The sequence below is a fragment of the Brevundimonas sp. AVps31 genome (assembly GCF_058681355.1).
In genome coordinates this window covers 2,554,144-2,667,903 of sequence record NZ_CM178736.1, presented here as the reverse complement: position 1 = coordinate 2,667,903, position 113,760 = coordinate 2,554,144, and the positions used below count along the sequence as shown (strand labels likewise).

Annotated in this window: 99 protein-coding genes, 1 tRNA gene and 1 pseudogene (1 of these 101 only partly in view); 42 read left to right on the top strand and 59 right to left on the bottom strand. The window is 66.5% G+C overall.

From position 1 onward, the window contains the following. The 7 genes from nuoE to ACW174_RS12970 form a co-directional block, all read right to left on the bottom strand. Window positions 1–508: the 5' portion of an NADH-quinone oxidoreductase subunit NuoE gene (nuoE, locus tag ACW174_RS13000; RefSeq protein WP_492014864.1), read on the bottom strand. It extends 155 nt beyond the left edge of the window; the window shows 508 of its 663 coding nt (coding positions 1–508); the start codon lies at window positions 506–508; its stop codon lies beyond the left edge, outside the window. Next, entirely contained in the window at window positions 508–696 is a 189-nt protein-coding gene (locus ACW174_RS12995) for a hypothetical protein (protein ID WP_492014863.1), read from the bottom strand. The genes nuoE and ACW174_RS12995 overlap by 1 nt, the downstream gene beginning before the upstream one ends. Continuing rightward, entirely contained in the window at window positions 693–1,091 is a 399-nt protein-coding gene (locus ACW174_RS12990) for a hypothetical protein (protein ID WP_492014862.1), read from the bottom strand. The genes ACW174_RS12995 and ACW174_RS12990 overlap by 4 nt, the downstream gene beginning before the upstream one ends. Further along, window positions 1,091–2,269 carry an NADH-quinone oxidoreductase subunit D gene (locus ACW174_RS12985; protein ID WP_492017278.1) on the bottom strand — a complete coding sequence of 393 codons (1,179 nt, stop codon included), beginning with the start codon at window positions 2,267–2,269 and terminating at the stop codon, window positions 1,091–1,093. Before ACW174_RS12985 ends, ACW174_RS12990 begins: the two co-directional genes overlap by 1 nt. A gap of 89 nt (window positions 2,270–2,358) precedes the next feature. Next, window positions 2,359–2,955: an NADH-quinone oxidoreductase subunit C gene (locus ACW174_RS12980; RefSeq protein WP_492017277.1), complete on the bottom strand. Its 597-nt coding sequence runs from the start codon at window positions 2,953–2,955 to the stop codon at window positions 2,359–2,361. 23 nt (window positions 2,956–2,978) lie between these two features. Further along, a complete protein-coding gene (locus ACW174_RS12975; RefSeq protein ID WP_492014861.1) occupies window positions 2,979–3,632 on the bottom strand; it encodes a NuoB/complex I 20 kDa subunit family protein in 654 nt (217 codons plus the stop codon). Beyond that, window positions 3,602–3,979: an NADH-quinone oxidoreductase subunit A gene (locus ACW174_RS12970; protein WP_298100386.1), complete on the bottom strand. Its 378-nt coding sequence runs from the start codon at window positions 3,977–3,979 to the stop codon at window positions 3,602–3,604. The genes ACW174_RS12975 and ACW174_RS12970 overlap by 31 nt, the downstream gene beginning before the upstream one ends. 210 nt (window positions 3,980–4,189) lie before the next feature. Between ACW174_RS12970 and ACW174_RS12965 the strand changes: the two genes are divergently transcribed. Together ACW174_RS12965 and ACW174_RS12960 are read left to right on the top strand one after the other, a co-directional pair. Beyond that, a complete protein-coding gene (locus ACW174_RS12965; protein WP_492014859.1) occupies window positions 4,190–5,821 on the top strand; it encodes an AbgT family transporter in 1,632 nt (543 codons plus the stop codon). 96 nt (window positions 5,822–5,917) lie between these two features. Beyond that, window positions 5,918–5,994 (top strand) — tRNA-Asp (locus ACW174_RS12960). Between the two features lie 126 nt (window positions 5,995–6,120). On the opposite strand, the gene ACW174_RS12955 is transcribed toward ACW174_RS12960, so the two are convergent. Together ACW174_RS12955 and ACW174_RS12950 are read right to left on the bottom strand one after the other, a co-directional pair. Next, window positions 6,121–6,549, bottom strand: a complete 429-nt coding sequence (locus tag ACW174_RS12955) for a hypothetical protein (RefSeq protein ID WP_492014858.1) — start codon at window positions 6,547–6,549, stop codon at window positions 6,121–6,123. A 567-nt stretch (window positions 6,550–7,116) separates the two neighbouring features. Further along, on the bottom strand, window positions 7,117–7,407 hold the full coding sequence (locus ACW174_RS12950; protein WP_492014857.1) for a hypothetical protein: 291 nt from the start codon (window positions 7,405–7,407) through the stop codon (window positions 7,117–7,119). A gap of 309 nt (window positions 7,408–7,716) precedes the next feature. Between ACW174_RS12950 and ACW174_RS12945 the strand changes: the two genes are divergently transcribed. The 3 genes from ACW174_RS12945 (at window position 7,717) to ACW174_RS12935 (ending at window position 11,288) form a co-directional block, all read left to right on the top strand. Then, a complete protein-coding gene (locus tag ACW174_RS12945; protein WP_492014856.1) occupies window positions 7,717–9,327 on the top strand; it encodes a DEAD/DEAH box helicase in 1,611 nt (536 codons plus the stop codon). A gap of 114 nt (window positions 9,328–9,441) precedes the next feature. Then, entirely contained in the window at window positions 9,442–10,497 is a 1,056-nt protein-coding gene (locus ACW174_RS12940; protein WP_492014855.1) for a GGDEF domain-containing protein, read from the top strand. Window positions 10,498–10,535: 38 nt separating this feature from the next. Then, window positions 10,536–11,288, top strand: coding sequence for a lysophospholipid acyltransferase family protein (locus ACW174_RS12935; protein ID WP_492014854.1), 753 nt, complete (start codon window positions 10,536–10,538; stop codon window positions 11,286–11,288). Window positions 11,289–11,370: 82 nt separating this feature from the next. Here ACW174_RS12935 and ACW174_RS12930 read toward each other — a convergent pair whose 3' ends face one another. From ACW174_RS12930 to ACW174_RS12875, 12 genes are read right to left on the bottom strand one after another with little or no spacing between them, the layout of a single operon-like run. Beyond that, on the bottom strand, window positions 11,371–12,177 hold the full coding sequence (locus tag ACW174_RS12930; protein WP_492014853.1) for a MetQ/NlpA family ABC transporter substrate-binding protein: 807 nt from the start codon (window positions 12,175–12,177) through the stop codon (window positions 11,371–11,373). 23 nt (window positions 12,178–12,200) lie between these two features. Beyond that, entirely contained in the window at window positions 12,201–12,857 is a 657-nt protein-coding gene (locus ACW174_RS12925) for a methionine ABC transporter permease (RefSeq protein WP_492014851.1), read from the bottom strand. Beyond that, on the bottom strand, window positions 12,857–13,846 hold the full coding sequence (locus ACW174_RS12920; RefSeq protein ID WP_492014849.1) for a methionine ABC transporter ATP-binding protein: 990 nt from the start codon (window positions 13,844–13,846) through the stop codon (window positions 12,857–12,859). Before ACW174_RS12920 ends, ACW174_RS12925 begins: the two co-directional genes overlap by 1 nt. Window position 13,847: 1 nt before the next feature. After that, the gene (locus ACW174_RS12915; protein ID WP_492014848.1) at window positions 13,848–14,237 is read right to left on the bottom strand and encodes a HesB/IscA family protein; all 390 of its coding nucleotides are present in this window, start codon (window positions 14,235–14,237) and stop codon (window positions 13,848–13,850) included. Between the two features lie 8 nt (window positions 14,238–14,245). Next, window positions 14,246–14,647 (bottom strand): SUF system Fe-S cluster assembly protein, encoded by a 402-nt coding sequence (locus ACW174_RS12910; RefSeq protein ID WP_492014847.1) that lies wholly within the window; start codon window positions 14,645–14,647, stop codon window positions 14,246–14,248. Beyond that, complete coding sequence (locus ACW174_RS12905; protein ID WP_492014845.1) at window positions 14,644–15,882, bottom strand: aminotransferase class V-fold PLP-dependent enzyme; 1,239 nt, start codon at window positions 15,880–15,882, stop codon at window positions 14,644–14,646. The genes ACW174_RS12910 and ACW174_RS12905 overlap by 4 nt, the downstream gene beginning before the upstream one ends. Then, a complete protein-coding gene (gene sufD, locus ACW174_RS12900) occupies window positions 15,861–16,889 on the bottom strand; it encodes a Fe-S cluster assembly protein SufD (protein WP_492014844.1) in 1,029 nt (342 codons plus the stop codon). The genes ACW174_RS12905 and sufD overlap by 22 nt, the downstream gene beginning before the upstream one ends. Further along, the gene (gene sufC, locus ACW174_RS12895) at window positions 16,886–17,638 is read right to left on the bottom strand and encodes a Fe-S cluster assembly ATPase SufC (RefSeq protein ID WP_492014843.1); all 753 of its coding nucleotides are present in this window, start codon (window positions 17,636–17,638) and stop codon (window positions 16,886–16,888) included. The genes sufD and sufC overlap by 4 nt, the downstream gene beginning before the upstream one ends. Continuing rightward, window positions 17,635–17,952: a hypothetical protein gene (locus tag ACW174_RS12890; RefSeq protein ID WP_492014841.1), complete on the bottom strand. Its 318-nt coding sequence runs from the start codon at window positions 17,950–17,952 to the stop codon at window positions 17,635–17,637. Before ACW174_RS12890 ends, sufC begins: the two co-directional genes overlap by 4 nt. Next, complete coding sequence (gene sufB / locus ACW174_RS12885; protein ID WP_492014840.1) at window positions 17,949–19,415, bottom strand: Fe-S cluster assembly protein SufB; 1,467 nt, start codon at window positions 19,413–19,415, stop codon at window positions 17,949–17,951. The genes ACW174_RS12890 and sufB overlap by 4 nt, the downstream gene beginning before the upstream one ends. A 3-nt stretch (window positions 19,416–19,418) precedes the next feature. After that, window positions 19,419–20,570: a cysteine desulfurase family protein gene (locus tag ACW174_RS12880; protein ID WP_492014839.1), complete on the bottom strand. Its 1,152-nt coding sequence runs from the start codon at window positions 20,568–20,570 to the stop codon at window positions 19,419–19,421. Next, entirely contained in the window at window positions 20,567–21,043 is a 477-nt protein-coding gene (locus ACW174_RS12875) for an Rrf2 family transcriptional regulator (protein ID WP_492014838.1), read from the bottom strand. The genes ACW174_RS12880 and ACW174_RS12875 overlap by 4 nt, the downstream gene beginning before the upstream one ends. 161 nt (window positions 21,044–21,204) lie before the next feature. Here ACW174_RS12875 and ACW174_RS12870 point away from each other — a divergent pair, with 161 nt between their 5' ends. Further along, window positions 21,205–21,855 (top strand): alpha/beta hydrolase, encoded by a 651-nt coding sequence (locus ACW174_RS12870; protein ID WP_492014836.1) that lies wholly within the window; start codon window positions 21,205–21,207, stop codon window positions 21,853–21,855. Between the two features lie 163 nt (window positions 21,856–22,018). Then, window positions 22,019–23,446 (top strand): tyrosine-type recombinase/integrase, encoded by a 1,428-nt coding sequence (locus ACW174_RS12865; protein ID WP_492014835.1) that lies wholly within the window; start codon window positions 22,019–22,021, stop codon window positions 23,444–23,446. Between the two features lie 370 nt (window positions 23,447–23,816). Here the strand turns inward: ACW174_RS12865 and ACW174_RS12860 are convergent, their stop codons facing one another. From ACW174_RS12860 to ACW174_RS12835, 6 genes are all read right to left on the bottom strand, one after another. Continuing rightward, window positions 23,817–28,352 (bottom strand): hypothetical protein, encoded by a 4,536-nt coding sequence (locus tag ACW174_RS12860; RefSeq protein ID WP_492014834.1) that lies wholly within the window; start codon window positions 28,350–28,352, stop codon window positions 23,817–23,819. A 63-nt stretch (window positions 28,353–28,415) separates the two neighbouring features. Next, window positions 28,416–29,744 (bottom strand): recombinase family protein, encoded by a 1,329-nt coding sequence (locus tag ACW174_RS12855; protein ID WP_492014833.1) that lies wholly within the window; start codon window positions 29,742–29,744, stop codon window positions 28,416–28,418. Window positions 29,745–29,861: 117 nt separating this feature from the next. Continuing rightward, on the bottom strand, window positions 29,862–31,247 hold the full coding sequence (locus tag ACW174_RS12850) for a HEPN domain-containing protein (RefSeq protein WP_492014832.1): 1,386 nt from the start codon (window positions 31,245–31,247) through the stop codon (window positions 29,862–29,864). Next, on the bottom strand, window positions 31,240–32,808 hold the full coding sequence (locus ACW174_RS12845) for a type IV secretory system conjugative DNA transfer family protein (RefSeq protein ID WP_492014831.1): 1,569 nt from the start codon (window positions 32,806–32,808) through the stop codon (window positions 31,240–31,242). Before ACW174_RS12845 ends, ACW174_RS12850 begins: the two co-directional genes overlap by 8 nt. After that, window positions 32,805–33,035 (bottom strand): conjugal transfer protein TraD, encoded by a 231-nt coding sequence (locus ACW174_RS12840; RefSeq protein WP_492014830.1) that lies wholly within the window; start codon window positions 33,033–33,035, stop codon window positions 32,805–32,807. The genes ACW174_RS12845 and ACW174_RS12840 overlap by 4 nt, the downstream gene beginning before the upstream one ends. 94 nt (window positions 33,036–33,129) lie before the next feature. Then, on the bottom strand, window positions 33,130–33,384 hold the full coding sequence (locus tag ACW174_RS12835; RefSeq protein ID WP_492014829.1) for a conjugal transfer protein TraD: 255 nt from the start codon (window positions 33,382–33,384) through the stop codon (window positions 33,130–33,132). A 169-nt stretch (window positions 33,385–33,553) separates the two neighbouring features. On the opposite strand from ACW174_RS12835, the gene traA reads away from it, so the two are divergent. Further along, window positions 33,554–35,914, top strand: a complete 2,361-nt coding sequence (gene traA, locus ACW174_RS12830) for a Ti-type conjugative transfer relaxase TraA (protein ID WP_492014828.1) — start codon at window positions 33,554–33,556, stop codon at window positions 35,912–35,914. A 93-nt stretch (window positions 35,915–36,007) separates the two neighbouring features. On the opposite strand, the gene qatD is transcribed toward traA, so the two are convergent. From qatD to ACW174_RS12810, 4 genes are all read right to left on the bottom strand, one after another. Beyond that, window positions 36,008–36,769, bottom strand: coding sequence for a Qat anti-phage system TatD family nuclease QatD (gene qatD, locus ACW174_RS12825; protein WP_492014827.1), 762 nt, complete (start codon window positions 36,767–36,769; stop codon window positions 36,008–36,010). Then, entirely contained in the window at window positions 36,760–38,022 is a 1,263-nt protein-coding gene (gene qatC, locus ACW174_RS12820; protein ID WP_492014826.1) for a Qat anti-phage system QueC-like protein QatC, read from the bottom strand. Before qatC ends, qatD begins: the two co-directional genes overlap by 10 nt. Then, complete coding sequence (locus ACW174_RS12815) at window positions 38,016–38,522, bottom strand: Qat anti-phage system associated protein QatB (RefSeq protein WP_492014825.1); 507 nt, start codon at window positions 38,520–38,522, stop codon at window positions 38,016–38,018. Before ACW174_RS12815 ends, qatC begins: the two co-directional genes overlap by 7 nt. Window positions 38,523–38,818: 296 nt before the next feature. Further along, a complete protein-coding gene (locus ACW174_RS12810) occupies window positions 38,819–40,579 on the bottom strand; it encodes a KAP family P-loop NTPase fold protein (protein WP_492014824.1) in 1,761 nt (586 codons plus the stop codon). Window positions 40,580–40,905: 326 nt separating this feature from the next. Between ACW174_RS12810 and ACW174_RS12805 the strand changes: the two genes are divergently transcribed. After that, on the top strand, window positions 40,906–41,214 hold the full coding sequence (locus ACW174_RS12805) for a hypothetical protein (RefSeq protein ID WP_492014823.1): 309 nt from the start codon (window positions 40,906–40,908) through the stop codon (window positions 41,212–41,214). A gap of 788 nt (window positions 41,215–42,002) precedes the next feature. Here ACW174_RS12805 and ACW174_RS12800 read toward each other — a convergent pair. The 3 genes from ACW174_RS12800 to ACW174_RS12790 are packed head-to-tail and all read right to left on the bottom strand — an operon-like array spanning window position 42,003 to window position 44,661. Next, a complete protein-coding gene (locus ACW174_RS12800; RefSeq protein WP_492014822.1) occupies window positions 42,003–42,956 on the bottom strand; it encodes a DMT family transporter in 954 nt (317 codons plus the stop codon). Continuing rightward, window positions 42,956–44,158: an exo-beta-N-acetylmuramidase NamZ family protein gene (locus tag ACW174_RS12795; protein ID WP_492014820.1), complete on the bottom strand. Its 1,203-nt coding sequence runs from the start codon at window positions 44,156–44,158 to the stop codon at window positions 42,956–42,958. Before ACW174_RS12795 ends, ACW174_RS12800 begins: the two co-directional genes overlap by 1 nt. Further along, window positions 44,155–44,661, bottom strand: a complete 507-nt coding sequence (locus ACW174_RS12790; RefSeq protein WP_492014818.1) for a DOMON-like domain-containing protein — start codon at window positions 44,659–44,661, stop codon at window positions 44,155–44,157. Before ACW174_RS12790 ends, ACW174_RS12795 begins: the two co-directional genes overlap by 4 nt. A 195-nt stretch (window positions 44,662–44,856) precedes the next feature. Between ACW174_RS12790 and tyrS the strand changes: the two genes are divergently transcribed. The 4 genes from tyrS (at window position 44,857) to ACW174_RS12770 (ending at window position 48,463) form a co-directional block, all read left to right on the top strand. Beyond that, window positions 44,857–46,113 (top strand): tyrosine--tRNA ligase, encoded by a 1,257-nt coding sequence (tyrS, locus tag ACW174_RS12785; protein ID WP_492014817.1) that lies wholly within the window; start codon window positions 44,857–44,859, stop codon window positions 46,111–46,113. Then, window positions 46,113–46,580, top strand: a complete 468-nt coding sequence (bcp, locus tag ACW174_RS12780) for a thioredoxin-dependent thiol peroxidase (protein ID WP_492014816.1) — start codon at window positions 46,113–46,115, stop codon at window positions 46,578–46,580. Before tyrS ends, bcp begins: the two co-directional genes overlap by 1 nt. Before the next feature lie 196 nt (window positions 46,581–46,776). Then, entirely contained in the window at window positions 46,777–47,928 is a 1,152-nt protein-coding gene (locus tag ACW174_RS12775) for a M23 family metallopeptidase (RefSeq protein WP_492014814.1), read from the top strand. Beyond that, window positions 47,912–48,463 carry a bactofilin family protein gene (locus ACW174_RS12770; RefSeq protein WP_492014813.1) on the top strand — a complete coding sequence of 184 codons (552 nt, stop codon included), beginning with the start codon at window positions 47,912–47,914 and terminating at the stop codon, window positions 48,461–48,463. Before ACW174_RS12775 ends, ACW174_RS12770 begins: the two co-directional genes overlap by 17 nt. Before the next feature lie 239 nt (window positions 48,464–48,702). Here the strand turns inward: ACW174_RS12770 and prfB are convergent. The 4 genes from prfB to ACW174_RS12750 all read right to left on the bottom strand — a co-directional run bounded on the left by prfB (window position 48,703) and on the right by ACW174_RS12750 (window position 54,361). After that, window positions 48,703–49,825, bottom strand: a protein-coding gene (prfB, locus tag ACW174_RS12765) for a peptide chain release factor 2 (protein ID WP_492014812.1) whose coding sequence is annotated in 2 segments (ribosomal slippage) — window positions 48,703–49,755 and window positions 49,757–49,825 — 1,122 coding nt in all. Because the reading frame shifts where the segments join, the coding sequence is not laid out codon by codon here. 130 nt (window positions 49,826–49,955) lie between these two features. Continuing rightward, on the bottom strand, window positions 49,956–52,409 hold the full coding sequence (locus ACW174_RS12760; protein ID WP_492014811.1) for a penicillin-binding protein 1A: 2,454 nt from the start codon (window positions 52,407–52,409) through the stop codon (window positions 49,956–49,958). 9 nt (window positions 52,410–52,418) lie between these two features. Continuing rightward, window positions 52,419–53,153 carry an exonuclease domain-containing protein gene (locus tag ACW174_RS12755; protein ID WP_492014810.1) on the bottom strand — a complete coding sequence of 245 codons (735 nt, stop codon included), beginning with the start codon at window positions 53,151–53,153 and terminating at the stop codon, window positions 52,419–52,421. A gap of 44 nt (window positions 53,154–53,197) precedes the next feature. Next, the gene (locus ACW174_RS12750) at window positions 53,198–54,361 is read right to left on the bottom strand and encodes an N-acetylmuramoyl-L-alanine amidase family protein (RefSeq protein ID WP_492017276.1); all 1,164 of its coding nucleotides are present in this window, start codon (window positions 54,359–54,361) and stop codon (window positions 53,198–53,200) included. Between the two features lie 517 nt (window positions 54,362–54,878). Between ACW174_RS12750 and ACW174_RS12745 the strand changes: the two genes are divergently transcribed. From ACW174_RS12745 to ACW174_RS12735, 3 genes are all read left to right on the top strand, one after another. Further along, on the top strand, window positions 54,879–57,566 hold the full coding sequence (locus ACW174_RS12745) for an Rne/Rng family ribonuclease (RefSeq protein WP_492014809.1): 2,688 nt from the start codon (window positions 54,879–54,881) through the stop codon (window positions 57,564–57,566). A gap of 65 nt (window positions 57,567–57,631) precedes the next feature. Further along, on the top strand, window positions 57,632–59,041 hold the full coding sequence (locus ACW174_RS12740; RefSeq protein WP_492014808.1) for a M48 family metalloprotease: 1,410 nt from the start codon (window positions 57,632–57,634) through the stop codon (window positions 59,039–59,041). A gap of 16 nt (window positions 59,042–59,057) precedes the next feature. After that, on the top strand, window positions 59,058–59,858 hold the full coding sequence (locus tag ACW174_RS12735; protein WP_492014807.1) for a thioredoxin domain-containing protein: 801 nt from the start codon (window positions 59,058–59,060) through the stop codon (window positions 59,856–59,858). Between the two features lie 2 nt (window positions 59,859–59,860). Here ACW174_RS12735 and ACW174_RS12730 read toward each other — a convergent pair whose 3' ends face one another. From ACW174_RS12730 to ACW174_RS12700, 7 genes and pseudogenes are all read right to left on the bottom strand, one after another. Beyond that, window positions 59,861–61,555 carry a tetratricopeptide repeat protein gene (locus tag ACW174_RS12730; RefSeq protein WP_492014805.1) on the bottom strand — a complete coding sequence of 565 codons (1,695 nt, stop codon included), beginning with the start codon at window positions 61,553–61,555 and terminating at the stop codon, window positions 59,861–59,863. Window positions 61,556–61,610: 55 nt separating this feature from the next. After that, entirely contained in the window at window positions 61,611–61,886 is a 276-nt protein-coding gene (locus ACW174_RS12725; RefSeq protein WP_492014804.1) for a hemolysin, read from the bottom strand. Continuing rightward, window positions 61,877–62,167: an I78 family peptidase inhibitor gene (locus ACW174_RS12720; RefSeq protein ID WP_492014802.1), complete on the bottom strand. Its 291-nt coding sequence runs from the start codon at window positions 62,165–62,167 to the stop codon at window positions 61,877–61,879. Before ACW174_RS12720 ends, ACW174_RS12725 begins: the two co-directional genes overlap by 10 nt. Before the next feature lie 16 nt (window positions 62,168–62,183). Beyond that, on the bottom strand, window positions 62,184–62,498 hold the full coding sequence (locus ACW174_RS12715) for a hypothetical protein (protein ID WP_492014800.1): 315 nt from the start codon (window positions 62,496–62,498) through the stop codon (window positions 62,184–62,186). Between the two features lie 5 nt (window positions 62,499–62,503). Next, window positions 62,504–62,965, bottom strand: a complete 462-nt coding sequence (locus ACW174_RS12710; protein ID WP_492017275.1) for a DNA polymerase III subunit chi — start codon at window positions 62,963–62,965, stop codon at window positions 62,504–62,506. Window positions 62,966–63,106: 141 nt separating this feature from the next. Then, window positions 63,107–63,292 (bottom strand): annotated as a pseudogene (locus tag ACW174_RS12705) (DUF559 domain-containing protein); the annotation flags it as partial. A 212-nt stretch (window positions 63,293–63,504) separates the two neighbouring features. Further along, on the bottom strand, window positions 63,505–64,980 hold the full coding sequence (locus tag ACW174_RS12700) for a leucyl aminopeptidase (protein ID WP_492014799.1): 1,476 nt from the start codon (window positions 64,978–64,980) through the stop codon (window positions 63,505–63,507). A 193-nt stretch (window positions 64,981–65,173) separates the two neighbouring features. On the opposite strand from ACW174_RS12700, the gene ACW174_RS12695 reads away from it, so the two are divergent. From ACW174_RS12695 to ACW174_RS12650, 10 genes are all read left to right on the top strand, one after another. Continuing rightward, window positions 65,174–66,247 (top strand): LptF/LptG family permease, encoded by a 1,074-nt coding sequence (locus ACW174_RS12695; RefSeq protein WP_492014798.1) that lies wholly within the window; start codon window positions 65,174–65,176, stop codon window positions 66,245–66,247. Then, window positions 66,244–67,374 (top strand): LPS export ABC transporter permease LptG, encoded by a 1,131-nt coding sequence (gene lptG / locus ACW174_RS12690; protein ID WP_492014797.1) that lies wholly within the window; start codon window positions 66,244–66,246, stop codon window positions 67,372–67,374. The genes ACW174_RS12695 and lptG overlap by 4 nt, the downstream gene beginning before the upstream one ends. Window positions 67,375–67,419: 45 nt before the next feature. Beyond that, window positions 67,420–69,843, top strand: coding sequence for an LPS-assembly protein LptD (locus ACW174_RS12685; RefSeq protein WP_492014796.1), 2,424 nt, complete (start codon window positions 67,420–67,422; stop codon window positions 69,841–69,843). Window positions 69,844–69,944: 101 nt separating this feature from the next. After that, the gene (locus ACW174_RS12680) at window positions 69,945–71,288 is read left to right on the top strand and encodes a peptidylprolyl isomerase (protein WP_492014795.1); all 1,344 of its coding nucleotides are present in this window, start codon (window positions 69,945–69,947) and stop codon (window positions 71,286–71,288) included. Continuing rightward, window positions 71,288–72,292: a 4-hydroxythreonine-4-phosphate dehydrogenase PdxA gene (pdxA, locus tag ACW174_RS12675; protein WP_492014794.1), complete on the top strand. Its 1,005-nt coding sequence runs from the start codon at window positions 71,288–71,290 to the stop codon at window positions 72,290–72,292. The genes ACW174_RS12680 and pdxA overlap by 1 nt, the downstream gene beginning before the upstream one ends. Window positions 72,293–72,301: 9 nt before the next feature. Next, on the top strand, window positions 72,302–73,174 hold the full coding sequence (gene rsmA / locus ACW174_RS12670; protein WP_492014793.1) for a 16S rRNA (adenine(1518)-N(6)/adenine(1519)-N(6))-dimethyltransferase RsmA: 873 nt from the start codon (window positions 72,302–72,304) through the stop codon (window positions 73,172–73,174). Between the two features lies 1 nt (window position 73,175). After that, complete coding sequence (locus ACW174_RS12665; RefSeq protein WP_492014791.1) at window positions 73,176–74,330, top strand: pyridoxal phosphate-dependent aminotransferase; 1,155 nt, start codon at window positions 73,176–73,178, stop codon at window positions 74,328–74,330. Between the two features lie 36 nt (window positions 74,331–74,366). Further along, entirely contained in the window at window positions 74,367–75,167 is an 801-nt protein-coding gene (locus ACW174_RS12660) for a crotonase/enoyl-CoA hydratase family protein (protein WP_492014789.1), read from the top strand. Between the two features lie 129 nt (window positions 75,168–75,296). Beyond that, window positions 75,297–75,695 carry a host attachment family protein gene (locus ACW174_RS12655; protein WP_492014788.1) on the top strand — a complete coding sequence of 133 codons (399 nt, stop codon included), beginning with the start codon at window positions 75,297–75,299 and terminating at the stop codon, window positions 75,693–75,695. Between the two features lie 434 nt (window positions 75,696–76,129). Continuing rightward, window positions 76,130–76,375 carry a hypothetical protein gene (locus ACW174_RS12650; RefSeq protein WP_492014787.1) on the top strand — a complete coding sequence of 82 codons (246 nt, stop codon included), beginning with the start codon at window positions 76,130–76,132 and terminating at the stop codon, window positions 76,373–76,375. A gap of 100 nt (window positions 76,376–76,475) precedes the next feature. Here ACW174_RS12650 and ACW174_RS12645 read toward each other — a convergent pair whose 3' ends face one another. After that, complete coding sequence (locus tag ACW174_RS12645; protein WP_492014786.1) at window positions 76,476–76,703, bottom strand: hypothetical protein; 228 nt, start codon at window positions 76,701–76,703, stop codon at window positions 76,476–76,478. A 213-nt stretch (window positions 76,704–76,916) separates the two neighbouring features. On the opposite strand from ACW174_RS12645, the gene ACW174_RS12640 reads away from it, so the two are divergent. Together ACW174_RS12640 and ACW174_RS12635 are read left to right on the top strand one after the other, a co-directional pair. Then, window positions 76,917–77,453 carry a hypothetical protein gene (locus ACW174_RS12640; protein WP_492014785.1) on the top strand — a complete coding sequence of 179 codons (537 nt, stop codon included), beginning with the start codon at window positions 76,917–76,919 and terminating at the stop codon, window positions 77,451–77,453. After that, window positions 77,450–78,700, top strand: a complete 1,251-nt coding sequence (locus tag ACW174_RS12635; RefSeq protein WP_492014784.1) for a DNA-packaging protein — start codon at window positions 77,450–77,452, stop codon at window positions 78,698–78,700. Before ACW174_RS12640 ends, ACW174_RS12635 begins: the two co-directional genes overlap by 4 nt. A gap of 14 nt (window positions 78,701–78,714) precedes the next feature. Here the strand turns inward: ACW174_RS12635 and gmk are convergent, their stop codons facing one another. Genes gmk through fabF form a run of 4 tightly spaced genes read right to left on the bottom strand, consistent with a single transcriptional unit; the run spans window position 78,715 to window position 82,644 of the window. Further along, the gene (gene gmk / locus ACW174_RS12630) at window positions 78,715–79,356 is read right to left on the bottom strand and encodes a guanylate kinase (RefSeq protein ID WP_492014783.1); all 642 of its coding nucleotides are present in this window, start codon (window positions 79,354–79,356) and stop codon (window positions 78,715–78,717) included. Then, complete coding sequence (locus tag ACW174_RS12625) at window positions 79,346–80,230, bottom strand: YicC/YloC family endoribonuclease (protein WP_492014782.1); 885 nt, start codon at window positions 80,228–80,230, stop codon at window positions 79,346–79,348. The genes gmk and ACW174_RS12625 overlap by 11 nt, the downstream gene beginning before the upstream one ends. Beyond that, a complete protein-coding gene (mltG, locus tag ACW174_RS12620; protein ID WP_492014781.1) occupies window positions 80,227–81,363 on the bottom strand; it encodes an endolytic transglycosylase MltG in 1,137 nt (378 codons plus the stop codon). The genes ACW174_RS12625 and mltG overlap by 4 nt, the downstream gene beginning before the upstream one ends. Continuing rightward, on the bottom strand, window positions 81,364–82,644 hold the full coding sequence (fabF, locus tag ACW174_RS12615) for a beta-ketoacyl-ACP synthase II (protein ID WP_492014780.1): 1,281 nt from the start codon (window positions 82,642–82,644) through the stop codon (window positions 81,364–81,366). It lies immediately after the preceding gene. Window positions 82,645–83,281: 637 nt separating this feature from the next. Between fabF and ACW174_RS12610 the strand changes: the two genes are divergently transcribed. Continuing rightward, the gene (locus ACW174_RS12610) at window positions 83,282–85,855 is read left to right on the top strand and encodes an HWE histidine kinase domain-containing protein (RefSeq protein ID WP_492014778.1); all 2,574 of its coding nucleotides are present in this window, start codon (window positions 83,282–83,284) and stop codon (window positions 85,853–85,855) included. Window positions 85,856–85,870: 15 nt separating this feature from the next. Here the strand turns inward: ACW174_RS12610 and ACW174_RS12605 are convergent, their stop codons facing one another. From ACW174_RS12605 to ACW174_RS12590, 4 genes are all read right to left on the bottom strand, one after another. Further along, on the bottom strand, window positions 85,871–87,046 hold the full coding sequence (locus tag ACW174_RS12605) for a carboxynorspermidine decarboxylase (RefSeq protein ID WP_492014777.1): 1,176 nt from the start codon (window positions 87,044–87,046) through the stop codon (window positions 85,871–85,873). Further along, window positions 86,998–88,263: a saccharopine dehydrogenase family protein gene (locus tag ACW174_RS12600; RefSeq protein WP_492014775.1), complete on the bottom strand. Its 1,266-nt coding sequence runs from the start codon at window positions 88,261–88,263 to the stop codon at window positions 86,998–87,000. The genes ACW174_RS12605 and ACW174_RS12600 overlap by 49 nt, the downstream gene beginning before the upstream one ends. A 325-nt stretch (window positions 88,264–88,588) precedes the next feature. Further along, complete coding sequence (locus tag ACW174_RS12595; RefSeq protein WP_092312098.1) at window positions 88,589–88,828, bottom strand: acyl carrier protein; 240 nt, start codon at window positions 88,826–88,828, stop codon at window positions 88,589–88,591. Window positions 88,829–88,995: 167 nt separating this feature from the next. Further along, complete coding sequence (locus ACW174_RS12590; protein WP_492014773.1) at window positions 88,996–90,012, bottom strand: polyprenyl synthetase family protein; 1,017 nt, start codon at window positions 90,010–90,012, stop codon at window positions 88,996–88,998. A 117-nt stretch (window positions 90,013–90,129) separates the two neighbouring features. Here ACW174_RS12590 and ACW174_RS12585 point away from each other — a divergent pair, with 117 nt between their 5' ends. After that, window positions 90,130–90,888 (top strand): tRNA1(Val) (adenine(37)-N6)-methyltransferase, encoded by a 759-nt coding sequence (locus ACW174_RS12585; protein ID WP_492014772.1) that lies wholly within the window; start codon window positions 90,130–90,132, stop codon window positions 90,886–90,888. 25 nt (window positions 90,889–90,913) lie between these two features. On the opposite strand, the gene ACW174_RS12580 is transcribed toward ACW174_RS12585, so the two are convergent. After that, a complete protein-coding gene (locus tag ACW174_RS12580; RefSeq protein WP_492014771.1) occupies window positions 90,914–91,975 on the bottom strand; it encodes an SDR family oxidoreductase in 1,062 nt (353 codons plus the stop codon). Window positions 91,976–92,093: 118 nt separating this feature from the next. On the opposite strand from ACW174_RS12580, the gene ACW174_RS12575 reads away from it, so the two are divergent. Further along, window positions 92,094–92,705, top strand: a complete 612-nt coding sequence (locus tag ACW174_RS12575; protein ID WP_492014769.1) for a TIGR02466 family protein — start codon at window positions 92,094–92,096, stop codon at window positions 92,703–92,705. Here the strand turns inward: ACW174_RS12575 and ACW174_RS12570 are convergent. Next, entirely contained in the window at window positions 92,692–93,300 is a 609-nt protein-coding gene (locus tag ACW174_RS12570; protein WP_492014767.1) for a TetR/AcrR family transcriptional regulator, read from the bottom strand. The genes ACW174_RS12575 and ACW174_RS12570 overlap by 14 nt on opposite strands. A gap of 111 nt (window positions 93,301–93,411) precedes the next feature. Between ACW174_RS12570 and ACW174_RS12565 the strand changes: the two genes are divergently transcribed. From ACW174_RS12565 to ACW174_RS12555, 3 genes are all read left to right on the top strand, one after another. After that, the gene (locus ACW174_RS12565; RefSeq protein WP_492014765.1) at window positions 93,412–94,173 is read left to right on the top strand and encodes a 3-oxoacyl-ACP reductase family protein; all 762 of its coding nucleotides are present in this window, start codon (window positions 93,412–93,414) and stop codon (window positions 94,171–94,173) included. A 95-nt stretch (window positions 94,174–94,268) separates the two neighbouring features. Beyond that, window positions 94,269–95,177: an alpha/beta hydrolase gene (locus tag ACW174_RS12560; RefSeq protein ID WP_492014763.1), complete on the top strand. Its 909-nt coding sequence runs from the start codon at window positions 94,269–94,271 to the stop codon at window positions 95,175–95,177. 65 nt (window positions 95,178–95,242) lie between these two features. Then, window positions 95,243–95,596, top strand: a complete 354-nt coding sequence (locus ACW174_RS12555; protein WP_492014762.1) for a hypothetical protein — start codon at window positions 95,243–95,245, stop codon at window positions 95,594–95,596. Between the two features lie 59 nt (window positions 95,597–95,655). Here the strand turns inward: ACW174_RS12555 and ACW174_RS12550 are convergent, their stop codons facing one another. Beyond that, a complete protein-coding gene (locus ACW174_RS12550; protein ID WP_492014761.1) occupies window positions 95,656–97,167 on the bottom strand; it encodes a serine hydrolase in 1,512 nt (503 codons plus the stop codon). 181 nt (window positions 97,168–97,348) lie between these two features. On the opposite strand from ACW174_RS12550, the gene ettA reads away from it, so the two are divergent. From ettA to ACW174_RS12535, 3 genes are all read left to right on the top strand, one after another. Beyond that, window positions 97,349–99,016 (top strand): energy-dependent translational throttle protein EttA, encoded by a 1,668-nt coding sequence (gene ettA / locus ACW174_RS12545; RefSeq protein WP_492014760.1) that lies wholly within the window; start codon window positions 97,349–97,351, stop codon window positions 99,014–99,016. Window positions 99,017–99,194: 178 nt separating this feature from the next. Continuing rightward, window positions 99,195–104,960 (top strand): hypothetical protein, encoded by a 5,766-nt coding sequence (locus ACW174_RS12540; RefSeq protein ID WP_492014759.1) that lies wholly within the window; start codon window positions 99,195–99,197, stop codon window positions 104,958–104,960. Between the two features lie 153 nt (window positions 104,961–105,113). After that, a complete protein-coding gene (locus ACW174_RS12535; RefSeq protein WP_492017274.1) occupies window positions 105,114–105,884 on the top strand; it encodes a DUF6065 family protein in 771 nt (256 codons plus the stop codon). 5 nt (window positions 105,885–105,889) lie between these two features. Here the strand turns inward: ACW174_RS12535 and ACW174_RS12530 are convergent, their stop codons facing one another. Beyond that, window positions 105,890–106,405, bottom strand: a complete 516-nt coding sequence (locus ACW174_RS12530) for an EF-hand domain-containing protein (RefSeq protein ID WP_492014758.1) — start codon at window positions 106,403–106,405, stop codon at window positions 105,890–105,892. A 170-nt stretch (window positions 106,406–106,575) separates the two neighbouring features. On the opposite strand from ACW174_RS12530, the gene ACW174_RS12525 reads away from it, so the two are divergent. The 5 genes from ACW174_RS12525 (at window position 106,576) to metH (ending at window position 113,068) form a co-directional block, all read left to right on the top strand. Next, window positions 106,576–107,550: an ArsR/SmtB family transcription factor gene (locus tag ACW174_RS12525; RefSeq protein WP_492014757.1), complete on the top strand. Its 975-nt coding sequence runs from the start codon at window positions 106,576–106,578 to the stop codon at window positions 107,548–107,550. Continuing rightward, the gene (metF, locus tag ACW174_RS12520) at window positions 107,547–108,494 is read left to right on the top strand and encodes a methylenetetrahydrofolate reductase [NAD(P)H] (protein ID WP_492014756.1); all 948 of its coding nucleotides are present in this window, start codon (window positions 107,547–107,549) and stop codon (window positions 108,492–108,494) included. Before ACW174_RS12525 ends, metF begins: the two co-directional genes overlap by 4 nt. A gap of 151 nt (window positions 108,495–108,645) precedes the next feature. Beyond that, entirely contained in the window at window positions 108,646–109,713 is a 1,068-nt protein-coding gene (locus ACW174_RS12515; protein ID WP_492014755.1) for a homocysteine S-methyltransferase family protein, read from the top strand. Beyond that, on the top strand, window positions 109,713–110,393 hold the full coding sequence (locus ACW174_RS12510; RefSeq protein ID WP_492014754.1) for a class I SAM-dependent methyltransferase: 681 nt from the start codon (window positions 109,713–109,715) through the stop codon (window positions 110,391–110,393). Before ACW174_RS12515 ends, ACW174_RS12510 begins: the two co-directional genes overlap by 1 nt. Further along, window positions 110,393–113,068 (top strand): methionine synthase, encoded by a 2,676-nt coding sequence (gene metH, locus ACW174_RS12505; RefSeq protein WP_492014753.1) that lies wholly within the window; start codon window positions 110,393–110,395, stop codon window positions 113,066–113,068. Before ACW174_RS12510 ends, metH begins: the two co-directional genes overlap by 1 nt. A gap of 83 nt (window positions 113,069–113,151) precedes the next feature. Here metH and ACW174_RS12500 read toward each other — a convergent pair whose 3' ends face one another. Beyond that, window positions 113,152–113,730, bottom strand: coding sequence for a hypothetical protein (locus ACW174_RS12500; RefSeq protein WP_492014752.1), 579 nt, complete (start codon window positions 113,728–113,730; stop codon window positions 113,152–113,154). Between the last annotated feature and the right edge of the window lie 30 nt (window positions 113,731–113,760).

Here is a 113,760-nt window from a genome sequence, read left to right as displayed (position 1 = left end):
CGAAGTCGTCGATGATCTGGGCCATGTTGTCCGGCGTCAGGTCTTCGAAATAATAGTCGTTGATGGCGGCCATCGGCGCGTTGGCGCAGGCGCCCATGCACTCGACCTCTTCCCAGGTGAAGCGGCCGTCGGCGCTCAGGGTCTGTTTCGGCCCGATCTTCTTCTTGCAGACGTCCATCAGGTCGCCGGCGCCGCGCAGCATGCAGGGCGTGGTGCCGCACACCTGGATCAGGGCCGCCGAGCCGACCGGCTCCAGCATGAACATGGTGTAGAAGGTCGCGACCTCCAGCACCCGGATATAGGGCATGCCCAGCAGGTCGGCGATCGCGCGGATCGCCGGCTCCGGTACCCAGCGCTCCTGCTTCTGGACCAGCCACAGGATCGGGATCACCGCCGACTGACGACGGTTCTCGGGATATTTGGCGATCCACCAGTCAGCCTTCGCCTTCGTCGCCTTCGAGAAGGCGAACGACGCGGGCTGTTCCTTGGCGAGACGACGAACGCTCATCAGACTTCCATTTCCGAAGCGACGACACCGTCGCCGATCATCTTCTTGCGCAGGGTCAGGATCCTGTGCTGGCCCTGACGCCGCAGCAGCACATTGTGCTGGTAGGTTTCGCCGTTCATGTCGGTCGCGGCGTAGCTCACCACTTCCCAACCCTGCCGGACCAGATCACTCAGGGGCTTGTCGCTCATCGGGCGCTCCCCATCCATCGACCCAGACGCGCGCTCCAGACGTCGCGACCGGCCTGACGCAGGTCCCGCGACAGCCACGACAGCGGCGGCAGGAACCGCACGACCATCTGACCCGCGAAAATCGCCCCGCTCATCCACACGACGGAGCGCAGATTGGCTTCCAGAAAGCCCCTGCCCTCTTCCAGATAGCCCAGCCGATACGCGCCGCGCACCAGCGTCACGCCCGCCGTCGCCGGCGCGGCGACCATGGCCGAGGCCAGGGCGAACTTCACGCCGCCCATGATCGCCCGACGGCGCGGCGAAAAGGCGAACTGCACCGCGACGCCCAGCGTCAGCAGCACAGCGAACCAGATCGCCTGCGTCGTCGTGAAGATCGGCTGGACGGCGAATCCCATCAGCGGTCGACCTCGCCGAACACGATGTCGAGCGAGCCCAGGATGGCCGACACGTCGGCCAGCATGTGGCCGCGGTTCATCCAGTCCATCGCCTGCAGCGAGCGGAAGCCCGGCGCCGAGATCTTCACGCGGTACGGCTTGTTGGTGCCGTCGGACACCAGATAGATGCCGAACTCGCCCTTGGGCGCCTCGACGGAGGCGTAGACCTCGCCCTCGGGCGTGCGGAAGCCTTCGGTGTAGAGCTTGAAGTGGTGGATCAGCGCTTCCATCGAGCGCTTCATCTCACCGCGCTTGGGCGGGACGATCTTGTTGTCCTCGATCATCACCGGCTCGCCGGGGCAGTTGCGCAGCTTGTGGATGCACTGCTCCATGATCCGCACCGACTGCTTCATCTCCTCGATGCGGCAGAGGTAGCGGTCCCAGCAGTCGCCGTTCTTGCCCACGGCGATGTCGAAATCGAGATCGGCGTAGCATTCGTACGGCTGCGACTTGCGCAGGTCCCACGGGATGTCCGACCCGCGGATCATCACGCCGGTGAAGCCCCAGTCGAGGGCCTCCTGCTTGGACACCACGCCGATGTCGACGTTGCGCTGCTTGAAGATGCGGTTCTCGGTGACGAGGGATTCGATGTCCTTCAGCGCCGCCGGGAAGGTCTGGCACCAGCGACCGATGTCGTCGACCAGATCCATCGGCAGGTCCTGATGGACGCCGCCCGGACGGAAATAGTTGGCGTGCAGACGGGCGCCGCAGGCGCGCTCGTAGAACACCATCAGCTTCTCGCGTTCCTCGAAGCCCCAGAGCGGCGGCGTCAGGGCGCCGACGTCCATGGCCTGGGTCGTCACGTTCAGCAGGTGGCTCAGGATGCGGCCGATTTCCGAGTACAGGACGCGGATCAACTGGGCGCGGTACGGCACCTCGATGCCCAGCAGCTTCTCGATCGCCAGACAGAAGGCGTGCTCCTGGTTCATCGGCGCGACGTAGTCGAGGCGATCCAGATACGGCACGTTCTGCAGATAGGTCCGCGCTTCCATCAGCTTTTCGGTGCCGCGGTGCAGCAGGCCGATGTGCGGATCGACGCGGGTCACCAGCTCGCCGTCCAGCTCCAGCACCAGACGCAGCACGCCGTGCGCGGCCGGGTGTTGCGGGCCAAAATTGATCGTGAACTTGCGGTCGTCCATCGCCTTGGCGTGGTCGGTGCGCCCGTCGTGCGGCAGGTCATCGAAGACGTCCGTGCCGAGGGGGGCCGGGATGGTGTTGGAATCAGCCATCAGCCCTTCACCTTCTCATCGCCCGGCAGGACCGGGGCGGGATACTCGGCGCCTTCCCACGGGGACAGGAAGTCGAAATTGCGGAACTCCTGAGTCAGCTTGACGGGCTCGTAGACCACCCGCTTCTGCTCCTCGTCGTACCGGACCTCGACATAGCCGGTCATCGGGAAGTCCTTGCGCAGCGGATGACCCTGGAAGCCGTAGTCTGTCAGCAGGCGCCGCAGGTCCGGGTGGCCCGAGAACAGCATGCCGTACATGTCGAACGCCTCGCGCTCGAACCAGTCGGCGCAGGGGAAGACCGACACGGCGCTGGGCACCGGCTGGACCTCGTCCGTCGTCACCTTCACGCGAATGCGCGCGTTCCGGGTCAGCGACAGCAGGTGATAGACCACCTCGAACCGCTCCTCGCGATCCGGGAAGTCCACGCCGCACAGGTCCAGCAGCTGCTGGAAGCCGAAGCGATCCTTCAGCGTGGCCAGAACATCCACGATCCGGTCGCGCTCGGCCACCAGCGTCAGCTCGCCGAACGCGACCTGCGCCTGCACGCCCAGCGCGGCCACCATCTCGGCGCCCAGCGGCGTAAGGGCGGTTTCCAGCGCCTGTTGCTTCACCAGAGAAGTCATCGTTCGATGGTCCCCGTGCGACGGATCTTCTTCTGCAGTTGCAGCAGGCCGTAAAGCAGCGCCTCCGCCGTCGGCGGGCACCCCGGAACGTAAGCATCCACAGGTACAACGCGGTCGCAACCGCGAACAACACTGTAACTATAGTGATAATACCCGCCGCCGTTGGCGCAGGAGCCCATCGAAAGCACGTAGCGCGGGTCCGGCATCTGATCGTAAACTTTACGAAGCGCCGGAGCCATCTTGTTGGTCAGGGTGCCGGCCACGATCATCAGATCCGACTGACGCGGGCTGGCGCGCGGGGCCATGCCGAACCGCTCCATGTCGAAGCGCGGCATCGACGCCTGCATCATCTCCACGGCGCAGCAGGCCAGACCGAAGGTCATCCACATCAGCGAGCCGGTGCGCGCCCAGTTGATGACGTCGTCCAGCGAGGTCGTGATGAAGCCCCGCTCGCCCAGCTCGGCGTTCACGGCCTCGAAGAATTTGTCGTGGATCGCCGGGTCATAGCCCTCGACGGTCGAGCGCGCGCCCATCCCGAAAGAGACAGGCGAAGACGCGCCCGGCCCCACCGGCGATGCGCCGGAGTTGCCCATGCCGATCAGCGGCACATTGTTGGTCGTCACTCCCATTCGAGCGCGCCCTTCTTCCATTCGTAGATGAAGCCGACGGTCAGGACGCCGAGGAAGACCATCATCGACCAGAAGGCGAACACCATGCCCGCCTGCGACAGGTCGAACATCGACACCGCCCAGGGGAACAGGAAGGCCACTTCCAGATCGAAGATGATGAAGAGGATCGACACCAGATAGAACCGAACGTCGAACTTCATGCGCGCGTCGTCGAACGCGTTGAAGCCGCACTCATAGGCGGACAGCTTTTCCGAGTCGGGATTCTTGGGGGCCAGCACCCAGGCCGCCAGCATAAAGCCGAGCCCGAGCACCGCCGCGATCCCGAGAAAGATCACGATCGGCAGATATTCGAGAAGGAATGCATTCATCCGTAGGGACCTCGTCCGCCACAGAGGGAGGGGCGGATTCGGCGCTTTCTAGACCCGGATGGCCCGAGGTTCAAACCCATGCTGTGAAAGGATTTTCTTGAGAATGGTTCGCAGCACTGCGGACAGTTGGTCGCACGCCGTTCCTCTTGCGCCGCCTGACCCTCTCGCGTCCCCTCGCGTCACGTAAACTTCACGGCCCGGGAGGGGTGAATGGCCATTGGCGCTCGGCTTCTGAACACGGTGGAGAGGGTCGGAAATCGCCTCCCCGACCCCGTCTTCCTGTTCCTCTGGCTGATTCTCGGCCTCATCGGCCTCAGCCTGGTCGGCGCGGCGCTGGAGTGGCAGGCTGTCAATCCGGTCACCGGCGACACCCTCGTGGCCCAGAGCCTGCTGTCAAAAGAGAACCTCGAGCGTCTGATCATCGGCATGCCCAAGACGCTGGCGGAGTTTCCGCCGCTCGGCATCGTCATCACCATCATCTACGGCGCGTCGGTCGCGGAACGGTCCGGCCTCTTCTCCACCGCCATCCGGGGCGCGCTTCTGAACGCGCCCAAGGCGATACTGACGCCCGTGGTGGTCATCACCGGCATGGTCTCCCACCATGCCTCCGACGCCTCCTACGTGGTGGTCATTCCTCTCGCGGCCGTGATTTTCGCGGCGGCGGGGCGACACCCGCTGGCCGGGCTGGCCGCAGGGTTCGCGGCGGTGTCGGGCGGTTACGCGGGCAATCTTTTCCCCGGCGCATCCGACGCCCTGATCCTCGGCATCACCGAGCCGGCCGCACAGCTGATCGACCCCTCCTATTCGGTCAATATCGCGGGCAACTGGTTCTTCATCGTCGGCGTGGTGGCGGTCTTCACCCCGATCGTCTGGTTCATGACGGACCGGATTATCGAGCCTCGCCTCGGCGCATGGACGCCCGGCTCGGCGGCCGGAGCCCCCGCCGCCGGCGAGAAGACGCCCCTCACCTCTCCCGAAAAGCGCGGACTGGTTTGGGCCGGTCTGGCGGTGCTGGGCATGATCGCCCTGTGGGCTGTCCTGACCCTCATGCCCGGCTCGCCCTTCGTCGATCCGGAGGCCGAGGCCGGACAGACCTTCAACCCCCTGTACCGCTCGCTGGTCGCCTTCTTCGCCGTCACCTTCTTCGTCGCGGGCGGCGCCTTCGGGGTCGGATCCGGCTCGGTGACGTCGCATCGCGACATGGTGCGGATGATGGTCGAGGGCCTGTCGCAGCTGGCCCCCTACATCGTGCTGGCCTTCTTCGCCGCCCATTTCGTGGCCATGTTCAACTGGTCGGGTCTGGGTCCCATCCTGGCGGTCAACGCCGCGGCGGGCCTTCAGCAGATCGACCTCCCGACGCCGCTGCTGCTGATCACCGTGGTTCTGGTGTCCTGCTTCTTCGATCTTTTCATCGGCTCGGCCTCGGCCAAATGGTCGGCGCTGGCCCCCATTGTGGTGCCGATGTTCATGCTGCTGGGAATCAGCCCGGAGATGACCACCGCCGCCTACCGGATGGGCGATTCCGTCACCAACATCGCCACCCCGCTGATGAGCTATTTCCCGCTGATCCTCGCCTTCGCCCAGCGTTGGGACCCGAAATTCGGTCTCGGCTCGCTGATGTCGACCATGCTGCCCTACGCCGGAGCCTTCCTGGTGGCGGGCCTGCTGATGGTCGCGACCTGGGTGGCGCTGGACCTGCCTCTGGGGCCGGGTGTGGGCGTTCACTACACGCCGCCGCCGCCCGCGATCGCGGCGCAAACACCGCTCGAGGGCGGCGTCATGGGCCCTGCGGCCCCGCCGGAAGCCGCCGCCGTCGCCGGTCCGGGTCTCGCCAACCGGTGATCGCAATTTTTTCCTGATCCACCCTGTTGACGCGCCCGGTCTGCCCGCCTAAACGACGCCCCTCGCCGCGGCGCACCAGCGCTTCGGCCGGGAAACGCGGGTGTAGCTCAGTTGGTTAGAGTGCCGGCCTGTCACGCCGGAGGTCGCGGGTTCGAGCCCCGTCACTCGCGCCATTCCTTCTGATGAAGGAATGGCGCACACCGCCTTCCCTCCTTCGACTATCGAAGACCACGAAGCGGCCGCCCCTCACCGGGCGGCCGTTTGTCTTTGCGCGCGAGGCGACGCAGAGGCCAATGCTTTCAACGCAGCCTGCAGCCGCCTCCGATGCGCGCCGCATCACCGCAGGGGATCACCGCCTGCAGGCCTTCGGTTGGCGAAAAGCGTGCGACGACATGGCTTTCGTCGGCGCAGACCACCTCGTAAAATGACCCGGACGGGTTTGAGCCCATTGGCCTGACCCGCGTGGGCGCACAGTCGGAAAGCGGCGAGTTGCGAAGCCGTTCGGCAAAGCTAGAGGCCGTTTCGCCTTCGTCACTGTAGAGACACTCGCCCCCTTGGACGCTGACCGTCATGCAGGCCTTCACACTCCAGCCACGGCTGTTGCTGCGCTCGATCCAGGCGCCCTCCGCACCCGAACAGCCGATTTCGTAAATCTCGCGGCGCTCCGGGTTCAGACCCACGAACCTGCCGTCATCAACCCGGCAGGCGATTCCCGCCTCGCGGCCCATCCGCTGATAGTGCGGACGCGCGTTCCGGTTCTCACTCAATTCGCATCGCGGCGATCGCGTTCTCCGGTTGTCAGGCGGCCGGCCAGGCGCTCCCTGCAAAGTGAGGCAGTTGATCGCGTTGAAGACGGGCTGACCTATGACGAGATAGCCGGGTGCGTCCCGGCAGGTCACCTCGAACTGCGGAGTGCCTGTCGCGTCACGCCCCCGAAGCCGGGCGTGCGTGACCTCACAGTCAGCCCCCGCCCGCGTCACGGCGCCTTGAGCCGTCTCCAGTTCAAACCGGTCCCGAAGAAGGCCTCTGGTCGTCGTTCCGTGGTCACGAACCTCCTGGGCATCCGCCGGTCCGGTGGCGAGCCAACTGACGGCGCACATAAAGGCAGCCGTGATCGCCGCCCATCGGGTCTTCCCACGGAGCGCGGCCTTCGGCGCCAGACGCCTCTCCTCTACCAACAATTTTGTAGGTCTGACCGACAACGAGGGCTGGGTGGCGCGAATGAGCCACCGGATTGTCGACGATTGAGGTCCGATGGCTGGGTTTCGGTCACGCTTGGCGCCCCCACCCGATGACTACTGCCGCCCCGCCACCAGCACGTTCTGCACGCGGCGGCCCAGCGGGTCGCGCGAGTGCCAGGTGTCGCCCACATCGGCCTGGATCAGGGTGGTGCAGAAGCGCGGGATCAGCATGTTCGGACGCATATTGGTCAGACAGACCCGTTCACCCTGCACGCTCCAGCGCGCGGCCAGGCGGCGGCCGTCCGAGAACTGCGCATTGTAGCTGCCGTCCGGATTGAACCAGTGCTTCACCCATCCCCCGTCGGGATAGCGTGACAGCACCGTATTGCCGAAAGCGGAATTCATGTCGGCCCGACCCGGACCGGCGGCGAGACAAGCGACCGCTACGGTCGCCACGGCTAACGCACGCAGCATGCAGATACCCTCAAACAGACCCTTCCCAATGCGGACTATTAACAGCCTGTTAGGTTCTGCCAACCCCCGAACACCGTCACACGAATAGTTGACTATCGCGTGGGGGCTTCTATATGCGGCCCACGTTACGGGACAGGACTGGCGAATTCGCGCCGCCCGCTCGCCCACGGCACAGGGCGGTTCCGAGACATCGCACGACGCTCCGATGCGCGGGGTGTCCTTCCACAGTCCCAAGGATTCATGACAGAATTTTCGCAACTGGGCCTCTCGCCCACGACCCTGCAAGCGGTCGCCGACACCGGTTATACGACCGCCACCCCCATTCAGGCCGCCGCCATCCCGGTCGCCCTCGCCGGCCGTGATGTCCTGGGCATCGCCCAGACCGGCACCGGCAAGACCGCCGCCTTCACCCTGCCCCTGATCGACCGGCTGCAGTCGGGCCGCGCCCGCGCCCGGATGCCTCGCGCCCTGGTGCTGGCCCCGACCCGCGAACTGGCCGACCAGGTCGCCGAAAGCTTCGCCAAATACGCCAAGGGCACCAAGCTCAACTGGGTGCTGCTGATCGGCGGCGTCTCCATGGGCGATCAGGTCGCCGCCCTGAACAAGGGCGTGGACGTGCTGATCGCCACCCCGGGCCGCCTGATCGACCTGTTCGAGCGCGGCAAGATGATGCTGAACGGCGTCGAGATCATGGTCATCGACGAAGCCGACCGCATGCTGGACATGGGCTTCATCCCGGACATCGAGAAGATCTTCAAACTGACGCCGCCCAAGCGCCAGACCCTGTTCTTCTCGGCCACCATGCCGCCGGAAATCACGCGCCTGACGACGCAGTTCCTCAAGGATCCGACCCGGATCGAGGCCTCGCGTCCGGCCATGACCGCCGACACAATCACCCAGTACGTCGTGCGCATCCCGACCTCGGACCCCAAGGCCAAGCGCACCGCCCTGCGCGCCCTGATCGGCCGCGAGGACGTGCGCAACGGCATCGTCTTCTGCAACCGCAAATCCGAAGTCGATATCGTCGCCAAGTCGCTGAAGCTGCACGGTTTTGACGCCGCGCCGATCCACGGCGATCTGGACCAGAGCCTGCGCACGAAGACCCTTGCGGACTTCCGTTCGGGCGCGCTGAAAATCCTGGTGGCCTCCGACGTCGCCGCGCGCGGCCTGGACATCCCGGATGTCAGCCACGTCTTCAACTACGACGTCTCGCACCACGCCGACGACTATGTGCACCGCATCGGCCGGACCGGTCGCGCGGGCAAGCTGGGTCAGGCCTTCATGATCGTCACCCCGTCCGACGACAAGGCGTTGGACAAGGTGCTGAAGCTGATCAAGATGGACCCGCAGGAACTGGTTCTGGACGGCATCGACTTCACCGCCATCAAGGACCAGCCGCGCCGCGAGGGCGGTCGTGACGGCGGTCGGGGCGACAAGCGCGGCGGTCGTGGCCGCAGCGAACGCCCGGCGCGCACGGCTCACGAGGACGAGGCGCCGCAGGTTCAGACCGAACAGCCCGGCCCCGCGCCGGTCGCCGCCTCCGACGACACGGAAGCCGCCCCCGCCCGCCGCACGCGCAGCCGCCGCGGCGCCAAGGCCGCCGTGGACGCGCCGGTCCAGGCCGCTCCGGTCGTGGAAGCGACGCCGGAGCCCGTCGAGGTCGAGGCCCCTGCCCCGCGTGAGCCCCGCGAACCGCGCGAGCCCCGCCGTGAACGCGGTCGCGACCGTGGCCGCAACGCCGACAAGCGCGAGGCCGCCCCGGCCGAAGACCCGCGCGCGGGCAACGGCCGGCCGTTCGGCGAGGCCGAGATTCCCGCCTTCCTGCGCCGCCCGGTGACGATCAGGGACTGACGGTTTTTGAAGGCCGGAGACGGCCACGCTTAACCCGTCGTTACCTATCCACGGTCTAGCCTCCCCGCCTGCGTCCGGTCTCGTGTGTCCGGCGCAAGGGGGGAAGAATTCCGCATGACCACATCGGTCGAGACCGCGCTCCGGGGACCGGAAGCCTATAGCTTGTCGCGTCGGGTGATCGACGAGATGGAAACCGCGGGCGTCTGGCCGACCCCACTGAATTTCGAGCTTTGGCTGCACTATCTGGGTGATCCCGAAGGCGCGCTGGGCCGCGAGATCCAGCGCCTGCTGGCCGCCGAAGACCCCTTCACCGAAGCCACGGCCGACATGCTGGCGGCGGAATATCTGCCGCGCGGTCGCCTGACCGAGGAAATCCGGGACGCCGGTCGGGTTCTGGACCGCGAACTGTCCAGCGTCGCCGACGCCATCTCCCGCGCCCACAAGTCCCAGACCGCCTATGGCCAGACCCTCGACAAGGCCGCCAGCAGCCTTGACGCCGCCGGCGACGGCGACGCCCTCAAGACCATCGTGGGCGGGCTGACCACCGCCACCCGCCGCATCCAGCGCGAAAACGAGACGCTGGAGAAGAAGCTCGACGTCTCGACCCGGGAAGTCGCCCGCCTGCGGGAACACCTTGAGCAGGTGCGCCGCGACGCGATGACGGACGCCCTGACCAACCTCGCCAACCGCAAGGCCTTCGACGAACACCTGGCCGCCGCCCGCGAGCATGTCGAGGCCACCGGAGAGAGCATGGTCCTGGCCGTGCTCGACGTGGATCACTTCAAGCGCTTCAACGACACCTGGGGCCATCAGACCGGCGATCAGGTCCTGCGCTATGTCGCCAGCGTCATCGGTCGCTTCGGCCAGACGCCCCGCATCGCCGCCCGCTATGGCGGCGAGGAGTTCGCCATCATCTTCCCGGGCGAAACCCCCGCGCGGGTCGAGACCGCGCTGGAGGCGATCCGCAAGGAGATCGCTTCCCGCTCCCTGCGTCGCCGCTCCACCAATGACGAGCTGGGCGCCGTGACCATCTCCGCCGGGTTCGCCGTGCATCGTCCCGGCGACGCCGCCTCGGCCCTGCTGGAACGCGCCGACGCCGCCCTCTACGCCTCCAAGCGGGCGGGCCGGAACCGGGTCACCTCCGCCGAGGCGCTTGACCGCGCGGCCTGAGCGCTTGGCCCGGCCCGCGAACAGGGCATAGTCCTCGCATGCGCAGTTTCATTTTCGCGATCGCCTACTGGTCGCTGTCCATCGCCTACACGCTCGCCGCCTGTTTCGCGGCGCTGGCGCCCGGCCGCAAGGCCACGGGCTGGATCATCCGCCGCTATGTCCGGCGCATGGTGCAGGCCATGCGCGTCCTGGCCGGCATCCGCATCCGCTACCGGGGCGAGGACCGCCTGCCGCAGGGCGCCTTCATCATCGCCTCGAAGCACCAGAGCTGGGGCGACGGCTTCGCCACCTATGACCGCTTCAGGGACCTCGCCTTCGTCACCGGCGACCATCTGGAGAAATTCCCGTTGCTGGGCACGGTTCTGCGCAAGCTGGGCGCCATCGTGGTCAACAGTTGCGGCGGCCGCGCCGCGCGCGACGCCCTGAAGCATCGCGCCGCCGACGCCCATGCCGAGGGCCGAAAAATCCTGATCTACCCCGAGGGCCACCTCGCCAGAGTTGGCGAGAAGTACCGCTACCGCTCGGGCGTCTGGCACATGTACCGCGACTTCAACATGCCGGTCGTGCCGCTGGCCACCAACCTGGGCCTGTTCTGGCCGCAGGAGGCGTTCCGAAAGACGCCCGGCACGGCCACGCTGGAGTTCCTCGATCCCATCCCCGTCGGCCTGCCGAAGGACGAGTTCCTCGCCCGGCTGGAAGCGGCCGTCGAAGGCCGCACCGCCGAACTGATCGCCGAGGCCACGGGGCTGCCGGTAACGCCCGCGGTGCAGGTGGAGACGCCGGTTAAGTGAGGGATCAGGGACCAGGGATGAGGTTGTTCGGGGGCGAATCCGCCGCCTGAACGAGCCTCGATCGCCTAATCCCTAATCCCCTTCAAGCCGCCGGAATCACCGCCCCGTCGTATTTCTGCGCGATGAAGTCCTTCACGGCCTGACTGCGCAGGGCCCGGGCCAGGGCCTGGACCCGCGGATCGTTCTGATTGTCGGGGCGCGCCACCAGATAGTTGATGTAGGGGCTGTTCGCCCCCTCCAGCGACAGGGCGTCGGTGCGCGGCTTCAGTCCGGCGTCCAGCGCATAGTTGGTGTTGATCACCGCCGCATCGACCTGCGGAAGGATCCGCGGGATGGTCGCCGCCTCGACTTCGCGGAACTGGAAGCCCTTGGGATTGGCGGTGATGTCGCGCACCGTCTGCAGCGGGTTCTGGCTGTCCCGCAGGGTGATCAGACCCGCCGCCTGCAGCAACAGAAGCGACCGCCCGGTGTTCGAGGCGTCATTCGGCAGCACGATCTGCGCGCCGTTCGGCAGGGCGGCCAGCGTCGTATGTTTGCGCGAATACAGGCCCAGCGGCTCCACATGCACGCCGGCCACCGTGATCAGGCTGGTCCCGCGCGCCGCGTTGAACTCGTCGAGATAGGGCTTGGTCTGGAAGTAGTTCACATCCAGTCGGCGCTCGGACAGTTGCACGTTCGGCTGGACGTAGTCGTTGAACACCTTGACCTCGATCGGCATGCCCTCGGCGGCGAGGATCGGCTTCACGACCTCCAGGATTTCGGCGTGCGGCACGGCGGTCGCGCCGACCACCAGAGCGGCGCCCTCCCCGCCGGTCTTCTCACCGCCCGCGCCACAGGCGGCAAGCGTCAGGACGGCGGCGGCGGAGAGCAGGAGGGAGCGACGGATCATGGCTTGACCTTTCGGGGGAGCGATCAGCGGTGAGAGACGGCGGTGACCACGCGGTCGCCGATCATCTGAAGGATTTGAACCAGCACCAGCAGCAGGACCACGGTCACGACCATGACGTCCGTCTGGAAGCGCTGATAGCCGAAACGCACGGCGAGGTCGCCCAGACCCCCGGCCCCGACCACCCCCGCCATGGCGGTGTAGCTGACGAGGGCGATGGCGGTGACGGTCGCCCCGGCGATGACGCCCGGCAGGGCCTCGGGGAGCAGGGCGCGGGTGACGATCTGGAAGGTCGAGCCGCCCATGGCCTGGGTCGCCTCGACCACCCCCTTGTCCACCTCGCGCAGGGCCGTCTCGACCAGCCGCGCATAGAAGGGGGCGGCGCCGACGACCAGCGGCGGGATGGCGCCGGCTACGCCCAGCGAGGTCCCGACCAGCAGCACCGTCACCGGCAGCATGACGATCAGCAGGATGATGAAGGGCACCGACCGCAGCACATTGACCACGAACGACAGCACGGCGTTCAGCACCGGATTGGCCGCCAGCCGCCCCTTGCCGGACAGGTACAGCAGCACGCCCAGCGGAATGCCCAGCACCACCGTCAGCACCAGTGACCCGCCCAGCATCAGCAGGGTGTCCACGGTCGCGCGACCGATCTCGGCCCAGTCCACATTGTCGAACATCAGGCCGCCTCCACCGCGACGCCGCGCGCGCTCAGTTGCGCCACCGCCGCCTCGGCGTCGCCGCCGGTGAAGGCCACGACCAGCTGGCCATAGGGTTCGCCCCGGATGCGGCTGATGCGGCCTGACAGGATCGAATAGTCCACCCCGACCGACCGCGCGACGCGGCTCAGTTCGGGCTCATAGGTCGAGGCGCCGCGGAAGGTCAGCTTCGCCAGACGCGCCCCGGCGGGCACGACGGAGGCGTCAAACGCCTCCTCGCCCTCGGCCAGCATGGCGCGGGTCACGGGATGTTGGGGATGCAGGAAGACGTCGGCCGTCGCGCCCTGCTCCACGATCCGGCCGTCCTTCAGCACGGCCACGCGATCACAGACCCGGCGCACCACCTCCATCTGGTGGGTGATCAGCACGATGGTCAGGCCCAGCTCGCGGTTCAGCTGATCCAGCAGGGTCAGGATGTCCTCGGTCGTCTCCGGGTCCAGCGCGCTGGTCGCCTCGTCGCACAACAGGACCGAGGGCCCGCAGGCCAGCGCCCGGGCGATGCCGACGCGCTGCTTCTGGCCGCCCGACAGCTGGGCCGGATGCTTGTCGGCATGCTCCGACAGCCCCAGCCGCTCCAGCAGCTCCGCCGTCCGCGCCTTCACCTCGGCGGCGGGCCGCCCTTCCAGCCGCAACGGGAAGGCGACATTCTCTGCAATGGTTTTGGCGTTCAGCAGGTTGAAATGCTGGAAGATCATGCCGATCCGGCGGCGCGCGGCGCGCAGTTCGGCCGGGTTCAGGGCGGTGATCTCCTGCCCGTCCACGAAGACCTTGCCCGCGTCCGGCGTCTCCAGCCGGTTGATCGTGCGGATCAGGGTCGACTTGCCCGCGCCGGAGCGCCCGACCACGCCGAAGATTTCACCCTTGGCGACCTCAAGGTCCGCGCTGTCCAGCGCCACGCGCTCGCCCGCCGCGCTGCGGTAGCGCTTCGTCACCCCTTCCAGCCGGATCATCTCAGTCGGCCTTCACCGGAACGATGGTGACGCTCTCGCCGCAGCCGCAGGCGTCGGTCTGGTTCGGATTGCGGAACACGAATTTGGACGCCAGCTTCGTCGTCTCGAAGTCCAGCTCGGACCCGATCAGGTAAAGCACGGCCTTGCCATCGATCAGCACGGTCGCGCCCTTGTCCTCGACCACCTCGTCCAGCGGCCCGACGGCGTCGGCGAAGGCGAAGGTGTATTCCTGCCCCGCGCAGCCGCCGTTCTTGATGCCGACGCGCAGGCCCACGACCGCGCCCTCGGCCGAGGCCGTCAGGTCCTTCACGCGCGCGGCGGCGGCGTCCGTCAGCGTGATGGCCTTGGGGCGCGGACGGCGGGGACGGGTTGTTGTTTGAAGCTCGCTCATCCCGGTCCTCAGAACATGTTGAGCGCGAGTTTGGCCTCGTCGCTCATCTTGGAGGGATCCCACGGCGGGTCGAAGACGATGTCGGCGCGGGCCGAACGGATGCCCTCGACCTTCATCACCGCCTGCTCCACCCAGATCGGCATCTCGCCGGCCACCGGGCAGCCCGGAGCGGTCAGGGTCATCTCGACCTGGACGTCGCGCTCGTCCGACAGGTCGACCTTGTAGATCAGGCCCAGCTCATAGATGTCGACCGGGATTTCCGGGTCAAACACCGACTTCAGCGCCTCGATGATGCCGTCGGTGAGATGATCCAGCTCCTGCTGGCTGATCTTGCCGGATTCGACCGCGGCGGTGCGACCGCCGTCATCGTCAGCGGCAGGGGCTTCGGCAGGGGGCGTCGGGTCGGTCATGCAAAGAACTCACGGGCCTTGATGAGGGCGTCGGCGAAAGTGTCGACGTCCTCGGTCGTATTATATAGGGCGAAGCTGGCCCGGGCGCTCGAGGTCAGGCCAAATCGTTTCGCCAGCGGCTCGGCGCAATGCAGGCCCGCCCGCACGGCCACGCCGTAACGATCCATGATCTGGGCCACGTCATGGGCGTGGGCGCCCTCGACGGTGAAGGTCAGGATGGCCCCCTTCCCTTCCGCCTCGCCGACCACCTTCAGCCAGTTCACCCCGTCCAGCCGCGTGCGGGCGTGGGCATACAGGGCGCGCTCGTGCGCATCGACGGCGGCGCGGTCGTACTGGCCCAGCCAGTCCATCGCCGCTCCCAGGCCGATGGCCTCCAGGATCGGCGGCGTCCCCGCCTCGAACCGGTGCGGCGGCTTGGCGTAGGTCACCCGGTCCATCTCGACCGTCTCGATCATCTCGCCTCCGCCCTGATAGGGCGGCAGGGCCTCCAGCGCGCCGGTCGTGCCGTACAGGGCGCCGATACCGGTGGGGCCGTACAGCTTGTGGCCGGTCAGGACGTAGAAGTCACAGCCGATGGCCTGAACGTCCGGCGTCGCATGGACCGCGCCCTGACAGCCGTCGATCAGGACCTTTGCCCCGACCGCATGAGCCATGCGCGTGATCTCGGCCACCGGATTAATGGTGCCCAGCACGTTCGACATGTGGGTGACGGCGACGACCCGGGTCTTGGGCCCCAGCAGGTCGGCATAGGCCGCCATGTCCAGCGAGCCGTCGTCCAGCACCGGAATCCACTTCAGCACCGCCCCGCGCCGCTCGCGCAGCAGGTGCCAGGGCACGATGTTGGAGTGGTGCTCCATCTGGCTGACGATGATCTCGTCGCCCGGCTGGATCGACAGGCCGATCCCGTTGGCCACCAGATTGATCGCCTCGGTGCCGCCCTTGGTCCAGACGATGTTGTCCGGCGTCTCCGCGTTCAGGAACCGCGCCACGCTCTCGCGCGCGGCCTCGAACGCCTCGGTCGTCTCATTGGCCAGGGTATGCAGGCCGCGGTGGACATTGGCGTAGCCGCCCTCCATCGTTTGAACCAGCGCGTCGATCACCGCCCGCGGCTTCTGCGCCGAGGCGGCCGAGTCCAGATAGACCAGCGGCTTGCCGTTCACCGTCCGCGACAGGATCGGGAACTGGGCGCGGGCGGCATAGGCGTCAAAGGCCATTACAGGCGATCCGTCAGCCATGTCCTCGCCACCTCTCTCGCGCCGTCGTGCGCGATGCGGTCCACCACCTCGATCAGGAAGGCCTCGACCAGCAGGGCGCGCGCCTCCTCGGCCGGAATGCCGCGCTGTTGCATGTAGAACAGGGCCGACTCGTCCAGATTGCCGACGGTGTTGCCGTGCGCGCACTGCACGTCGTCGGCGTAGATGATCAGCTCGGGCTTGGCGTCGACCTCGCCCCGCTCGCCCAGGATCAGGGCGTGGTGCTGCATCCTGGCGTCGGCGCCGTCGGCCCCGCGCTGGATCACGATCTTGCCCTGGAAGACCGCGCGCGCCGCGTCGCGCACCACCCCCTTGGTCATCTGGCTGGTCAGGCCGTCGGCGGCGACATGCTCGACCACCGTGGTCAGGTCCGCGTGCCGCTCGCCGCTCAGCGCATAGGCGCCGTCCAGCTGCACATCCGCGCCCTGCGCGAAATGCAGCAGCTGGGTCTCGAACCTCTGCAGCTTCGCCCCGGTCGTCAGCACGGTCTGGCGATAGACGCCGCCCGCCTCGACCCGGACCTCGGCCTGACCGATGGAGATGGCGTCGGCCGGTTCGTCGACCAGCACCACCCGGATCACCTCGGCCCCGCGCGCCACGTCCAGCTCCAGCCGGTTGTGCGCCACATAGGCCGCGCCCTTGCCCTCATGCGTCTCCAGCAGCAGCAGCCTGGCGCCCGCCCGCGCCGAGATGCGCGCCGTGGCGGCGTGCCCCGTGCCCTCGGCCTTGGAGATATAGCGCAGGCGCAGGGTCTGCTCGCCCGAGGCGACCAGGGTGTTCACACCCACGGCCCGGCCGTTGACGAACACCATGGCGTCCCCGCCCAGCGCCTCGAACGGTCCCCCGCCGACGACCGGCACCGCGGCCGAGGGCGACGGCGCGGGCGCCTCGCGCAGCAGTTTGCGCAGGTCCGAATATTTCCACGCCTCCACCCGCCGCGACGGGAAGCTGGACGCGTCCTTCAGATCGATCAGAGGGAGGGCGTTCACGCCGCCTCCATCACATATTTGTCGTAGCCCTCGGCCTCGAGCTGGTGGGCCAGCTCCGGACCGCCCGAGGCGACGATGCGGCCGGCGGCCAGCACATGCACCCGGTCGGGTTTGATATAGTCCAGCAGGCGCTGGTAGTGGGTAATCACCAGCATCGACCGCTCGGGGCTGCGCAGCGCGTTCACCCCCTCCGACACGATGCGCAGGGCGTCGATGTCCAGACCCGAATCCGTCTCGTCGAGGATCAGCAGCGACGGCTCCAGCAGGGCCATCTGCAGGATCTCCATCCGCTTCTTCTCACCGCCCGAGAAGCCGACATTGAGCGGCCGCTTGAGCATGTCGAAATCCATCTTCAGCGCCGCCGACGCCGCCCGGACCAGCTTCAGGAAGGCCGGGGCCGAGACCTCCTCCTCGCCGCGCGCCCGCTTCTGGGCGTTCAGGGCGGTGCGGATGAAGGTCATCGCCGGCACGCCGGGGATCTCCAGCGGATACTGGAACGACAGGAAGACGCCCTTGGCCGCCCGCTCGGCCGGATCGAGACCCAGCAGGTCGTCGCCCTTCCACGCCACGGCGCCGGCGGTGGCCTCATAGCCCGGACGGCCCGACAGGGCGTAGCCCAGCGTCGACTTGCCCGCCCCGTTCGGCCCCATGATGGCGTGCACCTCGCCGGCGGGAACGTCGAGCGTCAGCCCCTTGAGGATCGGCTTGTCGCCGACGGAGACGTGGAGGTTGGAGATGGAGAGGGTCAACGCGGGTATTTCTCTTCGTTCGTCATGTGCAGCTTTAGCCGCGAAAGTTCTTCGTAGCCGAAGGTGAAGGCGTCCTCGCCGACGTAGCATTCGAGCTGCGCCAAGCGGATTGAACCGGTGGAATAGAAGAGCACGGTCGCGATTGTGCCCGGAGGCACCTCATTGAGGTCCGTCCTAACGCCACCATCGACAGGGAGCGCGCGCGAAAGGACCACGTCGTCGTAACAGCGGACGGGGCGACCATCGCTACCAGCAAAAGTCCCGTCCTGTGTCCATTCCTCAGGCTTGATCTGATCGTGCGCTGAAAGCGTCATCCGACCGACCCTTCCAGCGAGATCGCCACCAGCTTCTGCGCCTCGACGGCGAACTCCATCGGCAGCTGCTGCAGCACGTCGCGCACGAAGCCGTTGACCAGCAGGGCCACCGCCTCCTCCTGCGACAGCCCGCGCTGTTGCGCATAGAACATCTGATCGTCGCTCAGGCGCGTCGTCGTCGCCTCGTGCTCCAGCTGGGCCGAGCCGTTGCGGGCCTCGATATAGGGAATGGTGTGCGAGCCGCACTCCTTCCCGATCAGCAGGCTGTCGCACTGGGTGAAGTTGCGCACCCCCGTGGCCTTGGCATGCACCGAGACCAGGCCGCGATAGGTCGAGTCCGATTTCCCCGCCGACACCGCCTTGGCGATGATCCGCGACTTCGTATTCTTGCCCAGATGGATCATCTTGGTGCCGGTGTCGGCCTGCTGATGCCCGTTGGTGATGGCGATCGAATAGAATTCGCCCGAGCTCTCCTCGCCGCGCAGGACGCAGGACGGGTATTTCCAGGTGACGGCCGAACCGGTCTCCACCTGGGTCCACGACACCTTGGACCGGTCGCCCCGGCAGTCGGCGCGCTTGGTGACGAAATTATAGATGCCGCCCTTGCCCTCGGCGTCGCCGGGGTACCAGTTCTGGACGGTCGAATACTTCACCTCGGCGTCGTCCAGCGCCACGATCTCGACCACCGCCGCATGCAGCTGGTTCTCGTCGCGCATCGGCGCGGTGCAGCCCTCCAGATAGGAGACGTAGCTGCCCTTGTCGGCGATGATCAGGGTCCGCTCGAACTGGCCGGTCTGGCTCGCATTGATGCGGAAATAGGTCGACAGCTCCATCGGGCATTTCACGCCCGGCGGGATGTAGACGAACGACCCGTCGCTGAAGACCGCGCTGTTCAGCGCCGCGAAATAGTTGTCCGAGACCGGCACGACCGAGCCCAAGTATTGACGCACCAGCTCAGGATGTTCGCGCAAGGCCTCGGAAATCGGCATGAAAATCACGCCGACCTTGGCCAGCTCGGCCTTGAAGGTGGTGACCACCGAGACGCTGTCGAACACCGCGTCCACCGCCACCCGCGGCGCGCCCTGCACCCCGGCCAGCACTTCCTGCTCCTTCAGCGGGATGCCCAGCTTGGCGTAGACGGCCAGCAGTTCGGGATCGACCTCGTCCAGCGACTTGGGCCCGATCTTCTCCTTCGGCGCGGCGTAGAAATACAGGTCCTGATAGTCGACCGGCGTGTAGTTCACCGCCGCCCAGGTCGGCTCCTCCATCGCCTGCCAGCGCTCGAAGGCGGCCAGCCGCCATTCCAGCATCCATTCCGGCTCGCCCTTCTTCTCGGAGATGAAGCGCACGATGTCGGCGTTCAGCCCCTTGGGGGCGAACTCCTGTTCGATGTCCGAGCTGAAGCCGTGCTCGTATTTCTCGAGGGCGGCGACGGCGTCGATGGTTTCCTGAACGGCGGCCATGATTTACGCGACTTCCTTCACGCGCTCTTTGAGACGCGCGACATGCTTTTCGTACGCCGACACCCAGGCGTCGGCGAACCGGATCCAGTCCTGCTCGGTGGTGCCCCAGCCGCCGGATATACGCACCGCGCCGGTGGCCAGATCATGCAGGCCCATGGCGCTGATGGTCTTGGACGGTTTGGTCTTGCCCGACGAACAGGCGCTGCCGGCCGAGATCATCACTCCGGCCAGATCCAGCGTGATCAGCTGTTGCGGGCTGTCCCAGCCCTCGACGGCCATGAACAGGGTGTTGGGCAGGCGCCCAAGCCCGGCATCTGCCGCCCCGCCGATGATCACCGCCCCCGCCGCCCTCGCCCGCGCCTCGGCGGCGTCGCGCCAGCCGACGTGGGCCATGGCCTCATCCAGATCACGCGCGGCGCAGACCGCCGCCACGCCGAAACCGGTCACGCCCGGCACATTTTCGGTGCCCGCGCGCATCCCGCGCTCCTGCCCGGCGCCGTGCAGGATGCGCACCGCCTCGCGGCCGTCCTTCAGCACCAGCGCGCCGACGCCCTGCGGTCCGCCCAGCTTGTGCGCCGACAGGGTCAGGGTGTCCGCGTCCAGCGTGCGCATATCGACCGGGATCTTGCCCGCCGACTGGATGGCGTCGACGTGCAGCCAGCCGCCCGCGGACCTCACCAGCTTCGCCGCCTCGGCGATCGGCTGGATCACGCCGCTTTCATTGTTCGCATGATGGATGGCCACCACCGCCGTGCCCGGCCGCGCCAGCGCCTCGGCCAGCCAGTCCAGATCGACCACGCCGTTCGCATCGACCGGCAGCACCTCGACCGGCGCGCCCGACGCCAGCGCGGCTTCCGCCACGCACGGATGCTCGGTCGCCCCGACGATCAGCCGCTCGCAGCCGCCCTTCAGCGCGCTGACGATGGCCTGGGCGTTGGACTCCGTCCCGCCGGACGAGAAGATGATCGCCGTCGGATCGGCGCTGACCAGATCGGCCACCTGCGCCCGCGCCGTCTCGATCCGCGCCCGCGCCCGACGTCCGGCGGCGTGCACCGCCGACGGATTGCCGTTGTCGGCCAAGGCTTTCGCCATGACGTCCTGCACTTCCGGGCGAACGAGGCCCGAGGCGTTGTAGTCCAGATAGACGCCGCTCATGCCGCCGCCTCCAGACCCGCGGCCTGCGACCGGCGACGCTGGCTGGTGCGGCGCAGCACCACGTCCTCCAGCGACACCGCCGCCAGATAGGCGTGGATTTCCGCGCCCAGGTCTTCCCACAGATCATGGGTGATGCAGCGCTCGCCGCCCAGCATGCAGCCCTTGGGCGTGCCGTGGGCCGCGCAGCGGGTGGCGCGGATCGGCTCATCCACCGCCAGAACGATATCGGCCACCATGGTCTCGCCCGCCATCCGGGCCAGACGATAGCCGCCGCCGGGCCCCCGCACGCTCGAGACCAGCCCGCTCTTGCGCAGACGGGCGAACAGTTGCTCCAGATAGCTCAGCGAAATCTCCTGCCGGGCCGCGATCTCGGCCAGCGAAACCGCCCGCGCCAGACCGCTTCCGTCCCGGCCGTTCCGGGCCAGATCGGCCATCGCCATCACGGCGTATCGTCCCTTGGTCGACAGACGCATCGCGCACCTTCAAAAATCGCGCGCTTTTCGAGGGTCCTGTGCTAGAACCCGCGCCTTCGCGAAGGCGTCGACGCGCAGGTCGGACTTAGAAAGTCCTACCCCTGTGGTCAAGTATTACGCAGCTGCGAAATGATGTTTGAACACGGGAATTCGCTCCGCCCATGCCTGAAGTCATCCTGCCCGGCGCATCTGGTCGCATCGAAGGCCGTTATTCTCCGGGCAAGCGCCCCAACGCGCCGATCGCCCTGATCCTGCATCCCCACCCCAAGGCGGGCGGGCATATGAACAACCCCGTCACGGTCACCCTGTACCAGTTGTTCCAGAAGCGGGGCTTCGCCACCCTGCGCTACAACTCGCGCGGCGTCGGCAAGTCGCAGGGTGAGTTCGACAGCGGCATCGGCGAACTGGCCGACGCGGCCACCGCCTTGGACTGGCTGCAATCCAACAATCCCGCCGCCACCCAGACCTGGGTCGCCGGCTACCAGTTCGGCGCGTACATCGGCATGCAGCTTCTGATGCGCCGCCCGGAAACGGACGGCTTCATCTCCGTCTCGCCGCCGTCGAACATGTACGACTTCAGCTTCCTGGCCCCCTGCCCGGCCTCGGGCCTGTTCCTGCACGGCACCGCCGACACCATCGTCCCGCCGGTCGAGGTCGAGCGCGTGGTCAACAAGCTGCGCACCCAGAAGGGCATCATCATCGACTACGAACTGGAAGAGGGCGCCAGCCACTTCTGGCAAGACCACATCCCGGCCGTCGACCGCCGCGTCGGCGCCTATCTGGACAAGCGTCTGGAAGAAAAGCCGGCCTGACCTCTCGCATCCCTCTCCCGTTGGGAGAGGGCTAAAACACTAAATAACTGGAAATACACAGCATTTTCTGCTACAGCATTCCTACACGATGTATGCACGTCACGGCAGATCAATGACTTAGCGCCGCGATGTGCACGAAATCTGCACGACGATGGAGGCTGTCATGGCGTTTGTCACGGACAAGGAAGAACTAAAACCCGGACTGGTCATCTTCCGGCGGGGCGATTTGCAAAGCCGGGATTGGTACTGCCGCGTTCGCCTGCCGAAGGCGACCCGCTACAAGACCATCGCTTTGAAGACGCCGGACATCACTACGGCGCGCACCCTGGCCTACGATCACGAAAGCGAAGTCCGCTTTGCGCTGAAGCGCAATCTGCCGGTGTTCAACCGCCCGTTCTCCGCCGTGGCGAAGGACTATATCGCGGAGCAGAGACTACGCGCGCAGCGTGGCGAGATCACAATGGGCCGCGTGAAGCTCATCGAATCTGTCGTGAAGAACCAGCTCAACCCCTATGTCGGCAAGACCCAGATCGATCTGATTGCTCTGGATCGTTGGCAGAACTATCCGTCCTGGCGGCGGTCGCTCAGCCCTGGCCGTATGACCCGCCACGGCAACGTGCGTCCGATGACGGACGCCGAACGCGATGCTGCCAAGGCCCTCGCCGATGACAAGGCGAAGCAGAAAGGGGGCGCGATCGGCAAGCAAACTGCGGAGACCCCGGAGTCCGAAAACACGGACTGGATCATAGTCAGTGACGCCACCATCCGGTTCGAGATGAAGATCTACCGCGCCATCATCAATGACGCCGTTTCCAAACAGGAGGCCCCACCTCATCACCGTATCGAGGGGATGCCAGCGCTAGAGAAGCAGCGCCGGGATGCGTTCTCGCTGGAGGAATACCGCCGCCTCCATACCCACGCCCGCACCAAGTGGGTCGATGCCGCAAAGACCGAAACCGCCCTCTGGTATCGGGCCATGGTTTATCAATTCGTCCTGATCATGTGCAACACGGGCATGCGGCCGTCCGAGGCCCGCAACCTGCGTTGGCGCGACGTGATAGAGGCGACAGACAAAAACGGCCAGCCGGTCACCGTGTTATCCGTGCGTGGCAAGGGCAAGTCGCGCCAGCTTGTCGCGCCGAGCAGCAATGTCGGAAAATATCTGGACCGCATCCGCGCCATCGCGGTGAGTACCGCGCCAGAGGCCCCGGTGTTCAGCAGTGCGACCGGCACGACCGAGCGCACCCTCTATAAGGCCTTCATCGCTGACCTTCTGAAAGACGCCAATCTGCGCGTCGGACCTTCCGGCATTCTGCGCTCGACCTATTCGTTCCGGCACACCTACGCCACCATCCGCCTGACCGAGGGTGTCAGCGAACTGCTGCTGGCCGAGCAGATGGGAACGTCGGTGCAGATGATCCAGGAGCATTACGGCCATGTGGACACCATCAAACACGCCGATCTGGTGTTGCAGGGCATGAGCGACTGGGAGCCGCAGGAGTTGGCGGCCCCGACAGACGCAAAGCAAACCGTCCAGATCAAACGGAACGCGCGGGCGAAGATCAACACCGAGCCGCGCAAACCTCATTGATGTCCCGCCCGTCGCCGCCGAGGATCACGCGCCGAGTTCGGTGCGCCGCTGGTGGCGAAGGGCTGGTCTGTGCCTCTGCCATACGTCCGATGCGCAGCCTGCGCCCTTGATCGGCCGTATGGCGAAGCAGGCCGGTGGAACAAGCCGCGTCGAGTTCGATGCGGCCCGCCGGCCTGCGTCTTCCGCCGCTTTCCCCCGCGCGCCGTGGCGCTCTTGGAGGGGCGATAGCAAGGCGTGATCCCTCGCAGAGGATTACCACCAAAACCAGCTCGTTGAGGTCGCACCGCGAGACGTCCTGCCTGGCCGCTAGCGCAGTAACGCCGTCCGCATGGAACTCCACTCGGCGACCTCGTATTTCGACAAAACTGGATCAGTGTCGCTCATAAGCGCTGATGGCATCCCGGATGTTATGAACATCGCGCGAGAGATATACGTCGAACAGATCGAGAATTTTCCGCTCCGCGTCACTCCCGCCTTCGACTGACCGGTAGAGTTCGACAATCACCCGGCTCAAATGGTGGAGCGTAGAATAGTGTCCGCGCTTGTCCTCTTCGGTCCAACTACCGGACAATGCCAAGACGCGATCCACGGCTTCGAAAGTCAGCTCTGGAAACTGACTGACCCTGTCCTCCAACGCCCGCATAAGATGGTCTGAATCGTCATTGAAGGCCGGCGAAGCGATATAGCCTCTAACGAACGCTGAACCGTCCGACGGGCCTCCGAGCAGGCTGCCCCAATCGATTCCAACCGTGTCGGCTCGAACTAAACGCTCATCGTCGCTGAAAAGCGGAAGCAGCCAGCCCGCGGCCCTATCTCCGTGGTGATCGGAAGCGACGTTTGCCGCCCCCCGATAAGCAGCCATCTGCCGCCGCAACGATGATTCAGCGAAGCCGGCAACAAATGCGGCGTTACGCTCATCATCCAAGAGGGCCAGCAAGGATTCCAGAAAATACCCATAAGCGCGTTGGCTGACATGCGCTGACTTCAAAAGATCGCTGACAATTTCACCGACGAGATCGGGGCTCCGGTGCGCAACCCAATTGAGCATATGCTGAGCCGCGTGACCGTGAAGAACCCGCTGATCAACTGCGACCAGACGCCTAAACATCTGAACTGCGCGATCAGGCTCATACTTCCCGACAGAGTTGATCGTATGGGCCATGCAAATCCGCACAGACCCGAGCGGCTCATCCTCAATCTGTCGCTCCAGAAGCGTTATGATGTCGAGTAGCGTTTCCTCGTGGTCCCACAGGACGGTAGCCAAGGCTTCATATGCCGCGCCACGCTCGCCGTTGATGCCGCTCGACGAAAGATCTCCGTCCCGCGACAACAGCTCGGAAGCCCGCTCTCTCTTCTTTTCCTTCGCCGGCCCGGTCGTCTGAACGGCGGTGTCCGATGCAGAGCCGTGCTTCGCGCTCCTGATCAGGAATGCCAACACTTCAGCATCCAGACCAGCTGATGGGTGCTTTTGAATCGTCCAATTTGCCATCCGCCCGAAATCGCCTTCCGGCCATCGGAGCGCGGCTTTAATCGCCCTGGCAACCAGCGCGCCATCAGCGTCACTCTCACGTAGTCCGCTAACGACGGCCTCCGCGTAGTCGGCGTTTACGTCGCCGGGCAGCTTTTCGAGAAAAGACACGAAGCGTTGAGGCGCCTCCTTGACGCGCGCCTGAAGAGTGGACGCCAACTCACGGGCACCACCGATCACGCCGTCCTCCTGGTAGATATGGCGCTCATCGCCAGCGTACTTTCGAATGGCGCGAAGCCACTCGCGATCAGACATGAACCGCGCCTTCTCAAGCCCGATCGGCGACCTCACAACCCCGCCCCGAATACCGTAAGCCTCTGGCAAAGCCTCACCAGAGAACTTCCGCTCAAGCTCGGCGAGACGCAGCCTGGCTCTCTCGCTCAGGACATCAGGTCCAATCGTTTTCAGAATGGCGCGTTCGTCCCTGCCAGCCAGTCTGAGTTGGTGAAGAACGTAATCATCAGGGCTCGTAGGCCGGGTGAACAGTTCGTCTGCTTTGAAACGGCGTATATATTCCTGCGCCCATTTATACTCTGGCCGGTAGGCCAGAATGACATCTTCAACCTTGGTGCGATCAGCGACATCCAAGTACGGCATGGCTGCGGCGGCCGCTTTTGCAAACGGCGTCCAGTCGCCATCACCGTCACCAACTTTAAAAATGCGCTCGCGGGCAAGCAGCGGCACGAGCAGATGGTGCAGGCCTTCCCCATTGGCTGCAATTGCCCGCAGGCGAACGAAAATTGCGACATCGGTCTCGTCGCCGAGGATATCCAAAAGCTGCTCAACGGCAGCGGTATCGCTGACCGCCAGCGTTTCAAAGGCTTGCAGCACAGCCCTCAGATATTCTTGGTCATGCTGGTAATGGGGCGGCTTGATCGTTGGATATGACAACGTACCCGCCGCGATCGCGTCTTTGTCTCTCTGCAGAGCTTCAGCGAATGCCGGGACCAGCGCCTCAAGAAGCGCTTGAGGCTGATGCTCGGCAAGTTCATGCACCCAGTACGAATGGCCGTTACTCCGGTACCCGCTGAAGGGATGGCCGTTTGGGTATGCGGCCATCCAAGCGCTTAGCCAGAAACCGAGAACGCGCGCACCGAGCGGTCTGCTCTTGTGAACCCATGAGCCAAGCTCGAAATTCGCTTCAAAATCTTCTTTGATGTCAGTGGCGGGTATGGAAGCAACGGCCTCTGCATATAGCGTTTCAAGCCGCCCAATCGGACCTTCGGGAAACAGGCGCTCAAACCACGCAACTAGCTCTCCGACCCTCGCTACAGCAGCGACACGCCACCAGCGCTCTAAGTAGGCCGCAACCACATCAGGTTGCCCGGCCGCCCCCTTTCGAAGCAGCCAGAAAGCCAGTTCCTTTTTATCCCCGCCCAGTTCTACGAACCGGTCGAGCGCTTTGCTCGCAATCAAAATCGGCAGCCATTGGCGACCGTTGAGCACGACCTGAGCCAGCTTCTCGACCGGATGGCCTGGTGCGAACCAGCCTTCAACAAGCGCCAGTTCCAGATTGGTGGGCGCTTCGACCTCGCTGAGCCAGTAGGCGATGGCGTCCTTCACAAGGTATCGCACGTCGTCAGCCGCCATCACCTCCCGAAGATTAAGGAGGTAGCCGCGCCCGCCATTGTCTCTCAGGCGGGAGAAAATCTGCCGAACCTGCGTCCTGCGGAACAGCCGCTGTTCATCGCCGGTGAGCAGCGAATAAACGGTCTGGCCCGACGCAATGAAATGACGCGAGAACGTCTGGTCGAAAAACGACTCGTGCGAAAATTGGAGCTTCCTGCCGATAGCCGTTACGAGCCCGGCTGAACTCAGCGCACCCACAGCGCCTTGGAATCTGTCGAGCACCGCCTCAGGGGCTGTCAGCTCCTGATTGTCGCTCATGCTTTGAGCAATCGTTCCCATTGCCTCAAGGGCCGTCCACGAGAAACCCGCCAACCGAAGCGCGTGTTCGCGAACTTCCATCAGCTTATCGAACAAGCGCGCGCTCGATAGTTCGCCATCGGCGCGCTCGCCCGCTTCTGCAATGCTCGCGAAAAGCTGGAGATTGATCGGCAGCGACAGAACTTGGCGGGACCGTTCTGTCAGTGTGGTTTCGTCAACGCCGAGACGTACCAGGAGCGGCTGGATTGCGGCCTGCCAATCCAGCGGTTTCAGCGTAACGGACGTGACCAGCATCCCCTTCGATAACTCTCCAAGGCGGGTGTCACGATCCAGATCGTAGGATCGACAGGCAGCAACAACACGCATTTGCGGGAAGTGGTGGCTCTGGTCGATCATACGGAAGAACAGATCCCGCATCCTGCCTGACCGACCCGACGCCTCGCTGACCGCATCAACCTGATCGATGACAAGGAGTGCTGGGCGAGCGGCGTAGCGACTGCCGAAGCTCGCCACTGGACTCCCCTCGTGTTCGAGCAGCGCTTTTCCCAAATCGTCCAGCGTCTGCGTTTCAAGATACCGGTCGATACGAAATGCGAGCACAGGCCAGCCGCGTTCTCGGGCTTCCGCAATGATCCGGGACAGAACGACGCTCTTCCCGCTACCCGCTCCGCCCGCCACAATCGTGATCGGCTCTTTGCCTGCGATGGCGGTCTGAACAACCCCGTCGAGATCGACGACAGGCAGATCGATCCCGGCTATTTTGGGAGATAGCGAGGCAAGGTACTCGTCGGTCGCCGAGCTGAATTTAGCGTCCAGCGTCTCATCCAAATGCGCTAGCCAGTCGATGCCAAGATCGGCGATAGCCTGCTTTAAAACATCGGTTGTGAGGCGCTGGCCGAGGTTCGTATTGAGAAAGCCGACTAGGCGATCAATGACTTGATCGGCCGGTGTCCGAAACAGGAGCCTCGCCATGTCTTCCAGACGGCGTCGAAGAGATTGGTCGGAAGTGACCTCAACCTTGCAGCGCTTGAGCCAGTCGAAAAGCGTATCGGCATCCACTACCCAAGCCTTGTTGAGTTCCTCCAACGGGACCTTGTCGCCCTTGCCAACACCGCCCTCGCCATAAAAATACGCCGCCGTTTCGGCGAGGCGGGCTTTCTCTAACAAGGTTTCAAACGCCGGGGCTGGGTCGGACGAAACGAAGACGCATTTCGTCTCCGTCTGGGCCAACTTCCGAGCAAAGGCTTGTAGGACACCGGCGTCGGACAGGTTCTTCAGTGTCCAGGAGCCGCTCGTTCTACGCCGCTTGCATTGATGCCACTCATCGACGCCGGTCGCGGTGATCCGAAATTCCAAGCCCTCAGCTTGCTCGTTGTAGGGCTCGACGCGAATCTCGTCAGCAAACCCGAGGACCACGCGCAAGACTTCGACGAGTGTCCAGCGAACCTCGTACTCATTGCCAAGCTTGTCTGCGATTCCTCCTTCGAGCATTTCCGTTCTTTAGCAATTTCAACCTGACCTTGTCGTCAGTGGTCTGCATACGCCGCCGCCTATCTAACTCGACGATAGGCGTGCCGGTGCTCGTCGGCGGCGCTCATGGGCGGCAACTAGCATTTCTTTTCGCGTCAGATTGAAGCCGGCGAGCTGATAGGCCTCCGTCAACCCACCTAGCCGCTTCTTGATCGACGCCACAGACGGCAAGTGAGGGCATTGCTCGATCAAAAAAGAGTTGAGGTAGCCCTTTTCCGCCAGCAGCGTCCGAAGGCGAACGACAATCTCCTCCGGCTCCAAACCAGCCTTATCGACGTGCTCGCGAAAACGAGCAGCGGGCTCATAACCTGCAAGCCGGTAAGCCGCAGACATCGATCCGAACCTTCGAATGTAGGCTGGAGCTCCCTGCACATGTGGAGATCCATCAATCAGCCTCCTGCTGAGATGGCCGTGCTTCCGCAACAGCCGACGAAGTTTTCCGATCATCTCGTCGTCGGTCCAAATATTCCCCTTCAGAATTTTGAACTTCGACTGCGCGGCCGCGAAGAGTGACGGCGAGACGATCGGGGGGGTTACCCGGATCCGAAGCCAGTCTGATGGCGCAGTCCTGGGCCCGGGCTTTCCAAAGTACCAAGACCCGCGATTGAAGGCATACATACCGATCGCGATTTCATTCTTGAGTATCGCTTTGACCCGGATTTCATCCCATGGACCCGCGCGGCGATAGGGGACACCTTCTGCATTCAGAACGTGAGCGATCTCAGTAACTCCCCGCATATCCCGAACGAAGAGCTGGAATATTCTCTTTAGCGTCTGTCTCTCGAGCTCCGGACCCTGCACGAGCCTGACGGTCTGCTCCACCCGTGGTCGTCTTTCGCCGGGACTCAGGACCGGTCCGGGTGAACCGTCAGGGTTAAAGGCTTGTCGGGCAAATCCGTAAGGAGGATGTCCGCCGCCCTTCCCCCCGGCCAACATATGACGCCGAATGCCCGCGCGACAGCGATCCGAAAGTTGACGGCTGTACTCGGCCGCCATCACCCGCTTGACGCCCTTCATGAGGGCTGCGGTGGGCGAATCATCATCCTCAAATGACTCCGCGCAATAGCGGACCCGCACGCCAGCCTCCCGACATAGAAACTCGTAGTGCGCGGCTTCGTCGGGGTTCTGAAACCTTCCCCACCGGCTGACATCCAAGACGAGCACAGTGGTAAACGAGGCACCGGCGAGGACATCCCGGAGCAAGGATTGAAGACCTATCCGCTTCGCGGCGGTGACGCCCGTGCAAGCGGCGTCTTCATATGTCGCCACAACCTCATACCCTTCTCGTTGGCAGTAGCCCGCGATCAGTGCAGCTTGGCTTTCCAGCGAGTACCGTTGCTGGTCCGTGGACATCCGGAGATACTGAGCCGCACGTTTGCGGGAAGGGTCAGCAGGCTCGTTTTCGGCTGGCATCGGATGCGCCCCTTGAGACGTCCCGCCACCGGAATGGCTCACGCCGGACGGACTCCATCACAAGCGATCAGTAGCACGCGAAGTTCGCCGCATAGCCCTTTCAAGCTCGGCGCCGAGAACGATGGTGTTGGCGGTGACGCGGTTGGCCAATCGCCTGTACTTGGCAAGGTGAGACACGCTGGGTTCGACGGCAGGTCGCTCGTGTGCCTTCAGCACCGCGAGCTCTTCGTCGTTCATGAGAAGCCAATCAGCCAACCCCACGAAGCCTTCGGTCAGCTTCCGAACGGCCTCAAGATCATCGGTCTCGCAAAGAGCCGTAAGGATCGCTTCTTTGATTTCGGGCTTTGAATGGGGCAGCAGACGTTGGTCCACGATCGAGCCGGGGTGCATCGCCCTCGCCGCGAAGTAGTTCGCGATGATCTGCTGGGTCGGCTCGTGCATGGAAGCTCGCTTAGCCCGACGCTCATGCGACAAGCCTTCGATCCGCTCCCAGCATATCTCGTCCACCAGATCGACAAAGTACTCGACCTGGCCGTGCAACCACCGAAGCTCATCGTCGGTGACGCGGTAATGTCGATTGTACCGGGCCTTGATATAGGCACCTCGCAGGAGCTCGAAGCATCTCCGCTGCTCTCTCAGGTCCGAGGGCCAAACGCTGGCCAGCCTCTTGTCCAAGGGCTCCGCGAGCCTCCGCAGCTGCACAAGATTATGGGTGTGCGGCGTGTAGCCCGTGAAGACCAACAACACGATATTGTAGAGACGCTCCGTGGCCTGGTGCAGGTCGAACGCCGCCTTGCGGCACCAACGGTTGGCGATTGAAAGTTTCGCCGACCCGAGAAACTCTTCAAGCAGGGCCATACCCTCCTCAAGATGCAACTCGGCATCCGCTTCCAGATCTTCCGATCGTGGGGCGCTGTATTGAGAGAACGGGTGCTCGGGTGTGTCGTGCAGAAGTACGCCGCGCTCAAGGATGTCCTTGAAGTAGGGCGTCCCCTGTTCGATCTGACCGTTGATCGCATCGATGCTTTGGATCGACAGCCTCACCTGGGTCCGAAGGTTCACACGGTCGGCCGCCGCGAACAGGAGCTTCCTCTCACAGTCGGACCAGAACTCCCCCACATCGGCCAGTCGGTCATTGCTGACTACCACTAGGAACTCAAAGTCAGCGAAATATGCCCCTGCTGGATCGTCTACCCAGGCACCGGACGTATAGGCGCCATGCAGAATGAGCTTCAGAATTTTGCCGTCTCGGATGCCCTCAGCTTTTCGCTGCGAGATCGCTCTAGCGAACTCCTCGAAGATCAGGCTCCGCACCCACGCGATCTCTTCCTGCTTGCCCTCTGGCAGATGGTGCAGGCTGGTCCGGGGTCGCTTCAGTTTCTGCGAAGACCGCTCGACCGCGCGCTCTTCGCGAAGCCCCTTGTCAGAACCGCGCCTATTCATCGAACAGTCCCGCGAATTCTGGATCGGCGAAATAACGGATTTTTCTAGCCACGAGCGGCAAAGCGCCCGGCCTGAGGAGGAGCAACTCCTCGTCACTGACACGCATCACCTCGTCCGGGGTGAGGAGATCCCGCCGGGTAAGGTTCAGATTGCTGGAGTAGCTCCGGTTTGCTCGCCATTGGCCGGGCGCATCGCTGACCGTGCTGCCGGTCGTCACATAGGATTGGGTTTCTGCACCCAGCGTCCGGGACACCCAAGTTGCCGTGTCGATGTCTGAGACATTGAAAATTTGGGTCAACCCCGCGTTCGACAAGAACGTCCCGGCGCGCTCGCCATAAAGACTCCTGAGTTGGTGCATGTCCTGAAGGATCGCCCAGAGCTGGACCCCATAACCGGCCATCAATCCGAAGGCCCGCTCAATGGGTTCAAGACGGCCCAGAGCGGCAAACTCGTCGAGCAGTAGCAGAACCGACTGTCGCGGACGGTTGTCTGGGGTCGATCTCGCAAGTTCATTGATCGCCTGTACGACGAGCAGTCTAAGCCAGCGAGCGTGCGTCCCAAGCCGATCTGGCGGAAGGACGACGAACACGGTTGTCAGTTGGCTTTGTAGGTCGCTCAGCTTGAAGTCCGAATGGCTCAGCGTCTTGGTCATTCGGGGGCTGTCGAGAAAATGAGTGTGCCGCTGGGCGGCCGACAACACCCCTGCGGCCTCACGATCGCTCTTGGACAAATGACGGTTCGCGGACCGTGCTACGAGGTCGTTGGCGGCGAGGCTCGCCTGCATTGTCTTCAGGACTTGTTCGAACCGTTGGGGCGTGGTGGTCAGCAGATCGCGCACGGTGGCCAGGTTGCGCTGCTTGGGTCCGGCTGTTGTCACGACGTGAAGGATCAGACCGGCGATCAGCGCCTTCGCCTCCTCGTTCCAGTGAGCTTCACCGACCTGTCCCGGAAGATCGTAGACAAGCGCGTCGGCCACTGCCGCCACATCCTCCGCCAGATCGACACTGTCAGGTTCCAGTTCGGCCAGCGGGTTGAAACAACCGCCAGCCACTCCGGAAATCTCGAAAGGATCGAGGACGAAGACGGACCCCAGAGCAGAGCGAGCTCGCGATGCGATGCGAGCGTTCTCCCCTTTCGGATCGATGCAGAGGATCGAACGACGGAGGGTCAGCAAGTTCGGGATTATCGCACCGACACCCTTCCCTGATCGGGTCGGCGCGACCGTCAGAAGATGTGAACTTCCGGAGTATCGCATCAAGCCGCCACGGTGTGAGCGACCGACGATCAAACCGTCGTCGATACGGACGAGGTCACGCTGTTCCTTCTCACCCCCAAACCGAGCGGACCCATGCACATCGGGGACCGCTTCGCTCCTGGGGCCCCGCCAAATCAGAAATGCCGAGGCTGCGCCTGTAAGGCCTGAGCCCAGCATCACCATGGAGCGCAGTACTCCCGTCACCATGGTTCCACTGGCACCCAATCCGGCGAGAGCGACGTTCCCCACAAGGTTACCGATCACATAGCCCAGAATGACCAGGCCGATGAGTTTGAGGGCCTTCATGGAGCCTCCGTCGCTTTCGGCACGGCCCCCATTTCGAAGGCGCGCTTGCCCCGTCGCCGCCAGAGCAACAGGAGGTCGGCGCCCCGGTCATCGTCCAAGGTTTCGACCAGGGTCAGGAGGGCGCCCAGCAATGCCGCCCGATCATCGCTGATGCGCTCAGCCAGACCTGATTTCTGGACAAGCCCGCCGAGCTCAATGAGCTCCCGAGTTCGCTTGCGACGCTCCATCACCCAGCTCCGAGTATCCAGTCGCGCCCGCAAAGCCAGAGCCCGATTCATAGAGGAGCGGACTCGATGAAGTGCGAACGTGTTTTTGGCCGCTCTACGACGGAGTTTTTCGCCGCCCGCGACCTGCTTGAAAGAAGGCGGCGCCCCGCTGACGCCACGCCTCCCTGTCCTCATCGTTCTCATTGGTTCGGACGGCTAACAGCGCGCCGGTGAGAACATCGAGCTCAAGAGCATCGGCCCCGGTCGCCACAACCAGTTCGCCGAGCTGCTCGATTTTCTGCGCTCTTAGCGTTTTCGCCTTCGCCTCAAGCGCTTGGATTTCGGCGTCGATATCTCGTGGTTTACGCATGGGATCGCCCACACCTGAAACTACAACTTGCCGTGAAACCCTAGCATGTAATTTGCTCTTTGTCGCATCCGGGAGTTTACGGTCGTAGAGCCAGTCACTTTCAAACGCTTGTTGGAAGTGCGCGCTTATACGTCGTGCCGACGTTGCTGCTGAGGATGAGGGGACGCCGGTGGCGATCTATCACTTCTCTGCGAAAGTGATCTCCCGTGCGACCGGATCCAGCGCGGTTGCTGCGGCTGCCTACCGTGCTGCGTCGCGCTTGCACGACGACAGGCTGGATCGACCTCATGACTTCACGAACAAGGCAGGGGTCATTCATTCAGAGATTCTCGCGCCGGAGCAATCGCCCAACCGCTGGAAAGATCGAGAGACCCTCTGGAATGAGGTCGAGGCTGGAGAGAAGCGAAAGGATGCGCAGCTCGCCCGCGAGGTGGAGTTTTCAATCCCGCGCGAAATGGATCGGGACGACGCTGTCGATCTGGCCCGATCATTTGTCCAACGAGAGTTCGTCGATCGGGGGATGGTCGCAGATTTGAACGTCCACTGGGACACGGCGGCCGACGGTTCACCTAAGCCGCATGCCCACGTGATGCTCACCATGCGAGAAGCCGGAGAACAGGGGTTCGGACCAAAGGTCCGTGAGTGGAACGACGTCGAACTTCTGAAGCACTGGCGCGAGGCTTGGGGCGACCACGCAAACGAGCGGCTTGCGCGGCTGGATATCGATGCCCGCATCGATCATCGCTCGTTCAAGGATCAGGGGATCGAACTCGAACCCCAAGACAAGATCGGTCCGGCTGGCGCGCGCAGAGAGTATCGAGGTGAAGCGGCGGAGCGGGCCGCCGACCATCGAGAGATTGCTCGGCAGAACGGCGAGATCATCGCTGAAAATCCTCGGGTCGCGCTGGACGCGATCACCCGTCAGCAATCGACTTTCACACACCACGACATAGCGCGTTTCGCTCACCGGCACTCCGACGGAAAGGAACAGTTCGACCATGTCGTCAGCGCCATTCAATGCTCTCCGGATTTGGTCGCGCTGGGCCAGGATGGTGACGGTCGCCAACGGTTCACCAGTCGCCAGATGCTCGCTGTCGAGCAGCACCTGGAGCGGTCAGCGGCACGACTGTCTGAGACCGACGGCCATCGCGTTCCTGAATCCTTCGTCGAGAAGGCGGTCGAGAGCGCGAAGGTGCGCGGACTGGATATCGCGGGCGAGCAGCGGGACGCGCTCGAACATGTGACAGGCAGTGGCGACCTGGCTTTGGTCGTGGGCTACGCGGGGAGCGGCAAGAGCGCCATGCTCGGCGCCGCCCGAGAGGCATGGGAAAAGAGCGGGTTCAGAGTCCAAGGCGCGGCGCTTTCCGGTATCGCCGCAGAAAGCCTTGAGGGAGGATCTGGCATTCCATCACGGACGATCGCCAGCCTCGAGCATTCTTGGGCGCGCGGCCGGGCCGGACTTTCGTCCAACGATGTGCTCGTCATCGACGAGGCTGGTCTGGTTGGGTCGCGACAAATGCAGCGCGTCGTCGAACATGCGGAAGCCGCCGGCGCGAAGATCGTGATGGTGGGCGACCCGGAGCAGCTTCAGGCCATCGAAGCGGGAGCAGCCTTCAGGGCACTGGCGGAACGCCACGGAGCGGCCGAGATCACCGAGGTGCGGCGCCAGCACACCGACTGGCAGCAGCAGGCGACGCGGGAATTGGCGACCGGCCGCACGAGCCAGGCGATCAACCGGTACGCAGCGGTCGGGATGGTCACAGACCACGCCTCACACGCGGACGCTCAAGCCGCCGTCGTCGCTGGATGGGCGAAGACCCGCGAAAAGGAGCCTGACGCCAGTCAGATCATGCTCGCCTACAAGCGAAGCGACGTGGCCGAATTGAACACGCTGGCGAGAAGCAAGCTTCAGGAAGTTGGGGCCCTCGGACCGGACCGAGAGACCGAAACGACACGGGGAGCGAAGCCGTTCGCCTCCGGTGACAGGATCATGTTCCTCCGAAACGAAAAGTCGATCGGAGTGAAAAACGGTTCGCTGGGAGAGGTCGAAGCCGTCGGCCCCAACAGCATGACAGTGCGACTTGATCGGGGAGACAGGGTTTCGTTTGATCCCAAATCTTACCCCGACATCGACCATGGCTACGCCGCCACCGTTCACAAGTCTCAAGGCGTGACCGTCGATCACGCCCATGTCCTCGCCACACCCCACATGGACCGGCAGGCAGCCAACGTCGCAATGACCCGGCATCGAGATGGGATGTCACTGCACTACGGCCGCGATGCCTTCGCGACCCCGGCTCGTCTCGCGGAGTCGTTGGGACGCGACGGATCAAAAGACGTCGCCTTGAACTACCTCACCGCCTTCGCCGAACGTCACGGAGCTAGTGACAATCGAGCGGCGGGGGATCGAGGACGAAGCCTAGTCGGAGAAGACCGCCGCGTGGACGGCCAAAACGCTGGGAAGGAACGAGAGCGGGTACGCGGCGGCTGGTATGATGATCGCCCATATGACCGAGACCGGAGTCGCTGATCCTCGTTGAATAGTCGGAAAATCTCCTGGACGCGTCCAGACTCCACCACACGCTGCGCTGGGGGAATGGGTGGTCAATATGGCGTGATGGCTTCAAACTTCGACAGCGGCCGAGAAGTTCGCCTCAAACGACAGGTGGCGAAAATTCGAGACGATTTGCTCTGATATGTCTACCTGACTTAGACGCCAGATGGGTTCGAGTAGAGATATGACGCTCATCGTTTCCCAGGGATAACAAGGCTGACCGTTGACCATGCCAAACGGCCCATCGGTTTCTGGAAGGACGCGATCAAGAGGCATCTTGGCGACCGCTCGCCGGCCTCTTTCGGATCTCAGCATTGGCACACCGATAGAAAACCAACATCCCATCTCCGCCGCTCGCTCTGTTTCCCGCTCCGTGCCGCTGAACCAATGGAGAACTGGGATACCCGCCAGAGGTTCAGCCTCAAGGACATCTAGAAGGAGAGATGTCGCACCACGGCTGTGAAGGGATAGCGTCTTGCCACCAGCCCTGGCGCACATGCTGAGGATTTCCGAGAGGATCGCGCCCTGTCGGTCGAGTGTGGAACGGTGCGGCTTGGACCCATCCAAACCGACCTCACCTACGTACTTTGTCTGCGCCAATAGCTCTTCGAACAGGCCTAACTCGCTTTCACGCTGAACTGCGATCTCGGGATGCAGACCGAGCGCAGTCCTTATCCGGCTACCGGCAGGAGCAAGCTTGCAGGTTCCTTCAAACGCACTCGGGGTCGTCGTGACCGACAGGACGTATGCGCCACGCCGTGCCGCCTCTTGGGCGACGGCTTGGGGGTCGGGGTACAGGTCCAGGTGACAATGAAAGTCGATTAGCGCCATGGCACTCCATCAAGGAAGTCTGCCATTTCGACCAGCCCCCTTGTGACCGCACCGGTGATTTCCTGCCGTCTGGCAGCCACGGCCGGAAGCGGCCCCGACTTCGTCGCCCACCTGGACATCTCGGCCGGCGAAACAGAGCGCACCCTTGCCGTCGCGATCCTTGCGGCCATCACGTCGTCATTTCGCGCCGAGCGCGACAAGTCCGAGTAATACGAAGAACCGTCCGCGATGCCTGCCTTGTGGAATGCCGCCCGACGAATGAGGCAGGGCACGCATCGACCACACTGACCGTTGCGGCGCTTCCCCTTGCCGCACGAGTATGATGCGGCGCTGAGCTGTGCGATCCGTGGTTCTGCGCATTCCGCCATCATCTCGCCCTTCGTTTTACCCTCGAAGATATTCGTGAACCGGACGTTTTCTCCGACCCCGTGAAGCACACCTTCCAACTCTGATAGGAAATGCGGATGGGTGGTGCGCGTACTCAGCGAACCCATTCTCCGGGGCGTGAACGGTGGGTTGATCGCGATGAGGCCGTTCTCCGGAACGATCACTTCATTGAGGGCATGGGCCGAAGCAGCCACGACGCCATAGGCGAAGAAGATGAGAGATCGGCCGCGCGTTGATCCCTCGTAAGGGGTTCGCCACCGCTCGTTCACCCGTCCATCAAATCGATGATTGTGAAGGCCGATCTGTGTAGCGAGTTGGATCTGAGGACCCACTTCCTTCGTCGATCCCTGGCTGACGAGGAACGGCTTTCGGGTATCTTCTATCAGTTTCAATGCGCCGAGAAGGCTGTCCAGACCACCGGAGAAAAGGCAGATCGCATCGCGATCTGTGGGACGGGTGGGAATGGCTGGCGCCCGTGACCCACCGCTCCGAAACGCGATTTGCCAGATGTCACCGGTCAGAAAACGAAGCGCTCCTTCTAACCGAGCCCGCTGACCTTCCCAGAGGTTGGCGTCTGCTACGGCAACATCCAAAGCGATGACTCTTGTCCATCCGTCCTCGGACTCGCTCCTTAGAACAAAGCGATCAGCCGCAAATGCGGCGATCGCGATAGAGAGGAAGTCCCAGGCCGTCTGCGACGGTGGGCCGGGGAGGTATTTCCTGGCGGATTCGTGGAGGTGTCCGCCTAAGCCCGGCTGGGCATATGAACCTGCGTGATAGAGCGCGACCCCGATCGTGTCATTTGAGAGATGCGCGGCTACCGCGTCAGCGACTATGGGTGTGGCGACAACGCGAGTGGCTACCATTCTGACATTTCCCCGTAGACCGCCGTCGTTATCGTCGTGACCAACTCAGCGACGCGATCTTGGCTGAGGTTCGTCCCCGCCGCTTGAATGGCCGGCGTCGCGATAGCGTCCGTCACCTCTCGAACAAGGGCTCGCAGATCGTTCTCACGAGAGATGGCAAGTTGGGGCGGTACATTTTCGGCCGACTGGCCTTGCTCTGTGACAACAGAGCCGAACACCAGTTCCGCAATAAATGAGCGCGTCGCGATCAAGACGGTGTAGTCGTCGATGGCCGCAGGATCGAACTGATCCAGTCCAGCAAGCGCCTCGGTTAATGCTTCGCCGACAGCCGCTCTTATAGTGTCTTCGTCAACGATACCCGGTGGGCAAAACGCGTCGACGATGGAGTTGATGGCGTCTCCGACGTCGCCTCCAGTAAGGGAACGAAGGTCGAACCCATTCGGCGCAACGGGTTGGCCAGCCACCGCTTGGGACAGGGCTGAGAGAACGCCACCGCCCACTCGAGCAGCTCGCCCAAGGCGGTGAGCTCCCGGGGCGCCTCCGCCGGCTGAACCACGGGAGTAATGGCCCAGAGCTCTGCGAGCGTCGGCGCGGTCTCCAGTCGTAAGAAACCGTTTCATCGATCGTCGCATGCCTGAACTGCGCCGCGGCTCCAATACCTCGTCAGCGCCGTCATTTGGTGCAGCGGGCGCTGGTCCGCCACCGTCCCCATCACCTGGGACGGGATCCTGGTTTGCCCAAGACGGCACGAGCGGCGAACCGCCGCGAGCCGACGGCTTCGATTGCGAAGTGCCCATTATTTCCCCTTCGGCAGCAACTTGGCGGTCTTGAGTAAGAAGCCTGTTGCTTTGTGCATGGTGTCGGCCTGCAAGGTGGCGACGAAGGCTGTCAGCTCTTCTGCCGCGTCGGCCGATTTTTTGGCCAGGATGATGGCCCCGTGGACGCCTTCCGGGGCTTTGGTCCAATCCTGCTCCCGGAGGTGCCCTATAATCTCGCCCATGACCGCACGCTGGTCAGACGGCGAGAGATCTCCGGCAATTTTTTCGCCAGCCGGCGAGTTCACACTGTTTGCCGCGAGAAGCGCTTCCAACGCATTCGCCGCTGCCTCCTTCAAGCCTCCGCGATTGATCGACGTGGCCATCACATCGCGGCTGAGAAAAACGGCTGGTCGCCAAGTCGCTGCATTCTCGAAATGAGGCTCCATTTCTCGCCAGTTCTCGATGAACCCCTCATAGCCCTTCCACTCGGCCGGAAACTCAGGTCGCTTCCCTTTGATCTTGCCCTCCGCGTTGAGGAGAAGCTCGGCGTCCTTCTCTTCCATGACCAGGCCGTAGAGCTTCTGAGAGGCCTTGGCATCGGTGCCGCGTTCAAAGATCGCGAGCTTGGCAAGCGTCGCCAAATCGACGTTCATCTTGCGAGAAGCAGCGAGGGTCTGTCGTAACGTGATCGCGTTCAAGAGCCGCTTCACGATGCGCGGGTTGCCGTTGATATTGGGCGCCGTTGCTAAAATCGGAGCCAGCCGATCGCACACGGCCAGCGCATCGAGGAGATCTTTTGGCTGCCCTGCGAGATCATTTATGACTTTTCGGTCGAACGTGCTCCCCGACCAACTCGTCTGAAGGGCGTGCATCAATGTGGCTTGCACGGTCTGTAGGTGGTCTGGGGCCAAAAGACCGACAAACAACGAGTACATGTAAGCCCGAACGTCTTCGACGCTTACTTGTGGAACGTGCATCGGCACCTGGATGACCTTATCGAGGTAGTCGTGAACGTGCCGGGAATTGATATCGCCGAAATGCTTCGTCACGGAGTGACGGATCATGTCTTCGTCGGCGGCGATGACGAATGCGGTCCCCTCGATAAACAGAAACAGCCGGATGGCTTCCAACGTCCCGATCGCTACGTCAGGCAGGCATCGGTCGAGGTTGTCGATGAAAAGGACCAAAGGCCTGCCCAGGCCAAGAACAATCTCGCCGAACTCCTCACGGAACGCGGCGATCTCTTTCGGAGGAGTCCGGGCTTTTTCGGGCTTGATCAGCTTCGACCAAGTCTCTGCCGCAGTTTTCCCACCATCTCGAATAGTGGCGGCATCATCGGCCTCACCTTGGCCGGCGATGAGCGAGCCAATAGCGCCGCCGGCTTTCGTTAGAAGTCCAGGCGGCACGCCGAAGGCCATCCCGATTCCGAAATCAGCCGCCATTCCGAGTGCGCGGAAATAGTTCACCCGGCCAGCAAAACTCTTGGCTTTGTCCAAGAGAGTCTGATCCGATTTTGCTTCCTCCAGGAGGCGCTCGGCCACGACCTCCATCAATGCCGCTTTCGCGTCGTCGAAGCCTTGGTAGAGCCACGCGTCAAATTTTATGATGATCGGACTCGGATCGGAGTCCTTCAGCCGCTTTTCTACCAAGCTGAGAACTGTCGATTTTCCCGTGCCCCAAGTACCGAAGACCCCAATCGATATAGGCAACAACTTGGGGTTAGTGGCGAGAGTGGCTACTTGCTCGGCCAACTCTGTGAAATTTAGGAAATCCTGATCTGTTTCACTGTCGCGCCACATAATTCCCCCGCTCGTTAAGGATACCCTACAACTAACGCGATTGGAAAAGCGAGTCATAGCCGCAGGGCGATCCGCGTCGAGGCGCGGCGGGCTTTAGGCTTCGCCCTGAGCTTCCGGCTGCGCCGGTGATCTCAGCCCATCCGGGTTGCAATCCCTATCGCGAAGAGCTCGGGGCGTTGCCCCTGGCGCACTTCGGAGAGGCTTCCGCCCAGCTTCTCTCGCGGTGCTCGTTGCAGCCGGGTCCCCGCGAAGTCTCCCGCTCCGTTTGCTCCCCCAGTCTCGCCGACGGGCAAGGGTCGGTACGAACCCAAACCCCAGAGGCGGATATGAAAAAGGACTATTCAATCACACGGACACACTGGAACGGAGTCGAGATCGAAATCAGGTGGAACGCCGACTATCTGGTCTATGACGACAGAACCCATATGGCCCATCTGGAAGTGGTGAGTGTTTCACCCGAGCGAGCGCCATTGCCGATCACCGAGACAGGCTACAGATCGCACTTCACCCCCAAAGCGGCGATGGACGGTTACGACAGTGTGGGGGCCTTCGTGGAAGCGTGGCTCGATCAAGCATCGCGTTCGCCGGAGTGGACGGCATTCGATCAGGCAAATAGACAGCTTTCGCTGTTCTAGGCGGGTGGGATGATTACGGTTCGCGCGGACGTCCGCCATTACCGTCAGTCCTTGAGCCGGCGTGGCTTTGCGCGTCTTGGGCGCAGAGGGGGCTACGGCGGCCTTCAACTGACGCCTTGTGAAGCTCTATCGCTAGTACAGACAGGCGGCCCAAATCATTGGACGCCGTCGCCGACTCCAGCCACCTTTTGTTGCCCGCGTGAAGAATTATCTACACGAACTCTACACGGTACCTTTCACCGAAAAATTCGTTTTATCTTTCAGATAATTATATCGACGAACGAGGCCTATCTTTCTCCCGATGGGAGAGGGCTTGAGCCCACGAGAGCGAAGCGATCGGCAAGGCCAAAGGGTGAGGTTCCTCCGCCCGCATTCGGCGCAAGCCGCACCCCTTGTCATCCCGGCCGACGCGTAAGCGGAGAGCCGGGACGCGAGCGCACCCCCCTTCAAATCCGTCCCGGAAAGCGCGCAGCGCTTATCCGGGGCAAGGCCTGAGCCCATGGCTCGCTGTCGCCCGGCTCAGCCCTGCAGGGCTGTCCGGGCGCGACCGGTTTTACGACACCGCCGTCCCGGCTCTCCGCTTCGCGTCGGCCGGGATGACAAGCGATCATCAAAACCCACCCGACCATTTCTGACGCACCGGCATGCCAGACTGCGCGCGGGTCTTTGACATCGCCGTCCGTCTCGCTCCCTTGCAGTTGAGCAGCGTCCCCACGCCCCGTCGCACGAGAAAATGTGCACGATGTGCACTCCATTTTTCTCGAGTGCACTTTTTCCCGTCTGACGGGTCAGTGCTCGCCTTCCACCACCGCCACGGCGGACGACCGGTGTGCGCGCAGGCACCAGACCACGCTGACGACCATCAGGATCATGGCCACAACCTCGATGACCGTCGGCCCGCGCCCTTCCCACAGATAGCCGTACAGGAAGGCGAACAGGGTCTCGAACACGATCATCTGCCCCAGCATCGACAGCGGCAGCAGCCGGCTGGCCTGATTCCAGAAGGCGTTGCCGACAATGGAGGCCAGCACGGCCACGCCGACGCTGACCGCCGCCAGCCGCGCCCATTGGTCCGCCGTCGCCTCGCCGGCACCCAGCAGGGCTGGCACGGCCAGCAACAGGGCGAACCCGCCGGTGACCACCCCCGTCAGCAACGACCAGTCATGGGCGCTGACCCGCGGCAGGCGCGCCATCCAGCGGCTGTTGCCCACCGCATAGGCCGACCAGCACAACAGCGCCGCCAGACCGCAGCCCAGCCCGATGAACACCTCGGTGGCGTCGCGCCCCATCCCGTCCCGCGACAGGCTCTCCCAGCCGATCAGGGCCACGGCGAAGGCGGCCAGCAGGATCGGCGGCCCGACCTTGCGCAAAGGCGGCGCGTCCGCGTCCCTCAGGCCCCAGACGGCCACGACCACCGGCACCATCCCCACGATCAGGGCCGAGGCCGCCACGCCCGCGAAATGCACGCTGAGCACCAGGAACAGGTAGTAGACGATGTTCCCCGCCAGGCTCAGCCAGGCCAGCGCCCGCCACGCCTTCGCATCCAGCAGCGCCGTCACCGTCCGCCAGCGCGGCGCCAGCAACAGGGCCGCGATCAGGCCATAGGCCAGATACCGTCCCGCGCTCATCAGCAGGGGCGAGGCGTCGGGCGCGACCTTGGGCGCCAGGAAGACCAGCCCCCACATGGCCCCGGCGCCCAGGCCGCAGGCCATGCCGATGAGGCGGCTGCGGGAGGCGGCCATCAGTACAGCAGGAAGGGTCGGCGCGTTTCCAGCCAGGCCTGCTCGTCCGGGGTCGCGATCGCGTCCAGATCATCCGGAGTCGAGGCCGGGTTATCGACCCACTCCCGCAGGGAGGGCCCGCCATTGATCACGTCGATCGGCAGCTTGCCGAAGGCGTACTCATAGGGGAAGTCGCGCCACAGGTCGTAGTCAGGATACAGCCGCCGGATCGCCTTGAAGCCCAGCGCCTGCACCCGCCACGGCTGAAAGGCCGCATGGCCATAGGCGGGGTCGTCGACGTGGATCTGGACGCCAGAGCACAGCGTCCCGACATGTTTGTGGAAGGTCGGCTCGAACCACATGTCGCGCAGCACGCAGCCCTTCAGCCACTGCGGGGCGAAGGCCTTCATCTCGGCGATGACGGCGCGCGCGTCGATGTCGGGCGCCCCGAACAGCTCCAGCGGCCGGGTCGTGCCTCGCCCTTCCGACAGGGTCGCCCCTTCCAGCATGACGGTCCCGGCATAGGCTCGGGTCATGGAGACGTTGGGCGCGTTCGGGCTGGGGTTGATCCAGCTGCGTTCGTTCAGCGGCCAGCCGTAGCCGGGGCCTTCATCGGGCTTCCAGCCCTCCATCTCGATGACCCGATAGGCCACATCCAGCTTGAAGTGATCGATGAACCACAGGCCCATCTCGCCCAAGGTCAGCCCGTGCCGCATCGGCATCGGTCCGGCCCCGACGAAGCTCTCCCAGCCCTCGACCAGGGTCGTCCCCTCGACCGGGCGCCCGGCGGGGTTGGGCCGATCCAGCACCCAGACCTCCTTGCCGTGCTCGGCGGCGGCTTCCAGCATGTACAGCAGGGTCGTCACGAAGGTGTAGATGCGGCAGCCCACGTCCTGCAGGTCGATCAGCACCACGTCGAAGGTGCTCATCCATTGCCCCTGAGGCCGCCGCACCTCGCCGTACAGGCTGAAGACCGGGATGCCGTGCACCGGATCGGTATAGTCCGGGCTCTCCATCATATTGTCCTGCAGGTCGCCCTTCATCCCGTGCTGCGGCCCGAAGGCGGCGCTCAGGGTGATGTCCGGGTGGGCCGCCAGCGCGTCCACGGCATGGGTCAGGTCCTGCGTCGTCGACGCCGGATGCGCCACCAGCGCCACCCTGCGCCCCTTCAGCGGCGCGCTCAGGGCGGGATCGGACAACAGGCGGTCGAGGCCGAACTTCATGGCAGGTCCAGAACGAAGGAGTCGGGATGATGGAAGTCCGGCTTATCGGACGGATGGGCCAAGGCCCAGTAGGAGATCTCTCCGTCGATGTCCTCAAGCACCGCGGAGAGGCCCAGGCGATGAGCGCCCTCGGGGAGGTCGATCAGGAATCCCACCTCTGCGTAGTCGCCACGCTCCTCAAGACTCACCCGTTCGGCTTCCTCAACGGCCTGGGCCATGCCCTGACGATAGTCCTCGAACCTGTACGACGCCCATTGGCCGGAGATCGAAAGGTTGAACTCATGGTACCCCTCGTCCGACTGAACGAAGGCCTCGAAGCAGGTATGCCGCCAGAGGCCGTCAGCCCGGCCGACCGTCGCCGGTCCCGGCCACAGAACCTTCGCCGTATCGCCATCCACGACGTAGGTCAGCCGCAGGCGCGGCCCCTCGCAGCTGATGTCCACCGTGATCCGTTCGATAACTGCGGAGGGCGTTTGGGGGTGAGGTTCAAGGAAAGCCCGCATGATCCCACCGATACCGCCCGCTTGACGCCGGTCAATGGTGGAGGCTACCCAGAGGCCCATGTTCGCCCGCGCCACCAACACCGGCCTGTATTACCGCCCCTCGATCTGACGAGCGGCCAGCGAACCCCTGCGCCGCCCTCCCCGGCGCGCAATCCTCACAAGACGCTCGCCGGCTTCCCTGCTAACGGAGCCCCCATGAGCGATCCGACCTTCAAGTCCGACTTCCTGCGCACCCTCCAGTCGCGCGGCTACATCCATCAGATCACCCATCCGGCCGAGCTGGACGAGGCGGCGGCGAACGGCGTGGTGACGGCCTACATCGGCTTCGATGCGACCGCGCCGTCGCTCCACGTCGGCAGCCTGATCCAGATCATGATGCTGCGTCGGCTTCAGCAGGCCGGACACAAGCCGGTCGTCCTGATGGGCGGCGGCACGACCAAGGTCGGCGATCCCACCGGCAAGGACGCCTCGCGCCCCCAGCTGACCGACGAAGCCATCCAGGCCAACATCGACGGCATCCAGCAGGTCTTCGCCAAATTCCTGACCTTCGGCGACGGCCCCACCGACGCCGTCATGGTCAACAATGACGAATGGCTCTCGCAGTTCGGCTACATCGAGTTCCTGCGCGACTTCGGCACCCATTTCACGATCAACCGGATGCTGGCCTTCGACTCGGTCAAGCTGCGCCTCGAGCGCGAGCAGCCGATGACCTTCCTCGAGTTCAACTACATGCTGATGCAGTCGGTGGACTTCCTGGAGCTGAACCGCGCCCGCAACGTCACGCTCCAGATGGGCGGTTCGGACCAGTGGGGGAACATCACCTCCGGCGTCGATCTGGTCCGCCGCGTCGACCAGAAGAGCGCCTTTGGACTGACCACCCCCCTGCTGACCACGGCCTCGGGCGGCAAGATGGGCAAGACGGCGCAGGGCGCCATCTGGCTGAACGCCGACCAGCTCAGCCCCTATGACTACTGGCAGTTCTGGCGCAACGCCGACGACGCCGACGTGGGCAAATTCCTGCGCCTGTTCACCGACCTGTCGCTGGACGAGATCGCGGCGCTGGAAGCCCTCGAAGGCGCGCAGATCAATGACGCCAAGAAGGCCTTGGCCGACGCCGCCACGACGATGCTGCACGGCGCGGACGCCGCCGCGACCGCCCGCGCTGCGGCGGAAGGCGCGTTCGAGAAGGGCCAACTCTCGGCCGATCTGCCGACCGTCGAACTGCCCCGTGACGAAGTGATCGGCGCCATGCTGGCCGCGGTCACGACCAAGGCCGGCCTGACGGCTTCCAACGGCGAGGCCCGGCGTCTGGCCCTGGGCGGCGGCCTGCGTCTGAACGACGAAGCCATCGCCGACGGCGCCCGCCTGATCGAGGCGTCGGACGTCAACGCCGACGGCGTGCTCAAGCTGGCGGCGGGCAAGAAGAAGATCGTTCTGGTGAGGCCCGTCTGATGACCGGGATCACCGAAGGCATGAAGGCTCCCGCCTTCGACATGGCCACCGCCGACGGCGGCCGGGTTTCGCTGGCCGACCTGAAGGGCAGGACGGTCGTTCTCTACTTCTACCCGAAAGCCGACACCCCCGGCTGCACCACCGAGAGCCAGGACTTCTCGGCCCTGACCGGTGACTTCGACGCCGCCGGCGCCGTCGTCATCGGCGTCTCCCGCGACCCGGTCAAGAAGCTGGCCCGCTTCGCCGAGAAGCGTGAGCTCAAGGTCGTCCTCGCCTCTGACGAGCCTGAGGACGTGACCTTGGGCTACGGCGTCTGGGTCGAGAAGAAGCTCTATGGCCGTGAGTATATGGGCATCGAGCGCGCCACCTTCCTGATCGACGGCGAGGGTGTCGTCCGTCAGGTCTGGCGCAAGGTCTCCGTCAAGGGCCACGCCGCCGAAGTCCTCGCCGCCGCGCAGACGCTGTGACGACCGATCAGGCTCTGATCGCTCAGGTACAACCGGCGGCCCGCACCCGCTCAATACGCCTCACAGGCGAATAACCACCGCGAATACCGACGTTCTTCGCGCGAAGACGCTCCAGCGTGGTTAACAAGTCGTGAAGAGACTTGTCGCCGATGCTTGGCCGTGGCTCATAGCGCGTCAGGCGTGGGGGCGTTTGGGTATGGCCGAGCAGGACACCGGAGGCAGGCGATCCCTGATCGGGCGCTGGTTTCCCACACGCTACCTCTATCTCCGTGACGGCGACGAGGTGAAGGCCTGGGCCCTGACGCCGGGCAGGCAGATGCTGGCCGTCGTCGGTGCTGTGATGATTGGCGGATGGTTCCTCCTCGCCTCGGGCGGCTTCGCCCTCGACATGGTCCATCAGAGTAACGCCGACCAGGTTGTAGCTCGCAGCCGCGCCGAGGCCGAGCGCCGCAACGCCGATCTTCAGGCCCGGCTGGACAGCGCCGTCATCCGTATGACCAGCAGCACCGGCTCCATCGACGAGATGGCCCAGATGGTCGAGCGACGCCACGCCGCCCTGACCCGGGTCATGACCCTGTTCCACGGCGTTGACGGCGCCCAGGCCGCCCTGACGCCCGCTCCTGCCCTCGACCCAGACCGCACCACGCCGCTCCAGCGCATCGTCGCCGTGCGGATGGACCAGGAGCGCTTGATCGCCCGCGCCGAGAACGTCGCCGGCAGCCGCGCGGAACGACTGCGGCTGGCTTTCCGGCTCGCGGGGCTGAACCCCGCCGCCTACGCCCCGCGCGACACCGCGCTCGGCGGTCCGCTCATCGACGCGCAAGACCCGCGCGCGCTCGGCGCTGTACTGGATGTGGACGAGGCCTTCGCCCGGCGCATCCGCAACGCCGCGGACAACCTGTCCGAAATGCGGGGGCTGGCCGACGCCGCCGAAGGCCTCCCCTTCCGCCGCCCCACGGCGTCGCGCACGACGTCGGGTTTCGGCGTCCGCTTCGATCCGTTCAACGGTCGTCCCGCCGTGCATCAGGGCCAGGACTTCGCGGCCCCCCTGAACACTCCGATCAACGCCACCGCTCCCGGCATCGTGTCTTTTGTCGGCATCCGTTCAGGGTATGGCAACGTCGTTGAGATAGACCATGGTCGCGGTTTCAAGACCCGTTTCGCCCATCTGAACTCCATGGCCGTGCAAACGGGCCAGCGCGTCGCGCTGGGCCAACGCGTCGGCGCCATGGGAACTACCGGACGCTCCACCGGCGTTCACCTGCACTATGAGGTGTGGATGAATGGCCGCCCGCAAAACCCCGCCCGCTTTATGAGAGCCGGAGACCAACTTGTTCAACAAGACTAAATCCCCCGCCCCGCAGCCCCAGTCGCGTTCCGACAGCGGCTCGTCGATTCCGCCGCTTCCGGATCTTCCCGCTCCGGGCGCCGCCTCGGCTCAGGCCTCCGTCGCGCCGCGCGCGGCCGCGCCCTCCGTGCCCTCACGCGGCCTGTCGACCCTGTCGTCGGACCTGCAGTTCGAAGGCAATGTCGGCGGGGCCGGCGACCTGCAGATCGACGGTCAGGTGAAGGGCGACGTCAAGGTCGGTCGCCTGATTGTCGGTGAGACCGGCGCGGTCGAAGGCAATGTCGCGGCCGACTATGTCGAAGTGCGCGGTCGCGTCGTCGGCGCCGTTTCGGGCAAGCAGGTCAAGTTGATCGCCACGGCCTACGTCGACGGCGACATCACCGCCGAGCAGTTGTCGATCGACATCGGCGCCTATTTCCAGGGTCGCGTCCTGCAAGGCCGCCGCGAGGCGCCGCAGGCCACCGCCCCGGCTCCGGCGCCGCGCCCGGTCGAACCGGCTCCGCAGATCATCGACATGAAGCCACCGGCCGCCTGAGTCCGACGACGGCCCGGAAACACGAAAGGCCCCGGAGCGATCCGGGGCCTTTTGCTTTTTGGGGCCGGTCTGGCGGTGGGCCGTCTCTGAAGACCGCGCAGCCAAGTGGTTAGTGGCTAGTGGTTAGTGGATGCTGTGGCTGAAGCTGGCGGGTCCTGTCTGAGAACAGCCCTTGGGCCCGGCGAACCACTAACCACTAGCCACTAACCACTTCCCGGCACACCGTCGGCCGTCGGCCCTCACTCGACCGTCGATCCCCGCGTCTCGCCCACGCGAGCCGCCAGCGCCGCGCCCATGAAGGCGTCCAGGTCGCCGTCCAGAACCCCTTGAGTGTCCGAGGTTTCGACGTTGGTCCGCAGGTCCTTCACCATCTGGTACGGCTGCAGGACATAGGACCGGATCTGGTGACCCCAGCCGATGTCCGTCTTGGCGTCCGCCAGCGCCTGGGCCGCCTGCTCACGACGCTGGAGTTCCAGCTCATACAGACGGGCGCGCAGCATCTTCCACGCCTGTTCGCGGTTCTGGTGCTGAGAACGCCCGGCCTGACAGGCGACGACCGTATTGGTCGGCACGTGGGTCAGACGCACGGCGGAGTCCGTCTTGTTGATGTGCTGACCGCCAGCCCCCGAGGCGCGATAGGTGTCGGTGCGCACGTCGGACGGGTTGATGTCGATCTCGATGGCGTCATCGACCACTGGCGACACCCCGATCGAGGCGAAGCTGGTATGGCGCTTGGCGGCGGCGTCATAGGGGCTGATGCGGACCAGCCGGTGCACGCCCGATTCAGACTTCAGCCAGCCATAGGCGTTCGGCCCCGTGATCAGGATGGTGGCCGACTTGATACCGGCCTGTTCGCCCGATTCCTCGGCCTCAATCTCGACCTCGTAGCCGTGAGCCTTGGCCCAGCGGCTGTACATGCGCAGCAACATGCCGGCCCAGTCGTTGGACTCGGTGCCGCCGGCGCCGGAGTTCACTTCCAGATAGGCGTCGTTGCCGTCGGCCTCTCCGGACAGCAGAGCCTCCAGCTCGGCGCGGGCGGCGCGGTCCTTGATCGCCTTCAGATCGGCGCGTGCGCCGTCCAGAGCGGCCTCATCGCCTTCCTCGTCCGCCATGTCCGCCAGCATGACCCCGTCCTCGAGACCCTGCTCCATCTCCCTGACGGTGTTGATCTGGGCTTCCAGCCGCGAGCGATCACGGCTGACGGCCTGGGCCTGTTCGGGGTTGTCCCACAGCGTCGGATCTTCGACGCGTGCGTTCAGCTCATCGAGCTTTCGAAGCGCGACATCCCAGTCAAAGACGCCTCCTGAGCAGAGCGATGCTCTGCTCGATGTCGGCCTGCATGGCCTCGACATCCGGTCTCATCGCATTCTCCTGCGATACAAAAGTGAGGCGCGGACATAGAGCGCGCCGGGGGAAAGGGGAAGAGCTGAGGCAACAGGGAGTGGTGCGCAGGCAGCAGTCGGAAGACCTCCTGCTGCCTGATCACTCTTCCCTAATACAGCCCATCCAGATCCTGCGCCGGTTCCTTGCGGGGCGGCGGCGGGGTGCTGGGTTGGGGCGTCGAGGTTTGCGGCGGCAGACCAGCCGCCTCCTCCTGCTCGCGGCGAACGACCTCATTGTAGTTTTGCGGCCCGGTGGGAATCTCCCGGGCTGGAGCCTGTTCTTCCTCGCGGCGACGCTCGGTGCCGGGACGGAAGGCTTCCTCGATGCCGTTGACGGTGCGGAAGATGGCGTTCTTCGGTCGCACGAACGGCCGTGCCGGACGCTCGCGCAGGGCGACCCGCATGAAGTCTGTGAACACCGGCACGGGGCCCGTCGCACCCGTCTCACCGGAACCCAGAGGCCGGTTGTCGTCAAAGCCGATGAAGACCCCGACCACGATGTCCGAGGAGAAGCCCACGAACCAGGCCGAGCGGTACTCATTGGTCGTGCCGGTCTTGCCGCCAATCCAGCGCCCGAGGCCGCGGGCGCTGGCCGCGGTGCCCCGCTGGACCACGCCTTCCAGCATGGAGCTCATCTGATAGGCGGTGATCGGATCGATAACCTGCTCGCCGCGCGGCACCAGTCGGGGCGACTCCTGCCCGCTGAACGCCCGGCCGCAATCGCGGCAGCGGCGGTCGTCGGCGCGGAAGATGGTCTCGCCGTCACGGTCCTGAACCAGTTCGATCAGGTAGGGATTGACCCGCCGCCCGCCGTTGACGAAGGCCGCGTAGGCGGCGGTCAGGCGATAGGGGGTGGTCTCCCCGGCCCCCAGCGACACCGACAGATTGGGCTGCAGGGTGTCAGACACGCCCATCTTCTTCGACAGGGCGACGACATTGGCCATGCCGATGTCCTGGGCCAGGCGCACGGTCATGACGTTGCGTGACAGTTCCAGACCGCGACGCAGGGTCTGCGGGCCGTAGTATTCGCGACTGTAGTTCTCGGGGCTCCAGCGCGTGCCGTTGGCGCCGCCCGCGAAGCTGATCGGGGCGTCCAGCACGATCGAGGCCGGGGTGTAATCCCCCTCCAGCGCCGTCGCATAGACGAAGGGCTTGAAGGCCGAGCCCGGCTGGCGCTCCGCCTGCGTTGCGCGGTTGAAGCTGGACAGGGCGTAGGAATAGCCGCCGACCATCGCCAGCACCCGGCCGGACTGCGGCTCGATGGCGACCAGCGCACCGTTCACGCGCGGCACCTGCTTCAGGGCGTACTGGCCGTTGCTCGGCTCCACGAAGATCAGGTCCCCGCGCTTCAGCGGACGGTTGGCGTTGGCCCAGGCCGCGTCGCCGGTCAGCAGATAGCCGGTGCGATCATCCTTGGCGCTGCGGATGCGGACACTGTTTCCCGCGACGTTCTCGACGGCGGCGGCTTCCCAGCTCCGACGCTCAGGCGGACGGGTGCCGCGCAGCGCCTCGGCCTGCCAGCCGTCGGCGAAGTCCGTCGTGCCCCAGGCCCCGCGCCACCCGTGGCGACGGTCATAGTTCTCCAGCCCCTTCATCAGGGCGTCGCGCGCCGCCGACTGCAGCGTCGGATCCAGCGTGGTGCGCAGGTAGTAGCCGCCGCGGTTGACCTCCTCGGCGCCGAACTGGCGGATGGCCTGACGGCGGGCTTCCTCCACGAAGAAGTCGGCGTCGGCGTACTGGGCGCGACGCGGCGCATCCTGTGTGGTCAGGGGTGCGGCACGGGCGGCGGCGACCTGCTCCGGCGTCAGGAAGCCGTTTTCGCCCATTTCACCCAGCACCCAGTCGCGACGGCCCTTGGCCGCGCCCGGGTGGCGTTTGGGGTGATAATTATTCGGTCCCTTGGGCAGCGCGGCCAGGAAGGCGGCCTCGGCCGGCGTCAGCTGATCCAGCGGCTTGCCGAAATAGTTGAAAGCGGCGGCCGCCACGCCATACGAACGATAACCGAGGAAGATCTCATTCAGGTACAGTTCGAGGATCTGCTGCTTGGACAGCGTAGCCTCAAGGCGGTTGGCCAGAATCGCTTCCTTCACCTTGCGGTTCAGGCTGGACTCATTGGTCAGCAGCACATTCTTGGCGACCTGCTGGGTAATGGTCGAGCCGCCTTCCAGCCGCCGACCGGTGGCGGCGTTGAAGACATTCTTGAACATCGCTCGACCGAGACCGGACACGTCGATCCCGCCGTGTTCGAAGAACCGGCTGTCCTCGGCGGACAGGAAGGCCTGGATGACGGGCAGCGGGATTTGCTCGTAGGGCACATAGATTCGGCGCTCGTCCGAAAACTCGCCGATCAGGGTGCCGTCTCCCGCGTAGACGCGGGTCGCCGTGGCCGGGCGGTAGTCCGCCAGCTCCGACGCGTCAGGCAGGTCGTGGAACAGCCACGCCGCGTAAACGGTGACGATCAGCCCCGCCAGCGTGATTGCGCCCAGCAGGCCGACGCCTGCCAGTACGAACCACCGCTCGGCGATTTTCAGGCCCTTGATATTCAGAAATCGCGGCTGCGGCATGAAACCGCTTTAGCCCGCGTCGGTCACGCCCGCCAGAGGTCCTGTCGAAGACGCGGTGCGACGTTCCAGCTCCTGTCGCGCAGCGGCCACGACATCGGCGTCCATGTCAGACTGCCCGGCCATCCAGCGAAGGTAGTCCGCGGGGGCATCCGCCCAGCGACTACCGCGATGCTTGCCGAACGGGATCTTGTCCAGACGCCGCGGTTCGCGGGTCCACTGGATCATCTGCTCGACCGTCGCCTCTTTCAGCAGGTCGATCAGCAGGTGCGCCGTGACCCAGGCGTCCGGCCCCGCCCGGTGGGCCGGATTGGCCAGCGCGGGGTCCAGCCTCAGCTTGCGCCAGTAGCGCAGCACCTGATTGGAATGCCCCGGCGCCTGCGGCCACACCGCCTTGGCCGAGCGAACGGTACAGACCCACGGCAGACCACCATGCGCGGTGTCGGCGATGAAGCCGCGCTCGAAATTGGCGGCATGGGCCACCATGACATCGGCGGGCTGGGCGAACATCTCGCGCAGGGCGTATTCGTCGCAGTGTGGATCGTCGGGACCGAAATCGTCCTGAGTGAGGTGGTGCACGGCCATGGCGTGGACCGAGATCTCGCCGCGTGGCCGGAACAGCTTCGTTACCGGTGGCATGGCCTTCCAGCCCTCCCCGTCCGGCACGACGTCGACGATGCCGACCTCGATGATTTCGGCGGTCCGGTCTCCACCGGTGGTTTCCAGATCAACGACACGCAGGCGCATGCGACCCAGATAGTCGCTTCAAACGTTGTGCGCGACCTTGACCGTCACGGCCGTCCCGCATCGCTGGCCGAAGCCATCTGCAACGCACCGTTCGGCGAGGCGAAATAGCCGTCGATACCGGCGGCCACGGCCCGCATCAGGCGACGGCGCGCGCGCGTGTCGGTCAGCAGGCGCTCATCCTCGGGATTGGTGATGTAGCCCATCTCCAGCAGAACGGCGGGCACATCGGGCGACAACAGCACGGCCAGACCGGCGTCGCGGTGGCTGCGACGCAGCAGCGGATGGTCCGCGTCCTCGATCTCGGTCAGCAATGTGCGCGCCAGCAGCGCCGAGCGGTTCTGCGTCGCGCGTTGCGTCATATCCAGCAGGATGCGGTCGACGGAGGAGTCGCGACCGGGCAGGTTCAGGCTACGGTGCCAGTTCTCATCACGGGTGATCTCCCGCACCGCCCGGCCCGCGCCCTGTTCCGACAGGGTATAGACACTGGCGCCGCGGGTGGCCGGATCGGCGATGGCGTCGGCGTGCAGCGAGATGAACAGGTCCGCTCCCGCCTGGCGGGCGATGGTCGGGCGGCGGTTCAGGCCGACATAGACGTCGCTGTCGCGCGTCAGACGGACGCGATAGCGGCCGGACCGCTCCAGCTCCTGCTTCAGCATCAGGGCGGCGGCCAGGGTGACGTCGCTTTCCCTGGCGTGCGCGCCCTGGGCGCCCGGATCGCGACCGCCGTGGCCGGCGTCGATATAGATCAGGGGGCGTTCCGTCCGGCGCGGCGCGTTCCGGGGCGTCGGGCGCGGTGCGGTCAGCGCGCGCCCCGTCGCCTTCAGGTCGATGACGTACCGATAGTGTTCGACCCCGTCGCCGGGCGGCAACAGGAAGCGGCGCTCGATCTCGGCGCTGACGGCCAGATCCAGTTCAACCCGCGAGGCTGCCCCCGAACCCGCCACGCGATAGCCGCGCACCAGTCCGACGCCCGTACCGCTCAGGCTTCGATGCGGCGCCACACCAGACAGGGCCACGACCACGCGGCCATCCGAGCCGGGCTGGATCACCTCACCGCGCGAGGTGCGATCCAGATCGACCACGACCCGGGTCCGTTGGGCGTCGCCGCCGAACCGCACGCGCATGACCTCGCCCATCGCGCCCGACGCGAGTCCCCGGCCGGCCAGCAGCAAGGCCGCACAGAAGACAATGAAGGCCAAAGCCGTCATCGCCCACTCGCGAACGCCCCACTGTGACAGCTTGATGCGCGACAGCGCGTTCATGACAACGGAGACCCACCTTTATGGTTGGCTGCATCCTGCACGAACGTCGTCGCCAACGGGTTAAGGCCGATGCGCCTTTTCATTCACGTTTCCAGTGACTATGCTTTGTCGGCTTGCGAATGATCGCGTCCGTCCGCTCTGCCGGGTCCGGGACGCGCCCTCCTCGCAGCGCTGCTTTCACTGATCCGAGGATCGACCGGCCGTTCAAGGCGCCGACGATCTGACGAACCGGGCCCGCATCGCCGCCTTATCGAGGCGCGGAAGGGTCCAGGACCGAACCGACCCATGGGCGCAAACGCCAGCCTCAACCTCCGGTCAGATTTGACCGACTTCGCCCGCGGCGCATGCCGTGGCGACGAGGCATCGACGGCGCGCGCCACCCCAACACCCATTCGGCGAGCCGCCGCGTCCCTCAGCCACGTGCTGACCGGACGGGCCCGAGCGCGCCAGAGAGAGACTATCGATGTCAAAGACCATGTTGATCGATGCGGCGCACGCGGAAGAAACCCGCGTCGCCATCGTCGAGGGCCGTCAGGTCGAGGAATTCGACTTTGAATCCCGCGCGAAGCGCCAGCTTCGCGGCAACATCTATCTCGCCAAGGTCACCCGCGTAGAGCCCAGCCTGCAGGCTGCGTTCGTGGAATACGGCGGCAATCGCCACGGCTTCCTGGCCTTCAACGAGATCCACCCCGACTATTACCAGATCCCGGTCGCCGACCGTGAAGCCATCATGGCCGAGGCCCACTCGGACGATGACGATCACGACGACTTCGGCCGCGACAGCGACGACGGAGACCACGAAGGCGGCCTGGCCGAGGAGGAACGCCTGAAGCGCCGCCTGATGCGTCGCTACAAGATCCAGGACGTCATCAAGCGCCGTCAGATCCTGCTGGTGCAGGTCGTCAAGGACGAGCGCGGCGGCAAGGGCGCGGCTCTCACCACCTGGCTGTCGCTGGCCGGCCGCTACTGCGTGCTGATGCCCAATACCGGCAAGGGCGGCGGCATTTCCCGCAAGATCACCCAGGCCTCTGACCGCAAGCGCCTGAAGGCCGCCGCGGCCGCCCTGCATGTGCCGCAAGGGATGGGCCTGATCATTCGCACCGCCGGCGCCAAGCGCACCAAGGCCGAGATCAAGCGCGATTACGAATATCTGCTGCGCCTGTGGGAGACGATCCGCGAGACGACCCTGTCTTCCAACGCTCCGGCGATGATCTACGAGGAAGAAAACCTCGTCCGCCGCGCCGTGCGCGACATGTTCGACAAGGATTTCGACGGCATCCAGGTCGAGGGCGTGCAGGGCTTCAAGGAAGCGCGCGACTTCATGCGGGTGTTGATGCCCGCCCAGGCGAAGAAGGTGCACCTCTATCAGGGCTCGCGTCCGCTGTTCGCCTCGAACGGCATTGAAGAGACCCTGACCCAGATCCACCAGCCGGTCGTGAACCTGAAGTCCGGCGGCTATCTGGTCATCAACCAGACCGAGGCGCTGGTCGCCATCGACGTCAACTCGGGCCGCGCCACCAAGGAGCGCAACGTCGAGGCCACGGCCTTCAAGACGAACATGGAGGCCGCCGCCGAGGCCGCCCGCCAGCTGCGCCTGCGCGACCTCGCGGGCCTGATCGTCATCGACTTCATCGACATGGATGAGTCGAAGAACAATCGCGCGGTCGAGAAGGTGCTGAAGGACGCGCTCGCCAAGGACCGCGCCCGCATCCAGATGGGTCGCATCTCGGGCTTCGGCCTGATGGAGATCAGCCGTCAGCGGCGGCGTCTGGGCGTGATCGAGGGCGCCACCGAGATCTGCCCGCACTGTCAGGGCGCCGGCCGCATCCGCTCGGCGGAGAGCGCCTCGCTCGTCACCCTGCGCGCGGTCGACATCGAAGCCGGCAAGAACGGCGCGGGTTCGGTCAACCTGCGCGTCTGCACCGCCGTGGCCCTCTATATCCTGAACCACAAGCGCGACTATCTGCAGAGCCTGCTGATCCAGCGCGGCCTGAACGTGGTCATCCTCATCGACGACACCCTCGGTCAGGGCGAAAGCACCATCGAGCGGACCGAGACCAACGAAGACTTCACCCCGCCGGAAGGCGCGGATCCCTTCATCGATCTGGACGACGACTTCGACGACAGCGCCTACGCTGACGAAGAAGACGAGGACGAGGAGGACATCATCGAGGACGATGACGCCGATCTCGAACGCGAGGACGAGGACGACGATCAACCGCGCGAACGCGCGGAGCGCCAGGACGGCGATCGCGGCCGCGGCCGTGGCCGCAACCGCCGCCGCGGCGGTCGCCGTGACGAGGCGGACGCCCCCGCCGACGCGGGCGCCGAGATCGCCGCCGACGACAGCGTCCCCGCCCTGGCGGATGACGAGGATGACGGTGAAGGCGGACGCCGCCGTCGCCGCGGACGTCGTGGCGGTCGCCGGATGCGTGAAGAGGGCGGCGCCGCCGAGCGCGATTCCTTCTTCTGGGTCCGTGGCCGCACGCCTTCGCTGGACGATCCCTATGTCTGGTTCGACCCGATCGCCCCGGAACGCGCCCCGCGCGCCGAGGGTCCGGCCAAGGAAACCGATGCTGGCGACGTGGATGAAGTCGTCGGCGAACGTCCCGACGGTGAAGTCGGCGGCGAGCGCAACGGGCGTTCGCGCCGTCGTCGCGGTCGCGGTCGCGGCCGGGATCGCGGTTCGGACGCCGGCCTGACCCACGAGGTCAAGACCGAGACCCGCGCCACCAACGAAGGCATGCCCGCTGACGGTTCGCCGGACACGCCGGCCGCGGTCGTCATTCCGGACGCCGAAGTCGAAAGCGCCCCGGTCCTGATCGAAGAGCCCAAGCGTCGCCGCGTGCGCCGCAAGGTCTCCGCCTCCGCCGGCGAAGCGTCTGACGAGGCCCCGGTCTCGACGGTCGAGCCCAACGAGGCTGAGCCGGTCGGCGAGCCCGTCGTGCTGGATATCGCGCCGGACGCGCCGGTCGTGACGCCGGAGCCGGAAGTCGTCGCCGAAGAGGTCTCGGAGCCCATCCCGGCCCCGGTCGTCGAAGCGGTCGAACCTCCGAAGCCGGAAGTCGATGTCGCGGCCCTGATCGCGGAAGATCCGAACCAGATCGCCGCACCGCCCGAAAAGCCGAAACGTGGATGGTGGCGCCGCTGAAAGGCCGCGATTAGGTTGTGACCATAACAACGGGCGGGGGCGTCCGGGTCTTCAGGGAGTTCGCCATGTCCTGGCTGTCTCGAAACGCCGCCCGCCTGTCAGGCGTAGCGACCGCCATCGGCCTGGGGCTGATGGCGGCCTCCCCCGCCTCGGCCCAGAGCGCCATCCGGGACACCGAGATCGAGGCCATCATCCACGACTGGTCGGATCCCGTGTTCACGGCCATGGGCCTGGAATCGTCCGAAGTCGAAATCCTGCTGATCAACGAGGATGATCTCAACGCTTTCGCCACGCGCGGACGGATCATCGGGGTCAACACCGGATTGATCCTGCGCACCCGAAACGCCAACGAGCTTCTGGGCGTCATCGCGCACGAAGCCGGGCACGTGAAGAACCGCCACACCCTGCGTGACGGCGCCCAGCAGGCGGGCATGCAGCCCATGCTGATGACCATGGCCCTGGGCGCCCTCGCCATCGCCGCCGGCGCGCCGGACGCGGGCGCGATCCTGCTCGGCAACAGCCAGTATTTCGGCACCCTCAGCGCCCTGCGCTACATGACCCATCAGGAAGGCGAGGCCGACAACACCGGCGCCCGCGCGCTGGAACGGGCGGGTGAATCCGGCAAGGGACTGCTGACCTTCTTCGAGAATTTCCGGTCGCAGGAAGTCTTCTCCGACGCCCGGCGCTATCCCTATTTCCGCAGCCACCCGCTGTCGTCGGATCGCATCGAGAACCTGCGGCGTCTGGTGGCGGAACAACCGCATTACGATCATCAGGACAGCGCTGAGCGCGTCGCCCAGCACGCCCTGATCCTCGCCAAGATCCACGCCTTCATGGATGCGCCGAACAGCACCTTGCGCGCCTACCCGGAGACGGACGAGAGCCTGCCCGCCCGCTACGCGCGCGCCATCGCCTGGTATCGCGACGGCCAGACCGACCGCGCACTGACGGCGGTCGATGTCCTGCTGGGCGAGCAGCCGGAGAACCCGTATTTCTGGGAGCTGAAGGGCCAGATCCTGTTCGAGGAAGGTCGCCCGGCTGACGCCATCGGCGCGCACCAGCGCTCGGTCGAGCTGAAGCCTGACGCCCCCCTGCTGCGCATCAATCTGGCCCACGCCATGATCGAGACCCAGGACGCGGCCCAGATCGCCCTGGCCATCGACCAGCTGAAACGCGCCACCGCCCTGGAGGCCGACAACACCATGGGCTGGCGTCTGCTGTCGCAGGCCTATGCGACCCAGGGCAAGGAGGGCGAGGCGCGTCTGGCCTCCGCCGAAATGTATTTCGCCATGGGCGCCGAAACCCAGGCCACCCAGTTCGCCCTGCGCGCCCGTGACATGCTGCCCCGGGGCAGCAGCGAATGGACCCGCGCGATGGACATCGTGTTCGCCTCGGGCGCCACCCAGGACGACGTCGATGACGTCGACCGCCGCAACAGCCGCAACCGTCCGGTCGTCGTACCGGCCTCCAGCTGAGATTCCAAAGGACCGCATGACCGACGAAACGCCTGCCCCCCGTCCCGAACAGCCCTCGGCCGTGTCCCGTTTCCTGACCGGCCCGCGCGCCGGGGTGGCGGCGCTGGCGGTCTCGGCGGCGGCGTTGGCCCTGGCCGTCGTGCCCTATTTCGGCGGTGGAACCTCGGACGCCTCCATCCGCCGCTATCTGCTGAACCATCCCGAGATGCTTCAGGAAATGAGCCGCGCCCTTCAGACGAAAGAAAGCGTCGGCGTGGCCGAGGCGATTACGCGTCGCGCCGCCGCCAGCCCTTCCCTGCTCGCCGCCGACACGCGTGACGCCGCCTTCGGACCGGTAGACGCCAAGGTCACCGTGGTCGAATATTTCGACTTCCAGTGCCCGGGCTGCAAGGCGACCGCACCCGAAGTCCTGCGGATTATGCAGGCCAACCCCGACGTCCGTTTCGTCTTCAAGGACTGGCCGATCCTGGACCGGGGCGACCCGTCAGGTCCTTCGCACTATGCCGCCCGCGCGGCGCAGGCGGCGCACGACCAGGGCAAATACCTGCCGGTCTTCCGGGGTCTCATGGCCGAAGGCGACCTGACGACGGAGGCCGTCGATCGCATCCTCGCCGAGAATGGCGTGACACTGGAGGCCGCCCGCGCCGCCATCGCCAGCCCGGAAATGACCCGCCATCTGGTCGACACCGACGCCGCCGCCCTGGCCATGGGCCTGCAGGCGACCCCGACCTTCATCATCAACGGTCAGGCCCAGGCCAGCATCCAGCCGGAAGCGCTGGAAGCCGCGATCCGCGCCGCCAAGGCGCGCGCCCACTAGGGTCAGGCCAGTTTCAGATCCATCGCCCCGCCGATCCACTCAACCCGCGAGTGGCGGCGGGCTTCGGCGGCGGCGGCGGTGTCGCCCAGCGCCGTCTCGGCCTCGGCCAGCACGAAATAGCTGTACGGATCGTTCGGCCAGTCCTCGAGCAGTTCGGTGATCTTCGCCTTCGCTCCGGCGGCGTCACCCTTCATCAGCAGGGCGGCGGCCAGACTTCGGCGGGTGGGGAACCAGACAATGGGCGGATCGCCGCCTTCACTGCCCTCGCCCTGAATACGGGCGGCCGCGGCATAGGCTTCGGCGGCCGCATCCCAGTCGCCGTCGATCATGGCGGCGCGGCCTTCCAGAACGCGCTGGAAGACTTCGGTGAACTGGCTGCCCATGGCGGCCTGCCCTTCGGTCGGCAGACCGACGCGCAGGGCGGCGATGGCGGCGGCTTCCGCCCGCACAGCAGCGGCGTCACCGGCCCGCGCCGCAGCCTCACCGCGGGCGTAGCGCCAGCCGGCGCGCTGGATCGGCCGTCCCTCGGGCGGTTCCGCCAGCGCGGCGATCTGCGCGGGCGTTCCGTAACGCCCGTACAGGGCATAGGCGTTGTTCGCCATCGCCTGCGGCCAGGGCGAATCCATCCTCGGATCATCGCCCAGCACGGTCAGAAAGCGGTCCGCGAGCATGAGCCCCTGCTCCGCCCCGCCGGACATCAACGCGCCGCCCATGCCGAAATGGATGTTATGCCCGTGCAGGGGCATTCCCTTCACCCCGCCGGGCGGACGCGCCAGTTCGTCGTAACGCAGGTCCAGAGCCACGGCGTTGACGTTGGACATCATCGCCTCGCGATAGCGCCCCACCCGATAGAAGGTGTGCGAGGGCATGTGCACCAGATGGCTCGCGCCCGGCGCCAGCAGGGCCAGACGCTCGCCATAGGGGATCGCCTTGTGCGGATCGTCGGACCATTCGGTCAGGTGAATGTACAGGTGGATCGCGCCGGGATCGTTCGGCGCCTGGATCAGCGTCCGCTCCAGTATCTCCATCGCGCGGGTGATGCCGGGGTCCGCGGCCTTGCCGTCCTTGTCCCACCACTCGTCCGCCTTCAGCATCCAGGCGTCGGCGGTCAGCGCCGCCACGGTCACGTCCTGCGGATTGCGTCGGGCGATCCGGTCCATCGCCTGGGCGAAGCGACGGGCGCGGGTGTCCCGGCTTCCCGAATAGCGCTGGATCAGGGCGTCCATCATCTGACGCTGCATCGGCGTCGCGCGCCGCGCCGTCCGCCGGGCGTCGCGCGCCGCCTTCAGCGCCGCGGCCTGGCTTTCGTCGTCGGCGCCGCCGCCGTTCAGGTTCGGCCCCAGCGCCCAGGCCTCGCCCCACGCACACATGGCGCAGGTCGGGTCCAGCAGACGGGCCTTCCGGAAAGCGCGCACGGCTTCCTTGTGCTCGAACGCCCACCGCAGGCGGACGCCGTGGTTGAACCACGCCTGTGCGTCCGGATTGGCCGTATCGATGCTGAAGCCGCCGGTTCCGAAGCCGTCGACCATGACCATATCGGCCACCGGCGCGCCCGACAGGGCGGACCCCGCCCGGCCACAGGTCTGGGGCCGCTCGATCAGATCGCGCGCGGCCCGGTCCGCCGTCGCGTCGGCGACCGCCGCCGGTCCGATCAGGATCGTCGCCAGCGTCACGCCGGCCATCAGAAAGCGCTTCATCGCCTTGTCCCCCGTCTCGCGCTCATACTGAGGCCGAGACCGGGGTTCGCCAAGCTTAACCGCAGTCGACCCGCTCGATGATCCCGGTCTGCTCGTTGAAGCGCACATTCAGCCGATCCGCGCGGTAGTCCCGCGTGGTGGCGCAGGTCGTGCAGACGATGCGCACGTTCGCGCCGGCGGCGAAGTCGACCGCGCCGACATGGCTGCCGATCAACGACCGGGCGGCGGCGGCGTCGCAGGTCTGCGGCGCGTCGGTGTTCACGACGGGCTGGACCGGAGCGCATGCCCCGACCAGCATGACGGCGGCGGCGCCCGCCGCGATCAGCCGCATTTGACTTGCCGGATTACGCCGGTCGGTTCGTCATAGACGATGTTCAGGCGTTGCGGATTGTAGTCCATCGTCACCGGGCAGGTGGTGCAGGTCACGCGCCAGGTCTCGCCCGCGGGCTGTTGCGGCAGCTGGGCGCGGTTCGTGCCCACCAGCCTTTGATAGCGGTCGGCCTTACAGGCGGCGGGGCCGTCGGACGGCGGCGTCGCGGGATCGGACCCCGCAGTCGGCGCGCAGGCGGACAACAGTCCGACAGTCGCCAGGCTCAGCATCAGGATTCTCATGGGCGTTCTCCCTGGGTTAGCCGCAGCGGACCTGTTCGATGATCTGGGTCTGCTCGTTGAAAAGAATGTTCAGACGGTACGGCGAGAAGTCCTGCGTCACCGGACAGGTGGTGCAGGTCACGCGTCGGTTCACGACGTCCACGGGGACCGGAATGTCGGTCTTCGGCTTGCCGACCAGATACTGCATCTCGCCGGCCCGGCAGACATCGACGGTGGAGGTCTGCGGGTTGCGGGTGCCGACGGGCTGGTTCTGCTCCGCGGCCTCGATGGCGCGGGGCGCCGGGGCGTCTGACGCCGGCGGGGTCGAGGTGCAGGCCGCCAGGGCGGCCAAGGCGATCAGGCCGCCTTTTCCCAGCGTCCTTCGGGCGACTGTTTCCAGTAGGCCAGATTGGCTCCGGCCTCCTTCAGCGCCTTCCACCGCGCCCGCGCGCCGGTCAGCGAGGTCTCGTCGCGTCCGTCGAACAGAATGAAGCATCGTTCCAGTGTCTCCGTATCGCCAAGCTCTGAGCCATCCAGGATGAACAGCGCCTGAGCGGCGTTCGGGTTCTCGACAGTCTGCGTCAACACGATCGGCTGGCGATCCGCATGCGGCTCGCCGGCGCGCCCGTGGGCCAGGAAGCTCTCGTCGCGCCACGTCCACAGATGATCGTCCATGTCGTCCAGCAGACGCGCGTTGGAGGCCCGCACCACCGCCCGCCAGCCGCGCTCGCGCGTCTTCTCCAGCAAGCCGGGCAGGACGTCGCCGAGGCTGGACCGTTCCAGATGGTAGAACCAGATTTCGGGAGAAGCAGGACTCACGCCCTTCCCCCCTTGCGGGGGAAGGTGGCTCGCGGAGCGAGACGGATGGGGGGTGTGTTCCCCGGTCTTGCCAGCATGTGCGCGTATCGCATCCAGAACCGTGTTGGGCTTTGCGAGGATCGTCTCGTTGCCGAAGCGCAGGATGACGAATCCCTGCGCCCTTAGCCAGTCGTCCCGCGCGTCATCTTCGAGTTTGCGGAGAATGTGTACCCCGCCGTCCGCTTCGAGGATCAGCTTGGCCGCGAGACAGCAGAAGTCGACGACATAGGGACCGATGGGCATCTGTCGGCGGAAGCGAAGTCGGGCGACTTGCCGGTCTCTAAGCATCTGCCATAGCGCGCGCTCGGCACGGGTCGGCGTCTTCCTCAGACGCCGAGCAGACGCGTATGCCCTGTCAAAGTGGACAGCCATAGATTGCACATTAGCCGCAACCTGAAGCGTTGACACCCCCCATCCGTCCGGCTCCGCCGGACACCTTCCCCCGCAAGGGGGGAAGGATCAGTGAGGCGCCGTCATCCCCTGAGGTGGACGGACCGAGATCAGGACTCGTAGGAGTCCTTCACCATCCGGTCGAGCGTGCGCACGCCCCAGCCCACGGGGCCGTCCGGCACGGTCGGGTTGCGGCTGTCCTTGACCCAGGCGGTCGGGGCGATGTCGATGTGCGCCCACGGCGTGCCGTTGGTGAAGCGCTGCAGGAACAGGGCGGCGGTGATCGAACCGCCGGCGCGGCCGTTGCCGGTGTTCTTCACATCGGCGATCGGGGTGTCGATGTGGCGCTCGTAGAAGGCCGGAATCGGCATCCGCCAGGCGTTCTCGCCGACCTTGGGACCGGCGGCCAGGAAGTTGTTGGCCAGTTCGTCCGAGTTCGAGAAGACGCCGGCGTATTCCAGGCCCAGCGCCACGATCATCGCGCCCGTCAGGGTCGCCAGATCCAGCATGAATTTCGGCTTGAAGCGCTCCTGCGTGTACCAGAGGCAGTCCGCCAGAACGAGGCGGCCCTCGGCGTCGGTGTTCAGCACCTCGACCGTCTGGCCCGACAGGGAGACGACGACGTCGCCCGGGCGCTGGGCGTTGCCGTCCGGCATGTTCTCGACCAGACCGATGACGCCGACGACATTGGCCTTGGCCTTGCGGCCTGCGAGAGCGTGCATGAGGCCGACCACGGCGGCCGAACCGCCCATGTCCCACTTCATGTCTTCCATGCCGTCCGCCGGCTTCAGCGAGATGCCGCCGGTGTCGAAGCAGACGCCCTTGCCGACGAAGGCGATCGGCTGTTCGCCCTTGGCGCCGCCGTTCCACTTCATGATCACGACCTGGCTGTCGCGCACACTGCCCTGGCCGACGGCCAGCAGGGTGCGGAAGCCGAGTTTCTCCAGCTCCTTCTCGCCGAGGATCTCGACCTCGAGGCCCAGCTTTTCCAGCGCCTTGACGCGCCTGGCGTACTCTTCCGGGTAGAGGATGTTCGCCGGCTCGGCGACCAGATCGCGCGAGAACTCGACCGCGTCGGCGACCGCCGAATAGCTCGCCCAGGCGGCTTCGGCGGCCGTCACGTCGGCGGCGACGACCTTAATCGTCTCGATCGACGGCGTCTTCTCGGCCTTCAGCGTCGTGCGGTATTTGAGGAACCGGTAGCTGGCCAGACGGGCGGCGAAGGCCGCGCGGGCGGCCTGATCGGCCGACAGATAGCTGGCGTCGATGGTCAGCGAGGTCGCGCCCGACAGCTTCACGGCGTGATAGGCGGCGCCGGCGGCGGCCTCCAGCGCCAGATCATCGAACTTGGCCGGATCGCCCGCGCCGGTCAGCACGACGGTCGCAGCATCCACGCCCGCGGGGGCCGCGACGATCAGGGTGCTGTTGGAGCCGCCGGTGAACCGGCTGTTCGTCATCGCCTTGGTCAGGGCGCCCGACGTGGCGTTATCCACAGCCGATCCATTGCCCGCGAAGGCGCGGCCGTCATGAACCAGGACGGCCAGAACCTCGGCGGCGCTGGCCGAGGCGACGAATTCGATCTTCATTTACTGCTCCCGCCGGGATGAAAGCCCCGGTCTTGTGCGAGTGGGATTGTCCGCGCGGTTTCACCGGCGCAAACGGGTGTGTATTAGATGCTCTCCCTCGCCGCCGCCTGCAACGGGCGATTTCTATTCCCTCATGACGTTGATTCAAGGCTACCTTTTCCGCCAGATAGGCCGCCCGGTGTTGGCGGCGTGCTTGGCGCTGGCCGGAATCGGCATTCTCAGCCAGAGCCTCGACCAGCTCGAATTCATCGTTGAGCGCGGCCAGAGCGTCTGGGTCATGGTGAAATTGACCCTGCTGGCCCTGCCCCAGCTGCTGGCCGTCATTATTCCCATCGGCCTGTTCGTGGGCGCACTGACCGCCCTGACCCGCCTGCAGCGGGAGCAGGAGCTGACCGCTGTCTTCGCCTCGGGCGTCACGCGCTGGCAGGCGATCCGGCCGATGATGAAGCTGGCGATCATCGCCGCCCTGCTGACCCTGTTCATCACCACCGTGGCCCAGCCCTGGGCGCAGCGGGAGGCGCGCAACGAGACCTTCGCCGTCCGCACCGACCTCGCCGCCCTGCTGGTGGAAGAAGGCAATTTTGTTCAGGGGCCCAAGGGCCTGACCGTCTATGTCCAGCAGATCGAACAGAACGGCCTGCTGAAGAACCTGTTCGTCTACGTGCAGGACGGCGACAAGACGACGACGTGGGACGCCGCCGAGGCCCGTTTCAGCCGCATCGACGGCCAGCCTTATCTGACCCTGCTGAACGGGTCGTGGCAGCGGTATTCCTCGCGGGGCGTGCTGGAGTATCTGTCCTTCGGCCGTCAGGACCTGCCGCTGGCCCAGTACGTCGATGTCAACGACGCCGTCCGCTACAAGCCCGCGGATCTCTATCTGCCCCAGCTGTTCAACCCCTCGCCGCGCGATCTCGAAAAGGTCGGCTCCGCAGGTCAGCTGGCGGCCGAGGGTCACTCGCGCCTGACCGCCCCGCTGTACGCCCTCATGGCCATGGCGATGGCCCTGGCGGCCCTGCTGGGCGGTTCGTTCAGCCGGACGGGATATAGCCTGCGCATCGCCCAGGCGGCCGGCGCCTTCCTCGTCGTCCGCATCCTCGGCTACGGCGTCGTCGCCGCCAGCGCCTGGAATGGCTGGCTCAATATCTTCCAGTACATCCTGCCCATCGCCGCCACGGCCGTCGCCCTGCGCCTGCTGTTCCGCGCGCTCAAGCCTCGCCGCCGCCGTCGCTGGCCGGCGCTGGAACGGCTGAAGGCGAGGTTCGCATGACCGGTCGCACCTCGCTCAAGGCGCCCTGGCTGCGCATCGGCCGGATCGAGCGCTATGTGCTGGTCCAGCAGGCGCGCTCGCTGGCGGTCGCCCTTGGCGTCATCTCCGCCCTGATCATGCTGATCGACTTCGTGGAGATTTCCCGCGGGGTGGGTTCGGATGTCGACCTCTCGGCCCTGCGCATTCTGGGCCTGATGGCGCTGAAGTCGCCCCAGGTGATTTTGCAGCTCCTGCCCTTCGTCTTCCTGTTCGGCACCCTCGGCGCCTTCGTCGGCCTGAACCGGCGCAGCGAACTGATCGCCATGCGCGCCGCCGGGGTTTCAGCCTGGCGATTCGTGCTTCCGGCCGCCGGAGCGGCCTTCCTGTTCGGTATTCTGACCGTGGCCGCGCTCGGTCCCGCGGCCTCGGCCGCCGACGGCCTGTTCCAGCGTGAGCGTTCGCGCCTCTCCGGCTCCGTCGCCGGGTCGGACACGCCCCAGGCCATCTGGATTCGCGAGGGCGACGACACCCGTCAGATGGTCGTCCGCGCCGACCGGCAGGACCGCGCGGGCGGACGGCTGCTGGACGTGACCTTCTTCATCTACGTCAACGACGGCGAGGGCCAGCGCGCCTTCTCGGAACGGATCGACGCCGCCTCGGCCTCGCTCAGCGCGGGGCGCTGGCGTCTGGTTGACGCCGTCGGCGCCCAGATCGGCCAGCGCGCGGTGCGATACGCGACCCTCGACCTGCCCTCCAGCCTGGCGGACGAGGAAGCCTTCGAACGCTTCGCCCGCCCCCAGTCGACGCCCTTCTGGTCCCTCCCGGCGCAGATCGCCCGGGTCGAGAACGCCGGCTTTTCGTCCACGGCCTACGCCCTGCGCCTGCAACAGTTGTTGGCGACGCCGCTGATGTTCGCGGCCATGTCGATTCTCGCCGCCGCCTTCTCCCTGCGCCTGATGCGCCTGGGTGATCTGGCGCGGATGAGCGCCGCCGCCGTGGTGCTGGGCTTCGCCTTCTTCTTCATCAATCAGGCCGCCTCGGCTTTCGGTTCCGCCGAGGTTATCCCCCCGTGGCTGGCCGCATGGCTGCCGCCATTGCTGACAGCGCTCGCCGCGTTCACCTTGCTGTTCTATACCGAGGACGGCTAAGCGATCCGTCGCCTTCCTGCCCTGCCTTTTCTGAAGTGAGCTTGCATGCAGCGTGACCGCCGCTGGCCCCGTACCGCAGCCCTGCGCCGCCGGCTCCTCGCCGGGGTGGGCGCGGTGGCGCTGGTCGCCTCAGGCGGCACGGCCTTCGCCCAGCAGACGCCCGCGCCGCAACCGGCCAACGCGCCCGGCGCGGACGGCCTGCCGCCGAACGCCGTCTACCTCGAGGCCGATTCGACCACCCGCACCGGCGACGTCATCACCGCGACCGGCGCAGAGGAGCGGGTGCTGGCCCGGTTCCAGAACACCACCCTGCGCGCGGGCGAGGTCAGCTATGACCTGAACCTGGGCATCGCCAGCGCCCGTGACCGCGTGGAGTTCACGGATCCCGACGGCAACCAGGTCTTCGCCAGCCAGCTTCAGCTCGACTCGGACCTGCGTGCGGGCATCGCCGTCGATTTCGCGAGCCGCTTCCGCAACGGCGCCAGTCTGATGGCGGCCACGGCGGTCCGACGGAGCGAGCGGGTCAACGAGCTCAACTACGCCATCTTCACGCCCTGCCCGATCTGCGACGCGGACGGAAACCCGAAACAGCCCAGCATCTCGATCCAGGCGGAGAAGGTGGTTCAGGACGAGGCCCTGCGCGCCATCCTGTATCGCAACGCGGTGTTCCGGATCGGGGGTGTGCCGGTCTTCTACCTGCCCTTCTTCTCGCACCCCGACCCGACGGTGGAGCGGGCGTCGGGCTTCCTGGTGCCGATCCCCAGCTATGATCAAGGCCGCGGCATCAGCGTCGAGGCGCCCTATCTACAGGTCATCTCGCCATCGGAAGACTGGCTCATCAGCCCGCAGTTCAATGCGGATGTCGCGCCCTTCCTGAACCTGCAATGGCGCCGCCGCTTCTCGAACGGCATGATCGTCGCGCGCGGCGGCTACACCTACGAGAAGAATTTCGGCGATTTCGACATCGACGGCGACGGCGACATCGAGAACGACGTCCGCTTCGGCGACCGGACCAGCCGCAGCTATTTGCTGGCTTACGGCTCATTCGATCCCGACGGCCCGTGGCGCTGGGGCTTCACCGCTGAACGGACGTCCGACAAGACCCTGTTCGACCGCTACGACATCCGCGATCCCTATCAGGATAACGGCCTGTACTACGGCGACGAACGCCGCCTGATCTCGCAGCTGTATGCCGAGCGTCAGACCGCCCGTTCCTACGTCTCCATCGCCGCCTTCTCGATCCAGAGCCTTCGGGTGAAGGAGTTCAACGTCGATACGCCGGCGTTGAACATCTTCGAAAGCGACGGCGAACTGCCCTATGTCGCGCCGCTCATCGAGGCGCGGTGGGAGCCGGACGGTCCGGTTCTCGGCGGCCGCCTCCGTCTGCGCGGATCCGCCGTCTCACTGTATCGCGATGACTATATCGGCAGCCCCGTCCTTCGTCCGGACCTGATTCCGGCCGGACCGACCCTCGGCTACCCGGGCATCGACAGCCGTCGCGTTTCGGGTCAGGCGGAATGGCGTCGCGCGATGACCTCGCCCATGGGCCTGCGCTGGGAGCCGTTTGTCGACGTCCGCGCCGACATCTACTCCGTCAGCGACCTGCCGCCGGTTCTGGGCGTCGATGGCGACACCATCACCCGCAGCCGCGCCACCGCCGGTCTGGACGTGTCGTGGCCGCTGATCCGCCGTATCGCGCCGGGCGCCGACCTGATCATCGAGCCGATGGCCCAGCTGTCGATCTCCACCGACCCGGACCTCGACCCCCGTATTCCGAACGAGGACAGCGCCACGCTGGAACTGGACGAGAGCTCCCTGTTCCGCATCGACCGCTTCCCCGGTTACGACATGCTGGAGGGCGGCCTGCGATTCACGACCGGGGCCCGGACGACCCTGCGCTGGGGCGAAGGCCGTCAGGCCAGCCTCTTCGTCGGGCGCAGTTTCCGCGACAGCGAACAGTCCGCCTTCCTGATTCCCGTGCCTGATGCGCCCGGCCTGCTTTACGATCCGACCGGCCTGTCGGCTGACACCTCGGACTGGGTGGTGCAGGGCAGTTTCTCTCCCTCCGACCGGATTCGCGGCTGGGGCCACGCCACCATCGATTCGTCCGGCGACATCCGTCGCGCAGAAGTGGCGGCAGACGGACGTTGGGGCCTGCGCAATCTGGCGACGGTCAGCTACATCGTTGACCGCTCCAATCCCCTGCCGGGCCCGGCAAACCGAAACTACGAGTTTGTTCAACTGGCCGGTCAACAGTTCGTCTATGGCAACTGGGGCGTGGCCGGATCCGCCATCGCCGACCTCGAGCGGGACATCATCACCCGCTCGGAAGTCGGCCTGCTGTTTGACGACGACTGCTTCCGCTTTGAGCTGGGGTGGCGCCGGGACAACACAAGCGTTCGACCAAGTGGACCGTCCGAAGGCATCTATATCCGCCTAAACCTCGCCACTTTCGGCGGTACAGGGTAAGGACAGGGCGACGGGCGCTGACCGACGCGCGACTCGGGCTGCGCGACACGCCGTATCCCCTGATCGAACCGGGCGGCGCCGATTGAGGAATCAGGACTGACATGCGTTTGCAGCGTTATTTGACGGGCGTGGCCGTAGCCGCCCTGCTGGCCGGTTCGGCCGTAGCCCAGACCGTTCCGGGACGACTTCCCGCGGCTGCGGGGACGCTGAACCCCGCCGCGGAACAGGCTCCGACCTCCGCCCCGGCCGCCGCGCCGCAGTTCCAGTTGGCCGACGGCATTCTGGCCACGGTCAATGACAGCGTCATTACGGGCTTCGACCTGCGTCAGCGCATGCTGCTGCTGATCGCCATGACCCAGGTCCAGCCGACCCCCGAGAACCTGCCGGCGATCCAGCAGCAGGCCATCAACGCCCTCATCGACGAACGCCTCCAGGCGCAGGAACTCACCAAGTACGAGGACCTGAAAGTCACCGACGAGGAACTGGATCGCGAAGTCGCGGCCATGGCCGAAGAAGTCGGCACCACGCCGGAAAACTACGTTCAGTACCTGGCCCAAGGCGGCATCCGCCCGCAGACCTTCCGCGAACAACTTCGCACCCAGCTCGGCTGGTCCCAGCTGGTCGGCGGTCGCTTCCAGAGCCGCGCCCGCGTCAGCCCGGCCGCCGTCGCCGCGGCCCTTCGCTCGGCCAACGAGGCCGCATCCAAGAAGCAGTATCTGATCGGCGAAATCTACATCGAGGCCAGCCGCGTCGGCGGTCAGCAGGCGGCGCTGAACGGCGCCAACCAGCTCGTGGCCCAGATGGTTCAGGGCGCGCCGTTCCAGAGCGTCGCCCAGCAGTTCTCGGCCGCCCCGTCGGCCACCCGCGGCGGCGACGCCGGCTGGGTTGTCGAAGGCAGCGTCCAGCCCGCCCTTCAGGAAGCGCTTGAACAGCTCGCCCCCGGTCAGCTGTCGCGCCCGATCCCGGTCGATGGCGGCGTGTATGTTATTTACATGCGGGACAAGCGGGACGGGGCTTCGGCCAGTCTGGTGTCGATGAAGCAGGTGATGGTCGAGCTGCCGGAAACGGCGAGCGAGGCGGATGTGGCGGCGGCGTCGCAGCGGCTGGAAAGCCTGCGCGGCCAGCTGACCTGTGACAATATCCTGACGCGCGCGCGGTCCGAACAGGGGCTGCTGGGCGCGGATCTGGGCGAATCCGACATCCAGAACCTGGCGCCGCAGTTCCAGCAGGTCGCCCGGTCGGCCGAGATCGGCGCCGTCAGCTCGCCGGTCCGCACCCCGCTGGGCGTCCACCTGCTGGCCGTCTGCGGTCGCCGCGTCGGCGGCACGGAAGCCCCCGACGCCCGCGCGGTCGAGAACCAGATCTTCCGCCAGAACCTGGCCACCTTGGGCCGCCGCTACATGCGCGACCTGCGTGAAGACGCCCTGATCGAGTACAAGAACTGATGACGCCTCCGCCTGCCCCGCTGGCTCTCTCCATGGGGGAACCGGCGGGCGTGGGACCGGAGATCATCGCCCGCGCCTGGGCCGCCCTCAGGGGCGAGGGCCCGGTCTTCGCCGTCATCGGCGACGCGGCCCTGCTGCGCGCACAGGGCCAGCCTGTCCAGTCCATCCCGCACATCAGCGAGGCGGCCGCCGTCTTCGCCAGCGGCATCCCGGTGCTGGACCAGCCCCTGCCCGCCCCCGTCACGCCCGGCCAGCCGGCCCTCGCCAACGCCGGCCCGGTCGCCGACTGGATCGAGCAGGCGGTCAATCTGGCGATGTCCGGCGAAGCCTCCGGCGTGGTCACCGCCCCCATCGCCAAGGCGCCGCTGTACGCCGCCGGTTTCCGCTTTCCCGGCCACACCGAATTCATCGCCGAACTGACCGCCGACGCCCCGTTCAGCGGCACGCGCGGTCCGGTGATGATGCTGACCGCCCGCGACCTCCGCGCCTGTCTGGTCACGATCCACTCGCCGCTGGCCGAGGTGCCCGAACTGGTCACCGCCGAGCGGCTGCAACGCACCGTGCGCGTGGTCCACGAATCGATGAAGCGCGACTTCGGCATCGCCCGTCCGCGTCTGGCCGTCGCCGCCCTGAACCCCCATGCGGGCGAAGGCGGGGCGCTGGGACTGGAAGAGATCGAGGTCATCGGCCCCGCGCTGGACGTCCTGCGTGACGAGGGCCTGTCGATTACCGGCCCTCTGCCGGCCGACACGATGTTCCACGACGAGGCGCGGGCCGCCTATGACGCCGCCATCTGCCTGTATCACGACCAGGCCCTGATCCCGGTCAAGACGCTGGACTTCTGGGGCGGCGTGAACGCCACCCTGGGCCTGCCGGTCGTCCGGACCTCGCCCGATCACGGCACGGGCTTCGAGATCGCCGGCAAGGGCGTGGCGCGGGCCGACAGTCTGATCGCGGCGATCCGGCTGGCCGGAGTGATGGCGGCGGCGCGCGCGGTGCGCTAGTCAGCGTTTGTGACCACAGACCTTTCCCTCCGCGAACATCTCGACGCTCACGGCCTCGCGGCCAAGAAGAGCTTCGGGCAGCATTTCCTGCTGGACCTCAACGTGACGCGCAAGATCGTGCGGCTGGCGGGCCCGTTCGAGGGCCGGCCGGTGATCGAGGTCGGGCCCGGGCCCGGCGGTCTGACGCGGGCGCTTCTGGAGAGCGACGCGGGCAAGGTCGTTCTGGTCGAGAAGGACCCGCGGTTCATCCCGCTGCTGACCGAGCTGGAGACCGGCGACGGGCGGCTGGTCGTGGTCGAGGCGGACGCGCTGAACGTGCGCGAGGACCAGCTGGTCGAGGGGCCGGCGCATCTGGTGTCCAACCTGCCGTACAATGTCGGCACGCCGCTGCTGATCAAATGGCTGACCGGGCCGTGGACACCGCAGACCCTGACCCTGATGTTCCAGAAGGAGGTCGCCGAGCGGATCGTGGCGCGGCCGGGCGAGGACGCCTATGGCCGACTGGCGGTGATTTCGCAGGCTGTGGCCGAGGCCAAGCTGGTCATGCACCTGCCCGCCGCCGCCTTCACCCCGCCGCCCAAGGTCGCCAGCGCCGTGGTGCATCTGGTCCCGCGCGAGGACCGGCCGGATCGCGCCCTGCTGAAGGCGCTGGAGCGGGTCACCGCCGCCGCCTTCGGCCAGCGCCGCAAGATGCTGCGCTCCAGCCTGAAGCAGCTGGGGGGCGCCGAATTGTGCGAGGCCGCCGGGATTTCCCCGGAAGACCGGGCCGAGGTGATCGATCTGGACGGCTTCCTGCGGCTGGCCCGAGCCTCGGCCGGACAGGCCCAGCCGACGGCGCCGACAGACGAGGGCGCGGTCCTGATGCGGCGCAAGCGGACCTGACGTGACCGCCGACATCGACCCGTTCCGCGCCATCGGCATCAGCCGCCTGGCCCACGCCCTGAAGGCCCAGGGGCGGTCGATCATCCATATGGAGTTCGGCCAGCCGTCGACCGGCGCCCCGCCCGCCGCCATCGCGCAGGCGCATCGGGTGCTCGACACGGAGGCCATGGGCTATTGGGAGAGCGCGCCGCTGCGCGAGCGGATCGCGCGGCTCTATGCCGAACGGTACGGCGCGGCGGTCAATCCCGACGCCATCCTGATCACCTGCGGGGCGTCGCCGGCGCTTGTGCTGACCCTGTCGGCGGCCTTCGCGCCCGGAGACAAGATCGCCCTGGCCCGGCCCGGCTATGTCGCCTATCGCAACACGATCAAGGCGCTGCACATGGTCCCGGTCGAGATCGACTGCGGACCGGAGGTGCGGTTCCAGCTGACCGCCGCCGCCGTCGCCGCCCTCGATCCCGCGCCGCAGGGGCTGATCGTGGCCAGCCCGGCCAACCCGACCGGCACCATCATCGCCGCCGACGAGCTGGCCGCCATCGCCGCCGTCTGCGCCGAGCGCGGCATCCGCATCGTGTCGGACGAAATCTACCACGGGCTCAGCTATGTCGGGCCGACGCCGTCAATGCTGTCGTTCGCGCCCGACGCCTTCATCATCAACAGCTTCTCCAAATACTGGAGCATGGCCGGGTGGCGGCTGGGCTGGCTCGTGGCGCCGGAAGGCCTGATCGATCAGTGCCGCGCCCTGATCGGCAACCTGTTCCTGACCGCGCCGTCGCTGGCCCAGCACGCCGGACTGGCGGCGATGGACGAACAGGAGGTGCTGGAAGGCCACGTCGCCGGCTATGCCCGCAACCGCGACCGGATGCTGGCCGCCCTGCCCGCCCTGGGCCTGAAGTCCATCGCCCCGCCGGACGGCGCCTTCTACATCTGGGCCGACATCGGCCACCTGACCGACGACAGCCTGGCCTTCTGCGAGCAGTTGCTGCGCGACACCGGCGTGGCCACAGCCCCCGGCGTCGATTTCGACCCCGTCCACGGCCACCGCTTCATGCGCTTCAGCTTCGCGGTGTCGACAGCGGAGGTGGAAGAGGCGTTGAGGCGGATGGAGCCGTGGTTCGCGGCGCGGGCTACCTCGCGCTTCCCTTCCGCGCGGTAAGCCGCCTAACACTGCGGACAGTCCGAGGGAAACGCCATGACCGAACGCCTGAGCATCCAGTTCGAGGACGGCGTCGCCGATGTCCGCCTGAACCGCCCTGACAAGCTTAACGCCCTCGATATGCCCATGCTGGAAGCCTTGGCCGAGGCGCCCGCGCGACTGGCGGCTGAGCCCGGTCTGCGGGCCGTGGTCCTGTCCGGCGAAGGGCGCGGCTTCTGCGCGGGGCTGGATATGGAAACCATGGCCGGGCTGGCCGGCGCGGGGCTGGATATCATCACCCGCACCCATGGCCTGGCCAATCTGTTTCAGCAGACCGCCTGGGGCTGGCGCAACCTGCCGGTTCCGGTGATCGCGGCGGGTCATGGGATCGTCTTCGGCGGCGGGCTGCAGGTCTTTTCCGGCGCCGATATCCGCATCGCCCATCCCGACACCCGCCTGTCGGTCATGGAGATGAAATGGGGTCTGGTCCCGGACATGGCCGGAAACGCCCTCTGGCGTGGCCTTGTGCGCGACGACGTGCTGCGCGAACTGATCTACACGGCGCGCGAGTTCACCGGCGAACAGGCCGTGGGTCTGGGCTTCGTCACCCGACTGGCCGACGCCCCCCATGCGGAAGCCCTCGCCCTTGCCCGGGAGATCGCCGCCCGCAACCCGGATGCCGTGCGCGGCGCCAAACGTCTGGCCAATCTGGCGCGGGATGAGGGTGCGGGCGCGATCCTGCTGGCCGAGGCCCGCGAACAGGCCGCCTTGGTCGCCACCCCGAACCAGTTGGAGGCGGTGATGGCCAACCTTCAGAAACGCTTGCCGAAGTTCGAGGATCAGCCGCCCTGCCGATAAACCCCCGCCCGCCTCGGGGGGCGAAAGGCTTGAACGCAAGACGGGCCTCCCCTTTTCGCCGCAGCCTCGCGTGGCAACTCCGGCGGCGGGGGGACGTTAAGCGGGTCCCCCAACAATCGGAGACTCCAGATGAAACTTCCCAAGGGCGCCCTCGTGGCCGTCGTCGATGGCGAAAAGCTGGCGCTGTTCGAGAACACGGGGCAGCAGGACGTCGCCCTGACCGCGAAGCCCGTCCCCGAGATCGCCGAGCGCGCCTCCGGCGCCGCCGGCCGGATCTCCAGCGAGGCCAACCCCGACAATGACACCCAGGCCGAGGACGGCTTCGCCATGGGCGTGGCCGAGGTGCTGAACAAATGGGTGCTGAACAACAAGGTCGAGCACCTGCTGGTCATCGCCGCCCCCAAGACCCTGGGTCAACTGCGCAAGGGCTGGCACAAGGAAACGACCGCGCGACTGGTCGGCGAGATCGCCAAGGACCTGACCGGCCATTCCACTGATGAGATCGCGGCGGCGATCGAGAAGGCGTAGCGAAGGCGCGAGTGGCGAGTGGCTAGCGGCTAGTGGCTAGCGAGGTCTCCGCCTTCCTCCCGATGACGCGATCAACAAAAAGGGCCGCCCCTTGCAGGGCGGCCCTTCCATTGTTCAGCCTTGTCGGCCGATCAGGCGCGAGCCCCCGGGAGGGCGGAGGTCACGTCCGTCAGAGCCGCGCGCGGCGTGAGACAATGAGACATTCGACCACCTCCTTTCGATTGTTGAAACAGTAGGTTGGAGATGGGGGCAGATGGGACGGCGTCAAGAGGAGGCGCGCGTTTGGCGCGGGTGCGATGATCGGATTTCGACCCTCGCCGGGATCGGCCGGGTCTGCTGCCTGTCAATCCTGCGAACGACCGGTTCCGGGAGCGGGGCCAGCGTCTCAAACCGACCCATTGCGGACGCTGTGGGAACGTTACAAGCTCGGCTCCATGACGCTGGCTCCGCTGATCTCTTGGATCGACCGGGAATGGGACGCCTATCCTAACGCCCAAAACTCATTGGGCCTGATCCTGGCCGCACTGTATGTTCCCCTCATGCTGATCGGATGGACGACGCTCACGATTTCGGTCGGCGTTGTGTGGACCGGGTTTTGGGTGGGCTTGTTCGCGTGGCGATGGTTGAAGTGGATTGGCCGCCTAGAGGTGCGCTCACAAAAGAAAAAGCGACACCGCTAACGTCCTCTTGCCACCCTTCTCGGACCTCCAGCGGGTCGACTCCTAGGCCAACGTCGCAATGTCTGCTTCCAGGTCTGGGGATGATAGCCGCTTCCGACCCTCAGCTGTCTTTGGGCTCGTCTGGTGTTTTTGACTTGCCGCGTCCAAGCAGACCGATGAGGCCTTCGCCAGCCTTCAAGTTAGTCCAGTAGATAATCCACAAAGCCAAGGCCGGAGCAGTCACTGCCGTGAAGGCGCCGAACACCGTCGAGGGCGTATAGAACAGCCAAGTCGCCAACTCGAAAACTACGTAGAGGGCGTAGAACAAGTAGGTGGCCATCGTTTTCATGGCTGAATCCTATCTGACCGAGGGTCCGCTCACCACCCCTAGCCGAAGTTTGGGAGGTCCGCTTTCGAGGGCGCCGGCCGCGGCCCCGCGATCTCGCCGATCGCACGCCAACCCGCGCAATCTGCAGACCCTAAAGCCTTGATGCGGCGCATCTTCCCTCCCCCGCCAGCGTCATGAACCCGCACTCCTGCGGGAGTGGGCGATAATGGGGGAATGAAAATCACGCCGACGCCGAACACGAAACAGGTCCGCAGGGCCTACCGCTATCACGGGCCGGAGGTCTGGGCGGTCGTCCGCGAAGCCTACCTGGCCGGCGAAAGCTGCGCGGCCCTCGCCGACCGTTTCGGCATGAGCCAGGCCGCCATACGCCGACGCATCTGGCTGGAGGGCTGGACCAAGCGGTCGGTGGTCGCGGCGCGGGATGCGGCTTTGCTGGCGGATGTGGCGGCGCAGGCGGTCCGGGCGGCGGACGTCGAGGCGCAGGTCGCGTCAGAGGCGCCGATGGAGCCGCTGACGGCGGCGCGGGCGGCGCTGGACGAGGCGGTGAAGCTGATCCGGATGGGGCGGATGAGCGAAGCGGCCGGCGCGGCGCGGGCGGCAGACGTGTTGGCGCGGGCGGCGGGACGACTGCCTGCTTCGCCGAAGGCTTCGCAGGCCGAGGGGGTCGACGACGCGGCGGCGTTCGAGGCGGTGCGACGCAAGGTGCTGGGACAAGGGTTGGCTCCACGCGCCGATGAGGACTGCCCATGACGTCCCTGTCCGACCGCCTCGACGCCCTGACGCCGGTCGAACGGCGGCGGTTGGCGGCGGACTGGGTGGTGATGGCGCATGCCGGCCAGAGGGCGCCGGAGGGCGACTGGCGGACGTGGCTGATGCTGGGCGGGCGCGGCGCGGGGAAGACGCGGGCCGGCGCCGAATGGGTGGCGGACCGGGCGCGGGAGGCGGGGCGGATCGCCCTGGTGGGGCAGAGCCTGCACGATGTGCGGGAGGTGATGATCGAGGGGCCGTCGGGGCTGTGCGCCCTGCCCCGGTACGGGTTCGGCGGGCGGCCGCGCTGGGAGGCGTGCCGTCGGCGGCTGGTGTGGCCGAACGGGGCCGTGGCCATGGCCTTCTCGGCGGAGGATCCCGAAAGCCTGCGCGGGCCGCAGTTCGGGGCGGCCTGGGCGGATGAGTGGTGCGCGTGGCGGACGCCGGAGCGGACCCTGGCCCTGCTGCGGATGGGGCTGAGGCTGGGGGCGCGGCCGAGGCTGGTGGTGACCACGACGCCGAAGCCGTCAACGGCGCTGAAGCGACTGTTGAAGGAGCCCGGACTGGCGCGGTCGGACCTGCCGACACGGATCAATGCGGCGCATCTGGCGCCGGCCTTTCTGGAGGGGCTGGAGGCGCTGTACGGCGGAACGCGGCTGGCGGCGCAAGAGCTGGACGGGCGGGTCGTGGAGGGCGACGGCGCCCTGTTCACGCTGGAGATGATGACCGGCGCGCGGGCGGAGACGGCGCCGACCCGGTTCGAGCGGGTGGTGGTGGGCGTGGACCCGACCTGCTCGTCCGGAGGCGACGCCTGCGGGATCGTGGTGGTCGGACGGGCGCAGGGGACGGCCTGGGTACTGGCCGACCGGACCGTCCGCGGGCGCTCGCCGCAGGGCTGGGCCGGGGCGGTGGCGCGGGCTGTGGAGGATTTCGGCGCCGTTCGCGTGGTGGCCGAGGCCAATCAGGGCGGCGAGATGGTCGAGGCCGTGCTGACGGCGGCGGGGGTGGGCTGCGCCGTCAAGCGGGTGCGGGCGTCGGTCGGAAAACGGGCGCGGGCCGAGCCCGTGGCGGCGCTGTACGAACAGCGGCGGGTGCGCCACGCCGCCGGACTGGAGGCGCTGGAAGAGGAGCTGATGGGGCTGGGGGGCGAAGACGGGGACAGCCCCGACCGCGCCGACGCCCTGGTGTGGGCGGTGACCGACCTGCTGGTGCACAAGGCGGGGCTGGGTCCGAGGATCCGGCAGCTGTAGGGATCAGGCCGGTCTCAGACCGCTTCGTTCAGCAGGGCGTTGCGGTAGCCGTCGACCCACAGGTTCCGGCGGCGGGTGCTGCGCTCGGCGTGATAGATGTGGGCCAGTTCGGCGTAGCTGCGGTCGAAGTCGTCGTTGACGAAGACGTAGTCGAACTGGTCGCAGTGCTCGATCTCGCCCTTGGCGTTCTGGATGCGGCGCTCGATCACGTCCTCGGCGTCCTGCGACCGGGTCACCAGACGCCGGCGCAGCTCTTCCAGGCTGGGCGGCAGGATGAAGACGCGGACGGCGTCCTCCGGGCATTTGCGCGCGATGTCGCGCGCGCCCTGCCAGTCGATGTCGAACAGGACGTCGCGGCCTTCCGCGAGGGCGCGGTCGATGGGCGCGCGCGGGCTGCCGTAGCGGTTGCCGTGCACGTCGGCCCATTCGAGGAAGGCGTCCTGATCGATCAGGCGCTGGAATTCCTCATGGCTGACGAAATGATAATCGCGGCCCGCGACCTCGCCCGGACGGATGTCGCGGGTGGTCATGGAGACCGACAGCTCCAGCCCCTTGTGGTCCGCCATCAGGCGACGGCAGAGCGACGTCTTGCCGGCGCCCGAGGGGCTGGCGACGATCAGGAGGACGCCCCGGCGGGGCGTGCGTTCATTCGACATTCTGGACCTGTTCGCGGAGCTGTTCGATCACCGCCTTCAGCTCAAGGCCGATTCCGGTGAGCGCCGTCGTAGCCGATTTCGAGCAGAGGGTGTTCGCCTCCCTCATGAATTCCTGCATCAGGAAGTCGAGTTTCCGGCCGGCGGGGGGTTGCTGCAACAGGGTGCGGGCCGAGGCGACGTGGGCGGTCAGCCGATCCAGCTCCTCGCGCACATCCGCCCGGGTCGCCAGGGCGGCGGCCTCAAGGAAGATGCGGTCTTCCAGACCCGGCGCGTCGGGGGCCAGTTCGGTGATGCGGCGGGTGAAGCGGTCGCGGATGGCCTCGACCTGGGCCGCCGCTTCCGTCTCCGCCTCGGCGACCAGGGCTTCGATGCGGTCGATGAAGCCGGTGATGACGGGCAGCAGCTGCTCCCCTTCCCGCTCACGGGACAGTTTCAGGGCGTCCAGCGCGGCGTCGATGCTGGCGGCGATCCTCGCTTCCACGGCGGCGCGGGCGTCGGCATCGTCTTCCTCGTCCGGCGCTTCCAGCACGCCCCTCAGGCTCAGCAGGCCATCGGCCGACGGCGGTACCGCGCCGTCCTCGGCCAGCCGGTTGGCGAGCTGAAGGTAGCGGGCCAGCACCTCTTCGTTGACCTTCAGGGCCGCGGCGCCGGCGTCGGCGCGCTTCGTCTGCACCCCGAGCGTCACCTGCCCGCGGTTCAGCCTGGCCTGAACCGACGCCTTGGCCAGCCTTTCGAGGCTGTCGAAGCCCGGCGGGCCGCGGAAGCGGACGTCCAGATTGCGGCCGTTGACCGAACGGGCCTCGACGGACCAGCTCCAGTCGCCGTCCGCGCCGTCGGCCCGGCCGAAGCCGGTCATCCCGGAAAACCGGATCATTGAGCGGCCGCCGGCTGCTGCGGGATGCGGATGACCTGCGCGCCGGGCGGAATCTCGACCCCGGGGGGGACGCCTTCGGGGGTCGGCGCGACCGGAGCGGCGACCGGCTCTGGCGGCAGGCCGGCGCGCTGACGCTCGATGGCGCGCCAGCGGGCGACGTTGGCCAGGTGCTGGTCATAGGTCCGGGCGAAGGCATGTCCGCCCGAGCCGTCGGCGACGAAGAACAGATCATCCGACACCGGCGGGTTCAGCACCGCCGCGATGGCGTCTCGACCCGGGTTGGCGATGGGCGTCGGGGGCAGGCCGTCGATCTGGTAGGTGTTCCAATCGGTGTGGCGGTCGATCTCGGACCGGCGCAGGCCCCGTCCCAGCGGGCGGCCCTTGGTGATGCCGTAGACGATGGTCGGATCGCTCTCCAGCCGCATGCCGGAGCGCAGGCGGTTCGAGAACACCGACGCGACGCGCGGACGCTCGGCGGCCAGACCGGTTTCCTTCTCCACGATGGAGGCCAGGATCACGGCCTCGTCGGGGGTGCGAACGACGCTGTTGGGACCGCGCGTGGCCCAAAGGCGAGCGAGGTTCTCGTCGCGGGCGCGCTGCATGCGGGCGATGACCGAGGCGCGGGTGTCGCCGCGGGCGACCTCATAGGTGTCGGGCCACAGGGTTCCGTCATCCGGCACGGTCTCGACCGCCCCGATCAGGATCGGCTGGCGCATCAGGATGTCCACCGCCTGGGCCGAGCTCCAGCCCTCCGGCAGGGTCACGTAGTGGCGCACCACCTTGCCCGAAACCAGCAGCACCAGCACCGAGCGCAGCGAGGCGCCCGACGGCACCTCATATTCGCCCGCGCGCAGTCGACGGTCGGCCCCGGTCAGGGTGGCGGCGGCCTTGAACATGTCGGTGGAGCGGATCACCCCCGCCGCCTTCAGATTGGCGGCGATGGCGTTGACGCCCGCCCCGCTGGGCAGGCTGACGATGGTGGCGTCTCCCTGCCGCGCCGAGGGCCCGGGGGCATAGAAGACGCTCCACGCCGCCACCAGGGCCGCGATCAGGAACAGGCTGAAGGTCGCGGTCGCGGCCAGAAAGGCCGTCTTGCGTCCGGGCGACCCCTTTTCCACCCCCCGACGGAACACTCAGGACACCTTTTTGAAGATGACCGAGGCGTTGGTGCCGCCGAAGCCGAAGCTGTTGGACATGGCGACGTCGATCTTCATCGGCTTGCCCTTGTGCGGGACAAGGTCGATGGCGGTCTCTTCTTCCGGATTGTCCAGATTGATGGTCGGCGGTGCGATCTGGTCGCGGATGGCCAGCACCGAGAAGATGCTTTCGATGGCGCCCGCGGCGCCCAGCAGGTGGCCGGTCATCGACTTGGTAGAGGACACCGCCAGATCCTTGGCATGGTCGCCGACCAGCTGCTCGATGGCGTGCAGTTCGATCCAGTCGGCCATGGTCGAGGTGCCGTGGGCGTTGATGTAGTCGAGGTCCGAAGGCTCCATGCCGGCCCGCTTCAGCGCCGCCTTCATGGCGCGCAGGCCGCCGTTGCCGTCCTCGGACGGGGCGGTGATGTGGTAGGCGTCGCCACTCATGCCGTAACCCACGACCTCGGCGTAGATCTTCGCGCCGCGCGCCTTGGCGTGCTCGTACTCTTCGAGGACCATGATGCCGGCGCCCTCGCCCATGATGAAGCCGGCGTGGTCCTTATCGTAGGGACGGCTGGCCTTTTCGGGCGTGTCATTGAAGGCGGTGCACAGGGCCTTACAGGCCAGGAATCCGGCGATGCCGATCGGCACGATGGAGCTTTCCGCCCCGCCGCAGACCATGACGTCCGCATCGTCCAGCGCGATCATTCGGGCCGCATCGCCGATGGCATGGGCGCCGGTCGCACAGGCGGTCACGACCGAATGGTTCGGCCCCTTCAGCCCGTGGCGGATCGAAATCTGTCCGCTGGTCAGGTTGATCAGCGACATGGGGATGAAGAAGGGACTGACCCGGCGCGGGCCCTGCTCCTTCAGGATGATGGCGGTGTCGGCGATGGGGCCCAGGCCGCCGATGCCGGACCCGACCATGACGCCGGTGCGCTCGCGCTCCTCGTCCGTCTCGGGCTTCCAGTTCGCATCGGCCAGCGCCTCGTCCGCGGCCGCGATGGCGTAGACGATGAAGTCGTCGACGCGCTTGCGATCCTTGGGCGACATGATCTTCTCGTGGTCGAACACGCCGGGCTCCCCCGCGACGCCGCCGCCACGCCCGTCCACCGACGGAATCTCGCCCGCGATGGTGCAGCCGTAGCCCTCGGTGTCGAAGGCGGTGATCGGTCCGATCCCCGACCGACCTTCCACGATCCCCTTCCAGGTGTGCTCCACGCCCCAGCCGAGAGGGGTCAGAAGGCCAAGGCCGGTAACGACGACACGACGCATTCCTGCGGTCCTTCACGGTGAATCGAGCGCAGACAATAGTGAGCGGAGCGCTGTACCGCTAGGCGGGGGCGGAACTTGGTGTGAGGCGGGGCCGCGCGGGGCCCCGTTTATGGATTTTCGAGGCCGGCGGTCGCAAGGTCGCCGGGAAACGATCGCCGGCGATGTCCGGGCCGCAACGGGAGCACGCGGGTCGCGACGCGCGACCGCAGCCGGCGTGCTTGTTCATTCGCACTGCTTGGCTTAAAGATCAGGGCGCAACGCCTGGTCGCTTTCTGCAAGTTTTCGGGGGTCCCGGAGGCGCCGTAGACGGCTCCGGCGGGACTGGGGCAAGACAGTCAATTAAATGGTGGGTTGAAGTGGTCAAGATCATGCCTTCAGCTCCGCGGCTCAGAGCCCGCCTGAAGCCTTTGGCTCGACTTGAAGAGGCGGACGCCGTTCGCGCTCCGTCACGCCTGCATCTGAAGTCGGCTGCGGATTGCCTGCCCCTTCACCACCGCAAGACTTCGTCGTCGACGGCCCGTCCACAGCAAGGGCGCGGCGCGGACGACGCGGGTTCCGAAGCACACTCTTTGGTCGCCGGTATGTCTGGAGCCTTCGCCCCGCCGGCGCGGCCGGCACGCCAGATGGATACCGCCGCATGAACGCCCCCGGCCCCTCCGACCAGCGGATGACGGAAACGGTCGACCTGACCAACTGCGACCGCGAACCGATCCACCTGATCAGCGCGATCCAGCCGACCGGCTTCCTGATCGCCGTTTCCACCGACTGGCTGATCTCCCGCGTTTCGGCGAACGCGCCGGATTTTCTGCATCGTTCCGTCGATGATCTTCTCGGCGCGTCGTTGCGGGACGTTTTGTCCCTTGAAGCGGTCCATACGCTGAGAAACCGGCTCTCCGTCCTGAAGGGTGAGGATGCCGTCGAGCGGGCCTTCGGCCTGCAACTGACCGACGGCGGCGGCCGGTTCGACGTGGCTGTGCATATTTCGAACGGCGAGATCGTGATCGAGGCCGAGCCCAGCGAGCCGGAAGCCGACCTGAACCCGTCAGCCATGGTCCAGACCATGCTGTCCCGGCTGAATCGACTGACGGACCTCAACGCCCTGCTGAAGGAGGCCGCGCGCCAGGTCCGGGCGTTGACGGGCCATCACCGGGTCATGATCTATCGCTTCCACCCCGACGGAACGGGTGAGGTGGTCGCCGAACGCCTGGCCGCCGGTCTGGAACCCTTCCTCGGCCTGCGATATCCCGCGTCCGACATTCCCCGGCAGGCGCGCGCCCTGATGGAGCGCAATGTCGTTCGGGTGGCGGCCAACGTCGATGCGACCCCTGCGCCGATCGTCCCGCAACTGGGTCCCACCGGAGCGCCGCTCGACCTGTCGATGAGCACCCTGCGCGCCCATTCGCCCATCCATATTGAATACCTGAAGAACATGCAGGTCGGGGCGACCCTGACCATATCGCTGCTGCGCGGTGGACGGTTGTGGGGCCTGATCGCCTGCCACCACAAGACGGCGCGGCAGGTCAGCTACGAGCGGCGGACCGCGGCGGAGTTGTTCGCCCAGGTCCTTTCGCTGCTGATCGAGACCCGCGAACGCGAAGCCGTCTCCGACTACGAGCAACGCACCCGCCGGCTCCACGACGGGCTGATGGCCGCGATCGTCGAGAGCGGCTCCACGGCCGCCAATCTGGGGGCCATGGCGGAACGGATCAGTGAGATCGTCCCGTGCGACGGGATGGCGATCCGGATCGGCGACGAGACGGTGCTGACCGGGTCCACCCCGACGCGGGACGAAATGGTCGCCCTGACCCGATTTCTGGACCAGAGCGCCGCCAGCAAGGTGCTGGCCCTCACTGACCTCGGACAGGCCCATCCACCGGCCCGCGACTACGCGGACAGGGCCGCGGGCATGCTGGCCATCCCCGTGTCGCGCACGCCCCGGGACTATCTGGTCTTCTTCCGCCGCGAGATCGCCCAGTCGATCACCTGGGCGGGCGACCCGACCAAGCCGGTGGAGGCCGGTCCGAACGGCGTCCGGCTGACCCCGCGCAAGAGTTTTGAAGCCTGGCGGGAGATCATCAGGGGCCAGAGCGCGGCATGGACGGAGCCCGAACTGAGAGCGGCGGACGCATTGCGCGTGACCATTCTGGAGGTCGTGCTGCGCCTCACGGGCCTCGCCGAGCATGAGCGTGAGCGCGCGGCGCAGCGCCAGGACCTGCTGATCGCGGAACTGAACCATCGGGTCCGTAACATCCTGGGCCTGATCCGGGGGCTCATCTCGCAGAGCAAGGGCGGAGCGACGGATGTCGAGAGCTTCGCGGCCACCATCGGCGGGCGGGTGCAGGCATTGGCGCGCGCCCATGACCAGATCACGGAGGGCAACTGGGGCCCTCGCTCCCTGGCGGGCCTGATCTCCACGGAAGCCGCCGCCTACCTCAACGGCGGCGCCCATCGGGTCCAGATCGAAGGACCGGCGGTTCTGCTGCATCCCGAGGCCTTCGCCACCATGGCCCTGGTGATCCACGAGATGATCACGAACGCCGCGAAATACGGGGCGCTTTGCGATCGGTCGGGTCGCGTCATCGTGGACTGGACGACGGATGACGGCGAACTGGTCATCCGCTGGCGCGAGATCGGCGGCCCGGCGGTTCAGGCGCCCACGCGACGGGGTTTCGGCACCACCATCATCGAGCGCTCGGTGCCCCACGACCTCCACGGCCGCGCCAGCATCACCTATGCGCTTGAGGGCGTTCAGGCGCGGTTCGTGGTGCCGGCGAAATTTATCGACCACGACGGCGTCGTCGCCCCCGTGGCGGCGGCCCCGGCAGGGCAGGCCGAGGCCCTTCGGCTGGAGGGCGCCGTCCTGCTGGTGGACGACAGCATGATCATCGCCATGGACGCCGAAGAGATGCTCCTCTCGCTCGGCGCCGAGACAGTCCTGATGGCCAACGATGTGCAGGAAGCGATGCGGCTGCTCGACGCCGGGACGCCGAGTTTCGCGCTTCTGGACGTCAATCTGGGGTTCGAGATGAGCTACCCCATCGCCGACCGACTTCGGCGGGACGGCGTGCCCTATGTGTTCGCGACCGGCTACGGCGACGAGATCGTCCTTCCGCCCCCTCACCAGGACTGCCCGGTCGTCAAGAAACCTTACACCGCCCAGACGATCGCAGCGGGCGCCGCGTCGGCGCGGTCGGGCTCCGGACCGGCCTGAGGTCGGCCCCGCGCCTCAGGACAGGCGGTCGCGGAAGTCCGGGTAGTCGAACTGGCGGATCAGGCGCAGGGCGTCCGTGTCACTGTTCCACAGGGCGATGGCCGGCAAGGGCACGCCGTTGAAGGTCGTGGTCTTGACCATCGAATAGTGGGCTTGGTCGAGGAAGGCGATCCGCGTTCCGGGTCCGGGCGGCGTGGCGAAGCGGTAGTCGCCGATCACATCGCCCGCCAGACAGGAGGGGCCGCCCAGTCGCAGGGACACGCCCTCCCCGGCCTCGTCCAGCAGTGCCGGACGATAGGGCGCCTCCAGCACGTCGGGCATGTGGCAGGTGGCCGAGATGTCCGTGACGGCGACCGGCCCGCCGTTGTCGAAGGTGTCGAGGATTTCGCCGACCAGGATGCCGGCGTCCAGGGCGATGGCCTCGCCCGGCTCCAGATAGACCTCCAGGCCGTGGCGTTCGGAGACCTGACGCAGGAAGGCGGACAGGTCGTCGCGGGCGTAGTCGGCGCGGGTGATGTGGTGGCCGCCGCCGAGGTTCAGCCACTTCAGCCCGCCCGTCAGCCCCTGCAGACGGGGCTCCAGCGAGGCCCAGATACGCTGCAGCGGCTCGAAGCCCTGCTCGCACAGGGCGTGGATGTGCAGGCCGTCGACCCCCTCAAGGTGTTCGGGGCGCAGCTGCGACACCGGGAAGCCGAGGCGGGAGCCCATGGCGCAGGGATCGTATTTGGCGACCTCCGCCTCGCTGTGCTCCGGGTTGAGCCTCAGGCCGATATCGAACACCTGCCCCTCGGCCCGCGCCGTGGCGATGACCTCGGCGAAGCGGGTCAGTTGCTCGGGCGAGTTGAAGATGACCGAGTCCGACAGGGCCAGGATTTCGGGCAGGTCGTCGGCCTTGTAGGCCGGGGAATAGGTGGTCAGGTGGCCTTGGTAGAACTCCCGGGCCAGCCGCGCCTCCCACAGGCCCGAAGCGCAGACGCCGTCCAGGTATTCGGCGACCACCCCCGCCAGCGACCACATCGAGAAGGCCTTGAGCGCCAGCAGGATGCGGGCGCCGCCGCGGTCGGCGACGACATCCTTCAGCACGGCCAGATTGCGCCGCACCGCCGCCTCGTCGACCACGAAACAGGGCGACGGGACGCGGGTCAGGTCAAAACGGGCGAAGGCGCCGGGGTCCCCGGCCTGGGTTTCCATGGTCGGCCGATCAGAAGTCCAGCGGCGCCGCCAGATCCTGCACCTTCCAGGGCAGGCCGTGCCTGTTCAGCATGTCCATGAACGGGTCGGGGTCCATCTGCTCCATGTTGAACACGCCCTCCCCCTTCCACTGGCCGGTCAGCATCAGGGCCGCGCCGATCATGGCGGGAACGCCGGGTGGTGTAGCTGACCGCCTGATTGCCGGTCTCGGCGTAGGCTTCCTCGTGATCGCAGATGTTGTTGACGTAGACGGTGCGGGCCTTGCCGTCCTTCTCGCCGGTCGCGATCGTGCCGATATTGGTCTTGCCCTTGGTCAGCGGCCCCAGCGACGACGGCTCGGGCAGGAGGGCCTTCAGGAACTCGATCGGAATGATCTCGCGGCCCTGGAACATCATCGGCTCGATCGAGGTCATGCCGATATTCTCGAGCACATCGAGGTGTTTCAGATAGGAGTCGCCGAAGGTCATCCAGAAGCGGATGCGCTTGATTTCGGGATAGAATTTGGCCAGCGACTCCAGTTCCTCATGGTACATGAGGTACATGTTCTTCTGACCCACGCCCTCGAAGTCGAAGACCTGTTTGTGGCTCAGGGCCGGGCCCTCGATCCACTGGTTGTTCTCCCAGTGGCGCGACGGGGCGGTCACTTCGCGCAGATTGATCTCGGGATTGAAATTGGTCGCGAACGGCAGGCCGGTGTCGCCGCCGTTGCAGTCCAGGATGTCCAAGGTGTCGATCCGGTCGAGCAGGTGCTTCTTCGTGTACGTCGCGAAGACCGAGGTCACGCCGGGGTCGAAGCCCGAGCCCAGCAGCGCCATCAGGCCGGCTTCCCGGAAGCGCTCCTGATAGGCCCACTGCCAGCTGTATTCGAACTTCGCCTCGTCGCGCGGCTCATAGTTGGCGGTGTCGAGGTAGTTCACCCCGGTCGCCAGACAGGCCTCCATGATGTTGAGGTCCTGGTACGGCAGGGCCAGGTTGACCACCAGCGCCGGCTGCACCGCCTTGATCAGCGCGGTGGTCGCGGCGATGTCGTCGGCGTCGATCACGGCCGTGTCGATGACCACGCCGGTGCGCGTCTTCACGGACTCCGCGATGGCGTCGCATTTGGACTTTGTGCGGCTCGCCAATGTGATGTGCGAGAAAATGTCGGCGTTCATCGCCATCTTGTGGACGGCGACGGAGCCCACTCCGCCTGCGCCGATTACAAGCACCTTGCTCATCTGTGCCACTCCTGAAGCCAATATCTGCATACCAATGCGCCAGACCGGCGCTTTGGGAGGGGTCCTCTATACGAGGATGCGGCTTCCCGTAACCGCCCGTTGCCGCTGTTTTGCGACGGCGATGGACTTTTGGACGCCGCGAGCCCGCCTCGCTAACGCCCCGGGGAGCATTGGGTCGCATGCGGCGACGCCGTGCGTGTGCGCCGCCGCACCGGGCCTTCGACTCGATGAGGCTGACGGACCCGGACGACCGGATACAAAAAGCCGCCACGCGCCTTGCGGCCCGCAGCGGCTTTTCCGAACCGTTCGAAACGGCTGAAGGGGTTTAGCCCGCCAGCTTTTCGTCGATGAACTTCACGGCATCGCCAACGGTCTGGATGTGCTCGGCGGCGTCATCCGGGATCTCGATGTCGAATTCTTCCTCGAAGGCCATGACCAGTTCGACGTTGTCGAGCGAGTCGGCGCCCAGGTCGTCGATGAAGCTGGCCTTTTCGGTGACCTTGTCCGGATCGGCGTCCAGGTGGTCGATAACGATCTTGCGGACGCGTTCCAGGGTGTCGGACATGGTGTCTCTGCCTTCTGATGCCGCCATGGCGGCTGTTGTCTCAAATCCTGCCGTATGATGATGGCAGCGGCTGCGCAAGTCTTCAACGAAGACTCACCTCGACCGGTTGCAGCGCTCTAGCACAGCCTTGCGGGGTGGAAATAGCCTGTAGCAAGGCGTGAACAGGGTCAGGCGACCCGGCTGACGGCGAAATCGGCCAGAGATTCCAGCGCCGACTTCCAGTCGCTGTCCGGCAGGACGGCCAGCGCGGTCTTGGCCAGATCGGCATAGTCCCAGGCCACATCCAGCGTCGCCCCGACCGCGCCGGCGCCGAGAACGAGCTCCCGGGCGCGCCTGAAGTCGTCCTCGTGGCGCTCACCCTTGTTGATGGTGCGCTCCCAGAAGCCGTCATCGTGGCCCCGGGTCCGGGCGGCGGCCAGAAGCAGCGGCAGGGTCACCTTGCCTTCGCGGAAGTCGTCGCCCGTGTTCTTGCCCAGCGCCTGGGCCTGACCACCGTAATCCAGCGCGTCATCGGCGAGCTGGAAAGCCAGGCCGAGGTTCAGGCCATAGGCGCGCAGAGCCTTCACCTCCGCCTCTGACGCCCCGGCTCCGACGGCGCCGGCTTCGGCGGCGGCGGCGAACAGTTCGGCGGTCTTGGCGGAGATGATCTGCAGATAGGTCTCCTGATCCAGCCCCAGATCGTGGGCCCGGGTCAGTTGCAGCACCTCGCCCTCGGAAATCACCGCCGAGGCGGTGGCCAGGATGCCCAGGGCGCGCATCACGCCCGTCTCGACCATCAGTTCGAAGGCGCGGGCGAACAGGAAGTCGCCGACGAGCACGCTGGACGGCGCGCCCCAGATCAGGTGCGCCGCCACCTTGCCCCGGCGCAGATCCGAGGCGTCGACGATGTCGTCGTGCAGCAGGGTGGCGGTGTGGATGAACTCGACCGAGGCGGCCAGACGCACGGCGGCGTCCATGCCGTTCGGCGCGCCGGCGGCGCGCGCGGCGGCCACGGTCAGCAGCGGACGCAGACGCTTGCCCCCCGCTGCGACGATATGATCGGCCAGCATCGGAATCACCGGCACGTCGGACTGCATCCGTTCGACGATCAGGGCGTCGACCGCGGCCATGTCGTCGCGGGACAGCCGGATCAACGGCTCCACGTCTCCCTGACGACGGGATTTGGCGACGGTGACAGCGTCCAACGGAATACTCATTCAGGAACGGCGCGGGCGGAGGATCGCGCCTGAAAATCAGACCACCGACTTGCCCGGCGACGATGCGGCGCACAATGGTGATCGGCTCTACAGGGGTCAAGCCGCGTGACCGTCGCATCCGCAACTGAATCTGCACCGGAAATCGTCGAGAACGGGCTTCTCGACGGGCGGGTCCGCCTGCTTCAGCCCGCCAGGGGCTATCGCGCCGGCATGGACGCCGCCCTGCTGGCCGCTGCGTGCGACGCCCTGCCCGGCGACCGGGTGATTGAGGCGGGATGCGGCGCCGGCGCCGTGCTGATGCAGATCGCGGCGCGACACCCGGGCGTCCGCCTGACCGGGCTGGAGCGCGATCCGGCCATGGCGGCGCTGGCCCGGCGGAACGTCGAGCTGAACAGGGCGGATGCAACCATTGTTGAAGGCGATGTCGCCCGGGGCTTCCGCGCGCTCGACCTGCCGCCATTCGACCGCGCCGTCTCCAACCCGCCCTTCTTCGACGATCCCAACGCCCTGCGCGCTCCGGCGCCGGGCAAGACCGGGGCCTGGATGGCCGACGACGGTCTGGGCGCCTGGACGCGGTTCCTGCTGAAGTCGGTGCGCGAGGGCGGCAAGATCGTGGTCATCCACCGCGCCGACCGACTGGCCGACCTGCTGGCGGGTCTGGGCGAGACGGCGGGCTCCTTCGCCATCCGCCCGATCCACGCCTTCGCCGACGAACCGGCCAAGCGGGTGCTGGTGCAGGCGATCAAGACGGGCAAGGCGCCATTGCGCCTGCTGCCGCCCCTGGTGCTGCACGACCGGAGCGGCGGCAAGCACACGGCCGAGGCGGAGGCTGTGCTGCGGGGTCAGGCCGATCTGGGCTGGTAGGCCCGGTCCCAGCCCCGCGCCCCGGTCAGGGAATCAGCCGGTCGGCCCTGAGCTGCGCGAACAGGGCGAAGAAGGCGTCATCCGTCGGCGCATAGGCGGTGAAGCCCAGACGGCGGCTCTTGCCCATGTCCGTCATCACCTCGATCGGCCGGCCCAGGTCGGCGTCGGTGTGCCAGGGCGAGGACAGGCGATCGAGGTCGGGCTCGACCAATCCCTCGCGCTCGGCGAGGCGTCGCCAGACGGGCGCATCGTCGGCCATCTGGACCGCCAGCGGCTGGACCGCGCCGTCGAACTCCGCCGCCTCGACCCCGAACCAGTCCGCGATCCGGCCCCACATCCATTTCCAGCGGAAGACATCGCCGTTAACGACATTGAAGGCCTGATTGGCCGCCGCCGGCGTGGTCGCCGCCCAGACCAGATGGCGAGCCAGCTGGTCGGCGCTGGTCATGTCCGTCAGGCCGTTCCACTGCGCTTCCGACCCCGGGAAACGGAACGGACGACCGGTCTCCCGACACAGGGTGGCGTAGGCGGCCAGGGTCGCGCCCATGTTCATGGCGTTGCCGACGGCCTTGCCGATGATGGTGTGGGGGCGATGGACGCTCCAGTTGAAACCGTCCCGCGCGGCGGCGGCGAAGACCTCGTCCTCCTGGGCGTAGTAGAAGTTCTCGATGTCCAGCCGGCCCTGCTCCTCCCGGAAGGGGGTCTGGGGCAGGACGCCCTGCCCATAGGCCTCGAACGGGCCGAGGTAGTGTTTCAGCCCGGTCACCAGCGCGACGTGGGTGACGGACCGGGCGGGTCTGACGGCGTCCAGAACGGCGCGGACCATGGCGGCGTTGACCCGGATATTCTCGGCCTCGGTCGACTGGCGCGACCAGGTGGTCAGGAACACCGCATCGGGGCGGGCATCGGCCAGGGCCGCGGCGGTCGCGTCGGCGTCCAGCAGGTCCGCCGCGACAGGGATGACGCCCGCCTGCGGCGTCGGATTGCGGGCCAGGCCCAGGACCCGCCAGCCCTGATCCACCAGTTCGCGCGCCACGGCGCTGCCGGCGATGCCGCTGGCTCCGACCACAAGGGCTGTTCTCGTCATCACCGTCTCCTGCATCGCGAGGCGGTCAAGTGGGGGTCCCGACCCGCCGCCGCCAGTGGGGAGCGACGAGTGGTGCTCCGCGCTTTCGCCGGACCGCGCCAGCGGCTATGCCGTCCGCATGTCTCTGCGCCCGCTCTTCGTCACCCAGGTCTATGAAGCCAGCCTCGCCGGTTCCGCCGGCTTCGCCGCCTTTAACGCCGAACTCGCCGACGCCTGCCGGATGCTGGCCGCCGAGGATATGGCCGGGCGTCAGTGGTGCCGTCAGCACGGCTATCGCGGCTACACCTCCTACGGCTCACTGACCGACCTGCCGGTGCGGCTGCCCGAGTTCGGGGAGTTGAAGCGGCATCTCGACAAGCACGCACAAGCCTATGCCAAGGCTCTGAATTTTGATCTGGCGCGCAAGCCGCGCCTGGACAACCTCTGGGTCAATATCCTGAAGCCCGGCGGCAGCCACACCGGCCACATCCACCCGCACGCCTTCCTGTCAGGGACCGTCTACGTAGAGGTGCCGGACGGCGCCTCGGCCCTGAAGCTGGAAGACCCCCGCCTGCCGATGATGATGGCCCGCCCCGGCGTCAGCATCGACGCGTCCGAAGCCGAACAGCCCTTCGTCTATCTGGCGCCGCAGGCGGGCACGATCCTGATGTGGGAGAGCTGGCTGCGCCACGAGGTGCCGGTCAACGGCGCGAAGAGCGAACGCATCTCGATCAGCTTCAACTACGCCTGATCGCCGCCAGCCCGTCCCACGCCAGCATGGCCGCGCGGGCGGTGGCGGTCAGTTCATCCGGCCCCGCGCCTTCGCGGGCGCGGAAGGTCATGCCCTGTTGCACCGTCATGTAGAAGGCCGCGATGGCGGCGGGATCCGCGGCGGGACCCAGTTCACCGGCGGCCTGCGCCGTCGCCAATCGGTCGACCATGGCCGCCATCGACTCCTCCCGCACCTGTTTGACCTCGCTGCAGGCGGTGTCTGGCAGGGCGTCAGGGTTCACGCCGGACAGGGCCAGCAAGCAGCCCTGAGGGCGGCCGCATTGGCCGCTCACCGCCGCTGTCGCGAGAAGCAACCCTTCGACGGCCTCCCGCGCCGTCGGCGCCTCGCGCATCGAACGCCACAGGGTCGCGCCCTCCCGGTCCGTGTACAGCCGCACCGCCTCGCGGAAGAGGCCCTCCTTGCTGCCGAAGGCGGCGTAGAGGCTGGGCGCATTGATGCCCATCGCCCCGGTCAGGTCGGCCATGGACGCGTCGGCATAGCCCTTGGCCCAGAACACCGTCAGGGCGCTGGACAGGGCTTCATCTCGATCAAAGCTGCGGGGGCGACCCGCCATGGCGACTTCCGGACGTTATTTTTAAATGATCGATACATAATCCCTTGACGGTCGGAGGCAAGCTTTCCATCTGGCGTTCTGTAACGTTCGTTACGGAATGGAGATCACAACATGACCGCTTCTCTTCCCCTCGCCTCCCCCTTGGCCGGCAAGCGCGCCCTCGTCACCGGCGGCAGCCGGGGCATCGGGGCCGCCATCGCCCGCCAGCTTGCCGCGGACGGCGCCGACGTCGCCATCAGCTATGAGAAATCCGCCGACAAGGCCGAGGCGGTCGCCGCCGAAATCCGCGCCCTGGGCCGCAAGGCCGTCGCGGTTCAGGCCGACGCCGGTTCGACCGAGGGCGCCAGGGCCGCCGTGGACGGCGCCGTCGCCGGCATCGGCGGCATCGACATTCTGGTGAACAACGCCGGCATCGCCCGCCAAGGGCTGTTCGCCGACCAGTCGCTGGAAGACATCGACGCCCTGCTGAACGTCAACATCCGCGGGGTGGTGCTGACCACCCACGCCGCCCTGCCCCATCTGGGCGAAGGCGGCCGGATCATTTCGATCAGCAGCGTGCTGGCCGGCCGCGTGCCCTTCCCGGGCGTCAGCGTCTATTCCGCGACCAAGTCGGCGCTGGAGGCCTTCACGCAAGGCCTGTCGCGCGAACTCGGTCCGCTCGGCATCACCGTCAACACGGTCCGCCCCGGCGCCACCGACACCGACATGAACCCGGCGGACGGTCCGCAGGCCGCCGCCATGTTGAGCGGCATCTCGCTGGGCCGTTACGGCCAGCCGCAGGACATCGCCTCGGCGGTCGCCTTCCTGGCCGGTCCGGGCGCGAGCTTCATCACCGGGACCAGCCTGCTGGTCGACGGGGGCGCCGGCGCCTGACACCTGCGTGATCGGTTGACGAGGGGGCGGCCGCGCCCCCTCGTCGCCACATTCGGGCCGAGGATGCACACCGTGAAGCTTTGGGGGAGTCGGGTATGCGGGTGTTGTGTCTGGGGATGATCCTGCTGGCGGCGAGCCTCGCCACGGCCTGCACGGATCGGGCCGACGCCCGGCAGACCGACACCCCCGCCGACGGCGCGCCCTATGTGCTGAAGGGCACGCAGGTCTGGAGCGTGCCCGATCCCGTCTCGGGTCGCGACTATGAGGTCTTCGTCAGCCTGCCCGCCAGCTACGAAACCAGCCCCCAGCGCCGTTATCCGGTGCTGTATGTGACCGACGCGGACTACGCCTTTCCCATCATCCGCCAGATCGCCCGACGCGTGAACCTGGAGGGGCCGGTGATCGAGGAGTTCATCCTGGTCGGCCTGTCCTACGCCCGCGACGACAGCCCCGTGGTCAGCCGCAACCGGGACTACACACCCACGCCACGCGGGCCGCGCAGCGCCGGCTCGGCAGTTCACGGCGGCGGGCCGGTCTATCAGACCTATCTGAAGACGCAGGCCCTGCCCTTCATTGAGCGCCGCTTCCGGGCCGACCCCGCGCGCCGGGTGATGCTGGGCCATTCCTACGGGGGCCTGCTGGGGGCCCAGATCCTGTTCACCGACCCGGAGTTGTTCCACAGCTATGTTCTGGGCAGCCCGGCTTTCTGGTTCGACCGGCGCCACATCATGACGATGGAGGCCGACTATGCCCGCACCCACCGCGACCTGCCGGCGAACGTGTTCATGTACATCGGCGCCTTCGAGGTTCCGGGGCCGACTCCGCGCCACACCACCGACGCCGACATGGTGGGCGACATGCGGCGGATGGAGACGGCGCTGACGGCGCACGGCTATCCGGGCCTGCGGGTCCGGTCGACCGTGCTGGAGGACGAGGACCACCTGACCGTGGCCCCCGTCGGCTTCACCCGCGCCCTGATGGCGGTGCTGCCCACGCAGAGGTAGCCCTTGCCGGGAACCGATCCGACCATGGAAGCCTTCGGTCAAGGTTGCCGCAACAGGGGGTTCTCTTGAAGAAAAATCCGATCGTTCTCATCGCCCTTGGCGTCCTCCTGATCGCCGTCGGCGGCTGGATGCAGTTCACGGGGGGGCCGCCGAAAGCCGATCCCGGCCTGAGACAGGCGTGCGAAGCCTCCATGGCCGAACGCGGGGCTGACGCCGACCTGATCGCGCAATGCAGGGAGGTCGCCTTCGCCACCGCGACGACGGCGACGGACGCAGGAGCCGCGGCCAGATCGATCAGCGCGGCGAATACCGGCGAGATCGGCGGCAACGCCCTGTCGATGTTCCTGATCGGCCTCGGCCTGGCGCTGGTTGTCGGTGGCGTCGTCATCCGGCGCGGCGCCGGTCGCGCCGCGGCCTGACGGGGGCGAGAGCTGGGCCTGCCCTGCGGCGCGTGTCCCCGCCGGCCCCACGACCCGCGTCAGCGCCGGATGTAGGTCTCCCCATCGTAGTCCAGTGACACAGGGCGGCCGTCGGCGCCCAGCCGGAAGGTGACGATCTGGCCGCTCATCGGCGTCAGCTCGACCCGCAGGCTTTCCGGATCGGTGAAATTCTCGGCCACGGCCGATTGCACGCCGATGGACAGACGCAGACGGTCGCCGTCCTCACTGACGCTCAGGGTCCCGTAGGCCGGGCTGACGTAGTCGCCGACATAGGCCGGGTTCGGCCGGCTGAGCGTGCGGGGCCGTTGCGCGCGGGCCGCCAGACTGGTCGCGATGCCCGCCCGCCGCCGGTCACGCCGATTCTCCAGTGCATCCAGCTTCGCGTCATAGACCGCGTCGATATCCGGCACGCCCGCGAACCAGTCGTAGGCGTAGTTCGCCACCAGATCGGCCAGGTCGCCGGCGAAGGCGTCCTCGTTGACCATCACCGCCACGCCCAGCCGCCGCGCGGGCATGAAGGAGACGTGGGCGCGGGAGCCGCTGAAGTTGCCGAAATGGTGGATCAACTCGTCGTCGCCATAGCGCCCGACCTGCCACCCCAGCCCGTAGCCGGTCCGGACATACTCTCCGAAGGTGGTGTCCTGCGTCACCCGCGAGACATGGGTCGAGGCGATCAGCCCTTCGGGCAGCGCCCGCCGGCCGCCGACGACGCCGTCGTTGATCTGGGCTTCCAGCCAGATCGCCATGTCGTTCGCGGTGGAGACCAGACCTCCGGCGGACTGCATGGTGGCGTCCGACTTCTGCAGATATGACCGCTCCGGCGCTCCCGGGACGCGTCCGAAATGACCCGCCGCGACCGTGCCGCCGCCCTGACGCAGCGCGTCGATCCGGGCCGTGGTCGCGGTCATGCCGAGGGGCGTCAGCACCTCGTCCTCGACCCGCGCGCGCCAGTCCCGCCCCCGCTCATGCTCCAGCAGCACGGTCGCCAGATTGTAGCCGGCGTTGGCGTAGACGAAGGTCCCGTAGGGAGTCTCGCGCGCCCGCGTCTCCGCCGTCAGCCGCCACAGCAGGTCCGGCGTCCAGTCGCCGCTGTAGGCCGTCCGGAAGGCGGTCGGGGCGTTGTCCACGCCGGATCGGTGGCTGAGCAGATCGGTCAGGGTGATCCGGTCGGCGATATCGTCCGGAACACCCGACCCCGGCGCCCACGACGCCAGCGGCGCCTCAAGGTCGATCTCATCCCGCCGCGCCATGGCGGCGAACGACAGGGCGGTGAAGGCCTTGGTGGCCGAGGCGATGTAGAAGCGGGTGTCCGGCGTCACCGCCGCCCCCGTCTCCACGTCCGCCACGCCATAGCCCGCCGTGAACACCGCCCCCTGCCCGTCGACCACCGTCAGCGCCAGGCCCGGCACCGCCTCCGTCCGCGCCATCGCCCGGCGCGCGAAGGCGTCCATGGCCGCGGGAAAGGCGGCGCGGTCCTGGGCCCCGACCGGCGAGGCCAGGGCCAGCAGGACTACGGCCCCGAAGACCGCGCGGACGCGATGTGAAAACATGGGGACTCCCTCGACCCTCGGACGGGCCTGCCGGACAGAGGCCGACGCCGGGCCGAATGGATGCAGGCGCGGCCATCAAACCGCCCTGCCCGCCCGCTAGGGATTTGCCCTGACGCGGCGTGGCGGCTACATCCCGCGCCAACCTCCCCATTCGATCAGACGACAGGGCGCAACGCACCTCATGGCGCAGCAATATATTTTCCAGATGCAGGGTCTCACCAAGACCTTCCCCGGCGGCAAGAAGATCTTCGAGAACATCTGGCTGAGCTTCTACAACGACGCCAAGATCGGCGTGGTCGGCGTCAACGGCTCGGGCAAATCGACCCTGCTGAAGATCATGGCCGGCCTGGACAACGAGTTCACCGGCGAGGCCAAGGCCGCCGACGGCATCAAGCGCGGCTATCTGGAGCAGGAGCCCCAGCTCGACCCGACCCTGAACGTCCGCGAAAACGTCGAGGCCTGGTGCGAGGAGAAGCAGTGGGTCAACCGCTTCAACGCCATCGCCGTGGAAATGGCCGAGGAATACACCGACGAACTGATGGAGGAGATGACCGCCCTCCAGGAGAAGATCGACGCCGGCGACGTCTGGGACATCGACAGCCGCATCGAGATGGCCATGGACGCCCTGCGCTGCCCCGCCGACGACTGGGAAGTCACCAACCTGTCCGGTGGTGAAAAGCGCCGCGTGGCCCTGGCCCGCCTGCTGCTGTCCAAGCCCGACATGCTGCTGCTCGACGAACCGACCAACCACCTCGACGCCGAATCCGTCGCCTGGCTGCAGCACCACCTCGAGAACTTCCCCGGCTGCGTGATCCTGGTCACCCATGATCGCTACTTCCTGGATCTGGTGACCAAGTGGACGCTGGAGCTGGACCGCGGCAAGGGCCACCCGCACGAGGGCAACTACTCCTCGTGGCTGGAAGCCAAGACCAAGCGCGTCGTGCAGGAGCAGTCGGAATCGGAAGCCCGCCAGCGCGCCCTCACCCGCGAACTGGAATGGGTCCGTTCGGGCGCCAAGGCCCGTCAGGCCAAGTCCAAGGCCCGTCTGGCGGCCTATGAACGCATGGTCGACGAGCAGGACCAGCAGCGCGGCGCCCAGACCCACGCCGTCATCCAGATCCCGCCCGGCCCGCGCCTCGGCAACGTCGTGCTGGAGGTCGAGGGCCTGCAGAAGTCGTATGGCGACAAGGTCCTGTTCGACAACCTGACCTTCAAGCTGCCGCCCAACGGCATCGTCGGCGTCATCGGCCCCAACGGCGCCGGCAAGTCGACCATGTTCAAGCTGATCACCGGCCAGGAACAGCCCGACGGCGGCACCATCAAGGTCGGCGAGACCGTCAAGCTGGCCTATGTCGACCAGTCGCGCGACGACCTGAAGCCGGACGAGACCATCTGGCAGGCCATCTCGGGCGGCACCGACATCATGATGGTCGGCAAGCGCGAGATTAACACCCGCGCCTATGTCGGCAGCTTCAACTTCAAGGGCGGCGACCAGCAGAAGAAGGTCGGCCAGCTCTCCGGCGGTGAGCGCAACCGCGTCCACCTGGCCAAGACCCTGGCCACCGGCGGCAACCTGATCCTGCTCGATGAGCCGACCAACGACCTGGACATCGAAACCCTGCAGAACCTCGAGGAGGCCCTGGAGGAATTCGCGGGCTGCGCCGTGGTCATCTCCCACGACCGCTGGTTCCTGGACCGTCTGGCCACCCACATCCTGGCCTTCGAAGGCGACAGCCACGTCGAATGGTTCGAAGGAAACTTCGAGGCCTATGAGGAAGACAAGAAGCGCCGCCTCGGCACCGACGCCCTGATCCCGCACCGGATCAAGTTCCAGAAGTTCGGGCGGTAAGACTTCCGCGGCCGCGCCTTCGCGTGCGGCCGCCGGATGCTGCTTTCCAGGTCCATCGAGCAAAGACCGCACCGGTCATGGATGCGTGCGATCGGGCATGTCGGCGCGCACCGCCAGCCTGCGGCCTTGCCATATAGGTCCTTGTTTGCTTTGACAGACTCCTTGTTCGGGGAACGTCATGACGATTCTGGTTTCTGCCACCCAAAGGTTCGAACCGGGTCGGACGGTCACGATCACTGATCGGGTCGGGGTGTTGATCACATCCACGTCCGCATCCTTCCAGAATGCGGGAACTATCAATGTCGTCGCGACTGGCAGTTATCTGTCCGGACTGGAATATGACTACGCCGGCTTCTTTGAAGGTTCAGTCTTCACCAACGAGGCGACGGGCGTTCTGAAAGTGAACCTGACCGGAGCGTCGGCTCTGGGGGGCGTGGCGTACGGTTTTTCGGGTCCGAGCGGCTGGAACGGTGACCTGGTCAATGCCGGACTGATCGAAGTTCTGTCCGTATCCCACGCGCTCGGCGTCGCTACATCGGACTACACCTTCACCATGAACAACACCGGTACGCTGCGCGTACAGGCCGTTGAAAGCGCGACCGGCGTCCGGGCCTACAACGGCGCTGTTATCTCAAACTCCGGCACGATTGACGTCACCGGTCGCAACGCCATCGGAATCGAGGCCCTGCGCGCCTCCGCAATCACAAACAGCGGTTCGATAATCGCCCGCGGCGTTGGCCAGGACAGCTCCAGCGTGGCGATCAGCTTCTGGAACTCCTCGACCAGCGTCAACCGCCTGACAAACACCGGTCACATCGAAGGGCGGTATGCGATTGTTGACGCGACTAACGGCTCCCCTCCCCAGGACTCCGAGCAGATCATCAACAATTCCGGGTCCATCGTCGGCATCATCGATCTGGCTCGCGGCGACGATGACCTGACGAACAGTGGAACCATCACCGGCGAGGTCTGGCTGGGCCTTGGAAACGATTTCTACTTCGGTTCTTCCGGCTCGGTCAGTGGCGCGGTGCATGGTGGTTTCGGTAACGACCGCCTGTTCGGCGGCATCGGCGCGGACCGCCTCTACGGTGAAGACGGAGACGACGATATCCAGGCGGGTGCAGGTAACGATTTCCTGCAGGGCGGCAGAGGCTTCAACGCACTGGATGGCGGCAGCGGCGACGACACCCTGTCCTATGCCGGCCTGACCATTGGCGTGACTCTGGACCTCGCTACGGGCGTCGCCACCTCCGCCGGACGGGACCGCCTCGTCTCGATCGAGCATGTGTACGGGAGCCGCTGGGCCGACACCCTTCGCGGTGATGGGGGCGCCAACACGCTTTTCGGGGCTGACGGCGATGACGTCATCGAAGGTCGCGACGGCGATGACATCCTGGCCGGCGGCGCTGGATCCGACGTCCTGACAGGCGGAGCGGGAGCCGACAGGTTCGTCTTCGGGCGTGGCGACGGAGCGGACAGGATTACCGACCTGCGTGCAGGCGACACCTTGGTGATCCATCAATATTCGTCATGGCGAGAGTTGGTGCAGGTCGGAGCGGACACACGCGTGGTTCTGTCCGATACAGACAGCATCCTGCTGACGGGAATAAGCGTGGCGGACGCCTCCAGCCGGATCAGCTTCAACGCCCAGCCGCGCCCGGACTATGCCCTTCCCGCAGAAGCGCCCGAGGTGATGGGCGGCGGCCCACTCCGGATCGACTCTCGCTACTACGTCTATGAAGGGGAAACACTCAACTTTGACGGCACGATAGGCGCGGTCAACGTCTACGCTGATGCGGACGACACCGATCCCGGTCTGACAAACGCGGGCCATATCACGGTCATCGGCGCCGGGTTGGGCGCCAACGGGGTCGGCCTGAACGGCGTGGGGATCAGCACCGAGTTTCACAACCTCGCCACGGGCACGCTTGAGGTGATCACGACGGCGTCCAATGGCAGGGCGACTGGCGTGAACAGCAACGGATGGCAGGGTGAAGTTATCAATGAGGGCCTGATTGACGTGCGTAGCGCGGCGACCGCCTTCGGGCTGGACGGCAATAATGCCGGCATGTCGCTGATCAACAGCGGGACCCTCCGGGTCGCCGGCGTAGGGAATGTTTGCGGCGCGGACCTGGGGCTTTACGGCGCCCTGGACAACACCGGCACGATCGATGTCAGGGGTAGCGGGCAGGTTACCGGCGTATATAGTTTTCAGAACTCAACGATCGTCAATGACGGGCTCATTCGCGTCGCGAACAGCACGGGAGTCGGCGTCGGAATATCAGTCAACGCCAGCGTCATCCGCATCACCAACAGCGGTCGGATCGAGGCCGATCAGGCCATCCTGACATCCGGTGGCGCCTACATCTCCGAGATCACCAACTCTGGCGAGATCATTGGACGTGTCAGCACGTCTTACGGCGCCGACACCTTTATCAACACCGGCCGGATCACGGGCCGCGTTAATCTTGGCGACGGATACGACCTCTATGATGGTTCGGCAGGCGTACAGGAAAGTCAGGTTAACGGCGGCGGCGGTCGGGACCGTCTCATCGGAAGCGCAGGTGCTGACAACCTGGGCGGCGGAACAGGCTCAGATACCTTGATCGGCGGCTTGGGCGACGATCTGATTGAGGGTGGCGAGGGGGATGACTACGCGATCTTTTCGGGCCCACGCTCCGACTACAGCTGGACCGTCTCCGGAGACACGGTCGTCATCACCGGCCCGGACGGCGTCGACACCCTGGTCGGCGTGGAACTCCTTCAGTTCTCGGATCAGGTGGTCAGCCTGACAGGCTACGGTTTGCGCGACAGTGGCTCCGGCGAAAACGACGTGATCGAAGGGACGCAGTTCAACGACATCCTCGACGGCGGGAAAGTACCGGCCCTCGGTGCGGCCAACAATTCGCTCGACGACGGCATAGATCGCATCTTCGGCTTTGCCGGTGACGACATTTTGAGCGGCGGCGGGATGAACGACATTCTCGACGGCGGCGATGGTGACGACATTCTGGACGGCGGCATCCACAATGACACACTGATCGGAGGGCAAGGCATCGACACGGCCCGATACACCGGCCCCCGCTCGAGCTATGTCATCAACACTGTCAACGGCGTGACCACCGTTGAAGGCCCGCAAGGCGTCAACCCCTATACCGGCGCAGTCATCCGCAGCATCGACTGGCTGACCGGCGTCGAGAAGCTCGAGTTTTCGGACCAGACCATCTGGCTCGCCGCCCCGGCGATAGTCGGGACGTCGGCTGATGACAGCTTGGGGGGGGGCGACGCCGCGGATATCATCAGGGGCGCCGACGGAGCCGATGTTCTCACCGGTCGCGGCGGAAACGACGAACTTGATGGCGGCGCTGGAGACGACCTTCTGATCGGGGGGAGCGGCGTAGACAGGCTGATCGGCGGCGACGGACAAGACACTGCCGATTACGTCGCCGCTGCCAACGGCATCACGATCAACCTGACCTCCGGACGCGCAGACAATGACGGAGACAACGGCTCCGATGCGCTGGAGAGCGTGGAGAATGTCACGGGGTCAGCGCACGCGGACAGCATCGTGGGCAGCAACGTCGCCAATACGATCACCGGCGGGTTGGGTAACGACGTCATCGACGGCGGCGACGGCCTGGACATTGCCGTCTTCCACGGAAATCGGTCGGCCTACGTCATCTCGAGCGCGAACAGCGTCACTACCGTGACTGGCCCGGCCGGAACCGACACCCTGACCAATATCGAGCGACTGCGATTCGATGACGGCCTGTTCAATCTGGCGGGTAATCCCCTGCCAAACGAGGTCACCGGAACCCCGAACGCCGACGTTCTGACCGGCGGCGCGGGCGCGGACCTCATCGCGGCGGGCGACGGCGACGACCTGATCACGGGCGGGGCCGGCAATGACGTCGTCGATGGCGGGGCGGGCACGGACACGGCGGTCTTCTCGGCCGGCGCCACGACCGTGACCGTGACCAACGGGGCGGTGACGGTGACCGGGCCCGATGGGACCGACACCCTGACCAATGTCGAGCGGCTGCGCATCGGCGCGCTGGATCTGGCGGTCAGCGGCCTGACCGGCGCGACCCTGATCGGGTCGGCGGCGGGCGAGAGCCTGACGGGCGGCGTCGGCGACGACCGGTTCTTCGGCCTGGCCGGCAATGACGTCTTCACCGGCGGCGCCGGCTCGGACACCGCCGACTATTCCGGCGCGGCCGGCGCGGTCACCGCCCGGATCGACACCCAGTCGGCGTCCAACGACGGCGACGGCGGCAGCGACACCTTCACCGCGATCGAGAACCTGACCGGCTCGGCCTTCAACGACCTGCTGGTCGGGGACGCGACCGCCAACATCCTGTCGGGCGGGCTGGGTCGTGACGTGATCATCGCGGGCGGCGGCAATGACACCCTCCGGGGCGGTTCGGGCGCGGCCAACGAGCTGTACGGCGGCGCGGGCGACGACACCTATATCGTCGAGGAGCGGACCGATTCCATCGTCGAGACCGCGAACGAGGGCGTCGACACCGTCCTGTCGGCCCTGTTCCAGATCAACCTGTCGGCCAATGTCGAGAACCTGACCTATACCGGGACCGGGACCTTCACCGGGGTCGGCAACGCCATCGGCAATGTCATCACCGGCGGGCTGCAGCGCGACGTGCTGCTGGGTCAGGGCGGCGACGACATCCTGATCGGCGGGGCGGGCGCGGCCAATGAGCTGTACGGCGGCGTGGGCGACGACACCTATGTGCTGGACGTGGGCGACTCGATCATCGAGGGCGTCGGCGCGGGGATCGATCTGGTCCAGCTGCGCGGCCTGCACGCCTACAACCTGGGCGCCAATGTCGAGAACGGCATGGTCGTCGGGACCGGCGACTTCGCGATGAACGGCAATGCCCTGGACAACGTCCTGACCGGCGGCGCGGGCCGTGACACCCTGCAGGGCGGGGCCGGCAATGACGCGATGCACGGCGGGGCCGGGATCGACACCGTCACCTACATCCTGGCGACGGCGGGCGTGACGGCGCGGCTGGACGTCAACCGGGCCACGAACGACGGCTTCGGCGGGCAGGACACCTTCTCGGGCGTCGAGAACCTGACCGGATCCAACCTGCGCGACACCCTGATGGGCAATGCCGGCGACAACGTCATCGACGGGGCCATCGGCAATGACGTCCTGCTGGGCTTTGACGGCGACGACACCCTGATCGGCGGCTCGGGCGGCGGCTTCAACGAGATGTACGGCGGGCGGGGCGACGACCTCTACATCGTTGACGCCGGGGACACCCTGATCGAACTGGCGGGCGAAGGGACCGACACGGTCCAGACCACCAACGGCGGCTTCACCCTGGCCGCCAATCTCGAGAACCTGGTCTACAAGGGGCCCGGAAACTTCGCCGGCCTCGGCAATGCCGGGGCCAATGTCATCACCGGCGGGGCGGGCAATGACACCCTGGCCGGGCGCGGCGGCGACGACACCCTGATCGGCGGGGCGGGCGCCGACCTGGCCCTGCTGCAGGGCGTGCGCGCCGACTACACGATCACCGCCGTCGCGGGCGGCTGGCGGGTGACCGACGCCGTGGCCGGGCGCGACGGGATCGACACCCTGTCGGGCATCGAGAGCCTGCGCTTCTCGGACGGGACCGTGCTGGTCCTGGGCCAGCAACCCGCCGCCGCCGTGGCGGACGTCCTGCCCCTGCCCGCCGCCGGCAAGGCCGGGCTGGACGACGCCTTCGTCCTGCCCGCCTGGACGGGCGACGACGCCCTGACCCTGCCGGCCCTGCTCGCGGACAAGGGCGGGTTCGAGCCCCTGGTCCTGCCGGGGCTGGAGACGCCGAACGGCCTGTTCGATGACAGCGCCGTGGTCGCCCGGGGCGGCCCCGGCCTGATCCTGCACGACACCGCCACCCTGTCCGTCTTCGATCACTCCGATCCTTGGGGGTGACCGGGGCGGGAAAAAACAGCGAGGCGTCGGGCGCGACCCGTCTGACGCCCCGTCAGGTCCGGAGGGCTGGCGGGCGGGCGGGATCTGCGGTCAGATGGCCGGACCGCAACGTCTGAAACGAGAGCCGGCTTGAGCCAGAGCGACACCCCGCCCCTGCGTCTGGAATGTTTCCCGACCCGGCCGAACCCGCCGCAGATGGTTCCGGGGCGGCCCGAGCGGGACTGGATGGATCGTTTCGCCCAGCGCCATCCTTATCGCTGCCTGCCCCTGACCATGGCCAATACGACGGGGTGGGAGCTGCTCTGCCCCGTCGGTTTCGAGGCCGAATGGAACGGCGGGCTGGACGCGGACGCCATCCGCTTCCGCCCCCTGGTGGAGGGCGAGACGCTGGATCATCTGGTGGTGTCGCATTTCACCCACGGGGTGCTGACCTTCCACGTCGGCTGGCTGTTCCGCACGCCGCCGGGCTGGGCCCTGCGCGCGTCGGGGAGTCCGAACCGGTTCAAGCACGGCCTCGCGCCGCTGGAGGGCCTGGTCGAGACCGACTGGCTGCCCTACCCCTTCACGATGAACTGGCGCTTCACCGCGCCCGGCCGCGTGCGGTTCGAGAAGGACGAGCCCTTCTGCTTCATCCAGCCGATCCAGCATCATCTGGTCGAGGCGTTCGAGCCGGTGGGCGCGCCCCTGTCGACCGACGGCGATCTGTCCCGCCAGTACGCGCTGTGGAAGGAGGTCCGCGCCGACTTCAACGGCCGCATGGCGGACGGTGATCCCGCGGCCCTGAAACAGGCGTGGCAGCGCTACTATTTCCGCGGCGAATTCCCGGATCAGGCCGAGGCGCGGCCCGAGGGGCACGTCAACAGGCGGCGCCTGGCGGTTCTGCCCGAGCCGCCCGAGGACGCGGGCGTTCCGTCAGACGACTGAACCGATCAGCCGCCCGAGCCGTCCGGCATCGGCATGGGCATGGGGTTGGCGGGGGCCGGCATCGGAATGGCCATCGGCCGCTGCGGCGCCGGCGCCTGGGGCAGTTCATCGTCGGACAGCTGGCCGTCGCCATTGGCGTCCATCCGCTCGAAGGCGCGGGTCGCGCCCGCGGCGAACTCCTCTCCGCTGACGCGGGCGTCGCGGTTGGCGTCGGACCGCGAGATCATCGCGCGCAGGCGCCCGCCGCCCATGCTGGCGACCGGTTCCTGCGTCAGGATGGTCAGTTCATTGCCCGTGACAGCGCCGTCGGCATTGGCGTCCAGACGCCCGAAGATGCGCTCGGACCATGCGGGGATCGCGTCCGCGGTGCGCGGCAACTGGCCCATGGCCATGCCGCCCTGACGCCCGGCCTGCGGCGCCTCCGGGGGTGCGCCCGGGGGCGGCGGGGTCTGGGCGAAGGCCGCGGAGGCCGACAGGAACATCACGGCGGGGGCCGCCAGCAGGATCGGACGAAGACGCATCGCAGGACTTCCACTCACGGGGGATCGACGGCATCAGAGTGTGCCCGTCCCGCCCGTCTGGCCAGCGCATTTTTGTTGCAGACCTGAAACGAAGGGACACCGGGAACCGGACCGGGATCGACGCCCCTTTTTCCTTGCCAAATCATATAAGGATATCTTTATATAAGGCTATGTCTTTGACCGCTGACCAGACCGTCGAGGCCCTGCGCGCCGCGGGCGAGCCGACCCGCCTGCGGGTGCTCTCCCTGCTGGCCGGGGACGAGCTGTCGGTGATGGAGCTGTCGCGCATTCTGGAGCAGAGCCAGCCGCGCGTGTCCCGCCATCTGAAGCTGATGGCCGACGCCGGCCTGATCGAACGTTTCCCGGACGGGGCGCGGGTCTTCTACCGCCTGTCCTCCGATCCGGTGGCGCGACGGCTGATCGACACCGTGCTGGACCTGCTGGAGGACGCCGCCAACGTCGCCGACGATCGGCGGCTGGAGGATGTGCGGCGTGACCGCGAGGCCGCCGCCAGCGCCTATTTCGAACGCGTGGCCCCGCAGTGGGACCGGATCCGGTCGCTCTATGTGTGCGAGACCGACGTCGAGGCCGCGATCCTGACGGCGGCGGGCGACGGGCCGTTCGACCGCGTCGTCGACCTGGGCACCGGGTCCGGCCGGATGCTGACCCTGCTGGGCAGGAAGGCGAAGATGTCGGTCGGTCTGGACCTGAGCCACAACATGCTCAACATCGCCCGCGCCAATGTCGCCCGGGCCGGACTGGACAAGGTCGAACTGCGCCATGGCGATATCTTCGCCACCCGCCTGCCCGAGCACAGCGCCGATCTGGTGCTGGTGCATCAGGTCCTGCACTACCTCGCCGACCCCGCCGCCGCCGTGGCCGAGGCCGCGCGGCTGACCGCGCCCGGCGGCCGGCTGATCATCGTCGACTTCGCCCCGCACCAGCTGGAAAACCTGCGCGAGGAGCATCAGCACCGGCGTCTGGGCTTCGCCGATGACGAGATGCGCCGCTGGCTGGCGAGCGCGGGCCTGACCGCGGAGGCCGCGACCACCCTGCCCCCCGACACCGACGGCCTGACCGTCTCCATCTGGACCGGACAACGCCCGGCCCGGTCGCCCGCCCAGACGAAAGCGAAAGCGGCATGAGCACTCCCATCAGCCTCGCCGAAGCCCGCGCCCTGCTGCTGTCGCCCCTGGGCCCCGTCGCCCGCGCCGGCCAGGACGCCTCGCGCCCGCGCGTCTCGTTCGAATTCTTCCCGCCCAAGTCCGATGAGGCCGAGGCCAATCTGTGGAAGGCGATCCAGCGACTGGCGCCGCTGAACCCGGCCTTCGTCTCGGTCACCTACGGGGCAGGCGGCTCGACGCGGGAGCGGACCCACCGCACGGTCGAGCGCCTCCTGGCCGAGACGGCGCTGCAGCCCGCCGCCCACCTGACCTGCGTCGACGCCAGCCGGGACGAGGTCGACGCGGTGATCGAGGGCTACAAGGCTGCCGGGGTGACGCACATCGTCGCCCTGCGCGGCGATCCCCCCGGCGGAGCCGGAATCGGCGGCGTCTATCAGCCGCGCGCCGACGGCTACGCCAACGCGACCGAACTGACCGCCGCCATCAGCCGCGTGGGCGGCTTCGACATCACCGTCGGCGCCTATCCGGAAAAACACCCCGAAAGCCCGTCCATCGACCATGACATCGACGTGCTGAAGGCCAAGGTCGACGCCGGTGCGACGCGCGCGGTCAGCCAGTTCTTCTTCGACATGGACGCCTTCCTGCGCTTCCGCGACCGGGTGCGGGCGGCGGGGGTGACCATCCCCCTGATCCCCGGCATCATGCCGGTGTCCAATTTCGCGGGCCTGCAACGGATGTGCGGGGCCTGCGGCACGGCCATTCCCGACTGGCTGAAAGCGCATTTCGACGGGCTGGACGGCGATCCCGAGACCCGCAAGCTGCTGGCCGCCTCGGTCGCCGCCGAGACCTGCGCCCGGCTGCAGGAAGAGGGCTTCCGCGACTTCCACTTCTACACCCTGAACCGGGCGGATCTGGTCTACGCGATCTGCCGGGTGCTGGGCGTTCGGGAGGCTGTGGCATCTTGAAGACCCCCTCCACCCCTTCGTGGTCCCCCTCCCCATCACTGATGGGGAGGAGAGTCGCGGCTTTGACCGTCTCCTCCCTGTCGCGCAGCGATGGGGAGGTGGCGCGGCGCGCTCGCGCCGTGACGGAGGGGTTCCTGAAGGAAGCGAACACATGACCCGCCCCGAACGCATCGCCGCGCTGCACGCGGCCGCCAGGGACCGCATTCTCGTGCTCGACGGCAGCTGGGGCGTGATGATCCAGCGCCGTGGCCTGGACGAGGCCGACTTCCTCGGCGACCGCTTCCTCGGCCATGCGGGCCAGATGAAGGGCAATAACGACATCCTCTGCATCACCCGCCCGGACGTCATCTCGGACCTGCACGACCAGTATTTCGCGGCGGGCGCGGACATCAGCGAGACCAACACCTTCTCGGCCACCACCATCGCCCAGGAGGACTATCACCTCGACGCGCAGGCGGTGTGGGACATCAATCTGGAGGGGGCGAAACTGGCCCGCGCCTCGGCCGACCGCTGGACGGAGAAGGAGCCGCACAAGCCGCGCTTCGCCGCCGGGTCGATCGGGCCGCTGAACAAGATGCTGTCGATGTCGTCGGACGTGAACGACCCCGGCGCGCGGCTGGTGACCTTCGATCAGGTCTATGAGGCCTACCGCCATCAGGTGAAGGCGCTGCACGAGGGCGGGGTCGACCTCTATCTGATCGAAACCATCACCGACACGCTGAACTGCAAGGCCTGTATCAAGGCCATCAAGGACCTTGAGGACGAGGGGCTGGAGCCCTTGCCGATCTGGATCTCAGGCACCATCACCGACCGTTCGGGCCGCACCCTGTCGGGCCAGACGGCCGAGGGGTTCTGGAACAGCGTCCGCCACGCCAAACCCTTCGCCATCGGCTTCAACTGCGCCCTCGGCGGCGAGTTGATGCGCCCCTTCATCGCCGAGCTGAGCCGCGTCGCGGATACGCTGGTCGCCGCCTACCCCAACGCCGGCCTGCCCAACGCCATGGGCCAGTATGACGAGCAACCACACGAGACGGCCCACTTCATCGAGGAATGGGCGCGCTCGGGTCTGGTCAACATCGTCGGCGGCTGCTGCGGGACGACGCCGGACCATATCCGGCATGTGGCGGAAGAGGTGGCGACGATCCCGCCCCGCGGGATTCCGGAGCGGCCGGTGGCCATGCGGCTGTCCGGCCTCGAACCCTTCGAATTGGTAGCGTAATGACCGACAAGATCGCCGAGCTTTTCAAGGACCCGGACCACGCCCGGACCTATGCCGACCGGCCCCGGAAGATCGTTCCCGGGTTCGATGGCCTGCACCGCATCATGGCCCAGTTGCTTGTCGAAGCCGCGCCCGCGAAAACCCTGGTGATCGGCGGCGGGGGCGGACTGGAACTCAGGACCCTGATCGACGCCCTGCCCGAGGGCCGGTTCTGCGCCGTCGATCCGTCCGCCGAGATGATCGCCCAGGGCCGGGCCTATCTGGGCGACCCCGCGTCCGTGGACTGGATCGAGGGTTATACCTTCGACGCGCCCGAAGGGCCGTTCGACGCCGCGACCTGCCTGCTGACGCTGCATTTCGTCCCGGACGACGGCGCGAAGCTGGAGACGCTGAAGGCCATCCACGGCCGGCTCAAGCCCGGCGCGCCCTTCGTCATCGCCCATCTGAGCATCGACAAGACCGATCCGGCCTCCGGCCGGCGGTTCGACCGCTATCTGAAGTTCGGCAGCGACAGCGAGATGGACCCCAAGGTCCTGAAGGAGGCGCACGAACGGGTGCGCACTCAACTCAACTGCGTCGGACCCGCACGCGACGAAGCGCTGCTGCGCGAGGCCGGATTCGGCGGGATCGAACCGGTGTTCCAGGGTTTGTCGTGGCACGGCTGGGTGGCCTACGCCTGATGCGCCCGATCTTCATCAACGTCGGCGAGCGGACCAACGTCACCGGCTCGGCCAAATTCCGCAAGCTGGTGGTCGAGGGCGACTATAACGCCGCCCTGGACGTCGCCCGGCAGCAGGTCGAGGCGGGCGCCCAGATCATCGACATCAACATGGACGAGGGGCTGCTGGACGGCGTCGTCGCCATGCGGACCTTCCTCAACCTGATCGCGGCCGAGCCCGACATCGCCCGGGTGCCGGTGATGATCGACAGCTCCAAATGGGAGGTGATCGAGGCGGGCCTGAAGTGCGTCCAGGGCAAGCCGATCGTCAACTCCATCTCGATGAAGGCGGGCGAGGCCGAGTTCCGCGAGCAGGCGGTCAAATGCCTGCGCTACGGGGCGGCCGTGGTGGTCATGGCCTTCGACGAGGTGGGTCAGGCCGACACCGCCGCGCGCAAGATCGAGATCTGCACCCGCGCCTACCGCATCCTGGTGGACGAGGTCGGCTTCCCGCCCGAGGACATCATCTTCGACCCCAACATCTTCGCCGTCGCGACGGGGATCGAAGAGCATGACAACTACGCCGTCGATTTCATCGAGGCGGTCAAGGTCATCAAGGCCACCCTGCCCTACGCCCGCATTTCGGGCGGGGTGTCGAACGTCTCGTTCAGCTTCCGCGGCAACGAGCCGGTGCGCCGGGCGATCCACTCGGTCTTCCTGTACCACGCCATCAATGCCGGCATGGACATGGGCATCGTCAACGCCGGCGACCTGCCGGTCTATGACGACATCGATCCCCCGCTGCGCGAGGCGGTCGAGGATGTGATCCTGAACCGGCCGCAGCGGACCAATGTCTCCAACACCGAGCGGCTGGTGGACATGGCGCCCAACTACAAGGGCGAGAAGGGCGCGGCGCGGGTCGTGGACCTGAAATGGCGCGACCAGCCGGTGGCGGCCCGCATCGCCCACGCCCTCGTCAACGGCATCACCGAGTTTATCGAGGCCGACACCGAGGAGGCGCGGCTGGGCGTCGAACGCCCGCTGCACGTCATCGAAGGCCCGCTGATGGACGGGATGAATGTGGTCGGCGACCTGTTCGGCTCGGGCAAGATGTTCCTGCCGCAGGTGGTCAAGTCGGCCCGGGTGATGAAACAGGCCGTGGCCTGGCTGGAGCCCTTCATGGAGGCCGAAAAGGCCGGCAAGCCGCGCCAGCCGCGCCAGCAGGCGGGCCGCATCCTGATGGCCACGGTCAAGGGCGACGTCCACGACATCGGCAAGAACATCGTCGGCGTCGTGCTTCAGTGTAACAACTACGAGGTCATCGACCTGGGCGTCATGGTCCCGGCCGACCGCATCCTGGACGAGGCCGTGGCGCACAATTGCGACATCGTCGGCCTGTCGGGCCTGATCACCCCGTCGCTGGACGAGATGGTCTTCGTGGCGTCGGAAATGGAGCGGCGCGGGATGTCGATCCCGCTGCTGATCGGCGGGGCGACGACCAGCCGGACCCATACGGCGGTCAAGATCGAGCCGGCCTATCATCGCGGTTCGACCACCTATGTCGTCGACGCCAGCCGCGCCGTCGGCGTGGTCTCGGGCCTGCTGTCCGAGACCGAAAAGGCGAAGAACGAGGCCGCCACGCGGGACGAATACATCCGCATCCGGGAGCAGTTCGCCCGGGGTCAGGAGGTCAAGGCGCGCGCCGCCCTGCCCGTCGCCCGCGCCAACCGCTTCCGGCCGCAGGCGGCGACGCCCCTGCCCGCCCGCCCGTCCTTCCTGGGCGTGCGCGCCTTCGACAGCTGGGACCTGCAGGACCTGGCCGACCACATCGACTGGACCCCCTTCTTCGCCAGCTGGGAGCTGATCGGGCGGTATCCGCTGATCCTCGAGGATGAGATCGTCGGCGAGGCGGCGAAAGACCTGTTCAAGGACGCGCAGGCGATGCTGAAGCAGATCGTCGAGGAGCGCTGGTTCACCGCGAAAGGCGTGGTCGGCTTCTGGCCCGCCAATGCGCGCGGCGACGACATCGTGGTCTGGACCGACGAGACGCGCACGGTCGAGGCCGCCCGCTTCCACGGCCTGCGCCAGCAGATCGCCAAGACCAACGGCAAGCCGAACCTGTGTCTGTCCGACTTCGTGGCCGAGGACGGCGACGACTTCCTGGGCGCCTTCGCGGTCACCGCCGGCCATGGGGAGCTGGAGATCGCCAAACGGTTCAAGGACGCCGGGGACGACTATTCCTCGATCATGGCGACCGCCCTGGCCGACCGTCTGGCGGAGGCCTTCGCCGAGCGGCTGCACAAGGAGGTGCGGACCCAGCTGTGGGGCCATGTCCCGGACGAACAGACGACGGTGCAGGATCTGATCGAGGAGAAATACCAGGGCATCCGCCCTGCCCCCGGCTATCCGGCGCAACCGGATCACACCGAAAAGGCGACGCTGTTCAAACTGTTGAGCGCGGAAGCCAATGCAGGGATGGCGCTGACCGAGAGCTTCGCCATGACGCCCCCGGCCTCGGTCTCGGGCCTGTATTTCGGCCATGCCGAGAGCCATTATTTCGGCGTCGGCAAGATCGATCGCGATCAGGTCGAGGACTATGCGGCGCGGAAGGGCTGGGAGGTGGCGACGGCGGAACGCTGGCTGGCGCCGATCCTCAACTACGACCCGGCGAGTGTCGGGCGCACGAAGGCGGCTTAGTCAGAACGGCCTTGTCATCCCGGACGCCGCGAAGCAGCGATCCGGGATGACAGGCGCCGAGGCTCGCGTCGCCCGGCTCTCGTCTATTCCAGACCGACGTCCGCGGGCGTCGCCGGAGCGGTCGTGATGTTGTCGCGGATGCGGCGGGCGGCGTGTTCGCAGCGGCCCGGCAGGCCGAAGAAGAGGCCGAAGGCCTGGCTGCGCGTCGCCTCGTCCTGATCCTTCAGCGGCGTCCATTTGGCGGTCGCCTCGGCGGCGGCGGCGCGGGCGGCGGTCAGGGTCGCGGCGCTCTGGCGCGACTGGGCGACCTGCAGGGCCGAGCGGAAGTCCGACGCCTCCAGCCGGCCCAGACGGATGATGTCATTGTCCAGATCGTCGCGGCCGGTGAGGGTCTCGCCCAGGGCGACGTGACCGTTCACCAGCGCCTCGCACCAGGCCACCAGCGGATAGTCGGCGTCAGGCGCGCCGCGCGGCATCGGGTTGGCGTAGGCCACGGCCTCCCGCAGGCGCAGGGAGTCCCGCGTCTCGCCGTCTGACGGCGCGGCGGTGGCGATGGGACCGTCGCTGGTCCGGGCGGGAGGCGGAGCCGTGACGACGGGCCCGTCCTGCGGCGCGGTCGGGGTCTGGGTCAGGAACAGGGCGGCGAGAACGCTGGCGATCATGGAGACAGGCATCTGAATGGCGACCACGGG

What these genes read in the sequence shown, in the direction of transcription:
- ACW174_RS12515 (WP_492014755.1), top strand. Translation starts at nt 108,646, where the DNA reads ATGACCCGCCCCGAACGCATCGCCGCGCTGCACGCGGCCGCCAGGGAC.
- qatC (WP_492014826.1), bottom strand. Translation starts at nt 38,022, where the DNA reads ATGGTAGCCACTCGCGTTGTCGCCACACCCATAGTCGCTGACGCGGTA.
- ACW174_RS12510 (WP_492014754.1), top strand. Translation starts at nt 109,713, where the DNA reads ATGACCGACAAGATCGCCGAGCTTTTCAAGGACCCGGACCACGCCCGG.
- ACW174_RS12660 (WP_492014789.1), top strand. Translation starts at nt 74,367, where the DNA reads ATGACCGAACGCCTGAGCATCCAGTTCGAGGACGGCGTCGCCGATGTC.
- metF (WP_492014756.1), top strand. Translation starts at nt 107,547, where the DNA reads ATGAGCACTCCCATCAGCCTCGCCGAAGCCCGCGCCCTGCTGCTGTCG.
- ACW174_RS12880 (WP_492014839.1), bottom strand. Translation starts at nt 20,570, where the DNA reads ATGAGCGGCGTCTATCTGGACTACAACGCCTCGGGCCTCGTTCGCCCG.
- ACW174_RS12605 (WP_492014777.1), bottom strand. Translation starts at nt 87,046, where the DNA reads ATGGAAACCCAGGCCGGGGACCCCGGCGCCTTCGCCCGTTTTGACCTG.
- ACW174_RS12650 (WP_492014787.1), top strand. Translation starts at nt 76,130, where the DNA reads ATGACGCTGGCTCCGCTGATCTCTTGGATCGACCGGGAATGGGACGCC.
- ACW174_RS12940 (WP_492014855.1), top strand. Translation starts at nt 9,442, where the DNA reads ATGACCACATCGGTCGAGACCGCGCTCCGGGGACCGGAAGCCTATAGC.
- ACW174_RS12865 (WP_492014835.1), top strand. Translation starts at nt 22,019, where the DNA reads ATGGCGTTTGTCACGGACAAGGAAGAACTAAAACCCGGACTGGTCATC.
- ACW174_RS12525 (WP_492014757.1), top strand. Translation starts at nt 106,576, where the DNA reads ATGTCTTTGACCGCTGACCAGACCGTCGAGGCCCTGCGCGCCGCGGGC.
- ACW174_RS12970 (WP_298100386.1), bottom strand. Translation starts at nt 3,979, where the DNA reads ATGAATGCATTCCTTCTCGAATATCTGCCGATCGTGATCTTTCTCGGG.
- ACW174_RS12540 (WP_492014759.1), top strand. Translation starts at nt 99,195, where the DNA reads ATGACGATTCTGGTTTCTGCCACCCAAAGGTTCGAACCGGGTCGGACG.
- ACW174_RS12500 (WP_492014752.1), bottom strand. Translation starts at nt 113,730, where the DNA reads ATGATCGCCAGCGTTCTCGCCGCCCTGTTCCTGACCCAGACCCCGACC.
- ACW174_RS12840 (WP_492014830.1), bottom strand. Translation starts at nt 33,035, where the DNA reads ATGGAGCGTCGCAAGCGAACTCGGGAGCTCATTGAGCTCGGCGGGCTT.
- ACW174_RS12990 (WP_492014862.1), bottom strand. Translation starts at nt 1,091, where the DNA reads ATGGGATTCGCCGTCCAGCCGATCTTCACGACGACGCAGGCGATCTGG.
- ACW174_RS12930 (WP_492014853.1), bottom strand. Translation starts at nt 12,177, where the DNA reads ATGATCCGTCGCTCCCTCCTGCTCTCCGCCGCCGCCGTCCTGACGCTT.
- ACW174_RS12730 (WP_492014805.1), bottom strand. Translation starts at nt 61,555, where the DNA reads ATGAAGCGCTTTCTGATGGCCGGCGTGACGCTGGCGACGATCCTGATC.
- ACW174_RS12860 (WP_492014834.1), bottom strand. Translation starts at nt 28,352, where the DNA reads ATGCTCGAAGGAGGAATCGCAGACAAGCTTGGCAATGAGTACGAGGTT.
- ACW174_RS12530 (WP_492014758.1), bottom strand. Translation starts at nt 106,405, where the DNA reads ATGCGTCTTCGTCCGATCCTGCTGGCGGCCCCCGCCGTGATGTTCCTG.
- ACW174_RS12725 (WP_492014804.1), bottom strand. Translation starts at nt 61,886, where the DNA reads ATGCGGCTGATCGCGGCGGGCGCCGCCGCCGTCATGCTGGTCGGGGCA.
- ACW174_RS12965 (WP_492014859.1), top strand. Translation starts at nt 4,190, where the DNA reads ATGGCCATTGGCGCTCGGCTTCTGAACACGGTGGAGAGGGTCGGAAAT.
- ACW174_RS12945 (WP_492014856.1), top strand. Translation starts at nt 7,717, where the DNA reads ATGACAGAATTTTCGCAACTGGGCCTCTCGCCCACGACCCTGCAAGCG.
- ACW174_RS12700 (WP_492014799.1), bottom strand. Translation starts at nt 64,980, where the DNA reads ATGAAGATCGAATTCGTCGCCTCGGCCAGCGCCGCCGAGGTTCTGGCC.
- ACW174_RS12800 (WP_492014822.1), bottom strand. Translation starts at nt 42,956, where the DNA reads ATGGCCGCCTCCCGCAGCCGCCTCATCGGCATGGCCTGCGGCCTGGGC.
- ACW174_RS12635 (WP_492014784.1), top strand. Translation starts at nt 77,450, where the DNA reads ATGACGTCCCTGTCCGACCGCCTCGACGCCCTGACGCCGGTCGAACGG.
- pdxA (WP_492014794.1), top strand. Translation starts at nt 71,288, where the DNA reads ATGACGCCTCCGCCTGCCCCGCTGGCTCTCTCCATGGGGGAACCGGCG.
- ettA (WP_492014760.1), top strand. Translation starts at nt 97,349, where the DNA reads ATGGCGCAGCAATATATTTTCCAGATGCAGGGTCTCACCAAGACCTTC.
- ACW174_RS12740 (WP_492014808.1), top strand. Translation starts at nt 57,632, where the DNA reads ATGTCCTGGCTGTCTCGAAACGCCGCCCGCCTGTCAGGCGTAGCGACC.
- ACW174_RS12595 (WP_092312098.1), bottom strand. Translation starts at nt 88,828, where the DNA reads ATGTCCGACACCCTGGAACGCGTCCGCAAGATCGTTATCGACCACCTG.
- qatD (WP_492014827.1), bottom strand. Translation starts at nt 36,769, where the DNA reads ATGGCGCTAATCGACTTTCATTGTCACCTGGACCTGTACCCCGACCCC.
- ACW174_RS12955 (WP_492014858.1), bottom strand. Translation starts at nt 6,549, where the DNA reads ATGGGCCGCGAGGCGGGAATCGCCTGCCGGGTTGATGACGGCAGGTTC.
- ACW174_RS12680 (WP_492014795.1), top strand. Translation starts at nt 69,945, where the DNA reads ATGCGTTTGCAGCGTTATTTGACGGGCGTGGCCGTAGCCGCCCTGCTG.
- ACW174_RS12810 (WP_492014824.1), bottom strand. Translation starts at nt 40,579, where the DNA reads ATGTGGCGCGACAGTGAAACAGATCAGGATTTCCTAAATTTCACAGAG.
- ACW174_RS12875 (WP_492014838.1), bottom strand. Translation starts at nt 21,043, where the DNA reads ATGCGTCTGTCGACCAAGGGACGATACGCCGTGATGGCGATGGCCGAT.
- ACW174_RS12610 (WP_492014778.1), top strand. Translation starts at nt 83,282, where the DNA reads ATGAACGCCCCCGGCCCCTCCGACCAGCGGATGACGGAAACGGTCGAC.
- gmk (WP_492014783.1), bottom strand. Translation starts at nt 79,356, where the DNA reads ATGTCGAATGAACGCACGCCCCGCCGGGGCGTCCTCCTGATCGTCGCC.
- ACW174_RS12560 (WP_492014763.1), top strand. Translation starts at nt 94,269, where the DNA reads ATGCGGGTGTTGTGTCTGGGGATGATCCTGCTGGCGGCGAGCCTCGCC.
- ACW174_RS12985 (WP_492017278.1), bottom strand. Translation starts at nt 2,269, where the DNA reads ATGGACGACCGCAAGTTCACGATCAATTTTGGCCCGCAACACCCGGCC.
- ACW174_RS12920 (WP_492014849.1), bottom strand. Translation starts at nt 13,846, where the DNA reads ATGATCCGGCTGGAAGGGGTGACGAAGCGCTACCGCAGCGCGGCGGGC.
- ACW174_RS12745 (WP_492014809.1), top strand. Translation starts at nt 54,879, where the DNA reads ATGTCAAAGACCATGTTGATCGATGCGGCGCACGCGGAAGAAACCCGC.
- ACW174_RS12570 (WP_492014767.1), bottom strand. Translation starts at nt 93,300, where the DNA reads ATGGCGGGTCGCCCCCGCAGCTTTGATCGAGATGAAGCCCTGTCCAGC.
- ACW174_RS12855 (WP_492014833.1), bottom strand. Translation starts at nt 29,744, where the DNA reads ATGTCCACGGACCAGCAACGGTACTCGCTGGAAAGCCAAGCTGCACTG.
- ACW174_RS12760 (WP_492014811.1), bottom strand. Translation starts at nt 52,409, where the DNA reads ATGCCGCAGCCGCGATTTCTGAATATCAAGGGCCTGAAAATCGCCGAG.
- ACW174_RS12805 (WP_492014823.1), top strand. Translation starts at nt 40,906, where the DNA reads ATGAAAAAGGACTATTCAATCACACGGACACACTGGAACGGAGTCGAG.
- ACW174_RS12565 (WP_492014765.1), top strand. Translation starts at nt 93,412, where the DNA reads ATGACCGCTTCTCTTCCCCTCGCCTCCCCCTTGGCCGGCAAGCGCGCC.
- ACW174_RS12870 (WP_492014836.1), top strand. Translation starts at nt 21,205, where the DNA reads ATGCCTGAAGTCATCCTGCCCGGCGCATCTGGTCGCATCGAAGGCCGT.
- fabF (WP_492014780.1), bottom strand. Translation starts at nt 82,644, where the DNA reads ATGCGTCGTGTCGTCGTTACCGGCCTTGGCCTTCTGACCCCTCTCGGC.
- ACW174_RS12685 (WP_492014796.1), top strand. Translation starts at nt 67,420, where the DNA reads ATGCAGCGTGACCGCCGCTGGCCCCGTACCGCAGCCCTGCGCCGCCGG.
- ACW174_RS12915 (WP_492014848.1), bottom strand. Translation starts at nt 14,237, where the DNA reads ATGAGCGAGCTTCAAACAACAACCCGTCCCCGCCGTCCGCGCCCCAAG.
- ACW174_RS12975 (WP_492014861.1), bottom strand. Translation starts at nt 3,632, where the DNA reads ATGGAAGAAGGGCGCGCTCGAATGGGAGTGACGACCAACAATGTGCCG.
- ACW174_RS12655 (WP_492014788.1), top strand. Translation starts at nt 75,297, where the DNA reads ATGAAACTTCCCAAGGGCGCCCTCGTGGCCGTCGTCGATGGCGAAAAG.
- ACW174_RS12640 (WP_492014785.1), top strand. Translation starts at nt 76,917, where the DNA reads ATGAAAATCACGCCGACGCCGAACACGAAACAGGTCCGCAGGGCCTAC.
- ACW174_RS12720 (WP_492014802.1), bottom strand. Translation starts at nt 62,167, where the DNA reads ATGAGAATCCTGATGCTGAGCCTGGCGACTGTCGGACTGTTGTCCGCC.
- ACW174_RS12795 (WP_492014820.1), bottom strand. Translation starts at nt 44,158, where the DNA reads ATGAAGTTCGGCCTCGACCGCCTGTTGTCCGATCCCGCCCTGAGCGCG.
- lptG (WP_492014797.1), top strand. Translation starts at nt 66,244, where the DNA reads ATGACCGGTCGCACCTCGCTCAAGGCGCCCTGGCTGCGCATCGGCCGG.
- ACW174_RS12995 (WP_492014863.1), bottom strand. Translation starts at nt 696, where the DNA reads ATGAGCGACAAGCCCCTGAGTGATCTGGTCCGGCAGGGTTGGGAAGTG.
- ACW174_RS12750 (WP_492017276.1), bottom strand. Translation starts at nt 54,361, where the DNA reads ATGACGGCTTTGGCCTTCATTGTCTTCTGTGCGGCCTTGCTGCTGGCC.
- ACW174_RS12910 (WP_492014847.1), bottom strand. Translation starts at nt 14,647, where the DNA reads ATGACCGACCCGACGCCCCCTGCCGAAGCCCCTGCCGCTGACGATGAC.
- ACW174_RS12905 (WP_492014845.1), bottom strand. Translation starts at nt 15,882, where the DNA reads ATGGCTGACGGATCGCCTGTAATGGCCTTTGACGCCTATGCCGCCCGC.
- ACW174_RS12845 (WP_492014831.1), bottom strand. Translation starts at nt 32,808, where the DNA reads ATGAAGGCCCTCAAACTCATCGGCCTGGTCATTCTGGGCTATGTGATC.
- bcp (WP_492014816.1), top strand. Translation starts at nt 46,113, where the DNA reads ATGACCGGGATCACCGAAGGCATGAAGGCTCCCGCCTTCGACATGGCC.
- ACW174_RS12600 (WP_492014775.1), bottom strand. Translation starts at nt 88,263, where the DNA reads ATGAGCAAGGTGCTTGTAATCGGCGCAGGCGGAGTGGGCTCCGTCGCC.
- ACW174_RS12935 (WP_492014854.1), top strand. Translation starts at nt 10,536, where the DNA reads ATGCGCAGTTTCATTTTCGCGATCGCCTACTGGTCGCTGTCCATCGCC.
- sufB (WP_492014840.1), bottom strand. Translation starts at nt 19,415, where the DNA reads ATGGCCGCCGTTCAGGAAACCATCGACGCCGTCGCCGCCCTCGAGAAA.
- ACW174_RS12550 (WP_492014761.1), bottom strand. Translation starts at nt 97,167, where the DNA reads ATGTTTTCACATCGCGTCCGCGCGGTCTTCGGGGCCGTAGTCCTGCTG.
- ACW174_RS12790 (WP_492014818.1), bottom strand. Translation starts at nt 44,661, where the DNA reads ATGCGGGCTTTCCTTGAACCTCACCCCCAAACGCCCTCCGCAGTTATC.
- ACW174_RS12575 (WP_492014769.1), top strand. Translation starts at nt 92,094, where the DNA reads ATGTCTCTGCGCCCGCTCTTCGTCACCCAGGTCTATGAAGCCAGCCTC.
- ACW174_RS12735 (WP_492014807.1), top strand. Translation starts at nt 59,058, where the DNA reads ATGACCGACGAAACGCCTGCCCCCCGTCCCGAACAGCCCTCGGCCGTG.
- ACW174_RS12925 (WP_492014851.1), bottom strand. Translation starts at nt 12,857, where the DNA reads ATGTTCGACAATGTGGACTGGGCCGAGATCGGTCGCGCGACCGTGGAC.
- ACW174_RS12580 (WP_492014771.1), bottom strand. Translation starts at nt 91,975, where the DNA reads ATGACGAGAACAGCCCTTGTGGTCGGAGCCAGCGGCATCGCCGGCAGC.
- metH (WP_492014753.1), top strand. Translation starts at nt 110,393, where the DNA reads ATGCGCCCGATCTTCATCAACGTCGGCGAGCGGACCAACGTCACCGGC.
- ACW174_RS12625 (WP_492014782.1), bottom strand. Translation starts at nt 80,230, where the DNA reads ATGATCCGGTTTTCCGGGATGACCGGCTTCGGCCGGGCCGACGGCGCG.
- ACW174_RS12890 (WP_492014841.1), bottom strand. Translation starts at nt 17,952, where the DNA reads ATGACGCTTTCAGCGCACGATCAGATCAAGCCTGAGGAATGGACACAG.
- tyrS (WP_492014817.1), top strand. Translation starts at nt 44,857, where the DNA reads ATGAGCGATCCGACCTTCAAGTCCGACTTCCTGCGCACCCTCCAGTCG.
- ACW174_RS12850 (WP_492014832.1), bottom strand. Translation starts at nt 31,247, where the DNA reads ATGAATAGGCGCGGTTCTGACAAGGGGCTTCGCGAAGAGCGCGCGGTC.
- ACW174_RS12775 (WP_492014814.1), top strand. Translation starts at nt 46,777, where the DNA reads ATGGCCGAGCAGGACACCGGAGGCAGGCGATCCCTGATCGGGCGCTGG.
- ACW174_RS12950 (WP_492014857.1), bottom strand. Translation starts at nt 7,407, where the DNA reads ATGAATTCCGCTTTCGGCAATACGGTGCTGTCACGCTATCCCGACGGG.
- ACW174_RS12755 (WP_492014810.1), bottom strand. Translation starts at nt 53,153, where the DNA reads ATGCGCCTGCGTGTCGTTGATCTGGAAACCACCGGTGGAGACCGGACC.
- ACW174_RS12835 (WP_492014829.1), bottom strand. Translation starts at nt 33,384, where the DNA reads ATGCGTAAACCACGAGATATCGACGCCGAAATCCAAGCGCTTGAGGCG.
- ACW174_RS12645 (WP_492014786.1), bottom strand. Translation starts at nt 76,703, where the DNA reads ATGAAAACGATGGCCACCTACTTGTTCTACGCCCTCTACGTAGTTTTC.